This window comes from Veillonella intestinalis, assembly GCF_943193155.1.
GTDB classification, from domain to species: Bacteria; Bacillota; Negativicutes; order Veillonellales; family Veillonellaceae; genus Veillonella_A; species Veillonella_A intestinalis.
This window is the reverse complement of record NZ_CALPDB010000002.1, coordinates 57,672-173,014: the sequence shown is the minus strand read 5'-3', so window position 1 is coordinate 173,014 and position 115,343 is coordinate 57,672. Positions and strand designations below refer to the sequence as shown.

The 115,343-nt window shown below is 37.2% G+C and carries 102 protein-coding genes and 2 riboswitches; of the genes, 88 read left to right on the top strand and 14 right to left on the bottom strand.

Going from position 1 to position 115,343, the window contains the following annotated elements; genetic code table 11:
• Nucleotides 1–306 precede the first annotated feature (306 nt).
• The 16 genes from infC to NFR44_RS03130 all read left to right on the top strand — a co-directional run bounded on the left by infC (nt 307) and on the right by NFR44_RS03130 (nt 18,055).
• Nucleotides 307–828 (top strand): translation initiation factor IF-3, encoded by a 522-nt coding sequence (gene infC / locus NFR44_RS03205; protein WP_202922154.1) that lies wholly within the window; start codon nt 307–309, stop codon nt 826–828.
• A gap of 18 nt (nt 829–846) precedes the next feature.
• On the top strand, nt 847–1,044 hold the full coding sequence (gene rpmI / locus NFR44_RS03200) for a 50S ribosomal protein L35 (protein ID WP_006555054.1): 198 nt from the start codon (nt 847–849) through the stop codon (nt 1,042–1,044).
• 35 nt (nt 1,045–1,079) lie between these two features.
• Nucleotides 1,080–1,430 carry a 50S ribosomal protein L20 gene (gene rplT, locus NFR44_RS03195; RefSeq protein WP_115309349.1) on the top strand — a complete coding sequence of 117 codons (351 nt, stop codon included), beginning with the start codon at nt 1,080–1,082 and terminating at the stop codon, nt 1,428–1,430.
• A gap of 158 nt (nt 1,431–1,588) precedes the next feature.
• Nucleotides 1,589–2,461 carry a UTP--glucose-1-phosphate uridylyltransferase GalU gene (gene galU / locus NFR44_RS03190; protein ID WP_251441118.1) on the top strand — a complete coding sequence of 291 codons (873 nt, stop codon included), beginning with the start codon at nt 1,589–1,591 and terminating at the stop codon, nt 2,459–2,461.
• 80 nt (nt 2,462–2,541) lie between these two features.
• Entirely contained in the window at nt 2,542–3,981 is a 1,440-nt protein-coding gene (locus tag NFR44_RS03185) for a sugar transferase (protein WP_251441116.1), read from the top strand.
• A gap of 46 nt (nt 3,982–4,027) precedes the next feature.
• Nucleotides 4,028–4,825 (top strand): glycosyltransferase, encoded by a 798-nt coding sequence (locus NFR44_RS03180; protein ID WP_251441114.1) that lies wholly within the window; start codon nt 4,028–4,030, stop codon nt 4,823–4,825.
• Between the two features lie 2 nt (nt 4,826–4,827).
• Nucleotides 4,828–5,634 (top strand): glycosyltransferase family 2 protein, encoded by an 807-nt coding sequence (locus tag NFR44_RS03175; RefSeq protein ID WP_251441112.1) that lies wholly within the window; start codon nt 4,828–4,830, stop codon nt 5,632–5,634.
• A gap of 2 nt (nt 5,635–5,636) precedes the next feature.
• A complete protein-coding gene (locus NFR44_RS03170; protein WP_251441111.1) occupies nt 5,637–6,608 on the top strand; it encodes a glycosyltransferase family 2 protein in 972 nt (323 codons plus the stop codon).
• Nucleotides 6,609–6,676: 68 nt separating this feature from the next.
• Nucleotides 6,677–7,462 carry an ABC transporter permease gene (locus tag NFR44_RS03165; RefSeq protein ID WP_251441109.1) on the top strand — a complete coding sequence of 262 codons (786 nt, stop codon included), beginning with the start codon at nt 6,677–6,679 and terminating at the stop codon, nt 7,460–7,462.
• 7 nt (nt 7,463–7,469) lie between these two features.
• Nucleotides 7,470–8,219: an ABC transporter ATP-binding protein gene (locus tag NFR44_RS03160; protein WP_251441106.1), complete on the top strand. Its 750-nt coding sequence runs from the start codon at nt 7,470–7,472 to the stop codon at nt 8,217–8,219.
• Between the two features lie 40 nt (nt 8,220–8,259).
• Nucleotides 8,260–9,423 carry a glycosyltransferase family 2 protein gene (locus NFR44_RS03155; protein WP_251441104.1) on the top strand — a complete coding sequence of 388 codons (1,164 nt, stop codon included), beginning with the start codon at nt 8,260–8,262 and terminating at the stop codon, nt 9,421–9,423.
• A 324-nt stretch (nt 9,424–9,747) separates the two neighbouring features.
• A complete protein-coding gene (locus NFR44_RS03150; RefSeq protein WP_251441102.1) occupies nt 9,748–10,971 on the top strand; it encodes a CDP-glycerol glycerophosphotransferase family protein in 1,224 nt (407 codons plus the stop codon).
• 209 nt (nt 10,972–11,180) lie between these two features.
• Nucleotides 11,181–11,999, top strand: coding sequence for a hypothetical protein (locus NFR44_RS03145; protein WP_251441099.1), 819 nt, complete (start codon nt 11,181–11,183; stop codon nt 11,997–11,999).
• A 45-nt stretch (nt 12,000–12,044) separates the two neighbouring features.
• Nucleotides 12,045–13,064, top strand: coding sequence for a dTDP-glucose 4,6-dehydratase (gene rfbB, locus NFR44_RS03140; protein ID WP_251441097.1), 1,020 nt, complete (start codon nt 12,045–12,047; stop codon nt 13,062–13,064).
• A 180-nt stretch (nt 13,065–13,244) separates the two neighbouring features.
• Nucleotides 13,245–17,018, top strand: a complete 3,774-nt coding sequence (locus NFR44_RS03135; RefSeq protein WP_251441096.1) for an nSTAND3 domain-containing NTPase — start codon at nt 13,245–13,247, stop codon at nt 17,016–17,018.
• An 83-nt stretch (nt 17,019–17,101) separates the two neighbouring features.
• Entirely contained in the window at nt 17,102–18,055 is a 954-nt protein-coding gene (locus tag NFR44_RS03130) for a hypothetical protein (protein ID WP_251441093.1), read from the top strand.
• A 528-nt stretch (nt 18,056–18,583) separates the two neighbouring features.
• Here the strand turns inward: NFR44_RS03130 and NFR44_RS03125 are convergent.
• Both NFR44_RS03125 and NFR44_RS03120 read right to left on the bottom strand, forming a co-directional pair.
• Entirely contained in the window at nt 18,584–19,057 is a 474-nt protein-coding gene (locus NFR44_RS03125) for an HAD family hydrolase (RefSeq protein ID WP_251441090.1), read from the bottom strand.
• Nucleotides 19,002–19,262 carry an HAD family hydrolase gene (locus NFR44_RS03120; protein WP_251441089.1) on the bottom strand — a complete coding sequence of 87 codons (261 nt, stop codon included), beginning with the start codon at nt 19,260–19,262 and terminating at the stop codon, nt 19,002–19,004. Before NFR44_RS03120 ends, NFR44_RS03125 begins: the two co-directional genes overlap by 56 nt.
• A 152-nt stretch (nt 19,263–19,414) precedes the next feature.
• On the opposite strand from NFR44_RS03120, the gene NFR44_RS03115 reads away from it, so the two are divergent.
• From NFR44_RS03115 to NFR44_RS03095, 5 genes are all read left to right on the top strand, one after another.
• Nucleotides 19,415–21,109 (top strand): sugar-binding domain-containing protein, encoded by a 1,695-nt coding sequence (locus tag NFR44_RS03115; RefSeq protein ID WP_251441087.1) that lies wholly within the window; start codon nt 19,415–19,417, stop codon nt 21,107–21,109.
• Nucleotides 21,110–21,369: 260 nt separating this feature from the next.
• Entirely contained in the window at nt 21,370–22,128 is a 759-nt protein-coding gene (locus NFR44_RS03110; protein WP_251441085.1) for a glycosyltransferase family 2 protein, read from the top strand.
• An 11-nt stretch (nt 22,129–22,139) separates the two neighbouring features.
• Entirely contained in the window at nt 22,140–23,270 is a 1,131-nt protein-coding gene (locus NFR44_RS03105; RefSeq protein ID WP_251441083.1) for a glycosyltransferase family protein, read from the top strand.
• A gap of 39 nt (nt 23,271–23,309) precedes the next feature.
• Nucleotides 23,310–24,464 (top strand): O-antigen ligase family protein, encoded by a 1,155-nt coding sequence (locus tag NFR44_RS03100; RefSeq protein WP_251441082.1) that lies wholly within the window; start codon nt 23,310–23,312, stop codon nt 24,462–24,464.
• A 55-nt stretch (nt 24,465–24,519) separates the two neighbouring features.
• On the top strand, nt 24,520–25,278 hold the full coding sequence (locus NFR44_RS03095; protein ID WP_251441080.1) for a glycosyltransferase family 25 protein: 759 nt from the start codon (nt 24,520–24,522) through the stop codon (nt 25,276–25,278).
• 48 nt (nt 25,279–25,326) lie between these two features.
• Here the strand turns inward: NFR44_RS03095 and NFR44_RS03090 are convergent, their stop codons facing one another.
• Nucleotides 25,327–26,898 (bottom strand): putative polysaccharide biosynthesis protein, encoded by a 1,572-nt coding sequence (locus NFR44_RS03090; RefSeq protein ID WP_251441078.1) that lies wholly within the window; start codon nt 26,896–26,898, stop codon nt 25,327–25,329.
• Nucleotides 26,899–27,426: 528 nt separating this feature from the next.
• Between NFR44_RS03090 and NFR44_RS03085 the strand changes: the two genes are divergently transcribed.
• Complete coding sequence (locus NFR44_RS03085; protein WP_251441076.1) at nt 27,427–30,918, top strand: autotransporter outer membrane beta-barrel domain-containing protein; 3,492 nt, start codon at nt 27,427–27,429, stop codon at nt 30,916–30,918.
• Between the two features lie 141 nt (nt 30,919–31,059).
• Here NFR44_RS03085 and NFR44_RS03080 read toward each other — a convergent pair whose 3' ends face one another.
• The 4 genes from NFR44_RS03080 to NFR44_RS09480 all read right to left on the bottom strand — a co-directional run bounded on the left by NFR44_RS03080 (nt 31,060) and on the right by NFR44_RS09480 (nt 35,011).
• A complete protein-coding gene (locus tag NFR44_RS03080) occupies nt 31,060–32,376 on the bottom strand; it encodes an L-lactate MFS transporter (RefSeq protein WP_251441074.1) in 1,317 nt (438 codons plus the stop codon).
• 71 nt (nt 32,377–32,447) lie between these two features.
• A riboswitch (ZMP/ZTP riboswitch) is annotated at nt 32,448–32,529 on the bottom strand.
• 199 nt (nt 32,530–32,728) lie between these two features.
• Entirely contained in the window at nt 32,729–33,658 is a 930-nt protein-coding gene (gene fba, locus NFR44_RS03075) for a class II fructose-1,6-bisphosphate aldolase (RefSeq protein ID WP_251441072.1), read from the bottom strand.
• Nucleotides 33,659–33,828: 170 nt separating this feature from the next.
• Nucleotides 33,829–34,737, bottom strand: coding sequence for an RluA family pseudouridine synthase (locus NFR44_RS03070; RefSeq protein ID WP_251441366.1), 909 nt, complete (start codon nt 34,735–34,737; stop codon nt 33,829–33,831).
• Nucleotides 34,738–34,939: 202 nt separating this feature from the next.
• Nucleotides 34,940–35,011 carry a putative holin-like toxin gene (locus NFR44_RS09480; RefSeq protein ID WP_371875175.1) on the bottom strand — a complete coding sequence of 24 codons (72 nt, stop codon included), beginning with the start codon at nt 35,009–35,011 and terminating at the stop codon, nt 34,940–34,942.
• 245 nt (nt 35,012–35,256) lie between these two features.
• Between NFR44_RS09480 and NFR44_RS03065 the strand changes: the two genes are divergently transcribed.
• The 11 genes from NFR44_RS03065 to NFR44_RS03015 all read left to right on the top strand — a co-directional run bounded on the left by NFR44_RS03065 (nt 35,257) and on the right by NFR44_RS03015 (nt 44,128).
• The gene (locus NFR44_RS03065; protein ID WP_115309364.1) at nt 35,257–35,751 is read left to right on the top strand and encodes a YajQ family cyclic di-GMP-binding protein; all 495 of its coding nucleotides are present in this window, start codon (nt 35,257–35,259) and stop codon (nt 35,749–35,751) included.
• 132 nt (nt 35,752–35,883) lie between these two features.
• Nucleotides 35,884–37,002: a cobalt-precorrin-5B (C(1))-methyltransferase CbiD gene (gene cbiD, locus NFR44_RS03060; protein ID WP_251441070.1), complete on the top strand. Its 1,119-nt coding sequence runs from the start codon at nt 35,884–35,886 to the stop codon at nt 37,000–37,002.
• Nucleotides 36,978–37,604, top strand: coding sequence for a precorrin-6y C5,15-methyltransferase (decarboxylating) subunit CbiE (cbiE, locus tag NFR44_RS03055; RefSeq protein ID WP_251441068.1), 627 nt, complete (start codon nt 36,978–36,980; stop codon nt 37,602–37,604). Before cbiD ends, cbiE begins: the two co-directional genes overlap by 25 nt.
• A 25-nt stretch (nt 37,605–37,629) precedes the next feature.
• Nucleotides 37,630–38,214 carry a precorrin-6Y C5,15-methyltransferase (decarboxylating) subunit CbiT gene (gene cbiT / locus NFR44_RS03050; RefSeq protein WP_251441066.1) on the top strand — a complete coding sequence of 195 codons (585 nt, stop codon included), beginning with the start codon at nt 37,630–37,632 and terminating at the stop codon, nt 38,212–38,214.
• A gap of 17 nt (nt 38,215–38,231) precedes the next feature.
• Nucleotides 38,232–39,047 carry a precorrin-4 C(11)-methyltransferase gene (cobM, locus tag NFR44_RS03045; protein WP_251441063.1) on the top strand — a complete coding sequence of 272 codons (816 nt, stop codon included), beginning with the start codon at nt 38,232–38,234 and terminating at the stop codon, nt 39,045–39,047.
• 9 nt (nt 39,048–39,056) lie between these two features.
• A complete protein-coding gene (locus NFR44_RS03040; protein WP_251441060.1) occupies nt 39,057–40,175 on the top strand; it encodes a cobalt-precorrin 5A hydrolase in 1,119 nt (372 codons plus the stop codon).
• A 29-nt stretch (nt 40,176–40,204) separates the two neighbouring features.
• The gene (cobJ, locus tag NFR44_RS03035; protein ID WP_308795299.1) at nt 40,205–40,894 is read left to right on the top strand and encodes a precorrin-3B C(17)-methyltransferase; all 690 of its coding nucleotides are present in this window, start codon (nt 40,205–40,207) and stop codon (nt 40,892–40,894) included.
• Nucleotides 40,891–41,682: a precorrin-6A reductase gene (cobK, locus tag NFR44_RS03030; RefSeq protein WP_251441055.1), complete on the top strand. Its 792-nt coding sequence runs from the start codon at nt 40,891–40,893 to the stop codon at nt 41,680–41,682. Before cobJ ends, cobK begins: the two co-directional genes overlap by 4 nt.
• The gene (locus NFR44_RS03025; protein WP_251441053.1) at nt 41,669–42,343 is read left to right on the top strand and encodes a precorrin-8X methylmutase; all 675 of its coding nucleotides are present in this window, start codon (nt 41,669–41,671) and stop codon (nt 42,341–42,343) included. The genes cobK and NFR44_RS03025 overlap by 14 nt, the downstream gene beginning before the upstream one ends.
• A gap of 22 nt (nt 42,344–42,365) precedes the next feature.
• Nucleotides 42,366–43,349: a FecCD family ABC transporter permease gene (locus NFR44_RS03020; RefSeq protein WP_251441365.1), complete on the top strand. Its 984-nt coding sequence runs from the start codon at nt 42,366–42,368 to the stop codon at nt 43,347–43,349.
• The gene (locus NFR44_RS03015; RefSeq protein WP_251441051.1) at nt 43,349–44,128 is read left to right on the top strand and encodes an ABC transporter ATP-binding protein; all 780 of its coding nucleotides are present in this window, start codon (nt 43,349–43,351) and stop codon (nt 44,126–44,128) included. The genes NFR44_RS03020 and NFR44_RS03015 overlap by 1 nt, the downstream gene beginning before the upstream one ends.
• A gap of 116 nt (nt 44,129–44,244) precedes the next feature.
• Here the strand turns inward: NFR44_RS03015 and NFR44_RS03010 are convergent, their stop codons facing one another.
• A complete protein-coding gene (locus tag NFR44_RS03010) occupies nt 44,245–45,195 on the bottom strand; it encodes an ABC transporter substrate-binding protein (RefSeq protein WP_251441049.1) in 951 nt (316 codons plus the stop codon).
• A gap of 12 nt (nt 45,196–45,207) precedes the next feature.
• Nucleotides 45,208–46,230 carry a sirohydrochlorin cobaltochelatase gene (locus tag NFR44_RS03005; RefSeq protein ID WP_251441047.1) on the bottom strand — a complete coding sequence of 341 codons (1,023 nt, stop codon included), beginning with the start codon at nt 46,228–46,230 and terminating at the stop codon, nt 45,208–45,210.
• 234 nt (nt 46,231–46,464) lie between these two features.
• A riboswitch (cobalamin riboswitch) is annotated at nt 46,465–46,634 on the bottom strand.
• Nucleotides 46,635–46,905: 271 nt separating this feature from the next.
• Here NFR44_RS03005 and NFR44_RS03000 point away from each other — a divergent pair.
• The 20 genes from NFR44_RS03000 (at nt 46,906) to nrdG (ending at nt 70,051) form a co-directional block, all read left to right on the top strand.
• On the top strand, nt 46,906–47,223 hold the full coding sequence (locus NFR44_RS03000; protein WP_251441045.1) for a hypothetical protein: 318 nt from the start codon (nt 46,906–46,908) through the stop codon (nt 47,221–47,223).
• Between the two features lie 501 nt (nt 47,224–47,724).
• Entirely contained in the window at nt 47,725–48,606 is an 882-nt protein-coding gene (locus NFR44_RS02995) for a sirohydrochlorin cobaltochelatase (RefSeq protein ID WP_251441044.1), read from the top strand.
• 81 nt (nt 48,607–48,687) lie between these two features.
• Nucleotides 48,688–49,542 carry a sirohydrochlorin cobaltochelatase gene (locus NFR44_RS02990; protein WP_251441042.1) on the top strand — a complete coding sequence of 285 codons (855 nt, stop codon included), beginning with the start codon at nt 48,688–48,690 and terminating at the stop codon, nt 49,540–49,542.
• 106 nt (nt 49,543–49,648) lie between these two features.
• Nucleotides 49,649–50,356: a precorrin-2 C(20)-methyltransferase gene (gene cobI, locus NFR44_RS02985; protein WP_251441040.1), complete on the top strand. Its 708-nt coding sequence runs from the start codon at nt 49,649–49,651 to the stop codon at nt 50,354–50,356.
• A 4-nt stretch (nt 50,357–50,360) separates the two neighbouring features.
• Entirely contained in the window at nt 50,361–51,752 is a 1,392-nt protein-coding gene (locus NFR44_RS02980; RefSeq protein ID WP_251441038.1) for a cobyrinic acid a,c-diamide synthase CobB, read from the top strand.
• A 2-nt stretch (nt 51,753–51,754) separates the two neighbouring features.
• The gene (gene cobO, locus NFR44_RS02975; protein WP_251441036.1) at nt 51,755–52,357 is read left to right on the top strand and encodes a cob(I)yrinic acid a,c-diamide adenosyltransferase; all 603 of its coding nucleotides are present in this window, start codon (nt 51,755–51,757) and stop codon (nt 52,355–52,357) included.
• 144 nt (nt 52,358–52,501) lie between these two features.
• Nucleotides 52,502–52,894 (top strand): class II SORL domain-containing protein, encoded by a 393-nt coding sequence (locus tag NFR44_RS02970; protein WP_251441035.1) that lies wholly within the window; start codon nt 52,502–52,504, stop codon nt 52,892–52,894.
• 154 nt (nt 52,895–53,048) lie between these two features.
• Nucleotides 53,049–54,278: an aspartate kinase gene (locus NFR44_RS02965; protein WP_251441033.1), complete on the top strand. Its 1,230-nt coding sequence runs from the start codon at nt 53,049–53,051 to the stop codon at nt 54,276–54,278.
• Nucleotides 54,279–54,451: 173 nt separating this feature from the next.
• Nucleotides 54,452–57,364: an insulinase family protein gene (locus tag NFR44_RS02960; RefSeq protein WP_251441031.1), complete on the top strand. Its 2,913-nt coding sequence runs from the start codon at nt 54,452–54,454 to the stop codon at nt 57,362–57,364.
• A 95-nt stretch (nt 57,365–57,459) separates the two neighbouring features.
• A complete protein-coding gene (locus NFR44_RS02955; protein ID WP_251441029.1) occupies nt 57,460–58,863 on the top strand; it encodes an MATE family efflux transporter in 1,404 nt (467 codons plus the stop codon).
• A 130-nt stretch (nt 58,864–58,993) separates the two neighbouring features.
• On the top strand, nt 58,994–59,437 hold the full coding sequence (locus tag NFR44_RS02950) for a hypothetical protein (RefSeq protein ID WP_251441027.1): 444 nt from the start codon (nt 58,994–58,996) through the stop codon (nt 59,435–59,437).
• 46 nt (nt 59,438–59,483) lie between these two features.
• Entirely contained in the window at nt 59,484–60,662 is a 1,179-nt protein-coding gene (locus tag NFR44_RS02945) for a hypothetical protein (protein WP_251441025.1), read from the top strand.
• A gap of 26 nt (nt 60,663–60,688) precedes the next feature.
• Nucleotides 60,689–62,233: an LptA/OstA family protein gene (locus NFR44_RS02940; protein ID WP_251441023.1), complete on the top strand. Its 1,545-nt coding sequence runs from the start codon at nt 60,689–60,691 to the stop codon at nt 62,231–62,233.
• 128 nt (nt 62,234–62,361) lie between these two features.
• Nucleotides 62,362–63,228 (top strand): UTP--glucose-1-phosphate uridylyltransferase GalU, encoded by an 867-nt coding sequence (galU, locus tag NFR44_RS02935; protein ID WP_251441021.1) that lies wholly within the window; start codon nt 62,362–62,364, stop codon nt 63,226–63,228.
• Nucleotides 63,229–63,385: 157 nt separating this feature from the next.
• A complete protein-coding gene (locus NFR44_RS02930; RefSeq protein WP_251441019.1) occupies nt 63,386–63,925 on the top strand; it encodes a hotdog family protein in 540 nt (179 codons plus the stop codon).
• 64 nt (nt 63,926–63,989) lie between these two features.
• Nucleotides 63,990–64,514 (top strand): biotin transporter BioY, encoded by a 525-nt coding sequence (locus NFR44_RS02925; RefSeq protein ID WP_251441018.1) that lies wholly within the window; start codon nt 63,990–63,992, stop codon nt 64,512–64,514.
• 29 nt (nt 64,515–64,543) lie between these two features.
• Nucleotides 64,544–65,656, top strand: coding sequence for an acetyl-CoA C-acyltransferase (locus tag NFR44_RS02920; RefSeq protein ID WP_251441015.1), 1,113 nt, complete (start codon nt 64,544–64,546; stop codon nt 65,654–65,656).
• A gap of 50 nt (nt 65,657–65,706) precedes the next feature.
• A complete protein-coding gene (locus NFR44_RS02915) occupies nt 65,707–67,035 on the top strand; it encodes an AMP-binding protein (protein WP_251441013.1) in 1,329 nt (442 codons plus the stop codon).
• Nucleotides 67,036–67,235: 200 nt separating this feature from the next.
• Entirely contained in the window at nt 67,236–69,386 is a 2,151-nt protein-coding gene (gene nrdD, locus NFR44_RS02910; RefSeq protein ID WP_251441010.1) for an anaerobic ribonucleoside-triphosphate reductase, read from the top strand.
• A gap of 167 nt (nt 69,387–69,553) precedes the next feature.
• Nucleotides 69,554–70,051, top strand: a complete 498-nt coding sequence (nrdG, locus tag NFR44_RS02905; protein WP_251441008.1) for an anaerobic ribonucleoside-triphosphate reductase activating protein — start codon at nt 69,554–69,556, stop codon at nt 70,049–70,051.
• A 79-nt stretch (nt 70,052–70,130) separates the two neighbouring features.
• Here the strand turns inward: nrdG and NFR44_RS02900 are convergent, their stop codons facing one another.
• Both NFR44_RS02900 and NFR44_RS02895 read right to left on the bottom strand, forming a co-directional pair.
• Complete coding sequence (locus NFR44_RS02900) at nt 70,131–70,679, bottom strand: gamma carbonic anhydrase family protein (protein ID WP_251441006.1); 549 nt, start codon at nt 70,677–70,679, stop codon at nt 70,131–70,133.
• Nucleotides 70,680–70,866: 187 nt separating this feature from the next.
• A complete protein-coding gene (locus tag NFR44_RS02895; protein ID WP_251441004.1) occupies nt 70,867–71,808 on the bottom strand; it encodes a nitronate monooxygenase in 942 nt (313 codons plus the stop codon).
• 317 nt (nt 71,809–72,125) lie between these two features.
• Here NFR44_RS02895 and NFR44_RS02890 point away from each other — a divergent pair, with 317 nt between their 5' ends.
• From NFR44_RS02890 to NFR44_RS02875, 4 genes are all read left to right on the top strand, one after another.
• The gene (locus NFR44_RS02890; RefSeq protein WP_115309394.1) at nt 72,126–72,260 is read left to right on the top strand and encodes a rubredoxin; all 135 of its coding nucleotides are present in this window, start codon (nt 72,126–72,128) and stop codon (nt 72,258–72,260) included.
• A gap of 227 nt (nt 72,261–72,487) precedes the next feature.
• Complete coding sequence (locus tag NFR44_RS02885) at nt 72,488–73,006, top strand: YceD family protein (RefSeq protein WP_251441001.1); 519 nt, start codon at nt 72,488–72,490, stop codon at nt 73,004–73,006.
• A gap of 38 nt (nt 73,007–73,044) precedes the next feature.
• Nucleotides 73,045–73,227 carry a 50S ribosomal protein L32 gene (rpmF, locus tag NFR44_RS02880; protein ID WP_127058221.1) on the top strand — a complete coding sequence of 61 codons (183 nt, stop codon included), beginning with the start codon at nt 73,045–73,047 and terminating at the stop codon, nt 73,225–73,227.
• 213 nt (nt 73,228–73,440) lie between these two features.
• Nucleotides 73,441–74,577 carry an acyl-CoA dehydrogenase family protein gene (locus NFR44_RS02875; RefSeq protein WP_251440999.1) on the top strand — a complete coding sequence of 379 codons (1,137 nt, stop codon included), beginning with the start codon at nt 73,441–73,443 and terminating at the stop codon, nt 74,575–74,577.
• 172 nt (nt 74,578–74,749) lie between these two features.
• Here the strand turns inward: NFR44_RS02875 and NFR44_RS02870 are convergent, their stop codons facing one another.
• On the bottom strand, nt 74,750–75,277 hold the full coding sequence (locus NFR44_RS02870) for a DNA glycosylase (protein WP_251441363.1): 528 nt from the start codon (nt 75,275–75,277) through the stop codon (nt 74,750–74,752).
• Nucleotides 75,278–75,562: 285 nt separating this feature from the next.
• On the bottom strand, nt 75,563–77,179 hold the full coding sequence (locus NFR44_RS02865) for a DUF438 domain-containing protein (RefSeq protein WP_251440997.1): 1,617 nt from the start codon (nt 77,177–77,179) through the stop codon (nt 75,563–75,565).
• Nucleotides 77,180–77,464: 285 nt separating this feature from the next.
• Between NFR44_RS02865 and fapR the strand changes: the two genes are divergently transcribed.
• The 31 genes from fapR to trxA all read left to right on the top strand — a co-directional run bounded on the left by fapR (nt 77,465) and on the right by trxA (nt 113,497).
• Nucleotides 77,465–78,025, top strand: coding sequence for a transcription factor FapR (fapR, locus tag NFR44_RS02860; RefSeq protein ID WP_251440995.1), 561 nt, complete (start codon nt 77,465–77,467; stop codon nt 78,023–78,025).
• Between the two features lie 4 nt (nt 78,026–78,029).
• Nucleotides 78,030–79,058, top strand: a complete 1,029-nt coding sequence (plsX, locus tag NFR44_RS02855; protein ID WP_251440993.1) for a phosphate acyltransferase PlsX — start codon at nt 78,030–78,032, stop codon at nt 79,056–79,058.
• Nucleotides 79,042–80,037, top strand: coding sequence for a beta-ketoacyl-ACP synthase III (locus NFR44_RS02850; protein WP_251440991.1), 996 nt, complete (start codon nt 79,042–79,044; stop codon nt 80,035–80,037). The genes plsX and NFR44_RS02850 overlap by 17 nt, the downstream gene beginning before the upstream one ends.
• Before the next feature lie 15 nt (nt 80,038–80,052).
• Nucleotides 80,053–80,997 (top strand): enoyl-[acyl-carrier-protein] reductase FabK, encoded by a 945-nt coding sequence (fabK, locus tag NFR44_RS02845; RefSeq protein WP_162099640.1) that lies wholly within the window; start codon nt 80,053–80,055, stop codon nt 80,995–80,997.
• 17 nt (nt 80,998–81,014) lie between these two features.
• A complete protein-coding gene (gene fabD / locus NFR44_RS02840) occupies nt 81,015–81,956 on the top strand; it encodes an ACP S-malonyltransferase (RefSeq protein WP_251440989.1) in 942 nt (313 codons plus the stop codon).
• A 1-nt stretch (nt 81,957) separates the two neighbouring features.
• On the top strand, nt 81,958–82,701 hold the full coding sequence (gene fabG / locus NFR44_RS02835; protein ID WP_251440987.1) for a 3-oxoacyl-[acyl-carrier-protein] reductase: 744 nt from the start codon (nt 81,958–81,960) through the stop codon (nt 82,699–82,701).
• 40 nt (nt 82,702–82,741) lie between these two features.
• On the top strand, nt 82,742–82,978 hold the full coding sequence (locus tag NFR44_RS02830) for an acyl carrier protein (RefSeq protein ID WP_006554975.1): 237 nt from the start codon (nt 82,742–82,744) through the stop codon (nt 82,976–82,978).
• Between the two features lie 64 nt (nt 82,979–83,042).
• The gene (locus NFR44_RS02825; protein WP_251440985.1) at nt 83,043–83,999 is read left to right on the top strand and encodes an NAD(P)H-dependent flavin oxidoreductase; all 957 of its coding nucleotides are present in this window, start codon (nt 83,043–83,045) and stop codon (nt 83,997–83,999) included.
• A gap of 38 nt (nt 84,000–84,037) precedes the next feature.
• Entirely contained in the window at nt 84,038–85,282 is a 1,245-nt protein-coding gene (gene fabF, locus NFR44_RS02820; protein ID WP_251440983.1) for a beta-ketoacyl-ACP synthase II, read from the top strand.
• Nucleotides 85,283–86,035 (top strand): ribonuclease III, encoded by a 753-nt coding sequence (gene rnc / locus NFR44_RS02815; RefSeq protein ID WP_251440981.1) that lies wholly within the window; start codon nt 85,283–85,285, stop codon nt 86,033–86,035.
• A gap of 86 nt (nt 86,036–86,121) precedes the next feature.
• Nucleotides 86,122–87,366 carry an elongator complex protein 3 gene (locus NFR44_RS02810; RefSeq protein WP_251440978.1) on the top strand — a complete coding sequence of 415 codons (1,245 nt, stop codon included), beginning with the start codon at nt 86,122–86,124 and terminating at the stop codon, nt 87,364–87,366.
• A 50-nt stretch (nt 87,367–87,416) separates the two neighbouring features.
• Nucleotides 87,417–90,968 (top strand): chromosome segregation protein SMC, encoded by a 3,552-nt coding sequence (gene smc / locus NFR44_RS02805; protein WP_251440976.1) that lies wholly within the window; start codon nt 87,417–87,419, stop codon nt 90,966–90,968.
• Nucleotides 90,968–91,915, top strand: coding sequence for a signal recognition particle-docking protein FtsY (ftsY, locus tag NFR44_RS02800; protein WP_251440974.1), 948 nt, complete (start codon nt 90,968–90,970; stop codon nt 91,913–91,915). The genes smc and ftsY overlap by 1 nt, the downstream gene beginning before the upstream one ends.
• Complete coding sequence (locus tag NFR44_RS02795; protein WP_251440972.1) at nt 91,905–92,351, top strand: hypothetical protein; 447 nt, start codon at nt 91,905–91,907, stop codon at nt 92,349–92,351. The genes ftsY and NFR44_RS02795 overlap by 11 nt, the downstream gene beginning before the upstream one ends.
• 1 nt (nt 92,352) lies before the next feature.
• Complete coding sequence (gene uvrB, locus NFR44_RS02790) at nt 92,353–94,587, top strand: excinuclease ABC subunit UvrB (protein ID WP_251440970.1); 2,235 nt, start codon at nt 92,353–92,355, stop codon at nt 94,585–94,587.
• 32 nt (nt 94,588–94,619) lie between these two features.
• A complete protein-coding gene (gene uvrA, locus NFR44_RS02785; RefSeq protein ID WP_251440968.1) occupies nt 94,620–97,493 on the top strand; it encodes an excinuclease ABC subunit UvrA in 2,874 nt (957 codons plus the stop codon).
• On the top strand, nt 97,493–99,337 hold the full coding sequence (gene uvrC, locus NFR44_RS02780; protein ID WP_251440966.1) for an excinuclease ABC subunit UvrC: 1,845 nt from the start codon (nt 97,493–97,495) through the stop codon (nt 99,335–99,337). The genes uvrA and uvrC overlap by 1 nt, the downstream gene beginning before the upstream one ends.
• A 50-nt stretch (nt 99,338–99,387) precedes the next feature.
• On the top strand, nt 99,388–100,740 hold the full coding sequence (brnQ, locus tag NFR44_RS02775; RefSeq protein ID WP_251440964.1) for a branched-chain amino acid transport system II carrier protein: 1,353 nt from the start codon (nt 99,388–99,390) through the stop codon (nt 100,738–100,740).
• Nucleotides 100,741–100,818: 78 nt separating this feature from the next.
• Nucleotides 100,819–101,739: an NAD-dependent epimerase/dehydratase family protein gene (locus NFR44_RS02770; RefSeq protein WP_251440961.1), complete on the top strand. Its 921-nt coding sequence runs from the start codon at nt 100,819–100,821 to the stop codon at nt 101,737–101,739.
• An 85-nt stretch (nt 101,740–101,824) separates the two neighbouring features.
• Nucleotides 101,825–102,424, top strand: coding sequence for a rubredoxin-like domain-containing protein (locus NFR44_RS02765; RefSeq protein ID WP_251440959.1), 600 nt, complete (start codon nt 101,825–101,827; stop codon nt 102,422–102,424).
• Nucleotides 102,425–102,643: 219 nt separating this feature from the next.
• Nucleotides 102,644–103,642, top strand: a complete 999-nt coding sequence (locus NFR44_RS02760) for a nucleoid-associated protein (protein ID WP_251440957.1) — start codon at nt 102,644–102,646, stop codon at nt 103,640–103,642.
• Between the two features lie 102 nt (nt 103,643–103,744).
• Nucleotides 103,745–104,233 carry a Cys-tRNA(Pro) deacylase gene (gene ybaK, locus NFR44_RS02755; RefSeq protein WP_251440955.1) on the top strand — a complete coding sequence of 163 codons (489 nt, stop codon included), beginning with the start codon at nt 103,745–103,747 and terminating at the stop codon, nt 104,231–104,233.
• A gap of 133 nt (nt 104,234–104,366) precedes the next feature.
• Nucleotides 104,367–105,092: a ribonuclease H1 domain-containing protein gene (locus NFR44_RS02750; RefSeq protein ID WP_251440953.1), complete on the top strand. Its 726-nt coding sequence runs from the start codon at nt 104,367–104,369 to the stop codon at nt 105,090–105,092.
• Between the two features lie 89 nt (nt 105,093–105,181).
• Nucleotides 105,182–106,624 (top strand): phosphoglucose isomerase-related protein, encoded by a 1,443-nt coding sequence (locus NFR44_RS02745; RefSeq protein ID WP_251440951.1) that lies wholly within the window; start codon nt 105,182–105,184, stop codon nt 106,622–106,624.
• 39 nt (nt 106,625–106,663) lie between these two features.
• Complete coding sequence (gene galE / locus NFR44_RS02740; RefSeq protein WP_251440948.1) at nt 106,664–107,650, top strand: UDP-glucose 4-epimerase GalE; 987 nt, start codon at nt 106,664–106,666, stop codon at nt 107,648–107,650.
• 14 nt (nt 107,651–107,664) lie between these two features.
• The gene (locus tag NFR44_RS02735; protein WP_251440946.1) at nt 107,665–108,471 is read left to right on the top strand and encodes a hypothetical protein; all 807 of its coding nucleotides are present in this window, start codon (nt 107,665–107,667) and stop codon (nt 108,469–108,471) included.
• 58 nt (nt 108,472–108,529) lie between these two features.
• Entirely contained in the window at nt 108,530–109,717 is a 1,188-nt protein-coding gene (locus NFR44_RS02730; RefSeq protein WP_251440942.1) for a type II secretion system protein GspD, read from the top strand.
• A gap of 38 nt (nt 109,718–109,755) precedes the next feature.
• Nucleotides 109,756–111,741, top strand: coding sequence for an ABC-F family ATP-binding cassette domain-containing protein (locus NFR44_RS02725; protein WP_251440941.1), 1,986 nt, complete (start codon nt 109,756–109,758; stop codon nt 111,739–111,741).
• Nucleotides 111,738–112,703, top strand: coding sequence for a tRNA glutamyl-Q(34) synthetase GluQRS (gene gluQRS / locus NFR44_RS02720; protein ID WP_251440939.1), 966 nt, complete (start codon nt 111,738–111,740; stop codon nt 112,701–112,703). The genes NFR44_RS02725 and gluQRS overlap by 4 nt, the downstream gene beginning before the upstream one ends.
• Before the next feature lie 27 nt (nt 112,704–112,730).
• Nucleotides 112,731–113,117, top strand: a complete 387-nt coding sequence (locus tag NFR44_RS02715) for a CoA-binding protein (protein ID WP_251440937.1) — start codon at nt 112,731–112,733, stop codon at nt 113,115–113,117.
• Between the two features lie 59 nt (nt 113,118–113,176).
• On the top strand, nt 113,177–113,497 hold the full coding sequence (gene trxA, locus NFR44_RS02710) for a thioredoxin (protein WP_251440936.1): 321 nt from the start codon (nt 113,177–113,179) through the stop codon (nt 113,495–113,497).
• A gap of 71 nt (nt 113,498–113,568) precedes the next feature.
• Here the strand turns inward: trxA and NFR44_RS02705 are convergent, their stop codons facing one another.
• Nucleotides 113,569–115,023, bottom strand: a complete 1,455-nt coding sequence (locus NFR44_RS02705) for a threonine/serine exporter family protein (protein WP_251440934.1) — start codon at nt 115,021–115,023, stop codon at nt 113,569–113,571.
• Between the last annotated feature and the right edge of the window lie 320 nt (nt 115,024–115,343).

Sequence of the window (115,343 nt, the reverse complement as noted above, 5' to 3'; positions counted from 1 at the left end):
GGTATTAATTAATGGAGTATAAGGGTATTACTTAATGAGGTATATAAGAAGAAATTAAGAGTAAATTGACTATAATTGTATATCTGGTAAGTCAAATTTGAGTTTTTAAATTATGTGTTGACATTACTCTAATATTTCGATATACTATTTAAGTACTCTTTTGAGAGTTGTTTAAGAAGTAGAGGCCATCCGCTTCTCACCTATTGTCTCGAAATAATAGGTCGAATACATTAACAGTTATGTTAGCTAGTTACGGATGGCATTATGCCGTCCGTTTTTTATTTATAGAGAAAAAAGTTGTTGGAGGTGACTATTATTAGCAAAGATACGCCGCGCATTAATGAAGAAATTCGCGCCCGTGAAGTTCGTGTGGTAAGTGCCGATAATGAGCAGTTAGGTATTATGTCGGCTCGTGAAGCTCTTGCGTTAGCTGAAGAACATCAATTGGACTTAGTAGAAGTGGCACCGAATGGTAAGCCGCCAGTATGTCGAATTATGAACTACGGTAAATATCGTTATGAGCAACAGAAGCGCGAAAAAGAAGCTAAGAAAAAACAGAAGACCTTTACTTTAAAAGAAGTAAAACTTCGTCCCCATATTGAGGATCATGATTTTTATGTTAAAATGAAAAATGCAACAAAATTTTTAGCAGAAGGTAACAAAGTAAAAGTTACAATCATGTTCCGTGGCCGTGAATTGAGCCATCCTGAATTGGGTCAGAATGTATTAACCCGTTTTGCCAAAGAATTGGAAGAACAAGCAGTTGTTGAAAAAGCAGCTAAGCTTGAAGGGCGAAACATGACGATGATATTAGCAAAAAAAGGATAGTTGAGGAGGATACTAATTATGCCAAAAATTAAAACTCGCCGTGCAGCGGCTAAACGTTTTGTACCGACTGGTAGCGGTGAATTCAAACGTGCGAAAGCATTTAAGAGCCATATCTTAGAAAAGAAATCCCCTGCTCGTAAACGCAATCTTCGCAAAGCAACTTTGGTTAGTAAAGCCGATTACAAACGCGTTGCTAAATGCTTACCATACGCTTAATAGTTAGAATTACTGGATAATGGAGGAAATATACAATGGCTAGAGTGAAAAAGGGCGTTACTGCTCATGCACGTCATAAGAAAATTTTAAAATTAGCTAAAGGCTATCGCGGTACACGTAGTCGTTTGTTCAAAAAAGCAAACGAAACGGTAATGAAAGCATTATACTATGCTCGTCGTGACCGTCGAGCGAAAAAACGTGAGTTCCGTAAATTGTTCATTACTCGTATCAACGCAGCAGCTCGTTTGAACGGTATGAGCTATAGCCGTTTTATCGCTGGTTTAACTAAAGCTGGTGTTACAGTAGACCGCAAAATGTTAGCTGATCTTGCTGTTAACGATGCAGCAGCTTTTGCTAAATTTGTTGAAGTAGCTAAAAACGCATAAGACTTATAAGTAAAAAGTGGTGTAGGTTTCACATTTGTGTGAATTTCTACACCCTTTTTTTATGTAAAAATGGTATAATAGTAGGGAATATTTAAAATATGTACTATTTTTTTTAGGTTTTTTGATAGTAGTATTAGTGTTAAAAATAGAGGTAGATTATGAAACGTGTCAGAAAAGCAGTTATTCCGGCAGCCGGATTTGGAACTAGATTTTTGCCTGCAACTAAGGCACAACCTAAAGAAATGCTCCCAATTGTTGATACACCAGCTATACAATATATTGTAGAAGAAGCTGTGGAATCAGGAATTGAAGAAATACTAATTATTACTGGTCGTAATAAGCGTGCGATTGAAGATCATTTTGATACAAGTGTTGAATTAGAACAACTATTACAACAACAAGGTAAGAAAAAAGACTTAGAAATGGTTCGACGCTTAGCTAATGTTCGTGTGCATTTCATTCGGCAGAAAGCGCCACGTGGTTTAGGTGATGCTATTTATTGTGCTAAAGCATTTGTGGCGAATGAACCATTTGCAGTGTTATTAGGTGATGATGTAGTGTATAGCCCAGAATATCCATGTTTAAAACAATTGATTGATGCATATGATACTTGTGGTAGTACAATTTTGGGTGCGCAAATAGTACCAGATGATATGGTGAGTTCTTATGGTATTGTTGCAGGAACACCTATTACTGAATCTGTATATAAAGTTGATGGGTTAGTAGAAAAGCCGACAAAGGAATTAGCACCATCTAATTTAGCTGTATTAGGACGATATATACTTACTCCTGATGTATTTAAGCAATTAGAGCGTATTCCGTTAGGAGCTGGTAATGAGCTACAGTTAACAGATGCGCTAGCTCAATTAGAGAGCCCTATCCATGCATTATCTTATGAAGGTAAACGTTATGATGTAGGAAATCGATTTGGTTATTTACAAGCAATGATTGAATATGGTTTAAGAAATAAAGAGCTTAGTAGCTCTTTGAGACAATATTTATTAGAATTAGATATTGATAAGTTTGAATAGAATTTTAAAAATTTTAGTTTATCAGCATTTGTAAATAACATGTGTAGTTGCATATGTTAAATATGCGGAAAGGTAGACTAATGAATCAGAAAATACTTAGTATTAGTAGAAAAACCTCATATTTATTACCTTTATGTTTATTAATTATAGATTATATAATGGTATCTTTAGGAATTTTAAGTGCATATCATTTTAGGCGAGTTTGGGCCTATCCAGAAGTTGTATCTAATTTTCATATAAAAAGTATTTATATTTTTTTTATTGCACCTGCATTATTTCTATTTATGCTGTTTTTGACTAATTGTTATCAAATTGCATTACCTTATTGGGATCGGGTACGCAACCTTTTTAAAGGCATTACATATAGTATAATATTAACTGTTTTTTTGATGTATGCAGCTAATGTTGCTGGAGATGTTTCCCGATTATTTATTTTATGTTCATGGATAATATCCTTCTTTTCTGTTTTAGCAGGACGTTATGTTTTGGAGCGAATTCTTATTGCAACAGGTATTCTTAAGATTCCAGTACTCATTATAGGTGCAGGAAAAACTGCAGAACTATTACTTCGCTCATTTGAACGGCATCCAATTATGCGTTATGAAATTTTAGGTTTTATTGATGATAATCCAGTTTGTGAAAGTTTAATTGCACAATATCCATTACTCGGTAGGTTTGAAGATATTGACGATATTATAGCTTCAAGTAAGATTCAGCATGTGATTGTTTGCGCTCCAGGATTACCACCTAAAAAATTAATAGCGTTAATTAATAGACTTGAAATATTAGTGAAAAATGTATCTTTCGTTCCAGAATTAATCGGTATGCCAGCAGCCAATGTGTCAGTGCAGGGGCTGATGGAAGAAAATATGTTACTTGTGAACGTTAAAAATAATCTCGCAAGACCGTATTATCGGGGGTTAAAACGTGCATTTGATATGCTTTCTACTCTTTGTGGAATGATAGTTTTTTTGCCAGTTGGTTTAATTATTTCTGGGATTATCTATGTTACAGATCCAGGACCTATTTTATTTAAGCATAAACGAATAGGGCAGCATGGAAAAGAGTTTTATTGTTATAAGTTTCGCTCTATGGTCGTTGATGCTGAAATAGCTTTAAAGGAATATCTTGAAGTTAATCCCGAAGCATTAAAAGAGTGGAATACAGATTTTAAATTAAAGAATGATCCACGAATTACTAAGATTGGGCGTTTTTTAAGAAAGACGAGTTTAGATGAATTTCCTCAATTGATTAATGTCTTAAAAGGGGAAATGAGCCTAGTTGGACCTAGACCTATTATAAAAGCTGAAATTGAAAAATATGGTGAATATATTAATGATTTTTATTTAGTCCCGCCAGGAATCACGGGAGTATGGCAAGTCAGCGGACGTAGTGATACTACGTATGAGGAGAGAGTACAGATGGATTCGTGGTATGTCCATAATTGGTCGGTTTGGGTTGATATTGTTTATTTGGTTAAGACTGTGAAGATTGTAATCCAAGGTAAAGGTGCTTATTAATAAGTGTTTGTGTATAATGTTGGGACTGAGATAAATGAGATTTTCCGTGTTAATTTCTATTTATAATAAAGAAAACCCTCAATATTTTAAAACTGCATTAGATAGTATTATTAATCAACGGTTACAGCCTAACGAAGTAGTCATTGTAAAGGACGGTCCATTAACAAAAGAATTAGAACGTGTAATAGAAGACTTTAAAAAGGTTTATAATCGTGTTAAAGTTATAGGTCTTGACATGAATATAGGATTAGGTAGAGCTTTAGCTATTGGTGTTGAGGCGTGTTCTTATGAATGGATAGCCCGAATGGATAGTGATGATATTTCTTTACCGGATAGATTCTATAAACAAATTCAATATTTAAAAAAACACCCAGAATGTGTATTATTAGGAACGTGGGTAGAAGAGTTTGCTGATGATAATCAATATAAACGAACTACCAAGCTACCTACTTCAAATGATAAAATTATTTCTTTTTCAAAAAAAAGAAATCCTTTTCGACATATGACCGTGATATTTAGAAAAGATATAGTTTTAGCACTGGAAAATTATAGACATTTTTTATGGTTTGAAGATTATGATTTATGGGTCAGAATAATAAATGCTGGTTATATAGTTGCTAACATGCCTGATGTTTTAGTTAGGGTGAGAGCTAATTCGGAGCTTTTTCAACGGCGTGGTGGATTGAAATATTTTAAACAAGATTTGGAATTCCAGAAGTTTTTGTTGAATTTAAAGCACATAACTTATAAAGAGTTTTTCTTTAATATTATTGTCAGAGGTATGATTCGTTTTATTCCTAATAAAATGAGAGAATTATTTTATAAATTATTTTTGTGGGGGTGAAAATGTCAAAAGTATCAATTATTATGGGGGTTTATAATAGTAAAAATAAAAGAAGTTTATGTAGAAGTATTGAGTCAATACAAGCTCAAACTTTTACAGATTGGGAGTTTATTATATGTGATGATGCTTCAACAGATGATTCATATGAGATTATAGAAAAATTTTCTTCCAATGATAATCGCATAAAGATAATTAAAAATAATGTGAATTTAGGATTAGCAGGTGCACTAAATCGTGCTATAAAGATTGCTCAAGGGATGTATATTGCTCGTATGGATGATGATGATATTGCACATCCAGAAAGATTAGAAAGGCAAATTGAGTTTTTAGATAAAAATCTTCAGTATAGTTTTGTAGGAAGCTGTGCTAATGTTTATAATGAAGAAGGTATATGGGGATATTTACATATGCCTGAAAGACCAACCGTTCAGGATTTTTTATGGAATATACCATTTATACATCCTAGTATGGTTTTTCGAAAAAATGTATTCGAGAATTTTGGTGGATATGTCACGGATAAAATTAATCGTAGGTGTGAAGATTATACTTTAGTGATGGATTTATATAGTAAAGGCTTATTGGGATATAATATTCAAGTACCTTTATTAGACTATTATGTAGAGAATGGAAGTAAAAAATACCGTCCAATGAAAGATCGTATTAGTGAAGCTGTTGTTAGATGGCATGGTTATAAGAAAAATCACATTTTGTTAAAGGGATTACCATACGTTGCAAAGCCTATAATCTTGGGACTAATACCACAATTTATATTTAAAAATATTAAGAAACAACAATATAAAAGAGGTTAATAATGTACTTGCTATCGATAATTATTCCTGTCTATAATGTAGAGCCATATATAAAACGATGCTTAGATTCTATATTAGTTCAATTAGATTCAAGAATGGAAATTATTATAGTTAACGATGGATCTACTGACAAAAGTGGAGAAATTTGTAATGAATATGCATCTAAATATGATGCTATTAAAGTAATTCATGAAAATAATAGAGGTGTCTCAGCAGCTAGAAATCAAGGCCTTAAAATGGCTAAAGGGGAGTATATTAGTTGGGTTGACCCAGATGATTATCTTGATTCGGAGTGGGGGATATCTATTTTACCAACCTTAGAAGAGCAGTCCGTTGATATATTGATATATGATTATGTTTTATTGAAACATAATTTTGAAAAAATATGGTCTTATAGAAATGAGGATTGCAAATTAGAAAAAGAGCAACTTTTGAAGGATATCGGTGAAGATCAGATTATTCAAAGCCAGTTATGGCATAAAATTATACGTAGAGAGCTTTATAAAAATATTAAATTCCCAGAAGATATAACTTGTATGGAAGATTTTGCTGTTATTCATTTACTGATTGAAAAAGCTCAAACTTTATATTATATGCATAAACCTTTATATTATTATGTTTATAGAGAGTGTAGTTTAGTTACGGAGATAAATTTAGAAAAAAGTTATCAGTGCTGTTTGGTAGCACATGATAGGTATGTATATCTAAAGCGTTTAGGCTATGAATCTAGTGTTATTGGCTATATATCTCAAGTTTTGGGATTTATGATTCAATATTTCATGGTGAATTCATCTATTAAATTAGAATATAAATATAGATATATGGACTTAAAAAAAGAGTTAAATCGATATTATGATAAAATTAATAAATTAGAGACTGTTGATTGGAAGTTTCGGGTAAAATGTAAACTTGTACAGTTAAATTTACTAGAAGTGGCCGTACGAGTTAAACAACTAAAAGAAAAATATTTATGAAATTTTAGTAGAATCTTATTAAAAATGAATCATAGCAAATGATACTTAGATAAGTAGGGGAATAATTTATGAAGTTATTTTATGGGTTAAAATTAAGGTATTATCAATACCAATTTCTGTTTTCAGAACTAGTAAAAAGGGATTTTAAGCAGAAATATAAAAGGGCTGTTTTAGGGATGGTATGGAGTATATTATCACCACTGTTTATGTTAGCAGTTCTTGCTGTAATATTTGGACAATTTTTTGGACGAAGTACAGAACATTATATTATTTACTTATTTAGTGGACAAGTTATTTTTAACTACTATACAGAATCTACAAATGAAGGCATGAGCGCATTAATGAGTAATTCTAATATTTTTAGTAAAATTAATGTTCCTAAATATTTGTTCTTATTTTCTAAAAATGTATCTGCTCTTATAAATTTTTTTATTATATTGGTAATTTATTTCATATTTGTGTTTGTTGATGGGATACCTTTTACTTGGAAATTCTTATTATTAGCTTATCCAATTATGTGTTTAATTTTTATTAATGTAGGAATTGGTTTAATTTTATCAGCCTTATTTATATTTTTTAGAGACATTCAATATTTATATCGTTTATTTACACAAGTTGTTATGTATGGATCAGCTATTTTTTATAGTATTGATGGTATGTCTTTAAAAGTTCAAACTGTATTCTATGCAAACCCTATTTTTGTTTGTATTACCTATTTTAGAAGTATAGTTATTAATAATGCTATTCCAGATATGAGAGTTCATTTGTTGTTAGCATTTTATGCTATCTTACTTTTTGGTATAGGAAGTTTTATTTATAAGAAATATAATTATAAATTTTTATATTATATTTGAGGTTGTTATGTCCATATTAAAAGTAGAAAATGTTTCAATAAAGTATGTAACTGGTGATTTTAAAAATATAGGGTTAAAGGAATATGTGATTAGACGATTAAAAGGAAACTATTCCATTCAAGAGTTTTGGGCTAATAAAAATATTTCTTTTTCTTTAGAGCAAGGCGATATGCTCGGTATCATAGGTAGTAATGGAGCAGGGAAATCCACGTTACTTAAAGCTGTATCTGGCATTATGAGACCTTCGGAAGGCAGTGTAACTCGAAACGGAACTATTGCAGCGTTACTTGAATTAGCCAGTGGCTTTGATGGAGATTTAACAGTTCGAGAAAATACTTACCTGCGTGGGGCGTTATTAGGCTATACTAAAAAGTTTATGGATGAAACATATAGAGATATTATCGCTTTTTCTGAGTTACAAGAGTTTGAAGATAGAGCTTTTAAACATCTGTCATCTGGTATGAAGTCAAGATTGGCCTTCTCTATAGCGTCAATGGTAAAACCTGATATTTTGATTTTAGATGAAGTTCTTTCAGTTGGTGATGGGTCTTTTCGGAAGAAGAGTGAGAAAAAAATGCGTCAGATTATAGATAGTGGCGCGACTACAATTTTAGTATCACATTCACTAAATCAAGTGCGTTCAATGTGTAATAAAATTTTATGGCTTCACAAGGGGAAGCAAATTACCTTTGGTAGTGAAGTTGAGAATATTTGTAATGAGTATCAAAGTTTTTTAGATGGTAAATTAAAAATTTAAAATTGTTATTTTTGGATTTCATTGAGGAGTATGCATAAGAATGGAAACTAGCTATAAATTTAAATTTTCTATTGTTATGGCTGTGTATAATGTTGAGCAATTTTTACGTGAAGCTATAGATAGTGTAATCTCTCAAGATATAGGATTTAATGAGCATGTTCAACTAATATTAGTTGATGATGGATCAAGTGATTCTTCAGGGGCGATTTGTGATCAATATGGTAAATTATATCCTGAGAATATTGAAGTTATACATAAAGAGAATGGTGGCGTTTCTACAGCTAGAAATGAAGGGTTACAATATATTAAAGGAAAATATGTAAACTTTTTAGATAGTGATGATAAATTAGAAGGTAGCACACTTCGTTTAGTTGGTGAATTCTTTGATGAAAACTATACGTTAACAGATGTAGTATCATTACCGATAGAGTTTTTTGATGGACAAACAGGGAGTCATTTATTAAATTATAAGTTTGATAAAGGCACACGTGTTGTTGATTTATCAATTGTTTATAATTATATACAATTAAGTTTATCCTCAGCATTTATTAAGTATGAAGATGCAAAAGATATAAATTTTGACGCTAATTTAAAGTATGCAGAAGATGCTAAAGTTTGTTTAGAAATTTTAGGTAAAAAACAAACTCTTGGGGTTCTTGCTGAAGGAAAATATTATTATAGAAAGAGACTAACAGGTGAAAGCTCAGCAATTCAAAAGAGTGGGACGAATGCTGATTGGTATACACCTTATTTAGAAAACTTTACTTATAGCTTAATAAATTATTATGTGAATAAAAAGCAGCCAATTCCTTGGTTTATTCAATATGCTTTAATGTATGATTTACAGTGGCGATTTAAAACAGATTATACTCAAATAGTCAATGTATTAGGAATAAAAGCGTCTGATGAGTTTTTAAATAAACTTTTGGGAACATTGGACTATATTGATGATGAGATTATTTTAGCACAACGTAATCTATATCCTGAACATAAGAGTTTTTTATTAAAGAAGAAATATGGAGAAGATTTAAAACTCGCTATAGATAGAAGTGGTGAATATGCTCTATATTTAAATCAACAATTGATTATAAAGCTTGGTAGATGTCAAACTAAGTTGGAGTTTTTATCATTTGATAGTGATTCAGTTTGTGTGGAACTTTTAAATACGTACATAGGAGATACGAATGATATTCCTTATGAGTAGTATGTAAAGGTTAATGCATCTTATTTAAAATGCTATCCTGTAGTTGAGCGCGTTATACCAGTTTATTGCTTAAACGAATTAATTGCGTATAAAATTGGTTATAAAGGAATTATATCTTTAGATGAATTTAATACAAGTTCTTCATTATTTGTCGGTATATATGATAAAGTAGGTTTTGAATATATAAAGAGAACGAATTTAGTTGCTGGCAAGTTTTTTCCTGTTGTAAAAAAATTTAGAAACGCGTACGCTAGTGTAAATGATTATATAGTTCAAATAAAAAATAATAATTTAATTGTAACTAAAAAAACGATATTTGGTCAATTGATTAAAGAAGTAAAATTACTAAAAGAATATTTAATATATCATGGGGAAGCTGGTAAAAAAGCGGCAGTGGCAAGATGTTTATATCATATTATTAAGCCATTTTTTAGAAAAGAAATATGGTTAATTTCTGACCGAATTAATAAGGCAGATGATAATGGGGAAGCTTTGTTTAAGTTCATTAATGAAAATAGTAAGCCAGTAAACGCATATTTTGTTCTTCATAAAGATAGCTTAGATTTTGACTCTGTATCTCAAATAGGGAAAGTTTTACAGTATAGGTCATGGAAACATAAGCTGTATCATTTATTAGCAGATAAATGGATTTCAGCAGCTGGTGATGATTTTGTGTCTAATCCGTTTTTTGGAATTGAACAGTTTTATAGAGATATTCTTATGAAGAAAAAACAGGTATTCCTACAACATGGCATTATTAAAGATGATTTGTCAGGCTGGTTGAATAGATATGCTAAAAATTTAGATATATTTGTAACAAGTGCTTTACCAGAGTATAACTCAATAGTTAATGGAAAATATTTTTATAATCAAAGCGTTGTTAAGCTTACCGGCTTAGCAAGATATGATCGGTTGTTAGATAAAGCTGAAAACATAATAACTATAATGCCAACTTGGAGAAGCAGTTTAGTAGATAAAAATACTAATGCTAGTGATGTGATAGATGGAGTTAAGCGATATTCTGAAAATTTTAAAGAATCAGACTTCTTTATTTTTTATAATAGCTTAATTAATGATGCAAGACTAATTGATATAGCAAAGAAATTAAAGTATAAAATTCGGTTTATGCCACATCCAAATTTAATTGCGTATATAGATTGGTTTAAAAAAAATAGTTATGTAGAATTTTGTAGCATTAATACAAAATATCGTGATATTTTTTCTACTAGTAGTTTAATATTGACTGACTATTCTTCTGTTGCATTTGATTTTGCATATTTAAGAAAGCCCGTAGTATATACTCAGTTTGATAAAGAAACATTTTTTTCAGGACAAGTATATGATCAAGGCTATTTTGATTATGAGCGAGATGGTTTTGGGGAAGTAGAATACACTTTGGATGATACGGTTAATCGACTAATAGAATATATGGAAGCTAATTGTGTATTGAAAGATAAATACAAAAAAAGAATAGATAGTTTTTTTGCTTATAATGATAGGAATAATTGTGAAAGAATTTATAACGAAATTATTAATTTGAGGGATTAAGCATGATTTATTGTCTATTTATTATAGTATTATTTATAGTAGGGAATTATAAGTTCTATGGAAACAGCTTTAATCAGGGGTATTTGAATAAAGAGAACACAACATTAATAAATGGTATATTTATTATATTAGTATTTTTATCTCATTTTGTTCCATATACAACAATGAATGGGGGATTTGACAAACCGTATATGCTATTACGTAATTATATGGGACAATTAATTGTAGCACCTTTTTTATTTTATTCAGGATATGGTATGATGTATTCCATTAGGAAAAAAGGGGAACTATATGTAAAAGCTATTCCGTGGGGGAGAATTGGAAAGACAATTATTCATTTTGATATAGCAGTATTTTTTTATTTAATAATTCAGATTATTTATGGCAAGTACCCAACAATAGAGCATACATTAAAATCCTTCGTTGCATATAAAAGTTTAGGTAATTCTGATTGGTACATTTTTGCTATCTTAACCATGTGGTGCTTGACATACCTAGTTTTTAATTTTATACCTTTAAATAATTATAAGCGTCTAGGTATTTTATTTGTGTTGGTTTTATTAGAAATGTATGTATTATCTGCTAAAAAGCCTACCTGGTGGTATGATACTATGCTTTGTTATGTTTTTGGTATGTATTACTGTTTGGTTAAGATTCGAATTGAAGTATTTTTAAAGTCTAATTTTAAATATACTGTTTTATTTAGTTTATTAGTAGTTATCTTTGTAATGTCAGGGCAATATAAAGCAAATTTTATTGTGTATGAAATTTGGATACTGAGCTTTGTAGCATTGATTTTATTATTAACAATGAAATTTGAATTTAGAAGTAAAGTGTTGTTGTTTTTAGGAACATATCTCTTTGAAATATATATATTTATGAGAATTCCAATGATGATATTAAAACCTGTTTTTAAGGGGCATAATTATTTGTATTTAATAGCCTGTTTTGTTATAACGATGGTTTTAGCAATAATAATGCACAAATTTTATCAAATGATAGATAAAAAATTAATAAACAAAAAGTAACGGTTAATTGTTAATAATTATAGTAGTTTGGGATGTGGTAGAGTTATGAATATCATAATAACCGGCGGTGCTGGCTTCATTGGCTCAAACTTCATATTTCATATGCTAAATACTTATCCAAGTCACCGTATTATCTGTGTGGATAAATTAACCTATGCAGGGAATTTGTCTACATTAAAAAGTGTAATGGACAATCCTAATTTCCGCTTTGTAAAAGCTGATATTTGTGATAGAGAAGCTATTGAGAAACTTTTTGTAGAAGAAACGCCGGATATAGTTGCTAACTTTGCTGCTGAATCTCATGTAGATCGCTCTATCGAAAATTCAGGAATTTTCTTAGAAACCAATATTATGGGGACTGCTGTTCTTATGGATGCGTGTCGTAAATTTGGAATTAAGCGCTACCACCAAGTATCTACTGATGAGGTGTATGGCGATTTGCCATTAGATAGACCAGATTTATTCTTTACTGAAGAAACTCCATTGCACACAAGTTCGCCCTATAGTAGCTCTAAAGCAGGTGCCGATTTACTTGTGTTAGCCTATTTTAGGACATATGGCTTACCTGTGACAATTTCTCGTTCTTCTAATAACTATGGGCCATATCATTTCCCTGAAAAATTGATTCCTTTAATGATTGCTAATGCCTTGAATGATAAACCGCTACCAGTTTATGGTGATGGTAAAAATGTTCGGGATTGGTTGTATGTTGAAGACCATTGCAAAGCAATTGATTTAATCATTCACAAGGGGCGTGAAGGAGAAGTATACAATGTTGGTGGTCACAATGAAATGACCAATATTGATATTGTTAAATTGATTTGTAAGGAATTAGGCAAATCTGAAGACTTAATTACTTATGTAACAGATCGTAAAGGTCATGATATGCGTTATGCTATTGACCCGACAAAAATTCATACTGAGCTAGGTTGGTTACCAGAAACTAAATTTGCTGATGGCATTAAAAAGACCATTCAGTGGTATTTAGATAACCGTGAATGGTGGGAAGATATTATTAGTGGTGAATATCAACATTATTATGAAACGATGTATGGAGATAAATAAGAATATGAATGAAAGAAAGAGCAGCTATGGTTGCTCTTTTTGTGTATGAGAAATAAAGGAAAATAATAAAGTGTTAGAGAAATAATTAAATGTAGGGTTATAGGAAAAATATGTCACTTGGAATTTATATATAAATCAAAGTAGTTTTTTGATTATGAATTTGAAATAGAAGAGGTGTAAATGGAACGACGGTTATTAATAAAACAAGCTATTATGGCTCTTGATGGTGGAACATTTCAACAACTTTGTGATTCATATTTATTTTTAAAAGGATATAAAAATTTGCATGCGCTTGGCAGTCAAGCTGGCAGTAGAAAAACAACTAAAGGGACTCCGGATACTTATTTTTATTCTGAAATAGCTGATTTATATATATTAGTAGAATATACAACACAGCGTGAAAGAATTAATAAGAAGATTGAAGATGATATAAAGAAGTGTTTAACATTGTCAGATGAAATTAGGGTTGGTAAAATTATTTATTGTCATACCAGTTCTAATATTAGTATTGAATTTGAAAATAAGATCCGAACAAAATTAAAAAATGAGAACATAGAGTTAAAATTGATTGGTATTGATGAGTTGACTGAGGATTTATTTAATAATTATCCTTGGCTAGTTCGTGAGTATTTAGGAATAGCTATTGACTCAAATCAAATCTTATGTCTAGATAATTTCTTAGATTTGTATAATAAAGGTGCATCTGTGGCTCCTTTAGTAAAAGAAGTATTGGGGAGAGAGCGTGAATTGTTGGAATTGGAGGAGAGTTTTGAAAAGAATAACTGCATTATAATAACGGGAGAAGCAGGTGTTGGAAAAACACAATTAGCATTATCGTTTGCTAATAAATTTGCAAATGATAATGGTTATAAATTATATTGTTTTTTTCCTATTAATCAGTTGATAGAAGAAGATTTAGCATATTATTTTGATCAACCAGGTAAGTATATATTAGTACTTGATGATGTTAACGAGATACCGTATTGGGAGACTATTATAAAGTTTATAATTAGTAAAAACGATTCTTTTCAGTTTAAGATACTTATAACTGTTAGGAAATATGCTTATGAACAGTTTAACGATAAAATAAATAAATGGTTAATAAGTAAAAAACTTAATTTAAGAAGCTTGAGAGATGAAGAAGTTATTACATTATTACAAAGTCGATTAAATATTCCTGATTTATATGCTATAACCCAAATAATAGAATTAGCAAAGGGTAATGCGAGAATAGCTATGATAGGAGGTTTACTATTAAAACAGGTTGGCTTAGAAGATATACAAACGTTAGAATCTTTAATTAGCTCTTATTATACTAGCTTTATGCCATCATGCTTTGATTCAGATGATACTTTGATTGTTGCTGCGAGCGTAGCTTATTATAAAGTATTAAATTTAGATAGAATAGACAACGTTACATTAATTTCAGATAATTTATCTATATCGATAGAACGAATTAAAGAAATTATACAGATTTTAGTTAATAATGAGATTTTAGATAAATATAGTACTTTTGTAAAATATTCAGATCAGTGCTTGGCTAATTATATTTTAAAATATGCAATTATTGATAGAGAGGTTATTAATCTTAATAATCTTATTGAAAACTTTTATTTTACCAGTAAAGATCCTCTTATTGTAGTTATAAAATTACTGCTAAATAATTTTAATACTGTTGATATAAGAAATAGAGTTTTTTGTTCTGTAAAAACAGTATATAAAAAACTAATAAAACGATTTGATACGAATCGTGAAGAATTAAAATCTTACATATTAATGTTTAGTTCAATAATTTATAATGAGGCTTTATTATATGTGAAAAAACAAATTGATATTCATTGTGAAGAAAATGTTGAATTAAATTTAGCTGAATTAGGAAATTATAGGCAAATAGAAAGAATAGATTTAGATTTATTGAAAATCTTAGGCTCATTAGTTGATAATTCGGAAATATTTGAAAATGTTATTGAATTATTTGTCTTAGCATTTTCAAAATATCCTAGTTTTTATCCTAGTTTTTATCATTTTTGTATTCGATATTTTGTAAATAGTGAGAATTATAAAGACTTAGTAATTAAGCGAAAAGCTTTTTTGTTAAAAATAGAAAAACAAAGTGAGGGTTGGAACAATTATAACTTTACGGTTTTATATCTAGATATATTTATAGAGTTTATTCGACCCGAGAGTCGGTTTAATAGATTAGTTACACCATCACTTATTACTTCTGAGAGCATTTCGTTATCATTAGATTCATATACTGAAGAGTTTCGTAATATTATGTGGGAAAACTTAAAGCGTATATGTCAGGTTTTTAACGAGAAAGAAGGGGTGATGATAAAGGTTAATAAAATTTTATCTGAATCTTTTTCTTATAGTTTGAATAAATATAATGATTTTCTAATTTTTGATTTTAAGTATATAAAAGAAATATTAGAAGGTTGGTTTCCATTAAACTGTTATGATAATTGCCAATTAGTATATTTTATGCATAAACATTTAAATTTAATAGGTATGAACTTAATAGATAATACTAATGAGTATTTTAATACTAGACAGTTTTCTTTGTTTACTCTTTTCAATCCAATAATTGAGACAACTATAAGGAATATTGATAAAAATAAAGAATTGATTAAAACCAATATAATTAAATTTATAAGCGTAGAAGGGACTGCTGGCATTGAAGAATTCTTATTGTTTATAAATGGAATTCAACTTCGATCTAATAATTCTTTAATAAGTAATTTAATAATATTGTTTGAAGTTGTTTATGAATTCAAGCCTGAGATATACAGAGAAGTAGTTAAATTATATTTAGAGTTAGGGACACCATTAAACGTTCATCCTAAATATATAATACAAAAATTTATTGAACAGTATGGAGAAAAAGAAACTTGGGATTTGATTTCCTCTATGGAGTATAAAGATAGAGGAAATTGGAAATTTTATTTTTTTGAATTACTGCCTAGCAATTCTATTAATGAAGTCTATTTAGAAAATTTGTATCAATATTTGAAGGGGAATGAAGATCTTAAATGTATGCACTTATATTATAGAGATTTAAGTATGCTAAAAAAATTTATAAATATTGATAAGAATATATTCGATAATGTCTGTCAAATAGTTCTGTCTATGTTAGAAAATAATGACATTTGGTTAGAATGTTATTTCTCTATTTTTTTCAATAATTTAGAAAAAAACTTTCCGAATTCTATAGAAGAACTCAATTTAAAAAGTGATATTTTAATAGGTCTTTTTTTTAGGATGTTAAAAGTTGATAGTAATTTTGATAATGAAGGAATAATATTTAAATATATCTTAAATATAGAGCCTAACTTTATAAATCAATTTATTCAATACTTTAAAACTGAATTTATAGAGCTTACAGGATATAGACGGTACAATGATGATTCGCTAGGTGTTTTTTTTGATTATTTATTAGAAACAGGAGAGTATTTAAATGTAATATCTGAATTGTTTGATGAGATTTTATTAGAAACAAATATGTTTTTCCATAAAGCAGTAGATTTATTTGCATTTATATTAAGGGGAAGTAGGGCTTGTAATAAATTGGAGGCGTCTAAAGTTGAGTTTTTAAAATACTACATAAAAATAAATAATAATGATGTAGAGAAAATGAGAGCAATCTTTAGTGCATTATATGATTTTGATGATAACGTTAGAATATTATTTTTTAAAGAGTTTTTAAGATACAATAATGAGCTTGAGACCTTTCGTATTATATTGCAAAGACCTTCAATTTATACTTATAATACATATAATATAATACATAAATATGAGAATCGAATTGAGATGCTGAAAAATTTAAGAGATAGTCAAGAATTAAGAGGATTAAGTTTTATTCAACATAGAGTATGCATTGATGATGAAATATCAATGTACGAAGGTATGATTGATGAAGAAAGGAGAGACCAGTTTATAAATAGTGCTTTATGAAGAGGCTAATAAATTGGCGTATTTAACTACTATAATAGTTATTAATTAGTAGATAATTGAAATGAAAAGGGTAGATATATAAGATGGAAAGTTTAAGCAAAAAGCTATTGCTAGCATTAAATGATGATATATATAATAAAGGCAGTTGTATCAAAACTCTTGTTATAGATTTTATTGGTGATTTTAAGAGAACCTATATAGAGGCAGCTAAACGATGTGGTGTTCAAATTAGTGATGATAGTGATAGAACTGTAATACGATGTTTAACTTTTTTTAGAAAGTTAGGAGGAAATAATAAGAAAAAGATTCATTATTCAGAAGATTTTCAAGCGCCAGATGATATGAAAGAGGCGATTTTTAATATTATTGATAAGATAGCTAAAGGTAGAAGTATTATTCCGTTTCTGTCGAAACAGGCTATTTATATAGATAAAGAACCTGATTTGATGTTTTCAGAGTGGGGAATACTACATTTACATTTAGGTAAATCTTATGAGAAAGATAAACGATTTATTGAAAGAAGTAATGAACTTTTATTTGTCAAAATAGAGGAGAATGATGCTTACATTATTGGAGTATACAAACATGATGAGCAAATATGGGCTAAAAAGCAAATTCTTCAAAGAGTATATGATAATTGGCCTAACCTGTTTTATCAGTTAAATGATTTATCTGTTGTTGAGGAGTTTACTGATGAGGAACGAAAAACAATTAGAAAGAAACATGGAATGGTTCTTTCTAGTTTATTTAACAAAAACTTAGATAAAAATGTGGTAGTAATGCCAAATTGTATAGGATTAGTTTCAAGTGGAGACCCTATAGAGTCGGTAAATCAATTTGATTTTATGTGTAATAAATTAAAAGAGATAGAAAAAATAGTTATTAAATCTACAAATGGAAAATATAAAATAGTTAATCAAGTTATGCACATTAATCACGAAAATACAATAAAGCTTTCATTAGTTTATATTGGGGGAGCTTGGTATATAATTGATTTATATAATCATATTGTTTATGAACGTATAGGAGAATTATAGTAATCAATAAAATTTATTTTCTGAAAGTTTATCAGTATTTTGGGGTGCTATGTATTTCTACTTTTGATATGTTAAGGGAATTAAATATTGTATTATAATTTTTTTATTTAAAGTTATAATTAGTACTTACATAAAAACGAACCAAGATTAAAATATCTGGTTCGTTTTTATGTATTTAAATTCAATTGTAAGTGGTAATTATAATATTCATTTCGTAGTATTTTTTATTTAACTTTTCCAACTCCTTATAGGTCCATGCAAAATAGCTGTCACAATCTTTGTAAAGGTAAGGATGTTTTTTCTAAAACAACTAATAGATCCTCTATCTAATCTTTTGGGGATATGAATAAAGGAGCGGTCAAAATATCTTTCGTACTTTTAGGTAGGCCATGAGAGTTTATAGTTTTAAAGATAGTAACAAAATCTTTTGAGGAGGCAAATTTTTTAGTATATTACGTGCTTTTATATAACTTCTTGTCGAGTAATAGAGTACAGATAATGGCAATAATACAGTTTTTATCAAATTTATTAGCTCTGTTTGTTAATTCCCTTTAAAATCTCAACCACATCTTCTGGTTCTTTAGCGATATATTTAGCGCCTAGCGCTCTTAGCACTTCTTCATCTCTAAATCCCCAAGTGACAGCGATAGGGAGTAGTCCAGAGTTTTTAGCAGTAGCTAGATCGACTTCGGAATCACCGATATAGACAGACTCTTCGGGTGTACTTTGCAATGCTTTAAGGGCAGCTAGTACCATATCTGGTTCTGGCTTGCGTTTATGGTCTGGGGTTTCGCCAATGGCGACGGTAAAGTAATCTTTGAAGTATTGATTATTTAGAGCGGTAACCCCTTCTTGTACTTTATTTGATACGACTGCTAATTTATAGCCGTCGTTTTTTAATGTCTTTAATAATTCATAAATACCAGGATAGGGTGCTGTTTTATCGTTACAATGGTCGGCATAATAGGTTTTGAACTCTTGTAGCATAATTGTTTTTTTCATCTTCGCTAATAGGTGGATTCGTTGTAGGTACACTACGGTCTACTAATTTAGCTAAGCCATTGCCAACAAAACTGCGTATTTCTTCGTAAGAACGAGTGGGATAGTTATGCTTGGTTAATACATAATTCATTGTATCCATTAAATCATCTAGGGTATTTAAAATCGTGCCATCGCAATCAAAAATGACAGTTGTATACTGTTTCATGAAATATATCTCCTTCTTTTTTCAAAATTTAGTACATTTCTTTTAGTATAGGTGAAAAAATGTACACTGTAAACAGAATTTCCTTCATAATTCAATTGAATAAGTATGGCTATTTAGTATATACTTATAAGAGAACATAGGAGGAGTCTTTGATGAGTACGATGGAATTATTGCAGCCTGTAGACAACGCATTTCGTGACTCGTTTGATTTGCGTGGCAACTGGTTTTTTGCCTTTGATAAAACGAAGGATAAAACCTATGAAACTGGTGTAGCACGGCAAATGTCGGTGCCAGTTCCGGCGGCGTTGCAGGATTTATTTGTAAGTCCTGAAGAACGTACCTACTGCGGTACCATGTGGTATGAGCGCAGTGTATTTGTACCGAAACGATGGTTAGGCTCAGATGTATTTTTGCGTTTTGATGGCATTGGCAATCGCGCAGTTGTGTATGTGAACGGCATGGAGGCTGGGCGCCATGAAGGAGCTTATGTTACAACTGTGTTGAATGTGACACGTCAACTTCGTTATGGTGAAGATAATCGAATTGTTGTAAAAGTAAATAATGAATTGTCTAATTATTCATTACCAGCTGGTCAGGTTATTACGTCACCAAAGGGGCGTCGAGTTAATCAGCCTAATTTTGAATATGAAGCCCCAAGTGGTATTTATGGCAATATTACTCTATATACTGTGCCTACTACACGATTAACCGATGTGGCGGTGCAAACATTAGAACTTTCTGCTGAGCAGGCAGTTGTTCAATATATGGCACATGTGCAAGGCAATTGTCTTGTGACAGCTACTTTGCGTGATCGAGAAGGGCGTATTGTAGCTACTGGTGTTGGTGGTAATGCAAAACTTGTTGTTGAAAAACCTCATATTTGGTCGATTGGTGAGGGGTATTTATATACTTTAGAATTAGAAGTGAGTCGACTTGGTAAGCAGCATGATATGTATGCTTTGCGTATAGGTATTCGTACTGTATCTATTGAATCTGGTAATGTTAACTTAAATGGAACTGTCATTCGTTTGAAAGGACAGCAGTTTATAGGAGCAGACAAGCAGCTCACAGCTAATCCAATTCAGGCTAAACAGCAATTACTTCAAATTTTAGCGACTGGCGGTAACTGTATTTTTAGCAATGGTCAACCATTGGCGCCTGAAGTTTTACAATTAGCTGATGAATGTGGTGTACTTGTAGTGGCTGAAATGCCAGCAGCTGGTTTACAAGCAAAAGAGCTGCAGGCGGGTGAAGCTAATTTCAGTAAAAGCGATATTAAATCTCGATTGTTAGATACTCATAAAGACACGATAAACTCCTTAATTACCCGTGATAAGAATCATCCATCCATTGTTAGTTGGTCTTTATTATATAATCCATTAACAATAATGAAAGATGATGAGACCTATTATAAAGAAATTGCAGAAGCTGCGCTTCAAAGTGATTGGGAACATCGTCCGTTAGCTTTGACATTTAATCAACCATTAAGTCAGATTTGGGCTGGTAATTTAAATTCGTACTCTTTATTATTACTAAGTACTTGGTCAAATCAATGGAAAACAGATGGGGAAATTTTGCAAAGTTTGATGTATAAAGAATTGGTTGACTGGCAAGCGAAACAACCTGAAAAGGCCATAGTTGTTTTAGTAGGTTCAGACAATCAAGCGGGATTTTTCGGTGCAGGTGGCATTGGTACTACAATGGCTTCGTATGTATTGCATAGAGAAGAGTCAGAGAAAGTGAAAGCTATTTTGGATATGTTAAGCTCTATGCCTAATGTGCAGGGGCAATTCTTACAAAATGGAGTAAGAGGATTAGAAGAGGTTGTAGCGGAGCGTTGGAAGTAATATATAACAGTATAGTTATATAGGTATAAAATTTGAATACAATAATATATTAATAGTTAGTAAATATTGAATTGCACTCTAAGTAAGTTGTATTGGAGTGCAATTTATTTTATATTTTGGGTTATTCTAGTTTTGTTAACATAAAGCTTAATTGAATATGCTATAATAACGGTATATTAGTTAGTATCTTTATAGGTAGAAGTAGTGATTGAAAGTTTCAGAGAATGCTAAATAAAAGGATAAAGTAGAAGGAATACGATATGGTAGACGTTAGTGTATTAATTTTAACAAGAAACGAAGAAAAAAATATTGAACAATGTATTAAAAGTTGTAGTTTCGCTAAGGAAATTATAGCTATTGATGATGGAAGTACGGATAAGACTCGTGAAATGGCAGAAGAACTAGGGGCACGAGTAATTTCGCGTGCGATGGATGGTGATTGGGGTGCACAACAAACGTTTGCTATACAGCAGGCTAGTTGTGATTGGATTTTTTTCTTAGATGCTGATGAAGCATGTAGTGAAGAATTAGGACGACATATTGAGGTGGCTGTTACTAAGAATGAATCATATGCGTATTGGATTCAACGACAGAATCGTTTCAAACACAATCACGCTACACATGGTACATTACGTCCGGATTATGTATGTCGTTTAATGCCGGCTAAAGGCTCCTACGTAGAAGGTTTTGTTCATCCAGCGATTATTACACCGTATGAAAACAAGAAGTTAGCAGGTCATATTTATCACCGCACATATGCTAATTGGGAACAATATTTTAATAAATTTAATAATTATACGACTTTAGCCGCTAAAAAGTATCAAAAAAGTGGTAAATCATGCAGTTTTACCAAAGATATCCTATTTAGACCGTTATGGGCTTTTATTAAAGTATATGTATTGAATAAGGGATTCTTAGATGGTAAGTTAGGTTGGATTTTGGCAACAAACCATTATTTTTATACAATGAATAAATACGTAAAGTTATATTACTTGAATAAATCAGATGGGGAATTGTAAGGAGTGCTATAATGCGTGTTGCTATATTAGAAAGTATTATTATGCCTGCAGGTCATGAAGTTGAGTTTGATCGTATATTGGTAAATGAATTGAAAAATCAAGGTTATGAGCCAGTATTTTTTGTTCCTGAACAATTTCCTTTTAAGGTTGATTATGGGGCTGAGATTTCTTACTTAAATGGTGGCGAAGTTGTTACTTATGCTGGAGCTAATCGCTTTCAAAAACTTTTTTTGTCTTTAAAACGAGAGTATCGTCGGCGTAAATGGTTTAATTCGGCTTATGAAAAGGCTATGGCAGGAGAATGTGATGCTATTATCATTCCTACTTCTACATTTCGTTATTTAAGGGCAGTTTTACAAACTAAATTAAAAGATTCACCAGTACCAGTTTATTTTATTATTCATGGTATTAATCCTCGAGAAAAAGCAAGGTTTGTCAAACAAGCTAGACGTTGTGAAGCATACAAGAATTTGCATATTAAGATTATTACCTTACGAAACGATTTTATAGAGGATGGCTTAACAAACATTGACTTAATTGCTCCACCTGTTTTTAAGCCTGTTGAGTCTGTCGTTAATACAAATTTGACAGAACATACGCCTTTGACATTGGGCTTTTTTGGTCAATATCGTCGCGAGAAAAATGTACGGTTCTTTTTAGATGCTTTTAAAAAGGCGAATTTTACAGTGCCTGTAAAGCTTATTATGCAAGGGGCTACTGCTATGCAGGAAGATAGTGCGGAATTTGAAAAAATTATAAGTGAATATAAAGATGTTTCTAATATTGAATTTTGGCATAAAAACTTAATTGGAGTAGCTTGGGAAGAAGCTTTATTAGGGGTTGATGTAATTATTGCTCCTTATGCAGCAGAACGTTATAGATACCATTGGAGTGCGATGCTATTTAATGCGATTGGCTTTTATAAACCTATATTACAATCACCAGAGATGAATCCAGAGGTGCTTGCTTCATATAAGATTGGGGAGGCCCTTAATTTAGTCAATGAGGATGTATTTATTTCACAATTAGAACAGTTTGTTAATACATTTGCTAAAGAGAAAGCCTCATATGAAGAGGGGTTATTAGCGGCTAATCGTGCATATAGCCATGAAAAGTTAATTAGTAATATTTTAGGTAAATAAAAAATAAAGTTATTTTATTTTGTGAAAAGAGAAATTGTTATGCAAAAATTAGAATACTTAGGGAGAGGAATATTTTTCTTCTTAGTTTTTATTATGGCAAATTCGTCATATAATGCACTTATTAGTAATGGTATGGGATTAGCTTTACTTTATGTGTGCATTAATTTATGGCACAATAAAAATTTTGAATTATTTAAGTTTTCAAAATTAATATTAATTGGTTGGCTAATTTTTTATGGTAGTATTTTAGCTTCTTCAATTGTTAATAATGATAAAGGCAGCATAGATATTGCTTTACGCTATATGTATTGGTCAGCTCCATTTTTATTGTGTTATTATTTATATCGGACTCATCCAAAAGAATATATAGTTCAATATGCATTAATAGCATCAACCTTATTCTTAGGCGTTTATGCCCTATATGAGAAATATATTATAGCAGAACGTATTAGAATAGAAGGGTTTTATGGTGCACCCAATACATACGCAACTATGTTGGTTTTGGTACTACCTTTTTTAATTGCATTTTTGTTTAAAAATGTAAGCGCTAAAAGAGTATTTGTAAGTATTTTATTATTTATTAGCATTATATTAAGTTTATATGCAGTATATTTAACTTCATCCAGAGGTGCTATTTTAGCATTAGGTATCGGTGGAGTTCTTACTATGTTTATTGTATCAATACGTCATAGAAGCTATATTCCTATAATCTTTATAGTTGGTTTGATGTGTGTTTTATATTATTTATATATTGGTTTACCAACGGGAACAAATCGGTCGTATGATATGGAGCGTACTTATTTTTGGATTTCAAGCTATCATATGTGGTTAGATCATCCGTGGTGGGGCATTGGCTTAAATAATTGGACAAATTTATATTATGGGCAATATATGCTACCAGTAGCTAAAGAATTAAATGTGCCACATGCTCATAATATGTTTGTTTGGTTTTTTTCAACAACTGGCCTTATTGGGGGATTAGGCTTTGTAATTTTTACTTTAGTACTATTAGGATATTTAGTTAGAAGCTTATGGAAACAACCTAATAATTTATTTATTATACCGATGTTTTGGGCATTTTGGGTTCTTTATTTACAAGGTGTTGTAGATGCGGGGTTAATATTAAAGCCTGTAAGTCGCTTTTTCTTTACTTTATTGGGTCTTACTATGGCAAGTTTGAATAAAAAAATATGAGATAAAGTGTGATATGTTTTTCATAACTGTTATTTTATTTGATTAGGGAGTACTTATGCAGTATTATTTTATTTCTGATAAGCAGAATGTGCAAAGAAGAAAACATATAATTACCGAATGTAAAAAACTTAATATTGCACCGCATTTTTTTGATGCAATTATGGGGCGTAACTTAAAAGAAGATACATTGAAGCAGTGTGTTGTTAGTAATAATTATCTATCAGCAGGTGAAATTGGTTGTGCATTAAGCCATTTATCAATATTTAAAGAGTTTTTAAATTCTGAAGAAAAGGTTTTAGTTGTATTTGAAGATGATGTTCGCTTCAGTGAGTCTTTTATAGAAGAAGATTTACATTCAATGTGTAAGTATATAGGAGATAATAATAATCCTGCCGTGTTATGCTTATATAAAAGTAGTCAAAAAAATAAAGCAGTTAAAGAATTAAAAGGCTGTAAAATTTACACAACATATGGTTTTGCTATGTCTCATGCGTATATAATTAATCGTGCGGCAGCTGAAAATATATTAAAAATTCAAACTCCCATACGTTTTGAAATTGATATTTTTCAATTTTATTACTTATTGGGCGCATGTAGTTTGTATTGTCTTAATCGAAATTTAGCAATTCAAGATAATTCATTTCAGTCAGAAATAGAACAAAGTAGAAGTGGGCGCACTAACGATGAAGATAAAAAAAGAAAAGAAAATTTAAAATCTTATTTAAAAAAACAAAGTATATTTAATAAAGGTATGTATATTTATCGTAAGATTGGTATGGAATTGCATAGACCTTTTGAAGGGTTAGATTACTAACAATAAAAAACCACTGCATTTGCAGTGGTTTTTTATTTTCTCTCTATTTTATTTTTCTTTTCCTCTAAAAAACTTCCCAATCAGAGGCATTCGTTCGCCGTCATGACGGTTAAGACCTTTTAAGAGGACCATAATAATTACATAAATAATGCCACCGACCATGGCTGTAAGTGCCATAGCAAAAAATTGGTGTAAGATAGTTGCTAATGGTGGATAGAGGAAGAACATAGCCACGCCCATGATAATAGCGCTGACAATATTTTTCCATAATAAAGAAAAGTCGAGGAAATAGCCGGTATACTTTTTGATCCAAATTAGATTTAATAGGGCTGCAACGCCGATATCAGCGACAGTAGCGTAAGCAGCACCACTTATGCCTAGCCAAGGAATAGATGTTAAATTCCAGTTTAGAATTACTTTGCAAATCGCAGCTACGCCCATGTTAACAACTGGAATAGTAGGTTTGCCTAAACCTTGTAAAACGCCAGTTGTTACTTGGTGCATCCCTAAAAAGAAAATAGCAATCGCTGTAATTTGTGTAGCTTCAGCGGCACGAGGCGCATTATAGATGATACTTACAACTGGTTCAGCCAGGACATAAAGCATCAATGTAAAAGGCACCGTGGACATGAAGGTAATTCGCATGGCCCCAGCAGTACGATAATATACCCCTTTAGCATCATCAACTGCTTTGGCATTAGAAATAGCAGGTACAATGCTTGTTGCTAAGGCAGCTGTAATAATTGTTGCCAAGTTGATAAGTGGTACAGCCATTCCTGTCAAATAACCGAATAGCTCTGTAGCTTGACTAGTTGAAAAACCGGCAACCTCTAAACGACGAGGTACAATGAATAAGTCTAGATTTGCCACCAATGGCAACATAAGGCTCGCTAGTGAAATTGGAATGGCCAGTTTAATAAGTCGTTTTACAATAGAGCCAGATGACTCACCAGGTCCAGCCGGTTGTTTGTGGGCATCTTCTGGCGATTTTGGTAATTTGTAATAGTAGTACATGAGTACGACTAAGGCACCAAAGGCACCAATACCTGCGCCAAGACTAGCCCCACCAGCGGCAGCGCCTAACCCATAAGGTAATAATAGATAGGCAGCTCCTAGCATGACGACAACGCGAAGCAATTGCTCAATAATTTGGCTCACTGCAGTAGGCGTCATTAATTGCCAGCCTTGTAAATACCCTCGATAACATGAAATGAGGGTAACAAAGAAAATGGCTGGTGATAACGCGAGTAAGGCTAAATAGGCACGATCATCAATAATATATCCTGATGAAATAAGCCAATCCGAACCAAACCACATTAAAATACTGAAAAATAGGCCCGTTGCAAATAGGAGATAGAACGAAAGTTTAAATACTTTTTGAGCTCCTTTATAGTCGAAGCGAGCTATTTTTTCAGCTGTTAAAATTGAAATAGCAATCGGAATACCGGCACTAGATAGCTGTAGCGATAATAGGTAAATAGGAAAGGCCATTTGATAAATACCAATCCCTTCGCCACCGAGAACGCGCGACAAGAGAATCCAGTTAATACTGCCAATTGCTTTGACTACAAAGCCTGCAATCGTAAGAATAAGCGTGCCTTGTAAAAATCGGTTAACCATTTACTATACTCCCAACTTGATGTTCAGATAGTTTTGAAAAGAAAATAGGACTTATAAAGCCTATCAATAGTTAATTTTAACATAGATTCAAGTACTATGCATTAGTATTTTGAGAAAGTGGGGAATTAGGTAAGCTAAATTAGCGAATTAACAATTGTTACGAGGAATACTTTTTGTGATACTAATTATAATGAAGACCTGTAGTGATACTAAGTAGAATTATATTATATGGAAGAATAAGGTGGGTTGTATTGTAATTTTATGATTCATTTGCCTTTAATACTCAATGCGGTGAAAAAGATTGCGTTTATTAATAGTGCTTAATCTTGTATGATATATAAAAACATGAATTTCGATGTGAGTTATTCATGAAAATTTTAAAAATATATCGATTTTTTCACTCAAAAAATATATAATGGTTGAGGAATTAAAAAGTTGATGTGTCTAGTATTAAATGAAAAGTTTGATTAGATTTTAGATATCTGAATTAGATAGATTATATGAATTGTGTTGTGTTGTGAGGTAATTATGATGAAGAAGTCCAAATTGTTACGAGCGTATATTTTAAGTATGTTAACTTGTACTGTTGTAGGGAGTGTCAGCGCAGCTACATATCCGTTGAAAGGGGATACTTTAGGTGGTACTTATGAGAATCTTACACAACAGCATTTTCTACGAGTTGATGGAGATCGAGTAATAAAAGCAACAGATGATATAAATTTTATAACGACTATCAAATTTGATTCTGCTGGAGCCAATAAAGCCTCAATGGGCGTTTTTGAAGGCTATAGCACGGCTACCGAAGGCACCTTAGAGTTAGACATGCAAGGGCATAGTTTTAAAACAGGCCCCTATGGATCATTAGTGCAAATCTTCGATAATAGAAATAATAAGCATCTAGCTATTACTAATGCTGATAATGTAGAAGTTACATTAAGTCGAGGTAATTTAATTTCTACTTTTGGAGGAGGCACTAATAACTCTGTATCGATAGACGCTAATACTATTGTATTTAATAAAACTAATGCCAATGATGATTTACCTGTTATGACTATTGTTAATGATAATGCGCTTAATCTTCATGCTAATAAGGATATTGTGGTAAATAATGAGGGAAGGAAACGCAGTAATATAGTTCATGCTATTAACCAAGGGCATATTAAAGTTGAAGCAGGGCATGATATTGTTTTTAATCAAAATAATACTACTTCAAGCCCTATTGTTTATGCTGGGACTGAGGGGAAGATAACTTTACAAGCAGGTAATGATATTATTCTTAATTCTAAAGTAACTACAAATACATTTAGTATTAAAGATAATAGCGAAGTAGCAGTAAAAGCATTAAACAATATTGTAGTGAATGGAGAGACTTTAAATGCAGTTCCTGCTATATACATAAATAATAATAGTACCGGAACATTTGAAAGTAAGGATTATTTTAGTAATGTACATCGGGCAATATATTCAGAGTCAGAGTCGAATTTGTTGATTCATACAACTAATAATATTGAACTTCATACAGAGGGCTATGATATAGTTAAAGACTATCCCAATATTGATAGAAGTATGGTTCATACACGGACAAAAAGTACTACTACATTAAAAGCTGATAATGAGATTAATCTATCCATTGCGCGAGGAGATATTGCAGCAAGTTCTATGAGTGGTGGTACAACTACATTAGAGGCCAGTCATGGGATTAATTTAGCAACTGGTGGAACTACAAGTAATATTAAGGAATCAACTATATATACGAACAATGGCTTTATTAATTTAACAAGTGGTGATAAACCAACTACACTTACGAACCAAGGGGCGATTGGTGCTTATGCATCTAATGAAGGACTTATTAATTTCTATAGCCCAACTATAGCTCGAACTGGTGAAGGGGGTGTAGCAGTTAGTAAAGGGGTTATTAATTTCAATAAGGAAACTAACCTTCAGGTTACCGGTAGAGGGGCTTTTACTAATAGCCAAGGTGTCGTTAATTTCAATGATTTAGTTACTATAGATGGTGCTATTATTGGGGCTATAGCAAATGGCGAAGGTGCTGTAAACTTTAATGCTCAAGCGAATATACATGCTACAGGTGCAGGTGCTATTGCCAATACTAAAGGTGCTGTTAATTTTAATGATCTTGTAACTATAGATGGTGTTACTACAGGTGCAACAGCAAATAGTGAAGGCAGTGTAAACTTCAATAAACAAGCTAATATTTACACCACAGGTACCGGTGCTGTGGCCAATACTAAAGGGACCGTTAATTTCAATGATCAAGTAACTATAGATGGAGCCACTACAGGCGCTACAGCTAGTGATGAAGGTGTTGTCAACTTCAATAAGCAAGCGATGATTAATGCTAGTGATGAAGGCTTAGTGGCTATTAACTCCGGACGCATCAATGTAAAAGACGCTTTATATCTTCCAAACTCTGAAACAGTTATGCGCGCCGAGTCTAACGGCGTAATCGATGCAAGCTCCACTCAAAAGACTAAGCAACTACCAGGTAATATTTTAGTTCACGGCGGGACTGTATTACTTAATTTAGATACAGCTGACTCTTATTTAACAGGCTATACTAGAGCATCAGATATAGCGGCTACTGAAAACGCTGAAGGCGCAGTAGCGCAGTTAGATGTAAGTTTAGTTAATGGGGCTATTTGGAATGTGACTGACCATAGTTCGTTGACGAAGTTGACGAATCATTCGTTAGTTAATTTAGTGGATGCGAATCACAATGGTAAGAGCATTACAACTAAAGAGTTGGGCGGTAATGGTACGATGGCTATGAATCTAGATTGGCATACCAATCAGGGTGCTAAAGCTGTATCTGCTCATAGCGATTACATTACAGCTACAGAAAAAGCTACTGGCACACAAGCTATTGTGACAGACAAAGCTCTTATGCACTTAGAAGATATGGCTGTGAATGATCGTTTATACTTTGCTACCTTGAAAAACAGTGAGGCAACATTTACCAGTCCTATTACACAACGAAATGTAGATAAAGGTCATTTATATGATTACATTATTGGTATCAACAGTGAAACGATTGGTGACACGACAGACTGGTACTTTGGTAGTGTAGCTTCTGTAGAAAGTCCTTTAGTGGGAGCGACAGCAAAAGCACATGATGGCTTATATGATTTAGCCTTAGACATTGATACATTAAACAAGCGCTTTGGTGAAGCTCGTTATGTGCGCTATGAAGAGGAGCCTAGAAAAGACCCACATGGCATTTGGGCTCGCGCAACTCACATGAACTTAGGCCACGATACTTACAATGGTCATGCTAACCGCTATGAAATTGGTCGAGATTATTTAATGGAACGTGAAGATGGTGCCTTCGTTCATCGTGGTGGTAGCTTTAACTATTTGAGAGCCACTACGTCTTATGACGGTGGCAGTACGAAGTTCAAACGTTATACAGGCACTTTGTATCACACTTGGTTAGGCAATAAAGATCATTATTTAGACTTGGTAGGTCGTGTAGGTAAAATTCATGCGAAAACAAAGGCTTACTTAGTTGATGGTGAACAATCTAAGGCATCCTTTGGTACTTGGTATCAACAGCTCAGCGCTGAATGGGGTCGTCGTAAAGCTTTAAATGAAGATTGGTACTTTGAGCCACAAGTGCAGTTACAATACACGCATATTAATAGCAAAACGTACACAACCAATGATGGCATTACGAACCATTTAGACCATACAAATAGCTTGATTGGTCGCTTAGGTTTCCGTTTAGGCCATCATATTGATGAAGATACATCCTGGTACTTCAAAGCGGATATCCTTCACGAATTTGCAGGCAACCGTTCCTTCTACTTAACCTCTATTAATGGTTTAGAACGCATTCATTATGATGTGACAAACCATGATACTTGGTATGATATTGGTTTAGGGATTAACTCTGAAATGAGCCATAATCGTAGCATTTGGTTAGAAGTAGAACGCAAATTTGGTGGTTCTTATTCCAAAGCTTGGGAAATTAATGGTGGTATGACTTGGCGATTTGAGTAAAGACAATGACTGATGATGATTTTTTGATTAATTCAAGAAAGTATAGTATTAGTACATAGTAAGTTAACAAAATAAGAGGCTGAAATCAGTTGCTAGATGCATTTGATTTCAGCCTCTTTAATTATTTTATAGTTATAAAAGTTACGCAGTTACTCCTTGATGACCTTCAGTCGCAGAATTTGTTGTTTCAGCCGTTTGAGCTGTTACAGCTACTACGGTGTCTGCTTCAAAGTGGCGATCTTTGGTATATACTTTTAGTGCAATGGCAATGATTAAATTAATTACAAAGAGGACACTAAACACATAGAGTGGACCGCTATAACTATGGGTACTTTCACGAAGAAAAGATACTAAGGTAGGACCTGCAATACCCGCCATTCCCCAAGCCGTGAGAATACGACCGTGAATAGCGCTTAATTGTTTAGTGCCAAATAAATCACTTAGGTAAGCAGGCATACAAGCAAAGCCGCCACCGTAGCAAGTAATAATAGCAAATATTAAAATCTGGAAGATAAAGGCCGTTGTTGTATTAGCAAGGGCCAGAAAAGCTAGGACTTCTATGGCAAAGAATAGCATATAGGTGAAAGGTCGACCTAGATAGTCTGACACCGTTGACCAGACGATGCGCCCAAGGCCATTGAGAAGGCCAATAATACCCACCATAGAGGCAGCTTCATTGGCGGTCATGCCTACAATTTCTTGAGCCATTGGTGAAGCTACTGCTAGTAAACCAATGCCACAGGTAATGTTGATGAAGAAAATCCACCATAAAGCAGAGAATTGCCAAGTACGCATTGCTTCATGGGCGTTTAGTCCACGGTTTAATACCTGTGTTGTATGAACTGTTAGTTTACGCTCGTTTGTTGTTGATTCGGCATTGTTAGTTCTTATTGTATTAGCTGGTGGTTTTAAATATAGGGAAGAAGCAATCATAACGATAATATAGGTGATACCAAGGATTTGGAAGGTTTCCACTAAGCCATAGTGAGTGGTTAGCCATTGCATTAATGGTCCTGCGATTAATGAGGCGAAGCCAAAACCCATGATAGCCAGACCAGTGGCGAAACCACGGTTGCGAGGGAAGTATTTTACTAAGGTAGATACAGGTGTAATATAACCTACGCCAAGACCGATACCACCAATGAGACCGTAGAAAATATAGAGTAATGTAAGGTTTGCCTCGTTAAGTGCATAGGCGGTGCCTAGCATACCGATACCAAAGAAGAGTGTACTAAGAAGACCGCTCTTTTTTGGCCCCATTTTTTCAGCAACATTACCTAGTAGACCAGCGGATAGGCCAAGAAATAGAATGGCTAAAGAGAAGGTCCAGGTTGTTTCTTTTAAGGACCATCCCATAGTTGTCATAATGGGGCGGGTTAAAACGCTCCAAGCATAGACACTGCCGATACAAATGTGGATTCCAATGGCTGAAAGAGCAATAAGCCAACGATTACGCATAGAAAATCATCCTTTCTATAATGCAAAGGAGAGCTTGCGATCAATTGACAATGCAAAAGACCGCCTGAGCAATCTCCTGCCCAGACGGTCGGCGTTTCAGCACATACAATACATGTGGTCAATTCCACTAATCCGTCAGCATTATATGTGATTTCTTTTGTTGAAGTCATTATAACGGCTATAGGTCATATGGTCAATCTATAAATTTAGATATTGTGTATGCGTAAAAAATATACCTGTTGCTCTCAAAGGGAAAGCAACAGGTATTTTGCACTATAATAGTAGCTTAAGAAAAGAACTATAATTATAGATGTGTAATAGTTTAGCTATAATTGTATAGTTTTGCTAATTTTTATAGTTTACCAGAAGAACCAAGTACATTTTTAATTTTATGTTGTACCATGCCTTTAATTGCATCACGAGCTGGTCCTAAGTATTTACGAGGGTCAAATTCGGATGGATTATTAGTTAAGCATTCGCGAATGGAAGCAGTCATAGCTAAGCGAAGGTCAGTATCGATGTTAATTTTACATACAGACATACCCGCTGCTTTGCGAAGCATATCTTCAGGAACACCTTGAGCACCTGGAATATTGCCACCATATTGATTGCATTTATCTACGAATTCAGGCAATACAGTAGAAGCACCATGTAATACGATAGGGAAGTTTGGTAATAATTTACCTACTTTTTCTAAACGTTCAAAGTCAAGATAAGGTGTGCCTTTGAATTTGTAAGCCCCATGGCTAGTCCCGATAGCAATAGCTAATGAATCGACACCAGTGCGTTCAACGAATTCGGCAGCTTGGTCTGGATCTGTAAAGATAGCATCTTTATCGCTTACATTTACATCATCTTCCACCCCAGCTAATCGACCTAATTCGCCTTCTACAACGACACCATGAGCGTGGGCATATTCAACAACTTGTTTAGTTAAGGCTACATTTGTTTCAAAATCATGTTTAGAGCCATCAATCATAACGGAGGTAAAGCCACCATCAATACAGGATTTGCAAATTTCAAAATCTTCGCCATGATCTAGGTGAAGGGCAATTGGAAGTCCTGTGTCTTCTAAAGCAGCTTCTACTAACTTTACTAAGTAAATATGTTTAGCGTATTTACGAGCGCCAGCAGATACTTGAAGAATTAATGGAGATTGTTCTTCTTTGGCAGCATCAACAATACCTTGTACAATTTCCATATTATTTACGTTAAAGGCGCCAATGGCGTAACCGCCTTCATAGGCTTTTTTAAACATTTCAGTTGTTGAAACTAATGGCATGATAGTTCCTCCTTGTAAAACGGATTTCATAATAACTGATAACAAATGTCATACATCAAGTTTAGTATAGCAAGAAGAACGGGAAAGGGCTACTATAATTTATGCATAGTTGAGGCTTTAACATACTTTATTTGTCATGTCTTTGGGGCAAAATATGACCCTGAATTAATTTAATCTTTTTTTAAATACTGTAAAATCAAGGGTTCCCATGATGGAGGCAGGTTTGTGTGCAGATGTAATAGCTTTTTTGTCATAGGATGGACAAATTGTAGCCCAATCGCATGGAGGGCTTGTTGTGCTAATAAATCTAAGGAACCGCCATATAAATCATCACCTACGAGGGGATAGCCTAAGTGGGCCATATGAACGCGAATTTGATGTGTTCGACCGGTATGTAATTGAAAGCGAACTAAAGAAAGCCGTTTATTACGCTTTATGCATTGTACATCCGTATGGGCTGCCTTGCCTTGGCTATCACAACAGCGCTCAATAATACTACCAATTTTTCGTGCAATAGGCCAATGAATCGTCGCTAAGGGGGCTGGAAAGTACCCATCACACAGAGCTACATAGGTTTTCTTAATAGGATTAGATAGTTTGGTAAAACTATGTTGAACCACTGCATTTTTAGCAATAATTACAAGTCCTGATGTGTCTTTATCTAAGCGATGGACTGGATGAAACGTAGCCTGTGGTTGTTTAGTTTCTCTATAGTAATGAATCAAGGCATTAGCTACAGTATGATAGCGTTCTGATGCGGTTGGGTGCATGAGTAGACCAACCGGCTTATTGATAACTAATAGATGTTCATCTTCATAGACGATGGGAAGTGCATAATCCCAAGGGGTAAAGGCTGTTTCACGGGTTGGCAAATAGAGTTTCACATGATCACCAGGCTGCAATAATGTATGCCAGTTCTGTAAAGTGTGGTTTATATATATGAGGCCTTCAGTTCGTAAGCGTCGCCGCATGGCTTGTGAAACACCAGCTTGGCGCACTAGGTGATTGATGGAAATTCGTGTGGTTAACGTTGAGTCTATTGGCACGGTTAGTTCTAATAAAGGTGTTCCAAGAGGCATAGGTTCTTTCTTGATTGTATCTGTTTTCGTTGTAAAGTCTAACTTTGAAATTATAAACACCGTCCTTATTTGACTGTAGCAAGGTTATTGTCTATAATATAGATAAAGAGATAGTTAACGGGTGGAAACGTTTGACTCATCTCGCAAAATTAAAAATTAAGCTTGATGAAATGGTCTAACTTTTCTTACAAAGTTGGGCCTTTTATCGTTTTAGGATAAAAGCCACAAGCATACCGAATGCTATCATTAACGACAGGACTTCAAATGTGCTTATGATATCACCACCTCATGGTGACGAGCCTAACTCCGCTAGCTATCTCTTTAGATTATTATAGCATATTTGAAATGTGTTTAATAATGGTCTAGTGAGGGTGTATAGTAGATTATGATTAACTATGAGCGAAATTGGTAGTTCTATATGGCCTAACTATAACCATCAGTTATTATATAAAAGTAGACCGATTACCTCTAAATAGCGTATAATAATAGTATTATTTAATGAATAGAGGAGGCATACATATGGCAAAAGATTGTTCGTTCGATGTAGTGTCGGAAGTGAATATGCAAGAAGTAGATAACGCAGTGAACCAAGCTAAGAAAGAAATTGGTACGCGTTATGATTTCAGAGGGAGCAAGTCTGAAATTAGCTTAGAAGGGGATACCATTAAGGTGCTTTCTGATGATGAATATAAATTAAATGCTGTAATCGATGTAATTAAGGGTAAAATGGTAAAACGTAATGTAGCTCTTAAAAATCTTGATTATGGTAAAGTAGAACCTGCTTCTGGGGCTACTGTACGTCAGGTTATTACGATTAAAAAAGGCATTTCTAAAGAAACGGCTAAAGATGTAGTAAAATTAATTAAAAATATGAAATTAAAAGTTACAGCGCAAATTATGGAAGATCAAGTGCGCGTAACTGGCAAGGACAAAGATTCTTTGCAAGAAGTGATTCAAATGTTAAAACAGCAGGATTTGCCTGTAGAATTGCAATTCGTAAATTTCCGCTCCTAAGTAAGAGCCTCAAAGAGCAGCGATTTATACCGCTGCTCTTTGCCATGATATAAGTTGAAATAGTGAATTTAGCTTTATATCATAGGCGAAAGAGGGCTCCATAGAAGGCACGTTTCATCAAAGGAGGTATGGATGGATGTAGAATCAATGCGAGGCGGTTATACTACTGGCTCGTGTGCTACAGCAGGTATGAAAGCGGCTTTACTCGCTTTATTACAAGAAGAATTTCCTAGCCAAGTGACTGTTATTAATCCACAAGGACAGCCTATTGAGGTGCCAATTAAAGCCATAGAGGTTCTATCGTCATCGGAAGCTAAGGCTACGGTTATGAAAGATGGTGGTGATGATCCTGATGTTACTCATGGCACTGATGTGGTCACCACGGTGCAGTTATCTACTGATGGACAGCTACAGTTTAAGGCTGGTTTTGGTGTAGGCACTGTTACAAAATCAGGATTGGCTATGCCCCCAGGGGAACCAGCTATTAATCCTGGGCCACGAACTATGATGACTACAGTATTTCAGGAATTTTGTACTGAGGGTCAAGGCGTAATAGTTACAGTTTCTGTGCCTGAAGGGGAAATTTTAGCTCGCAAAACTCTTAATAGTACATTAGGTATTGAAGGCGGTATTTCTATTATTGGCACTACAGGTATTGTGAAACCTATGAGTGAAGAAGGGTTCAAAAATTCGTTGGTGCCTCAATTAAAGGTTATGAAGGCAGCTGGCTATGAAACAGCGGTTCTTGTACCAGGACGAATTGGTCAAGAACTAGCTCAAAATGTGCTAGGTGTGTCTATTAACCAAATGGCGGAGACGTCCAATTTTATTGGTTTTATGTTAGAACAGGCTGTAAAAATAGGCTTCAAAAAGATTGTGATTATTGGTCATATTGGTAAAATTATAAAACTTGCTTCAGGAAGTTTTCATACCCATAATCGTATGAGTGATGGTCGAATGGAAACTATTGTTGCCTATGCGGCTTTGGAAGGCGCTAGTACGGCGGTAGCTCATGAACTTATGGAATGCCGGACAACGGAAGCAGCCATGCCAATTTTAGTACGGGAGCATTTAGAAGGAGTTTATCAGCTAGTAGCAGATAGAGCTTCTATGCGCTCTGAACGATATATTGCCCAAGAAGCGCAAGTAGGCATTATGATTGCAACCTTAGATGGGCAAATTTTGGCAGTAGATGAGACGGCACGACGTATAGGAGGTGAAGAACAATGGCACATACCCTCTACGTTGTAGGTATTGGTCCAGGTAATCCTGAATATGTTGTACCCCGTGGCCTGACCTTAATTAAGGAGGCTAAGGTATTAGTGGGCAGTGAACGAGCGTTGCTTGATTTTGCCCAGCCAGAACAGCTTACGTATCCTATTACGGGTAAGTTAAGTGCTTTAGCTGAGTGGATAGATACTCAATTAGCCTTGTCTGATGTAGTTGTTTTAGTTAGTGGTGACACCGGTTATTATAGTTTACTGCCTTATTTAAAAAAGAAGTTTCCCCTAGTGCCTATTGAGGTAGTACCTGGTATTAGTTCTATGACTTTTGCCTTTGCACGGATCGGCGAAGTGTGGCAGGATGCAGATTTATTGAGTTTTCATGGTCGTGTGCCACCAGAAACAGCCTTGCAATATGAAGCTGGTCGTAAGTTAGGTTTTCTAACTGATAAAGAACATAATCCAGCAGCTATTGCACAGATTTTATTAGACCATGGCTGGCCGGCGGATACGATAGCCTATGCCTGTGAACGACTCAGTTATGAAGATGAGCGTATAGAAAAACAATCCCTAGCGACAATGACGGAATTAGCAGGTTTTTATCATTCCGTATTGATTGTAATTGGGTAAGCAGATTAATATAAAGGAGTATTACATGCGTCATTTTTTTGGTATTGACGATGAAGAATTTATTCGTGGCGACGTGCCCATGACGAAGCGTGAAATTCGCATGGCCGTTCTTAATGAAGCTCGTGTACAAGAAGATAGCCAAGTCTTAGATGTAGGTGCTGGGACAGGTTCGATTTCCATCGAGGCTGCTTTGGGTGCCCCAAAAGGTCATGTATATGCTATTGAACGTTTCACCAAAGGGGTAGAGCTTATAAAAGAAAACATGGCTAAGTTTAATGTGACAAATATGACTGTCATTGAAGCCAAGGCACCGGAAGGAATGGCTGATTTACCAGCTTTAGATGCTATCATTATTGGTGGCAGTGCTGGTGGTATGGATGCTATTTTAGATGAGTCAGAGCGTCTTTTAAAACCAGGTGGCCGTTTGGTAGTAACTGCAGTTACTATGGAAACAGGTTATACGATTTTAAAAGCGTTGAAAGATAGACCTTTTATCTACGAAGGGTATCAAATGCAGATTAATCGGTTCCGTAAAGCAGGACCGTATCATATGCTCAATCCATTGAGTCCTATTTTTATTGTTACAGCTATTAAACAAGCTGAAGTGTAGGAGGTATAGTTGGTAGTATGAGTACAGCAGAAACTGCACAAGCAGTTATACAAGAACAGTCCTCGCAAATCGCGCCAGTAGTGCATTTTGTAGGGGCTGGCCCAGGGGATCCAGAATTAATTACGCGCAAAGGGTATCGCTTAGTAAGTGAAGCAGACATTGTTATTTATGCAGGATCTTTGGTAAATCCAGATATTTTAGCAGCTTGTAAAAAAGGTTGTGAAATTCACAATAGTGCGACTATGAATTTGGATGAAGTCATTGAAGTAATGAAACGAGGGGCTAGTGAAGGTAAGGCGATTGTTCGTTTACATACGGGTGACCCAGCCATTTATGGTGCCATTCAAGAGCAAATGGATCGCCTTAAAGAGCTAGAGATTACTTATGAGGTAGTACCTGGCGTTAGTTCTTTCTTGGCTACAGCGGCAGCGTTAAAGCAGGAATATACACTACCTAATGTATCTCAAACGGTTATTATTACGCGCATGGAAGGGCGTACACCAATGCCACCAAAAGAAAAGTTAGGTATGTTAGCGGCTCATGAAGCAACTATGTGTATCTTTCTTAGTGTGCAGATGATTGATCGTGTGGTAGAAGAATTAGTTAAGGGTGGCTATAGTCCTAAAACACCAGTAGCCATCGTGGTAAAAGCTTCTTGGCCAGATCAGCGTATTATTCGTGGTACCTTAGAAACCATTGCTGATATTGTAAGTCAAGAAGGGGTATTACGTCAGGCTATGATTGTGGTAAGTAAAGTGTTAGATAGTGATTATGAATTATCTAAACTATATGACAAAGGATTTAGCCACATGTACCGTAGCGCTAAAGACTGAGGTGATACTATGAATAGTTTGCGCACCGCGATTATATCGGTAACGACGCATGGTGCGAAGTTAGGTCAGGCCTTGCGTACTCATTTACTAAGTACGGCAGCTGAAACGAATTCAGAAGTAGTTTGCTTTGAAAAAGAAGGGCGCATTAGTGGTGCTAAAGCCACTACCTTTGCTTCCATGAAACCTCATGTGGAAACTTGGTTTACGACATATGACCGGTTGCTTTTTATTATGGCCACAGGCATTGTAGTACGTATGATTGCTCCTTATATTAAGCATAAATCGGAAGATCCAGCCGTAGTTGTTATGGATGAACAAGGGCAATTTGCTATTAGTCTTTTGTCCGGTCATTTAGGTGGGGCGAATGAATGGACTGCAGAAATTGCCGATGTTGTGGGTGCTACGCCTGTGATTACAACGGCTACTGATGTTAATGGTATTCCGGCTCCTGATGTATTAGCTCGTAAACTACAGTGTAAGGTAGATAATTTTACTGCATTAAAAGAAGTTAATGCTGCGTTAGTGGCTCGTGAAACAGTACCGTATTATATTGATGATACTTTGTATTTTTTACATCATTATGAAGCGGTGGCGAAGTCACAAGGGATTGAATTAATTCGGTTTAATCCACATACCGTAACAGGGAAGGCTTTATTAGAAACTGGTGGGATAGAGGCACCACGAGTGATTATCACTGATTTAATATTGCCAACAGGTCCTAGAACTTTAGTATTACGACCACCAACTATGGTAGTGGGGATCGGCTGTCGGCGAGATACGTCAAAAGAACTAATTTTAACGGCTATTTCAGAGTCTTTAGCTCACGTGAATCGCTCACCTAAAAGTGTAGCGAGCGCAGCTTCGGTTATTGTAAAGGCCGACGAAGTTGGTTTATTAGCAGCAGTTAAAGAATTACAGTGGCCCATTCACTTTTTCACACAAGAAGAAATGGCCCCATTTATAGAACAGAGTCATTTAGAAGAATCTAATTTTGTTAAAGAAACGATAGGAGTAGGCAACGTATGCGAAACAACAGCACTATTACAGGCCAAGAGCCAAACATTATTACAAACGAAAACGGTGTATCCACGAACAACGGTAGCCATTGCACAGGTACAATCAAAGTAATTGGGATTGGTCCTGGTAATGAAGAATTTATGACACCACAAGCGAAAGAAGCTATTTTAGCGGCAGATCGCGTAGTTGGTTATTTGACATATCTTGATTTGATTGCTGATTTGATTAAAGATAAAGAAAAAGTAGGCACTGCTATGATGCAGGAAGTAGATCGTTGTCAGCAAGCGGTGGATTTAGCCATTGAAGGTCATAAAGTAGTGGTTATTTCTAGTGGTGATTCTGGTATTTATGGCATGGCTGGACTTGTTATGGAATTGGCTAATAAAGTGCCAGCACAGCAACGTCCAGATGTAGAAATTATTCCTGGCTTGAGCGCCGTAAATGTAGCCGCCGCTGTGTTAGGGGCTCCTTTAATGCATGACTTTGCTGTTATTTCTTTGAGTGATTTAATGACCCCATGGGATTTAATCAAAAAACGTGCTGATTTAAGTGCTGAAGGGGATATGGTTATTGCCTTATATAATCCACGCAGTAAAAAACGCGTTACTCATTTAGATGAAGTTCGTGAATTAGTATTGAAGCATCGCGATCCAAAAACGCCAGTTGGGATTGTTCAAAAAGCGGGCCGTCTTGGTCAACATATGGTGATTTCTGATTTAGCGAATTTCACTAAAGAAGAAATTGATATGCAGACCTTAGTTATTATCGGCAACAGCCAAACGTATGTAGAAAATGGTCGTATGATTACGCCTCGAGGCTACAAATTATGATTTGGGTTATTGCGGGCACATTAGATGGCCGCAATTTAGCTGTAACAGTTCGTGAAACAACAGGACAACCTGTATTTGTATCTGTAGTTAGTCAGTATGGGGCTCAACTTGCGGCTCATGAAGGCATTGAAGTGCATACAGGCAGGCTCGATACAGACGCTATGAAAGAGATTATTGCCAATAAAGAGATTAGTTTACTTATTGATGCTAGTCATCCCTATGCGGCTGTGGTAACGGCTACGGCACGGGCGGCAGCGGCCGATATGAAGATTCCCTTCTTGCGCTTTGAACGGAAGGAAGTACCACTGCCCGTTTATGATAAATTGCACCATGTTAGCAATGAGGTGGAAGCGGCTCAATTAGCAGGTACTTTAGCGAAATCATTACATAATCGAGTGTATTTGACTACTGGTAGTAAGACTATGCATATCTTCGCTAAGGCAGAGGCTTTGTCAGATGTGGATGTGTGGACACGTGTCTTGCCTACGGCTGAAGTATTGGCTATGATGGAAGACTTAGGTGTTTCACCAAAGCGAATTATTGCTATGCAAGGCCCTTTCAGCTATGAGATGAATCGTATAATGTTTGCAGACACACAGGCAGATGTAGTAGTGATGAAAAATTCAGGTCTAGTTGGTGGTTCTGACACGAAATTGCAAGCAGCTATTGATTTAGGTTTACATATTATTGTTATTGATCGTCCCGAGCCTGCTAAAGGGGCTATGACCATTTCCACGGCTCAGGAATTCTGTGATTTATGGGAGGACAAGAAAAGTGGAATTCATTAAAAATCCAAAAGCTATTGAAGATAAAAGTATGGAAATTATTTATCCTTATGTAAAGGATTTAAATTTGACTGACGATGAAGTGCGTGTGTATTCTCGTACTATTCATGCCTCTGGTGATGTGGAATATGCTCAATTAGTACGCACTAGCCCTGATGCGGTTAAAAAGGGGATTGAAGCCTTACAAAATGGCGCTCATGTATACTGTGACGTTGAAATGGTGCGCACCGGTATTAATAAACCAGCATTAGCTTTGCGTGGTAGTGAAGTTCATTGCTTAATTAAAGATGAAAAAGTAGCTGCTTTAGCTAAAGAATTAGGGGTAACTCGTTCAATTGCTGCTATGCGCGCTTTTGGTAAAGAATTAGACGGTCAGATTGTAGCCATTGGTAATGCACCAACTGCTTTATATGAAGTGCTTCGTTTAGCGCTTGAAGAAGGTGTTAAACCAGCCCTTATTATTGGAATTCCTGTAGGTTTTGTAGGGGCTGCCGAATCTAAAGATTATTTAATGGAAGTATCGCCAGTACCATATATTACAGTAAAAGGTAATAAAGGTGGTAGTCCTATTGCGGCTTCCGTGGTTAATGCTCTTTTATATACGGGCGTAAATCGTGATGGTATGTTATTTGTACAAGGAAACGAGTCGAAACAACATGACTAAGGAGCTTGAATCAGCCCAAGCTATGCAGCGCAATGTAAAACGTAGTTTATGGGTGCTCGGCTTTTTAATACTAGCCCTCATTGCTATGATTGTGTCTTTAATATTTGGTTCTGCTGATATTACTTTGACCAAAATTTGGCATACCTTATGGAGTTCTGAACTAATAGACACACAGGATATGGTCATATGGAATATTCGCTTGCCACGCAATATTGTAGCGGCTTTAGTAGGGGCTAATTTAGCCGTTGCTGGGGCTATTTTACAAGCTGTTATGAAAAACCCGTTAGCAGACCCACAAATTGTCGGGGTATCATCGGGCGCTGGCTTGGCAGGGGTTATCATTTTAATCCTTTTTCCAAGTTGGGAATATTTAGTCCCTTTAGTTGCTTTTGTCGGCGCTTTAGGCGCTGCTCTTATGGTGTACGCCTTAGCATGGAAAAATGGGATACGACCAACCCGTATTATTTTAGCGGGCGTAGCAGTAGCCGCCTTTTTAGGGTCTGGTATTTCCGCCTTACTTGTGTTCTATGGTGATCGCGTGCAAGGCGCTTTGCTCTGGATGGTAGGGGGCTTATCGGCTCGTAGTTGGCCGCAAGTATATTTGCTAGCCCCCTATACTCTCATAGGTCTTATTATTGCTTTTTTAGGCTCTCAGCGTTTAACAATTTTAAGCTTGGGGGATGAAACCGCTAAAGGCTTAGGGTTACCAGTAGAACAAACTCGTTTTACAATGACTGCGGTAGCTGCTTTTTTAGCGGCCAGTGCGGTAAGTGTAGCGGGACTTATTGGCTTTGTGGGGCTTGTAATTCCTCATATTGCAAGGATGATTATTGGTACGGATTATAAGTTTTTACTGCCTGGTTCAGCCTGTTTAGGGGCGGCGGTGCTTGTTATCAGTGATACATTAGGGCGGGTACTATTTAGTCCTGTAGAAGTGCCGGTAGGTATTATTATGGCCTTCTTTGGGGCGCCGTTCTTCTTGTACTTATTGCGGAGGGATGCGTAATGGATGCAATTACTGTGCAGAACTTAGCGGTCTCCTTTGAGCAAAAAGAGGTGCTACTAGATATTTCTTGGTCTGTGCCTACTGGCGCAATTACTACTTTAATTGGACCAAATGGTTGTGGCAAAAGTACGCTGTTAAAATGTATTACTGGTAGTGTGAAACCAAAGCAGGGAACGATTGTTATTGGAGAGCGATTGACAAGCGATTATTCGGCTCGTCAATTAGCTCAGCAAATGGCTTTTTTGCCACAGTCCCCTGAAGTACCTAAAGATATGGTCGTAGAAGAACTCATCTATTGTGGGCGCTTCCCACATCAGAATTGGTGGCGCAATACGGCTGGAGAAGATCGTAAAGCCGTAGAAGATGCTATGGCGGTAACTAAGACAACGCATTTACGTCATCAGCGGGTATCGTCTTTGTCTGGTGGGGAACGGCAAAGGGTTTGGATTGCCATGGCGTTAGCACAAGAACCGGAGATTTTGTTATTAGATGAGCCCACAACGTATTTAGATATTAATCATCAGTTTGAAGTGATGGAATTATTACGTCGTTTAAATCGGGAACAAGGATTAACGGTTGTGATGGTTCTTCATGAGTTGAATCAAGCGGCTCGTTACTCTGATCAAATTGCCGTGCTTCATAAAGGGCATTTGGCAGCAGTAGGAGCACCAAAAGATGTAATGACTACAGATTTATTACAAACTGTATTTGCTGTTGAGGCTAAAATTGAAGAAGGACCTGAAGCAAGTCCTTATATTAAGATTGAAGGCTTGTTATAAAGGTAGCTCATAAAAAGGGGCTGTAACAAATGCGGATATGTCCGACATTGTTGCAGCCCTTTTTTGTTAGCCTTATAAGGTATAGTATCCTTATTATTTTATTATATTTTCCCGTGTTAGAAGGTTACAGTAATACCATAGGCCATATTGGCTAATTCTGCCATAGCCTCCGGTGTATGTAAGCCTGGATTTAACAAGAATAAATTAGATGGTAAATAAAATACTTTGCCATTTTTTACTGCTTTTAGATTTTGCCAAGCCGGATTATTTGTCATTTCCTTTTCCATCGTTTTAGTAATGTCCTCTTTTTTACCCATAGTAGAGATAAAAATAATATCTGGATCATCAGCTGCTAAGGTTTCTAGTGAATAAGGAATGGTTTTAGCCGATTTGTCAAAATCACCATGTTGTAAGACTACATTAGTCATACCTAGTTCTTTAACCATGGCAGCTGTTACAGCTAGTTCAGTTTCAGCCGTAACGGCTTTGCCAGTAGCTCGTAAAACAGCTACTCGTGCTGGGGTCAACGTTTTTACAGCATTCTTTACTTTTTCAATATTAGCATTGTACTGAGAAACTACCTCTTTAGCTTTGTCTTCATGATGAGTTAGTTCGCCTAAGAAGAGGAGTAGCGGCACATTGTCTTTAATGCCATCATAGCTTACTAAGATGTGTGGTAGTTTATTACTTTGCAATTGACTTTCATATTTGCCATGCTGATTGCTAAGACCTATTACTAAGTCTGGTTTTAAACTTAGTAATTCCTCCATATTGATATTGGCTGTTTGCCCTAGTGAAGGGAGAGCTTTTAATTCATCGGAGAGGGCATCGCTTGAATCTACGCGACTAATGGACTTGCCATCAATGGCATCAAGAAAGTTAAGTAAAGAGTTGGCTAAGGTAGCAATCCGTTGTGGATTTGCTGGTACGGTATAACTTTGATCCTTATAAGTAATCGTACGGGTTTCGCCGCTCTTAGTAGAGTCTGTTTTACTACAGCCTACTAAGACTGTCATGGCTACAAGCAGTGATGTTAATATAAGGAAAATTCGAGTTACTGATTTCATAGAGTTTTTACCTTATTTGGCATCTTCTTTTTGTAGTGCTTCCCAAGCTTCTTGGGCATGCGCGGCAAAGAGATCACGGATTTTTTGGTTTTCACCAAGGCCATGAATGTAAGTATCTACTTTGAAACCATCAGCTTGGAGAATTGATTTATGGGAATCTGGTTCATCACCAGCCATATCATTATTAGCATGATCGCCAGCTACCATCATAAATGGCATTAAGGTTACATGGTTAACACCTTTAGCTTTTAATTGAGGCACAATATCCTCAAGGCTTGGCCAGCCTTCTACAGTATAAATATAGGCATTTTTAAGGCCTGCTGAATCGAGGCGGTTTTGGATTACTGCATAGTAAGCATTAGATGGATCTGGTGTACCATGAGCCATAATCAACACGGCATCTTTATCACCTGTTTTAGGGAATTGAGTAGCTACCGCTTCCACTGTTTTAGCAATGTCATCGGTTTGACCTTCTTGCCCCATCCAGTACATGAGTGGTGTACCAAAGGTCATTTTTTTGAAATTATGTTTATATTGGTTGTAAACGCCTGTTTTATATTTATATTCGATGCCTGGGATTACATCTAAAGTAGTTAACGCTACACGTGTATAGCCTTCCGCTTTTAATTGATCTAATGCTTCTTCAGGGGTAGGGTAGGTAATGCCTTCATTTGCTTTGATGCGGTCTATAATAATATGAGAAGTGAAAGCAGTAACTACTTTTACACCAGGATGTTGGGCTTTGATTTCATTGATAGTAGCATCAATTGTTTTAGCTCGAGTATCTTTGAAAGTAGTACCAAAACTCATTACTACGATAGCATCTTTGTTAGGGGCTTTGGCAAGTTCTGCATTATCTGTATTATAAGTACGAACACCGATTTCGGTAGCTTCTAATAGAGCTGGTGTGGCAGTTTTTACTTCATCGCTTAATTGGTACGCTGCTTCTGTTTGTGCACCAAGGAAGCCAAAGCCTGTTAAAGCGGCTACTGCTAGTGTGGTAGCTAATGTTTTTTTTAAAAATTGTTTGCTCATTTCATTCACTCCTCGTGATAAAAAATGGAAAATAAAATAAATAATAAATACAAAAATAACCTCCCCTTAGTAAGGGAGGTTGTAAGCAATACACTAGAATTGCTAGGCACATGACGGTTGACATATTCTACTAAGTAGCTAGCTTCTAGAAACTAACTAGATGAATATGTGGTACTACTAGTCAGTGTATAGTACAGATAGTGACATCGATTAACCTCGCCATCGCTCGTGGGTTATAGGTTATCCAACAAGGCAGGTCTTCTGGCTCAAGTTCCTCGCAACAATCACCTTCCCAGAGTGTTTCCAGTGGCCTATCGATTCTGCTCCCTCTTACAGCGGCGGGACCGCGGCAGCTTTTACTGCTCTTTCCTATTAAGTCATTCACCTTGTAGGTCGTATTCATTTTGTAATCATGATAGCAAAATAGATGTCCACTGTCAATGCAGTACTGGGTAGGGTATAAGGACTAGTAGCGACTTTGATACTTCGTCTAACGGTGATAGTAAGGGGCTTGGGGGCGTTAGTAATCAAAGAGCGCTATAGAAATTTGTGCATAAAAGGTATGATAATTTGTTATTTGTGGCGGTTAATGTGCTTTTGCCATAGGCAAAGTAAGGAAAGTTTGGTACTATGGAGAAGTAGGTATTAATGTATATAAATAAAGGAGGTCCAACTATGGATCAATTTATGAATGGTGCAGGTCCTAATGAAGTATCTAAGTCTGTGTATGAAGTCACCTTTACACCCGTGTTAGAACGGCCTGAGTATCAAGGTGAACCAATTCATTCAAAACTGTTAGCCTTGCAAGACGCTATGGGTGAAGAGGACTTTAATGAATATATTAATAGTTTATTGCGAATTACCTATAATGGTCGCCAGTTGTGGTTGATTACGAAAAGTGAACGGAAACGGACATTAATTGAAGGTAAATATTTGAAAATGATTGCTGAAATATTTGAAGTAGCAGCACCAAGAGTATTTTCGCAACCATAATGGTTATCAATTATATAAGAAGTTATATAGTTTTTTAATACTAAATAATGTATAGTTACTATACATTATTGAATAAAAATTCTTAAAAAATTAAATTGTCTATTTTTAATAGAAACTATTTGTTAGGACCGTAGCAAATAAGGTATCTATTAAATTGATTAATAAAATACCTGTTTTTGAGAGTGAAGCTTTGTTGGCTAAGAAGGCGATAAAACATCTTTATATCGATAAAAATGAAACTGGAACGACATAAATAGATATAGAAAGTGAAAATTAAATTAAATATTTAATTTCTCACTGATATTCATTGATAAATTATAAAATGAGAAAAATTCTCATTGACTAAAAACTAAATCTAACGTATCATTATACCAACAAATAAAGTGTGACATGTATTTTGAATATTTTCGATTATGTAAAATATGACAAATTTCAGTCTGATTTTAGAGTAGACATCATTACGATGGTGTGTAGGTATTCTTGATATCGGAGGATTTATAAATGAGTACAAAGGGTATTATTTTAGCCACATTTGGGTCTATTTATGGTGAAGCAGTAGAGAAATCCGTAGGCATTATGGAAGCTAAAATAAAAAAAGCCTATCCTGATGCAGTAATTCGTCGTGTATTTTTAGCAGATGCGTTAATCGAGAAGTGGAACGAAAAATATAAGAATCCTGTACAGTCTTTAGAAGATGTGTTAACTGATTTTAAAAATACAGATGTACGAGATGTTTTTGTATTACCTTTTGCATTAGTAGCTGATCAATGTTATCAAAAGATGCGCAAAGCGATTGCTACATTTACTTATAATTGTGACCGCAATGTAATGCGTATTCATGTAGGGAAGCCATTGCTCAGTTCTTTAGGGGTAAAAAATTATGCGGATGATTATGTAGCCACCATTGATGCGATTATGAAGCATGTAAATATTCGCGCTCTAAATAAGTCTATTTTATTAATGGCTAATGGACAGAATCAATTAGAATTTAGTGCTTTGCAATTAAAATGTTTATATGGTAATGGCCAAAATGTAGCTGTCTTTACTTCCAATGGTTTTCCTAATTTTAAACAGGCTTTAACCTTATTAGAGCGTTTAGATCATAAGGAAGTATTAGTGGTGCCATTGGCCCTTATCGGATCGGAGCATTTAATGGATTTCCTTGGTGGTGATCGTTCTGATTCTGTAGCGACCTTATTAACCGAAGAAGGGTATGGCGTTACTATATGGAATGAAGGGCTAGGGGAAAATCCATTTATCCAAGATTTATTCTTAAAACATTTAGCACAATCAATTCGTATGATTGAACGTAAACAACAAGCAAGTCAATCAAATAAGGAAGCAGGACAGCCTTCATTGCGGGGGAGAGTCGTGAAGCCTTAGTTGTTTAGTCAATTAGCAAGACATATAGTACATAAATAGCGGTCCTCAGAGGAGGACCGTTTTTGTCACATAGGAGGGTGTATGAAACAAGCTATTTTAGTAGTGGCCTTTGGCACGACGGTTGAATCAGCCCGTCAAAATCAAATTAATCCTGTTGTGGAATTTATTAAAAAGCAATATAAAGAGCATGAAGTACGCTTGGCGTTTACCTCACGTATTATTGTTAAGCGTTTACGGGAACGGGGCGAAACAATTGATACCGAACAAAGTGCTATTGAAGATTTAATTAATCAAGGCTATGAGTCTATTGTAGTGCAACCATTACATCTAATTGGTGGTGAAGAATTTGATAAATTAAAACAGAATATTTTGGCCTATCAAGGGCAGGGCTCTTTGCAACATATTGCAATAGGCCGTCCATTATTATACTTCTTAGGTCAAGAAGAGCGACCAGATGATTATGAGGCTTTGATTGAACAATTTATTGATACATTACAAATTCCTAAAGAAGAAGGTTTATTATTGGTTGGCCACGGTGGCATGAGTGTAGGCAATGCCTCTTATAGTGCGTTGCAACTAAAATTATTCCGCAAAGGCTATTATAATGTGCGTATCATAACTTTAGAATGTTTTCCAGAATTAGAAGATATGGCGATGCCTTGGGAATGGGTGGATAATAAACGACCTGGTCGAATTCATGTTCATCCTCTTTTGCTAGTAGCTGGTGATCATGCCCTTAATGATATTTTTGGTGATGAGGAAGATAGTGTGCAAACGTCCTTAGAAGCTGCTGGTTATGAAGTAGTGCGTCATATGAAAGGGCTCGGTGAATATCGGGCAGTGCAGCAATTATATGTAGAGCACTTGGCTGATGCTATGGCTGGGCGCTATGAGGGGCGTGTTTCCCATAGACCAGCTATTCCTAATATAAAATAAAATCATTATTTCCGCAGAATTAATACTTGCCCGATTGTAGGCTTAACGCATACAATAATAAGGTATGTATTCAATATAAAGTATATGAACAGATAGGAGCGTAACCATGAAAGGTAAATTGTACGGTATTGGTGTAGGACCTGGAGATCCAGAATTAATGACTGTGAAAGCAGCGCGTATTGTAGGTGAAGCAGATATTATTATTACACCTAAAACAGAAAAGAAAGACGGATCTGTAGCGCTTAATATTGCTAAACCATATATTCAGGCTCACACTGAAATTGTGCCAGTGGTATTTCCTATGGTGCTTGATGATGATGCACAAGCCGCTGGTTGGGAAGAAGCTCGAAAAGTTATTTTAGGTTATTTGGAAGCTGGTAAAAATGTAGTCTTCTTAACGTTAGGGGATCCTATGTTCTACAGCACATATATGTATGTATATCGTTTGATTGAAAACACAGGTTTTGAAATTGAAACAATCCCAGGGGTGACTGCGTTCTGTGCTATTGGCTCGCATTTAGGATATCCTATTGTAGAAAAAGAAGAAGTGCTTGCCATTGTACCAGCTACAGCTCCTAAGGAAAAAATTGATAAAGTATTAGCAGTGGCTGATGATGCTGTTATTATGAAGGTATACCGTAATTTCCACGAAGTACAAGAAACGCTTAAAAAACATAATATGGCTGATGATGCTGTTATGATTAGTCGCGTTGGTCTTGATGGTGAAGAAGTATATCGTGGCCTTGATACACTACCGGCTGATTTGAAATTAAATTATTTATCCACTGTATTGGCTAAGCGTAAGGATCGCTAAGACTATGAAATCATATGCTATTCCGAGAGTTGTCATCGCTGGTACAAATTCTGGTGTTGGCAAAACAACGATTGTAGCGGGTTTGTTGGCTGCATTTTATGAACAAGGTAAAAAAGTACAAGCCTTTAAAGTAGGCCCTGACTATATTGATCCAGGGTTTCATAAATTAGCTAGTGGTCGAGATTGTTATAATTTAGATACTTGGCTAGTACCACCACAGAAGATGAAACCATTTTTTGCTGATATGGCAGGAGATGCAGAGTTAGCTATCATTGAAGGCGTAATGGGGCTGTATGATGGAGGCCGTGAAGGCGTTAGCTCGACTGCGGAAATTGCGAAATCGTTAGAGGCACCTGTTATTTTAGTAATCGATTGCAAAGCGATGGGTGAAAGTGCAGCGGCGATTGCTAAAGGGTTTAAAGAATATGACCCTACGGTTAATTTAGCCGGTGTATTATTGAATCGCATCGGTTCGGATAATCATGAGCATATGATTCGTGTTGCTATGGAGCGTTTGGGTATTCCTGTGATTGGTGTTATTCGTCGTGATGAACGGATGCATTCACCGGAGCGGCATTTGGGGCTTACCCCTGTTACGGAAGTGAATCCTCAAACAGCCTTAGATACTATTCGTGAAGCGATTAAGCAAAGCGTTGATTTAACTGCTTTAGTTAAATTGGCAGAAGCAGCTCCAGCTGTTATGGTGCCTGAAATAGTGGCTAAAGCAAGTGCAGAACCAAAGGTGCGTATTGGAGTTGCTTATGATGAAGCATTCTCCTTTTACTATCCTGCGAGTTTGCAGGCGTTAGCCGATGAAGGGGCTGATTTAGTATATTTTAGTCCTCTTACCGATATGGAATTGCCATCAGTAGATGCCGTATTATTTGGCGGTGGTTTCCCTGAAATGTTTTTGACTCAATTAAGTGAAAATCAGTCTATGTTGCATTCTATTCGTGAAGCGGCTGCTTCGGGTATGCCTATTTATGCAGAATGTGGCGGCTTAATGTATTTATGTGAAGCTGTTACTGACTTTGAAGGTAATGTACGGCCTATGGTAGGTTTAGTACCAGCACAATGTGTTATGCAGGCTAAACTACAAAAAGTTGGTTATGTAACGGCAACAGCTCTACAGGATACGCTGTTAGCTCCTAAAGGCAGTAGTCTAAGAGGTCATGAATTCCACTTTTCTACCATGGAGCCTGTAGAGCCTATGACAGTTGATACATTCCCGTGGGCGTTTCATTTTGAAGGTGGCCGTAAAGGACAAACTTATAATGGTGGTTATAGTCATGGCAATATTTTAGCTACTTACTTACATTTGAACTTTGCTGGCAATGAGTCAGCGGCAGCACAATTTATTGCTAAGGCGCGTGCCTATCGTGCTAAGGAGGCGTAAGGATGACCACAGTAGATACGAAAACATCGGTTGATGGCGATGAGCGTGTTGTTACGCCATCCCAAAGGGGCTTAATCTTAGTTAATACAGGGAATGGGAAGGGTAAAACAACAGCGGCTTTAGGTGTAGCACTCCGCGCAGTTGGTAATGGCTTACGAGTTCTTATTTTGCAATTCATAAAAGGTGGTTCTACCTATGGCGAATTGAAAGGCATCAAAGCATTGCAAGCAGCTGGTTTACCTATTGAAATTCGTCCTATGGGGAAAGGTTTTATTTTCCACAATAAAGAAACTTCAGAAGCTGATTTGATAGCTCATAAGGCGGCTGCTAAAGATGCTTGGCAAATGTTAACGGATGAAGTTATGTCTGACAATTGGGATTTAGTCATTTTAGATGAAATTAATTACGCCATTAAATTTGGTCTATTGCCGGTAGAACAAGTAGTTACGTTGTTGGAAGCAAAGCCGACCCGTTTGCATATGGTCTTAACTGGGCGCGATGCTAAGCCTGAAATCATTGCTAAAGCTGATACAGTTACGGAAATGCAAGTGGTGAAACATGCGTATGAACAGGGCATTAAAGCAGCCCGTGGCATTGAGTTTTAATATTGTAAATAAATCGAAAAAAGTCGTAATAGACTCTTGAAAAAATAAAGGTACATGCTATAATAAAATTATAAGCAGTATATTATTTTAAACTATAAGTAAGTTCTTATAGGATATATTCTTATGACCAAGGAGGTTATCACAATGGCATTAAGTAACTATGTAAAATCTGCAGACTTCAAAAATGAAAAACACGTTCCGGTAATTACAGCACCTGACACTGTAAAAGCTGGTGAAAAAGTAAAAATTGAATTAGAAGTAGGCAAAGATATTGCACATCCAAACACTACAGAACATCATATTTCTTGGATTAAATTATACTATGTAGAAGAAGGTACAACGCTTCCATTTGAAGTAGCTCGTCTTGAATTCAACGTACATGGTGAAGCAGCAGCTGGTGCTAACGAAGGTCCAGTATTTGCTGAAGCAGCTGGTGTTGTAGTAGCTTCCTTCAAAAAATCTGGTAAATTGATTGCTACTTCTTACTGCAATATCCATGGTTTATGGGAATCTGAAAAAGATATCGTAGTACAATAAGAAATCAAGCTTTTTTAAAGCTGGTTAATATTGTCTTACATAAAGCGCTGAGACTTTAGTCTTGGCGCTTTTTATACTTTACAGATATAGCCTTTATATGATAGAGTATCTTTATATATTCTTATAGTTGTTTTAGAGATAAAGAGGGATTACAGTGGCCTTAATTGTTAAAAAATTCGGTGGCAGTTCTGTCGCTTCCCCGGAAAAAATTTACAATGTAGTAGATCGCGTATTACGTGATAAAAAAGAAGATGACCGCGTTGTGGTGGTTGTATCGGCCATGGGTGATACTACGGATGATTTAGTATCCTTAGCACGGGCTGTTACATCTAGACCATTTGGTCGTGAAATGGATCGTTTATTGTCTACTGGTGAACAGATTTCCATTGCCTTATTAGCGATGGCTTTTATGGAAAAAGGTCAACCTGCTGTATCTATGACAGGGGCACAGGCTGGTATTTTGAGTAGTGATAATCATGGCAAAGCTCGTATTTTAACGATTGATCCTAGCCGTGTATTTGCAGCGCTTGATGCAGGCAATATTGTGGTCGTAGCTGGTTTCCAAGGTATTACTGATTGTGGTGATATTACAACCTTAGGTCGTGGTGGCTCTGATACGACAGCGGTTGCATTGGCGGGGGCTATGCAGGCTGATGTGTGTGAGATTTTTACCGATGTAGAAGGTGTGTATTCTACGGACCCACGTATCGCACCGAATGCGATGAAATTAGATGAAATTACATATGGTGAGATGCTGGAAATGGCTCGCTTGGGGGCGGGTGTAATGCAACCTCGTGCTGTTGAAATGGGCAGTCGCTATGGCGTACCTATTCATGTACGTTCCACATTTTGTGATAAAGAAGGTACCATTATTCGGGAGGATTATACCATGGAAGCAAATAAACATGTAATTCAAGGCGTGGCGGATGACACTAATGTAGCAAAAGTATCTCTTGTAGGGGTTAAAAATAAACCAGGTATTGCGCATCTTATTTTCCAAAGCTTGGCTGATAAAAATGTGGACGTAGACATGATTGTACAAAGCGTTCGTACAGTTGAAGACACAATTACTGATATTGTATTTACAATTACTTTGGATGATGTTGTAATGGCGCGCGAAGTGTTGGAATCTTTGAAAGCTGCAGGCGACATTGAAGATTTTGTTATTAATGAACAAATGGCTAAAGTATCAATCGTTGGGGCTGGTATGTTAGGTCAACCAGGCGTGGCAGCTCAGATGTTTGGCATTTTAAGTGAAGAAAATATTAATATTGAAATTATTAGTACTTCTGAAATTAGTATTACTTGCTTAATTGCAGAAGAACGAGTAAAAGATGCTATTCGTGCCATTCATGACAATTTAGTCATTGATAAACGTGGCTAAGAAGGATTTCTTAAGTTAAGTAAGAACAGGCTTTTTCCCTCATAGGTGGGAGAAAGTCTGTTTTATTTTGAAAATATTCCTCAATTTTAGTATAATATACATTGTATACAGTTAATTATAAGGTTCAGGTATGTTATGTATCTGTGCTTTCTATGTAATAAAAGGAGTTTTTTATGAAACTAAATGAAATATATAGTGGTTTTAAAGTAGAGCGGGTGGAATCTGTTGCTGAATTAAGCAGCACAGCCTATTTAATGCATCATGAAAAATCAGGAGCTCGTTTGCTTTATATTGATGCTGAAGATACGAACAAAGTCTTTTCGATTGCCTTTCGCACACCTCCAAAAGATAGTACAGGGGTTGCCCATATTATGGAGCATTCTGTGTTATGTGGATCTCGTAAATTCCCATTAAAAGAGCCATTTGTAGAACTTGTAAAAGGATCTTTAAATACCTTTTTAAATGCTATGACGTATCCTGATAAGACAATGTATCCTGTGGCTAGTAAAAATGATAAGGACTTCCACAATTTAATGGATGTGTATTTGGATGCTGTTTTCTATCCACGGGTAGCTGAGGATAAGGAAATTGTAATGCAAGAAGGTTGGCATTATGAATTGGATTCTGCTGAAGATGAGTTGACATATAAAGGTGTTGTATACAATGAAATGAAGGGTGTATATTCTTCGCCTGACTCTATTTTAGAAACTCATATGATGGCTGAATTATTCCCAGATACGACTTATGGTGTAGACTCTGGTGGTAATCCTGATAACATTACAGATTTAACCTATGAAGGGTTCCAAGCGTTTTATAAACAATATTATCATCCAGCGAATAGTTATATTTTCTTATATGGCACGATGGATATTGAGGAACAGCTAAGTTTCATTGATGAAGAATATTTGCAAAACTTTGATGCAATTACTGTAGATTCTACCATTGCAGTACAAGCTCCATTTGAAAAAGGCAAAGTGGCATCGTATCCTTATAGCATTGGTTCTGATGAAAATGAAGCAGGTAAGACAATGCATGCTTTGACGTATGTAATGCCTGAAATGACAGTGGCAGATAGTTTGGGCTTTGAAATTTTGACACATGCTTTATTAACATCACCAGCAGCACCGTTAAAAGAATTATTAGTAAAAGCTGGTGTAGGTAGTGACATTAGCGGTTATTATTTAGATAGCCTACGTCAGCCAATTTGGAATATTTCTGTTACTGGTTCTGAAATGAAGGAACAAAGTCGTTTACAGGAATTAGTAGAAGCAGAGTTGGCTCGTTTAGTTAAAGACGGTCTTGATACATCATTATTAGAAGCTTCTTTAAATATTACTGAATTTGCTTTGCGAGAAGCTGATTTTGGTGGTCGTCCAATCGGGTTAGCTTATGGCATTCGCGTTATGGATCAATGGAATTATGATAAAGATCCAATTGAAGCCCTTCGCTACGAAGGCGCTTTAGCTACATTGCGTGAAGGCTTACATACTCGTTACTTTGAAGATTTAATCGAACGAGCATTATTACAAAATCAACATAAAGCTTTAGTATCTATTTATCCTGAAAAAGGGTTACAAGAGCAAAAAGAGCAGGCTGAAAAAGAAAAATTAGCAGCTATTAAGGCTAACATGACGACTGAAGAAATTAATGCGATTGTAGAGCAAACAAAAGCATTAAAAGCGCGTCAAGCGGCGCCTGATACTGAAGAAGCATTAGCCACGATTCCTCTTTTGGAATTAGATGACTTATCACCTGCTGTAGAACGAGTGGAACGTGAAGATAGTGTGTTAGGTGAGGCTAAACTCCACTTTGTACCTGCTCAGGCTAAAGGCATTAACTATACTGCTTTTTATTTCCATTTGGATTGCTTAACTGAAACGGAACTATTTTACGCGAGTCTGTTAAGTGATATATTAGCCCGTGTTAATACCAAAGAACGGACCTATGATGCGATTGCTCAAGATATTAATATGAATTTAGGTGGTTTCAGTGCCAATATAGCAGCTTTAACAAAGTATAATGACCGTGATGGTTACACACCATTATTTATTGTTCGTGCTAAAGCCTTGCATGCTAAATTGCCTGAATTAGTTCGTATTATTTCTGAATTAGTCAGCCATAGTGAATATACAGATGTAAGTCGCTTAACAGAACTTGTGAAAGAGACTAAAGCGATTTGGGATACAGAAGCATTCCGTCGTGGCCATACTATCGTATCAAATCGTGTAACAGCACAGGTGACTGAAGTAGGAAAATTCCGTGATTTAGATAGTTTGGGCTATTTTGAACAACTAGCAACCTTGGTTGCTGATGAAGCTGCTTTACAAGCTTTGCCTGCTAAATTAGCAGCAGTAGCAGCAAAACTATTCCGTCCTTCTAATGTTGATATTTCCTTTGTAGGTGAAGCCTATGAATTTGAACAATTTAAAGAATTATTAGAAACGGCTTTAACAACTTGGACAGAGGGTTCTTATCCAAAGGGACAATTAAAAATCACAAAAGAGTATGTGAATGAAGGGATTGTTACATCTGGGAAGGTGCAATATGTGGCTCAAGGTGGTAATTTCCGTGACCATGGCTTTACACCAAGGGGTGCCATGAAAGTATTGGAAACCATTCTTCGCTATGAATACTTGTGGACTCGTATTCGCGTGCAAGGTGGCGCTTATGGAGCATTTGCTAATTTCTATAATAATGGTAACTTTGTACTTTGTAGTTATCGTGATCCAAACTTGACTGAAACATTATCGGTTTATGAAGCGTTAAGCGAATATTTACAGACTTTTGAAATTTCAGATCGTGAAATGCGTAAATATATTATTGGTACTATGAGCACGTTAGATACGCCAATTACACCAGCTTTACGAGGTCCTCGTGCTATGAGTGAGTACTTTGGCGAAGGGACGCCAGAAGCAGCTGAACAGCTGCGTAAAGAAGTAATTGCTTGTCGTCAAGAGGATATTCGTAGTTTGGCAGATTTAGTCGGAGCTGTTATGAAGGATTCTCATATTAGTGTAATGGGGAACGAACAGAAGATTAAAAATGCTGGCTCTACATTTAGCCAAGTAATTTCCTTGCCACAATAAGGCAAGATATAAACACTCCTAAGCAGGGGATGATACCTTTGTTTAGGGGTGTTTTTTAGAAATTGCACAATATTATTTCACATAAGGAGTAGGTCATGTTATTGGGAATTAGAAGGTTCTTTGGGATAGATTATATTCTGCCTGTTGCAGCTCGGTTGGGGCCAGTACCAGCTACTAAGAGCATTTATAAGGAATATATTGATGTAGCTTGGCCTGCCACGATGCAAGGACTCTTGTTGCAGTTGATGACGGCGATTAATTTAGCTATGGTTGGCGCTTTAGGTGCTGATGCGTTAGCTGCTGTAGGGATTATGAGTCAGCCCTTGATGGTTATGCTTGTTTTTGTGCGGTCAGCAGCTATCGCTATTACGGCTATCGTAGCACGTCGTAAAGGGGAAGAGAATTATGTAGCTATGAATTCAGTGCTAAAGCAAGGGGTTATATTGACGATATTATTTTATTTACCCTTGTTGGCTTTAAGCTACTATTTTTTACCGGCTATTTTATCTTTTGCTGGGGCTCAACCCTCCTATATTACTACAGCAGTTGGCTATGGTGAGTTTATTGTTATTGGTCTTTTCTTTTCTGCGTTGTCGGTTATGATGGGGGCCGCTTTAATTGGTGTAGGTAATACAAGGATTATTTTTACATCGAACGCTATTGGCAATGTTCTTAATGTTTGCTTGAATTTTGTATTGATTTATGGCTGGGGGCCCATTCCTGCTTTAGGCGTAATAGGCTCTGGGATTGCTACGATGACTAGCTATATATTGATTTGCCTACTTTTGTGGCGAGCCATTCATACAAAGGATAAACATTTATCATGGAAGCAAGGCAGTTGGCGATTTGATAAGGATATTTTACGATCCATATATTATATAGGTGGTAGTTCGTTAGGGGAGCAGGCTTTTGAGCGATTTGGGATGTTTGCTTATACTAAAATGGTTGCTTCTTTGGGCGTTGTGGCTTTAGCGACACATCATATTTGTATGAACCTCATTGATATTTTTTACTATTTTGCTATGGGCTTAAGTTATTCAGGTGCTTCTTATACGGGTCAGTCCTTAGGCAAGAAGCGGCCTGATTTAGCAGTGGCTTATGGTAAAATAGGCATTCGCATTGCTTTATTTATTTCTATTGTAGGCTTGATTGTATATTTTGGTTTGCGTAATGTTGTATTTGATTTCTTTACTCAGGACCAAGGTGTATGGCAGTTGGGTTCACAAATCATGATTCTTATGGCGATAGCTAGCTTTCCTCAGGCTTTTCAATTAGTTTATTCTGGTGTTCTCAAAGGGGCCGGCGATAACTTTTATGTTATGAAGTATTCCTTGTTTGTGATTGCTATTTTCCGACCTATTATAACTTATTTGCTTTGCTTTACTTGGGGCTTTGGGCTCTATGGCGCCTGGATTGCCTTGTTAATTGACCAAAGCTTGCGGATGGTGTTTGCAGGTTGGCGTTTTCGTAGTGGTGTATGGCAGCATATAAAAATTTAGTGAAATTATTGATGAAAGCGTGTATTATAGGGAACTTTTCATGCTCAAAAAGGACAAATTCTTTGATATATGATATAATCAGACTAGCATACGTAGTATTGTAAAGACTCGACAACAAGGAGGATGACATATGAAAAAGAAATTATTAGCAACTGTAATGGCAATGTCAATTGCCACTGGTGTATTTGCTGGTCCAGCACAGGCTTTTAGCCTTGGCAATTTTAACTTAGGTAGCGTCCTTAAAGTTGGTGGTGTAGGGATTTTAGTTGACCGCTTTGGTGGTCAGATTAATGACTTTTTAAATAAAATTTTAAGCCAAAATAATTTAAGTACTACTTATACAACTAAGGTAGTACCAATTGTTAGTGTTGGTAATAATGGCTATATCGGGGCTGCACAAGTAACAGGTCCTGCTTCTGAAGTGGAACGTGTTGAAGCGGTAGCACAGGTTGAAGCTAGTTTCAATGGTGTAGCCCGTGTCAAAGGGTTAGTGCCAATTGATAGCATGAATCCTGTGAATGCGTCTCGTATTCAAGGTGTAGGTGTATCTGCTATTATTGACTTGAAGATTTAATAGTCTAAGGGCGTAATGACCTTAGTCTCATATGGTTGGAGGATGTATGAAAAAACAAGTAGTCATGTTAGCTGTAGCCGCACTTTTTTCAAGTAATGTATGGGCAGCTCCTGAAACAGTATTAGAAAAAACAGATGCCTTAGAGAATACAGTATATGGCTCAACTCAGGTTGGGGCTTTGGTAGATCGGGTGCAACAAATTGGACAGACTGTATATGGTCGTACAGGTTCAGGTACACTTAACTCTCAAGTAGATTCATTATATGATTCTATTGAAGGCAATGTACGTGGTAAAGTGTCGGTAAATCAGCAATTATCTATGTTAGAATGGACCTATCAAAATAAGGTAGGCCGTGGTTCTTTAGTATCTCGTGTAGAGCAGTTGGAACGCAGTGTATCAGGGCGTATTGGAACAGGCTCTTTAGAAAGTCGGATTCAAGCGTTAGGTAAAACGATTAATGGGGCACCGCTTAAAGTAACAACCCAAATTGGCTCAGTAGCGAGTACAGAAGTATTTGCTGTTACTTTGAATACGCCAATTAATACCGCTACAAGTAAGGTGGGCGATGTGTTTAGCTTTACAGTAGCTGAAGATATTATGGATGGTAATGTATTGTTGGTGCCAGCTGGCACTGTGGGGGAAGGGCATATTTCAGAATTGAAAAAAGCATCTTCCTTTGGTCGTAATGGTAAATTAGATTTAACATTTGATACAGTACCTGCTCTTGATGGCACTGATTTTGTAGCTATTCAAGGGGAAGAGGCGAAAGCTAAGACTAAGCAAGAATTAAAAGCGGCAGGCGCTTCTGTAGCTGGTGCTGTATTGCTAGGGCCTGTAGGCTTAGTAGGGGGCTTCTTTGTTAAAGGGAAAAATATTGATTTACCAGAAGGAGCTACTATTTATGTACAGCCACAGGAAATGGTTACCGTACAAGGTGTTGTTGTTGGTGGTGATGGGCAAGCGCATACAGCTAGTGAAGCTGTAACTCAGGATTCTTATGATGATTATGCCTTAGGTGATGCGTCTGAGCCTGTTACATTAGTACCTGCTAATGATAGTAGTGTTGAAGACACTGATGAATCAGAAGAAACAATAGCTGATGATAATGAAGATGTGGTAGAAGAGGCTGATACAGAGGTGGCTGAAGAAGACACTGTAGAGGAAGAACCTAGTCAGACAAATGACGCTCCTTCGCAACCTATCGTGGTTGTGAAACGAAACTAATCCAATGAAAATGAGGTAAGTAGAAGATGGTAATGAAGAAGGCTAGGTATGCATTAAGTGCCGCTTTAGTCGTTATGCCTTTGTTGTCAGTGGAAGCGGCTGATAATAAAGGATTGATTTATGAAAATACACAAGATATTGCCTATGATTCAGATCCTGTAAGCATAGCAACTATGAATGAGTCAGATGGAGCCCTTATACGTGTTGTTCGCCGTGGTAAACCGGTTGCGACTGTTGATAATAGCTCACAACCAGTTAAGGTAGATGCAGATAGCATGTATTATAGTGGTGCTACTGGAAATGTAGTGGCTGTAGGCAAAGTAGATGCTATTCAAGGGACTCAAGAAATTCATAGTGAAAAGCTATTGGGAAATACAAAATCGCAGGAATATACAACCGATGGAGAATTTCACTTTCTAGAGAATAAAGGGGCTACTAAAGATTTACGAGGTACTAATTTAGTGTATAACAGTGGTACCAATGCTATGTCAGCACCTAATGTAATTGGTTATGTTGAACCTTATTATGTAAAAGCTGATAAAGTTGAATATAATGGTCAAGAAGGGTTAATCACTAAAGGTTGGTTAACAACTAAACATGCTATGGCCTATAAAGGGGTACCTGACTATCGCATCGAAGGGAGCACAATTGAAGTGTATCCTGGTGATAAGGCAATTATTCGCGATGCGAAGCTATTTATCAAAAATGGCAAAATTCTAAGTATGCCTAAGTATGTAGTATCTTTACGTAGTGACCGTGATGGTGAATTTAATTTATTCTCTTTAATTCCACGGCCAACTTATAATAGTGATGATGGGTTTGGCTTAAAAGGAAGCATTCAATATCCAATCGGTGATAATGGTGAATTATTTCTTAAATATCAATGGATGACAAAAGAGGGTTTCAAACCAAGCTTTGGTTACCGAGAATATTTACCTTGGGGCGTTGCTACCTTCGGTGTAAGTCGTGAATCATCTAAATTAAATGCCCGTACTGTTTGGGTTGAAAAGCGCCCAGAATTGTCTGTATACACCAATCAGTATTATATTGGTAAGACACCATTTACGATTCGTGGTGGCGGTAATATAGGTTATTGGAAAGAAGACCGTATTAAGGGTAGTCATGCTATGTTCTTTGGTGAGGTTAGTCATGATCGTATAAAACTATCAAAAAATGCAGGTATACGTTTTTATGGTGGTTATCAACGCGATTATTATGGTTATAATGATCACATTCGAAGCATGCCGTATTGGGGCGTTACATCTAGCTGGAAATTAAATTCAAGAGTGACAGCTTTTACTAGTTATCGTCAAAATAATATGGACCGTCGTAATAATTCACCCTATCGATTTGACCGTGAGGAGTTAAATCGAGATTGGACAATTGGTGCGTCGATTAGATTAACTCGCTTAGATACATTTACGATTACAACGAAACGAGATGTAGAGAATGGCGATTTACGTTATGTTGATTATACTTGGCATCGTGATATGCACTCCTTTGAAGGGTGGCTTACATATCAATCGAAACAAAAGAAATGGTCGTATACAGTAGTAGCTAAAGACTTTTAGTCTTAAGTATCTCACTTTTTGGTTTATATCATGTTTTGTTGTTGTCAATTGAAGGTTGCTTAGAAGAAGGGAATTCCCTTCTTCTAAGCCTTTACTTTTTGTAATACGTATTGGAAAAGAGGTTAGTTATGGGTAAGGTACGTAAAGCCGTTATTCCAGCTGCTGGTTTTGGTACACGCTTTTTACCAGCAACAAAAGCACAACCTAAAGAAATGTTACCTATTGTTGATACCCCAGCTATTCAATATATCATTGAAGAAGCGTTAGCATCGGGCATTGAAGAAATATTGATTATTACGGGGCGTAATAAACGGGCTATCGAAGATCACTTTGATACTAGTGTTGAATTAGAACAATTATTACAACAACAGGGAAAGCAGAAACAACTTGATATGGTACGCGCTTTAGCAGATATTCGCGTTCATTTTATCCGCCAAAAGGCTCCGCGTGGATTAGGGGATGCTATTTTATGTGCCAAAGCGTTTGTTGGTAATGAGCCGTTTGCTGTTTTATTAGGTGATGATGTAGTATATAACCCGGACTATCCTTGTTTGAAACAATTGATAGATTGTTATGAAACAATGGGCGGTTCTGTTTTAGGCACTCAAAGGGTACCAGCTGATAAAGTGAGTTCGTATGGCATTGTGGCAGGTCATGAAGTTAAGCCTAATGTTTATAAAGTAGATGGCTTAGTAGAAAAGCCAAGTCGTGATTTGGCACCTTCTAATTTAGCTGTTTTAGGTCGTTATATTTTAGCACCAGAGATTTTTGAAGTGCTAGAAAAAACACCACTGGGAGCTGGTCATGAATTACAACTAACGGATGGTTTAGCTCGATTAGACAGTGATGTGTTTGCTTTAGCTTATGAAGGACGTCGTTATGATATTGGTGATCGTTTAGGCTATTTGCAGGCTACTGTAGAATATGGTTTGCGCGCTGATATGTTTAAGGATCAATTTAAATTGTATTTAAAAGAGTTAGTAGAAACCTTATAATAGTTTGATTTAGTTTTTAGAAGCTGATTTGCAAGTCTTCAAAAGGAGTTTATTGCAAATCAGCTTTTATTGTTAACACTATTTATCTTGATAGTTGACGAATTAGCATGAATTATATATAATTTGAAAGAGATTAGCGATAAAAGGAGGCGAAGCGATGCGTGAATTGTTTAGAGCCCTTATTGAGGTTAATAAGGGCCTGCCACGGACAATGGTGATTGCTCAGTTGCATTGGCGACGCTTAGCTGAGTCTGCTCAATATGAAGCTATAAGGCAAAAAGGAAAGTGGTATGAAACGACCATCGCTCGGGGTAACCAAGAGTTAACAGCTCGTTTAAAGGAAATAGAATCTACTTATTTACCTATAAAGCCTAAAAAGCTACCGTTGTCTGTAACAATACCTACGATGGTAGTACCTTGGCATAGATTTTCTCGTTCTGAGATTATAGAATTTGTTACTGCTGTAAAAGATGGTAATCCCATTCATCAACAAATACAGGCTGTTGTGCCAGGTTGTTTAGTGTTAGAAATGCTTGCAAAATATATTACCCATGATCTAAATGATTTAGCACAATCGATTTCAGTTCGTTTTCGACGACCTACATTTGAAGACGAGTTAGTATCTGTTACTTGTGAGGGTAGTACGATTCAGGGATATACCGCTGAAAAGGCTGTTTTTACTTGCACTTGGACATGAGGTCTGTTTCGTTTTATTATTAATTGTAGTATTGGTATTATTTTATATATTGAGGTGTGTTTTTATGTCAGATACTCGTAAATTAACAAAAATGGCGTTATTAATAGCTTTATGTTGTGTGTCCGCTTATATTTCCTTTCCATTGCCTTTTACGCCGGCTATGGTAACCGCATCAACTTTAGTATTTTGTTTGATTGCTTTTATGTTGCCACCTAAAGAAACTTTTATTGCTCTTTGTGTGTACATCTTAATTGGGGCTGTTGGTTTACCTGTATTTGCTGGGGGCATTGGTGGTTTAGGGAAAATTTTAGGACCTACAGGTGGTTTTATTTGGAGCTATCCGATTGCTTATACTTTGCTTAGTATTTGTAAAGGTAAAAAGCCATCCTTTCTGACTTATTTCTGGCGTTCTGTTGTCATTACAATTCCTATTACTTATATTTTTGGCATGATTGGTGGTATGATTGTTACAGGTATTAATTTTGAAGCAGCGCTAGTAGGTTATGCGTTACCATTTATTCCTGGCGATATTATGAAATGTGCTATGGCAGCATGGTTAGGTACAAAAGCAGCAAAATTGAATATTTAAGAAGACAATGTATTTAGTGGAGGTTTGAAATGCAAAATCAAATGCTGTCTTCTGTGTATATAATGGGCGGCCTTAGGACGCCCATTGGTTCATATAAGGGCCAATTTAAACACATAAGACCTGAACAACTAGGGGCGCGCTTGTTAGATGTTTTACATGAACGCTATGCTTCTGTAGACGAGATTATCTGTGGTAATGCAGTAGGCACGGGTGGTAATATAGGCCGTTTGACAGCTTTATATTCGGCGTATGGGAAATCAGTACCGGCTTATACGGTTGACATGCAATGTGCCAGTGCTGGAGCTGCGATTATACAAGGTTATCGGGCGATTCGTAGTAAGATGGCAAATACTGTAATCGCTGGTGGGGTAGAAAGTAGTTCTTTACAACCACTGCGAACTTATGCGTCTGATGATGAACGACAAGGGTCATATATGGTCGCGCAGTTTTCACCTCACGAAAATGATGCGTTAGCTATGTTGCAAGGAGCAGAGCGAACAGCCCAAAAATATGATGTGAAGAAAGAAGAACTCGATTATTGGAGCTTGCGTAGTCATCGTTTGGCTGTTAAAGCTCGTGAAGAAGGTATTGTAAGCCCTTATATTTTTGATATGGGGGCAGGGTATAAAGATGAAAGTATTAAACCACGCTTACAGCAAAAGATTTTAGATCGTATGAAGCCTATTTTAGGTGAAGGAACAGTTACTACTGCGGGAAATGCTTGTTATACTCATGATGGGGCCGCTTTTGTTGTTTTAAGTGAAGAGCCAGGACCCTTTCGGATTGTAGGCGCGTTGCAATATGGAGGGGATCCACTATATAGTCCTGAAGGAGCTTGGCAAGCTACGGAACAATTATTAGAGCGCACTGGTTTAAGAATGGCCGATTTAGATGCAATTGAGTGGAATGAGGCGTTTGCTGTTATTGATGTGTTATTTGCTCGCACGTATGGTGCGTATGAAGGGCAATACAATCAGCTAGGTGGCGCATTGGCTTATGGACATCCTTTTGGTTGTTCAGGTGCTATTATATTACTTCATGCGATGGCAGCTTTAGAGTATCGTCAGGGGCGTTATGGTATTTGCGCTATCGCTGGGGCTGGTGGTATGGGGACAGCTATACTGATTGAGCGTCTAGTATAGGAGTGCTATTGATTTAATATATCTATATATAAGATATAAGGTGATTGTATATGAATGATTTATTACAGCGATTAGCTAGCTATAATGAAACACAAGGTTCTAAAACGGCTATTGTTATAGATTCAACTGTTTATACATATAGTGATTTATGGCAAGCTGTTTTGATGGATACTACTGAGTCTAAAGAGATACCGCTAACTACTAAAAAAGCGAGTACTGTTAAAAAGGAGTTAGCTAGAACAATTCAAAGTAATGATGTATGGTTACAGTTAACACAATGGTTACAAGGTCTACTCAAGGGATATAAGCCTATTTTATGTCATCCTGATTTAGAGGTAGCTAGAATAGCTTTATTGGAAAAAACGTATTTACAAGGCCAAACAATTCCAAGTGGAGCTGACTTTGGGGTTTTGTCTTCTGGCACAACGGGATTGCCTAAAGTATTATGGCGCTCTTTAAGCAGTTGGCTAGATTTTTTTGAGGGGCAAAATAAAATTTTTAAAGTTGATAATAAAACTGTGTTATTTTGCCAAGGTAGTTTGAGTTTTACTGGCAACTTAAATAGTTTACTCAGTGTGCTCTATGAAGGTGGCACAATTATTACCTCAGCTCATATGTCACCGCGGACTTGGGTACAATTATGTGAGCAGTGGAAAGTGACACATTGGTATTTATTACCCACAAAGCTTCGTTTGATTGTCAATATGTTACAGAATGCGTTGCCAACCTTGCAACTAATTTTTACTGGGTCTCAAACATTAGATCATAAATTATTAAACCAATTACAACAGAAACAACCTCATACGGCGTTTATTTTATATTATGGTGCTAGTGAGCTAAATTATATTACGTATTGTACAGCTGAGGAATGGTTGGCAGAACCAAATACAGTGGGCTATCCATTTCCAGGAGTTACGGTTACTCTTGATGAAATGGGGTTAATATATGTGGATACACCATATGGTATTGAAGGTATTAAATTGCCGTATTCAGTAGGTGATGAAGGCGCTTGGAGTGAATCGGGACGCCTTTTATTTAAGGGGCGCCGCAGTGCGATGATAAATAGAGGGGGCTATAAATTATCTATTCCTTATGTGGAGGGAAAATTACTAGATATAGAGGGCATTATGGATGGTGCCGTTATTGGTGTGCCTGATGAGTTACGTGGTGAACAGCCGATTGCTTTTTTAGTTCACAATAAAACAAGAGCGATACAAGATATAGTAGCTGACATTGCTATGCATTTTACGTCTAAGGAACGGCCGAAGGCGATTATTTGGCTTGAACACTTGCCATTGACGGCTTGTTCTAAGGTAGATACTAAACAATTACGAAGCATATATGAGACTTCTGCAGGTAAGCATGATAATAATATATAGTATTATTTATTGAAATAAACTACAAGATATTGTATAATAAGCAAGAACCGAACAACTGGTAGCCGTTTACGGTACCAGTTGTTTATATGTATAGGCAAATGCTTCATATAGGAAATTGATGGCCAGAGGGTCATAAAAACAATTCGTTTACGTTTATTTTTATATACTATATTTTGTAGCAACCATAGGGAGGCCTTGTCGTGTTAGAGGTAATTAAGCGGGATGGACAAAAAGTTTCATTCGATAAGTCAAAAATTGTAATCGCCATAGAAAAAGCCATGAACAGTAGTACGGGTTTGTATGAAGCGGGTTTAGCGGATCGCATTGCTAATGAAATTGAAGAATATGCCCATAAGATTGGGAAAACCTTGACTATTTATGCCATTGAAGATCAAGTGTATTACAAACTATTAGAATATAATAATCCAGCCACTGCACGAGCCTATGAAAACTACAAGGCTGTTCAAAGCTTTAAGCGTAAAGAAAATACGACGGATAAAGATGTATTTGGTTTGCTGGATCGTAGTAATGTTGCCTTGTTAGATGAGAACTCTAATAAAGATGCGGCAATTGTGTCTACACAGCGTGATTTAATTGCTGGGGAAGTGAGTAAGGATATTGCTCGGCGTAAATTAATTCCAGCTGATATTGTACAGGCTCATGATAGTGGGGCCATTCATTTTCATGACATGGATTATATTATTCAGCCTATGTTTAACTGTTGCTTGATTAATTTAAATGATATGTTAACTAATGGTACTGTTATTAATGGTAAGAAAATTGATACACCTAAATCTTTCCAAGTAGCATGTACAGTGACGACTCAAATTATTGCACAAGTAGCCTCTGGGCAGTATGGTGGTCAAAGCATTAATGGCATTGATCGTATTTTAGCGCCTTTTGTGCGTAAGTCATATGATAAGATTTTAGCGAATGTGTTAGAAGAGCAAGTTGAAATCTATGGTATGAAGCCAAATATGGAAAAAGCGGAAGAAATTGCATGGAAACGAACTCGTAAAGAAGTTAAAGATGGTATTCAAACGATTCAGTACCAAATTAATACGCTTATGACAACAAACGGGCAGGCACCTTTTGTTACTTTATTTATGCATTTTGACCCTAATAGTGAATATGCCAAAGAAGCAGCGCTTATTGATGAAGAGATTTTAAAACAGCGCATTATGGGCGTTAAAAACGAAGCGAATGTATATATTACGCCAGCATTTCCTAAATTAATTTATGTGTTGGATGAGCATAATGTACATCCTGATTCACCATATTATTATTTAACTGAATTAGCGGCTCAATGCACAGCTAAACGGATGTATCCAGATTATATTTCTGCTAAGAAAATGAAAGAAATTTATGAAGGCAATGTATTTAGTCCTATGGGTTGTCGTGCCTTTTTATCACCATGGAAAAATGAAGCTGGTGAATATGTATTTGATGGCCGCTTTAATATGGGCGTAGTGAGTTTAAATTTACCTCAAATTGGTATTTTAGCGCGCCATAGTGAAGAGCGTTTCTTTGAAATTTTAGATAAACGCCTTGACCTAGTAGAGAAAGCCTTGTTATTACGCTATGAATTGTTAAAGAATGTAACCAGTGATGTGTCTCCAATTCATTGGCAACATGGAGCTATTGCACGCCTTAAGAAAGGTGAGTCCATTAGTCAGTTCTTAATTGGTGGTTATGCTACTATTTCCATGGGCTATATTGGTATGTATGAAGCAACGAAGTTAATTACTGGTGAGTCCAATACGGGTGAAAAAGGGCGTGTATTTGCCATGAAAGTAATGGATCGTTTAAATGAAGCCATTGAAACTTGGAAACAGCGCCATAATATGGGCTTTGCTTTATATGGTACCCCAGCTGAAAGCTTGACAAATCGTTTCAGCTCTTTAGACCGAGCACGGTTTGGTGAAATTGAAGACATTACGGACAAGGGCTATTATACGAACAGCTATCATGTAAATGTACGGGAAGAAATCAATGTATTTGATAAATTCTCCTTTGAGTCAGAATTCCAGAAAAAGTCAACTGGTGGTTGTATTTCCTATGCTGAAATTCCTAATATGACAAATAATATTCCAGCTGTATTAACTATGATGCAGTATATTTATGATAATATTTCGTATGCAGAATTTAATACGAAATCTGATTATTGTCATGTTTGTGGCTTTGATGGAGAAATCAAAGTAAATGACCATAATGATTGGGAATGCCCACGTTGCCATAACACAGATCGTGATAAATTAACTGTTATTCGTCGGACTTGTGGCTACTTAGGCGAAAATTTCTGGAATGAAGGGCGCACAAAAGAAATTAAAGATAGAGTAATGCATATCTAAGTGTATTAAAGCTTATTTAGCGTTTAGGTATAGCTTAGCGTTTACTTAAAAATTATATTAAATACAGGTCATGTCGCTGGCATGACCTGTTCGTTTCAGTAAATAATTTATAGCGGATAATGGCACGCATATAATAATGAGGTAACAGTAGAGGAGGCGAACCAGTAATGAATTATGGACAAATTCGAAAATACGATATTGCCAATGGCAATGGGATTCGCACGTCTATTTTTGTTACAGGCTGCACGCATAAGTGCTTTAATTGTTTTAATGAAGAATATCAAAATCCACAGGCTGGTTCTGTTTGGACCGATAAGGAAACTGAAGAGGTTATACGTTATGTAAGTGACCCTAATGTGGCAGGTTTAACTTTATTGGGAGGCGAACCATTTCAAAATGTAGATGGCTTATTGCCTGTAGTGACTAAAGTGCGTGAAATTGTACCGCATAAGGATATATGGGCTTATTCCGGTTATACTTGGGATGAGATTGTAGAATGTCCTAATAAGCGGGCGTTGTTGGCACACTGTGATGTGTTAGTAGATGGAAAATTTGTTGATGCATTGCGAGATCCTAGTTTACGTTTTCGAGGCTCGAAGAATCAACGCATTATTGATGTTAAACAGAGTTTAGCTACCGGCGAGGTAGTGCTTGCTATGGTTTGAGAAATTTAATAGATTTTGTTTTATACTAAAAAAGAGCTAGCAACAATGTTGTTGCTAGCTCTTTTTCGTAGTAGAACTATTAGACTATTTTAGCCCCTTCTTTATACATTTCACCGCCTGCATTTGGCAATAAACCATATTTTTCAGTCCAAAGATTTTTGTATTTTAAGGCCTGATTATGAATGCGATCAATTTGAGATTCGTCAGTACGAATTACTTTGGCAGGGCAGCCTACCACTAAAGAGTAAGGCGGAATTGTTGTATTTTCTAATACAACAGCACCGGCTGCGATGATTGAGCCAGTACCGATATGGCAGCCACTTAAAACAATGGCACCCATGCCAACTAGTACATTATCTTCTAAGGTAGAAGCGTGAACGATAGCACCGTGGCCAATGGTTACATAATCGCCGAGAATACATGCTTTATCGTCGTCAACATGAAGGACTGAATTATCTTGTACATTGGTATAACGACCTACGACAATTTTATTTACATCGCCACGAGCCGCCACATTCTGCCAAAGGGAGGCAAATTCTTTAAGCTCCACATCACCAGCAATTTCAGCACCTGGCATAAGACAGCTTTTTGGATCAAGTTTAGGGTATTTTCCGTTAAATGGTAACATAATGATCACTCCTAATTAGGTGAATTTATTATATTAAAAGTATAAATACTTAATTTTTAGTATACATTAGATTGTCGTATTTGACAAAGAGAGGCAATACTAGGATTGCCTCTACGGTATGGTTCTATGCATTTGATTTAATGGTTATAAATAAGTTATAAATCAGCTAGCATAGGGGACCAAAGTATTATAAAAAGCGTTGAGCCCCTTTAATAGCTTCTTTAGCTTCGGCAATAACAGATTCTACAATAGCGCTAGCTGGTTCTACTTTAGTTAAGCGATTCAAACTTTGACCACATTGTACCGCACCATTTACGATGTCCCCTTCAACGGCTGCTTTACGATTAGTACCTACAGACATGGCTGTTAATGTTTCTTTATCAGTGCAGCTAAATTCAGCAGCTAAGTATTTTTCTGTGAATTCGTTTTTTAAGGAACGAACACCACCATGACCGCTAGTTAAACCAGTTACTGCAGAATCAGTGTCAGTTGCTTTAATAATAGCGTCTTTACAATTTTGATGCATTTGGCATTCTTCAGCTAGAATAAAGCGAGAGCCCATTTGTACGCCTTCAGCCCCCATTGTTAATGCTGCTGCTAAGGCACGGCCATCGGCAATACCACCAGCAATAATCACAGGAATATCAATTTCTGGAAGTACGTTTTCCATTAAGGCCATCGTTGTTTGCGTGCCAATATGACCACCCGCTTCTTGGCCTTCTACGATAAGAGCATCAGCACCTGCAGCGGCAACGCGTTTAGCTAGTTTAACATTTGGTACAACAGGAATTACTTTAATCCCTACAGCATGCATAGGTTCGATGAATGGTACTGGATTACCAGCGCCTAATGTTACAAAGGCAGGTTTTTCTTCTTTAATAACTTCTACAAGCTCGTCAATATTTTTTGCCATAAGCATTAAATTAACACCAAAAGGCTTAGTAGTTAATGCTTTGGCAGCTCGGATTTCTTGACGTACCCATTCTGCATCGCGACCACCAGTAGCAATTACACCAGTAGCACCAGCATTAGCTACGGCAGCAGCTAATTTATGTTCTGAGGTCCAAGCCATAGCACCTTGGATAATCGGATATTCAATACCGAGGAGTTCTGTAAATTTTGTTTTCATGTAATACCTCCTATAAAACTATTATTATGTAATGTTATGAAATCAGAATTAAAAAGAAGTAATTGAAAATGAATATTACTTCTTTTACTAATTATAAAGGTATTTGCAAAAAAAATATAGGGGAAGTTTGAAAAACACCTTACTAATTTATAAAATTTAATTTTGTAAAATGTATTAAAAGCCTTGTAGAATCTAATAAATTAGAGGGTTCATAAAATTTTGAAAAAGATAAAAAAAATATTGAACATAATCGATATTTATGATACACTATGACTGTAGATACAGTGTCTATTTTATAATGAAAGGAGGCGCAAGTGATGGAAAAATACGTATGTGTAGTATGCGGTTGGATCTATGACGAAGCTGTAGAAGGTGTTAAATTCGCTGATCAACCAGATGATTATGTTTGCCCAATTTGTGGCGTAGGTAAAGATCAATTCGAAAAAATGTAATTGATTGTAATCTAAATCATGAACTAAAAATATAGAAGCCTCCTGTAAAGGGGGCTTTTCTCATCATATGGCTATATGGAATCGCCAGGTAGTCGTATGAATTAATAAATTTGTTTGAGACAATTTAAAGAGTTGTTGATTTTTCTAAGAAAATCAACTAAGAATTGTAGAGAACAGTTTGACAAAGATAGGTTAGATAGCTATAATATTATAGTCGAGGTAAAATTATGAAACTGCAAGTAGAGCAAGCAAAAGAACACATAGGAAAGTCTTTTCCTTTTCAATTTACTGAACCAGCTACTCAGTTAGGGGATGTAACTGCTTTTCCTTGGAGCCGTCATGATATAACCATTAGTGGTGATTTTCGTTACGATGGACAGAATTTCATCGTAGAAGGAACCGTAACAACCAATGGTGATTATGAGTGCACTCGTTGTTTATGCGAGGTTGCTTATTCACAAACAACGCCATTTAATGAAACCTTTGGGGTCCTCAAGGAATGGGACGATGTTGAGGCGTCAGAGGTTGTTCCTTTTGATGGTGAGACCATTGATTTAACGGATCTCATTCGGGATACATTAATCATCAATGAGCCATCTCAAGTGTTATGTCAGGATGATTGCAAAGGATTGTGCGTTCATTGCGGAGCAAATAAAAATGTTTCACCTTGTTCTTGTGAATCCTTTGTAGTGGATCCTCGATTGGCGGTGCTTCGTACACTGCTCGATGAAAAAGATGATGATTAATTAGAAGTCCCAGTGATTATGTTAAGGAGGTGCAGATAATGGCAGTACCAAAGCGTAGATTGTCCAAATGTCGTCGCGACCGTCGTCGTGCGAACTGGAAATTAACTGTTCCAGGTTTTGTAGCTTGTCCGCAATGCCACGAACCTATGATGCCTCATCGGGTTTGCCCTACATGCGGTCATTATAAAGGAACTCAGGTTGTAAATAAGATCGCTGAATAAGACCTGCTGAGCTAATGAATAGCTCTACTATAAAAGCGTGGATATCCATTGGATATCCACGCTTTTGTCGTTTAATATAGGCTTGTTATTGCTGTTAAATGTAGATAGACGGTACTACTGGTTTGTGTTATAGTAGCGGTAACAAGAAGTTTTTATATGTATTCCATATCTTTTAGCTAATAGGTATATAATTCATAAAAGGAGGTTTATCTCATGATTCCATTGACTGAAGCACAAACTAGGTGGCAGATAAAAGTTAGACAGTTTTGTTTGGAAAAGGTAGAACCAACTGTCATTGAACGGGATAAAGCACAAATTTTTGACCGTTCTTTAGTGAATGCGGTGTTAGGGTTAGGATTAACCCGTATTTATTGGCCTACTATATACGGTGGTTTAGGCGAAGAATTTATGAACTATGCTGTGGCGTTGAAAGAATTGGCTAAATATGATGATGGCTTAGCCATTACCGTATCGGTCTGTGTAGGTCTATGTTGTGAACCTCTTGCTCGATTTGGAACAGAGGCACAAAAAGAACAGTTTTTAAAGCCTTTAGTAGCTGGTCAAGCGATAGGTGCCTTTGCTTTGACTGAAAAAGAAGCAGGGACGGATGCGAGTGGTGTACAGACGAAGGCTGAACGTACTGGTGATGAATATATTTTAAATGGTGAAAAAGTATATATTACAAATGCTGGTGAAGCAGACGTATACATTGTGTTTGCCATGACGCAGCCTGAGAATGGTACAAAAGGAATGTCTGCCTTTATTGTAACTAAAGATATGGCTGGTTTTACTGTTGGCCCTAGAGACTCTATGATGGGTTTACATACATCAACTTGTAGTAGTTTATATTTTAATAATGTAAGAGTGCCAGCCGCTAATTTATTAGGCCGTGAAGGGGACGGTTTTAAAATTGCTATGACGACCTTGGATAGCAGTCGGATTGGAGTTGCGGCACAAGCTACTGGCCTGGCAGAGGCTGCTTTAGCGAAGTCCATTGCGTATACTAAAGAGCGTGTGCAATTTGGTAAACCTTTGAGTAAGTTTCAAAATACTCAATTTCAATTAGCGGAGATGGCGATTCAAGTAGAAGCCGCTAATTTAATGTTGTATAATGTGGGGCAAGATAAAACGGCTGGCCAACCATATACCGTATCTGCTTCTATGGCTAAAAAGTTCTGTTCTGATGTAGCTATGGAGGTAACCACAAAAGCTGTGCAATTATTTGGTGGCTATGGTTATTGTGAAGATTATCCAGTAGCTCGTTTAATGCGCAATGCTAAAGTGACTCAGATCTATGAAGGGACCAATGAGGCCCAACAAATGGTAATTGGTGGTGCTTTATTACGCTAATTCTTATGGCGTAATGGTGACACATACTTGTACAGTAAATTTTATAGCGCTTAAGGCTGTAAAAGAGTAGTCAATTTTATAGCAGTTAAATTTATATAAAAATTAAAACCGTCTTAGTGTATGTTCGTTAATATTTACGTAGTTAACGGATAAAACTAAGACGGTTTTTAGTTTATAGTAAGCCTACTGATTGAAAAAACTTAGCATAGGCATCTGCTTTTTTAGTCAGGCTTAGAGGATACGCTCTAGAAGTAGATGGTAGCCTAGTAAGCTTAATATGGCGGGTACCAAATTGGAGTTCAATTGTTTCGCCTGTTTTAGGTGATTTTACTTTGTTGTCAGCCAAGCTAAGTAGTACCTCTGTTGCTTTGCCGCCAGTGGTGCCGATATATTGACAATGAGGTATTTGCGCTAATACTTCATGAATATGAACGGGATCTACTACTGTTAAAAAGGCATCTGAGGCATTGCCGCGCTCACGAATAGCTTGCCACACCGTTGGGCAAGAAGCAATACCTTTTTCTGTAAGAAAGGATTTAATTTTGTCGGCATCGAAGGCTTTGGCATCACCAGCTCTAAAATAATCTTTATCATTGAAAAAAGCTAATCCATAGACCCGCCACATATCATTTTGGAAATTAGGATAGTGGAATTGCATGGCTCGTTTATCGGCGGCTGGTGGGAAGGTGCCCATGCACATAACAGTCGCTTGCGGTGGTAGAAATGGGGGAAATGGAAGCGACTCTACAGGCTGATTGGTTATATGGTCTATTTTATTGGCTGACCTTGCTTTAGATAGTTTTGTATGTTTTGTTGTAGTTGCATTCATAATAAAAACCCCTCTTTATGATACTTACTGATAGTAGTTTGCTGTTGAGCTAGTTACTATATAAAGTATAACATATAAGAGGGGTTCTTCTGTTGCGTAGAGCACATATTAATGGTAGAGCGCTATTAACAATGGTAGTACTTTTAGGAAATGCATTTAGCCTTTATAATGGGCTTTAATGTAATTGGCTATAGCATCGATTATATCTTTTTGGCTCATACCGGTTCGCTCGCAGGCCATCCCAATCGTTGCTTTGCGTGCCATAATTTTACCGAATGGCGTATTGAGCATTTTAAAACTGCTATTAATAGTTGGCATATATTGGCGTAAACCTTCTACTTTATCGAAGAGGTCGAAGAGTTTCGTATCTGCTGTAATAGTAATACCTTTAATAGTGATAGTATGGGCTGTAGCTTCTGGTGTAGTATTTTTATCAAGGGCTGTATTTACTGAGTCTGTTGTAGCGGCATCAACTGTATCTCCGTGAGTTTCAGAATCCCAAGTTAAGAGGGTACGGGAGCCTTCTAAACTGCGAATGCGTGTGCAATCTTGCATCATTTCAAGTACGCCTTTAAAATTACCAGCTTCATCACGAACGGCTGTATAGAGAATATAGATGAAGGCTTCTGGTTTATTAATCCAAAACTCAGCTTTGTCTTGTTCGCCGGAACGGAATTTCTCAATGATTTCTTCTACTAAATGAACACTTTTGGCAGGATGACAGTTGCGCACTTCGCGGCCAATAACATTAGCACTGCGAGGGAAGATGCGATGTTTAGTGTCGCTGTAGAATTTAACTAATTCATGCTCATCTACATAAGATAGGTCAACGGGCATATGTTTGAAAAGTAAATTGATACGTTCTAAAGAGAGTTTGCCTGTGGCTACATCGAGTTCAGTTTCAGGTGATGGCATAGGGTTCATATTATATTTGCCTAAGAGCGCGGCCAAGTCTTGCATAAAGTTTGCTGTTTTAGTGTCAGTAATATCTATAGGTGAGGTTGCAATATCTTTTCCTGTTACCTTCATGTCACCGTAGTAAGGTGGTGGAGTAATTAGAGCAAAACCTATTTCATGATCACCGCGACTCATATAGCTAAATTCATCTTCGTTTACAAGTTTCCATGCTGTAGGAAGTAATACTTCTTGTTCTTTATCAGCTAAATCGCGGAAGGCATCAATCATCTTAGGTTGAAGGGTTAAGAATTGGTCTACTTCATCTGCTTGTAATAGGCGACGACTTTCGCTAATTAGGTCACGCACTTTGTCATCGAAGGTCCACATAATTTTAGTAGGGCGATCAAAGCCGTATTTTTCAAGTGCTGGATATAGTTGATTTTGTTTGCGTGATAAATGACGAGACCATTCGCTTAGTTTGTCATATACGCCAAGCCATGGATTTTTGATGAAATGGGGCGTTTTAAGGAGTTCCTCTGCTTCGTTCATGAGGGTAAGTCCTGCTGTAATTTCAGCTACATATACCCATAGCGGATGATTTTCTGGATATGTGTTGTCAGCTCTTACTAAAATGCCATCAAATAAGGCGAGTAAATCATCCATGCGATGGGTAATTTCTTCATCCGTATAAGATCCTTTTAATTGCTGTTCTCCATAGGCAAATTCATCTGGTGTACAGGTGCCAATATATTGTTTTAGAAGTGCTTGTCCTTCTTCAAGGGATAAGTTACCGCTTAAATAATTGTCTTTAATTTCAATCATTTTTGCTAAGCGTTGATCATTGTCTAAGCCAAGGGCTGATTTCATAGTAGTCATAAGTAAGTCTCCTTTGTGTATGCTAGTTTTACATTATTAGTTTCTTTACTGTGCAATATATAGTATTAATATATATGTAATAATAATAGGGAAGCAGTTGTGTTCTGCTTATATTTTCATTATAATGGAGTTGAAAATAGTTTTCAGTAGCTAGGGCTACATATTTAAAATGGAAACTGTTTTTAAGTCATTTTTTTAGTCATTTATAATTTTTACTTGCATAATCGCCCTTTGTGACATATAATTGTAATGAAGTATTATTACTTGGTCATAAAAGGTGGTACCATGAGTCGGATAAAGAAGCAAGAGCGACAGCAGTTATTGCAAGAAAAACTGAATAATACGCCCTTCGTTACCGATGAGGAGTTGGCCATCTTTTTTAATGTCAGCGTGCCAACGATTCGCCTTGATCGGTTAGAATTAGGGATTCCAGAATTAAGGGAACGCATTAGAGCGCGTGTAGAAGGACTAGCACCAAGTGCCAATGATCATGGTCATATAGAAGTTGTAGGGGAATTAATTGATCTTACCGCTGGTGAACAGGGTCTTAGTATATTGCGAACCAGAGAGGACATGACAGATTGTAATGGTTATGTAGAGCCACAGTATTTATATGCACAGGCTGACTCTCTAGCTAAAGCAGTGTTGGGTGTACCTGCTGTTTTAGCTGGCGTTGGTAATATTAAATATAAAAGTCCGGTCAAAGCGGATTGTAATTTAGTGGCCAAAGCCTCCGTAGTACGTCAACGAGGTGAGAAGTATTTTATCTGGGTCACAATTAAGGATAAGGTAAAAGAAGTCTTTCGGGCGAAGTTCATAATGGAGCCCATTCAGAATAGGGTGTAAGTATATGAAAATTGCAGTAGATGCTATGGGTGGTGATTTCGCACCCTACGAAATTGTACGTGGTGCGATTGATGCAGCAAAAGCATTTCCTAAGATAACAATATTTTTAGTGGGTGATGAAGCACAGATTCGTCAAGTATTAGAAGAATTTGGGCAACAAAATAATCCACAATTGATTATTCAACATGCCAGTGAAGTTATTGAAATGAGTGAGCATCCTGGCACGGCAGTACGCAAGAAAAAAGATGCGTCTGTTATAGTAGCCACTCGCTTGGTGAAGCAAAAAGTATGTGATGCCGTGATTGCACCAGGTAGTACCGGTGCTGCGGTAGCGGCAGCCTTATTTGGCTTAGGGCGTATTAAAGGTATTGATCGACCTATGATTGCAACACCTATTCCTACGCCACAAGGTGTTACCGTTATGCTTGATTCAGGAGCAAATGCAAACTGTAAACCAAAACATTTGGTACAGGGGGCTATTATGGGCTTTGAATATGCACGTTTAATGTTTGGTAAAACAAACCCGACTGTTGGCTTGCTTAATATTGGTGAAGAATCAACTAAGGGTAATGACTTGTGTTTAGCTACATATCCTTTATTAGAACAGCTAAAAACAATTCCGTTTAAAGGAAATGTAGAAGGCCGTGATATTCCTAAAGGAACTGTAGATGTAGTTGTATGTGATGGCTTTACTGGTAATGTGGTGCTAAAATTAGCTGAAGGCCTTGTAGGGGTTATGACGCAAATTATTAAAGATGGCATCAAAAATGGTGGTTTATTAGCTAAAATTGGAGCAGCTTTAATTGCCCCTGTATTTAAAAAGGTTCGAAAACGCCTTGACCATACAGAAAATGGCGGTGCTCCTTTATTAGGTGTGAATGGTGTGTTTTTAATTTCCCATGGCAGTTCAAAAGCAAAGGAAATCTTAACAGCGATTAAAATTGCTAGTGAGTTGGTGGAACAAAAAATTATTCAAAACATTCAACAGAGTATAGAAGAAGAAGGAGCTATCAAATATGACGATGTGGACTAAGCCAGTCGGTATTATTGGTACAGGTAGTTTTGTACCAGATAATATTGTGACTAACGCTGATCTAGAAAAAATCGTAGACACGAATGATCAATGGATTCGTGAACGCACCGGCATTGAAGAACGTCGCATTGCCCCAGAAGGTATGAATGCCTCTGATATGGCAACTGAAGCGGCTCGTCGCGCTATGGACAGTGCAGGCTTGACGGCTGAAGATATTGATTGTATTATTGTAGCGACTTTAACTGGCGATATGAGTATTCCTTCCACGGCTTGTTTAGTACAAGCTAACTTGGGAGCTACTAATGCAGCTGCTTTTGATTTAGGTGCTGCTTGCTCAGGCTTTGTATATGGTTTAATTACCGCTGGAAGTTATGTAAGTAACCAGTTATTTAAACATGTACTAGTTATCGGCGTTGAAGTAATGTCCCGCGTTATTAATTGGCAAGACAGAGGCACCTGTGTTTTATTTGGTGATGGCGCTGGTGCTGCTGTTGTATCGACCGTACCAGAAGGATATGGTATGTTAGGTATGGATATGGGGGCGAGTGGCGCTGGTGGAATGGCTTTATGCATTCCTGCGAGTGGCACTGCCATGATTCAGAATGATAAACGCATTGAAGAAGGCCTAACCTATATTCATATGGATGGCGCTGAAGTTTATAAATTTGCAGTAAAAACTATGGGGCGTACAGCTCTTAAAGCTTTAGACCGGGCCGGTTTGAAGTTAGAGGATTTGGACCGTTTCATTCCTCACCAAGCAAATAAACGAATTATTGACTCGGCTGCACATCGCTTAAAAATGCCAGAAGAAAAAGTATTTATTAATTTGCCAAAGTATGGCAATACATCAGCTGCATCCATTGGTATTGCTTTGGATGAAGCGGTACGATCTGGCTTTGTAAAACGAGATCATACAGTCGCCTTTGCTGGCTTTGGAGCTGGCTTAACTTGGGCAGGCTTGGTAATGAAATGGTACTAAGGAGGAACAACCATCATGATTAAGACTGATATTTGTGATTTATTAGGGATTGAGTATCCTATATTCCAAGGTGGTATGGCTTGGCTCGGTACCGCTGAACTTGCTGCGGCTGTGTCTGAAGGAGGCGGTCTTGGCATTATTGGGGCTGGTCATATGCCACCAGATGTATTTCGTAATGAAATTCATAAATTAAAAGAACGTACAAGCAAACCATTTGGTTGTAATATTATGTTAATGTCACCATTTGTAAAAGAAGTTATGCAAGTGGTATTAGAAGAACGAGTACCAGTTATTACAACTGGTGCTGGCAATCCAAGTACTTATGTGCCAGCATTAAAAGAAATCGGCACTAAAGTAATTCCTGTAGTAGCGTCTGTATTGTTAGCTAAACGTTTATTGCGTGGTGGGATTGATGCAGTGGTAGCTGAAGGTACTGAATCAGGTGGTCACGTAGGGGAAATTACGACTATGTGTTTAATTCCTCAAATTGCTGATGCTGTTAATGTACCAGTTATTGCTGCTGGTGGTATTGCCGATGGCCGTGGCGCAGCGGCTGCATTTGCTTTAGGTGCTAGTGCAGTACAAATGGGTAGCCGTTTCGTATTATCCGAAGAATGTATTGCCCATCCAAATTACAAGGAAGCAGTACTTAAAGCAAAAGACCGCTCTACAGTAATGACAGGTCTTACAACAGGACATCCAGTTCGTATTTTAGAAAACTTATTATCCCATCAATATCAAGAATTAGAATTCAGTGGGGCACCAAAAGAACAGTTAGAAGAATTAGGTGCTGGCGCGCTTCGTAAAGCCGCTATTGAAGGGGATGTTAAAAATGGCTCTGTTATGATTGGGCAGATTTCTGGTATGTTACATGATGTAAAACCATGTGCTCAAATCATTAAAGATATTATGAGCGAAACTGAAACCGTAATTGGTGGCTTACAGAAAATCATTAAATAATACAGGAGGCGTTACTAGTGAAAACAGCATTTGTATTTCCTGGCCAAGGTTCTCAAAAAGTAGGTATGCTTCAAGATTTATACAATGAATATGACATTGTAAAACAGCGTTTTGCTGAAGCAGATGAAGCATTAGGTTATTCTATTTCTAAATTATGCTTTGAAGGACCTGATACTGAATTAGTTAAGACTGCTAATACACAGCCAGCTATTTTGACAGCTAGTGTAGCATGTTATGAAATACTCAAAGAAAAAGGCTTTACTCCTGATATTGTAGGTGGTCATAGCTTAGGTGAATATAGTGCTTTAGTTGCAGCAGGTGTCCTTGATTTTAAAGATGCCGTATACGTTGTTCATAAACGTGGCGAATTCATGCAAGATGCTGTGCCATTAGGCGAAGGTGCTATGGCAGCTATTTTAGCCTTACCTCGTGAAGAAGTAGTAGCTATTTGTGAAAAAATTAATAACGAAGTAGGTTCTGTACAAGCGGTTAATTTTAACTGCCCAGGTCAAATCGTTATTGCTGGTGCTACTGCAGCGGTAGAAAAAGCAGCGGAAGAAATGAAAGCAGCAGGCGCTAAACGGGCTGTTATGTTACCGGTAAGTGCTCCATTCCATAGTCGTTTAATGGAACCAGCAGCTGCTCGTTTGAAAGAAGAATTAGACAAAATTACTGTAAACGATGCAGCGATTCCAGTAGTCGTCAATGTAACTGGTGAAATTTTAACCGATGCCAATGCTATTAAAAAATCTCTTGTAGTGCAAGCTGCTCATCCAGTACTTTGGGAAGACTGTGTAGCAACTATGATTAATGAAGGTGTTGGTGCATTTGTAGAAGTAGGTCCAGGTAAAGTATTAACTGGGTTTACGAAGAAGATTAATAAGGAAATGCAATTAGCGAATGTTGAAGATGTAGATTCCTTAGCAAAAACTCTTGAATTTTTACAGGGGGTTCGATAAAATGCATTTAACAGATAAAGTTGCTTTAGTAACAGGTGCTTCTCGTGGTATTGGCCGTGCGATTGCTATTTTAATGGCAAAGCAAGGGGCTGATGTAGTTGTAAACTACAGTGGCAGTGAAGGCGCTGCGCAAGAAACAGTAGATGCTATTTTAGCGCTTGGTCGCAAAGCGATTAAAGTAAAAGCTAATGTAGGCAATGCTGAAGAAGTGGCTGCTATGGTTGAAGAAGCTCATACAGCATTTGGTCGTATTGATATTTTAGTGAATAATGCAGGTATCACTCGTGATGTCTTGCTTATGCGCATGAAAGACAATGACTGGGATGATGTTATGAACATCAATCTTAAAGGCGTATATCTTGTAACCAAAGCCGTTTCAAAAATTATGATGAAACAGCGTAGTGGTAAAATTGTAAATATGACATCTGTAGTTGGTGTGACTGGTAATGCTGGTCAAGCTAATTATAGTGCTTCTAAAGCAGGGGTAATTGGTTTTACTAAAACTTGTGCTAAAGAATTGGCAAGCCGTGGTATTACGGTAAATGCGATTGCACCAGGTTTTATTCACACTGATATGACAGATGTTTTACCTGATAAAGTGAAAGAAGCAATGGTTCAGACAATTCCATTAGGACGTATGGCTGAACCAGAAGAAGTAGCTGTAGTAGCTACCTTCTTAGCAAGTGATATGGCAAGTTACATTACTGGTCAAGTCATTAATGTTGATGGTGGCATGGTGATGTAGGTACATATATAGTGCAATAGTGAAAGGAGGTGAAATCACAATGACCACGTTTGATAAAGTAAAAGCGATCGTTGTGGAACAGTTAGGCGTTGACGAAGCTGAAGTTAAGATTGATTCTACATTCATTGACGACTTAGGAGCTGACTCCTTAGACATCGTTGAATTGATCATGGCTTTCGAAGAAGAATTCAATGTTGAAATTCCTGATGATGTAGCTGAAAAAATTAAAACAGTGAAAGATACGGTAGAATACATCGATTCTATCAAAGAAGCGTAAGACTTGTGCACCGTTAGGGGGCTGTACGCCCCCTAGTCGGTATACGTAACAGGAGGAATTTATAGTGAAGCTCCCTGAACTTCGCATAGGAAATCTGGTGGCAAAGGTGCCCATTATTCAAGGTGGCATGGCAATCAGATTGTCTACAGCACGTCTTGCTGCGGCTGTAGCTAATGAAGGTGGCATTGGTCTCATTGCGGCCTCCGGTATGCCATTTGATGAATTACGTTATGAAATTAAATTAGCTCGAAAATTATCACCTACGGGTATTATTGGTATAAATGCAATGGTAGCAGCCTCTGGTTTTGCTGGCCTTGTGCAAACTGCAATTGAAGAAGGCATTGACCTTGTCGTTGCAGGCGCAGGTTTTTCTCGTGATATGTTTGGTATGGGGAAAGAATCAGGTACGCCCATTGTACCGATTGTGTCCTCTGGAAAATTAGCTCGTATTTCCGAAGGATTAGGTGCGGCAGCTGTCATCGTTGAAGGCAGTGAAGCAGGCGGTCATTTAGGTACGAATCGCTCATCTCGTGAAATTGTACCTGAAGTTGTAAAAGCCGTTAAAAATATTCCTGTAATTGGCGCGGGCGGTGTGTTAGACGGGAAAGATATTGTAGAAATGATTAAGCTAGGTGCTAATGGCGTCCAAATGGGTAGCCGTTTTGCTGCTAGTGTAGAATGCAATGCATCGGACGAATTGAAAAAAATGTACGTACGTACAACGAAACCGGAAGATGTAGTGTTAATAGAAAGTCCAGTGGGTCTACCAGGACAGGCAATACGCAACAAATTTGCCACCACTGTATTGGATGGTACTGTACCACCACCAACTGAATGTGATCGTTGTTTAAAACATTGCTCTCATAGATTCTGTTTAATTAAAGCACTGGAACGAGCACAACAAGGTGATGTGGAGAATGGTTTAGTATTCTCCGGCAATAATATGCGCAAAGTAGATGAGATTTTGCCAGTTAAGGAAATTTTCGCTCGTTTATTGAAGGAAGTTTCCCAGATTGATTAATGTATTTCAATGCATAGTTTACATGTGAGGTGAAATAATTGGAAAAACGTGTTGTTATTACTGGTTTAGGGGCTGTAACGCCTGTAGGCACTGGTAAAGAGGCTTTTTATGAAGCGTTATTAGCAGGTAAATCTGGTATCGGTCCGATTACGCATTTTGATGCTTCAGAATATGCTACCCGCATTGCTGGTGAAGTGAAGGATTTTGATATTACTGAATATGGTGTAGAGAAGAAAGAGTCCCGTCGTATGGACCGTTCCTCTCAATTTGCAATCGCTGCAGCAGTTCTTGCTTTGCGCGATTCTGATCTTGATTTGGATAAAGAAGATCGTGACCGTTGTGGTACTGTAGTAGGTACTGGTATCGGTGGGATTGACTCTATCCACGATGTATATGTAACGTTATTTGACAAAGGACCTAATCGTGTAAGTCCATTTGCTGTACCTATGATGATTGCTAACATGGTATCTGGCCGTGTATCTATTGAACTTGGTCTTCGTGGCCCAGCGATTACAGATATTACTGCTTGTGCTTCTGGCACTAACTCCATTGGCGATGCATTCCGTATCGTAGCTCGTGGGGATGCTGATATTATGTTTGCTGGTGGTACTGAAGCGGCTATTTCTCCAGCGGCTGTAGCTGGTTTTGCTGCTATGAAAGCAATGTCTACACGCAATGATGAACCTGAAAAAGCATCTCGTCCATTTGACGCAGACCGTGATGGTTTTGTAATGGGTGAAGGGGCAGGTATCGTTGTTCTTGAAGAATTAGAACATGCGAAAGCTCGTGGTGCTCATATTTACGCAGAAGTAATTGGTTATGGTAGCAATGGTGATGCGTATCACATTACAGCGCCAGCACCAGGTGGTTTACAAGCGCGTAAATGTATGGAATTGGCAATTAAAGACGCTGGTATTGATCCTAGCGAAATTAATTATATCAATGCTCATGGTACATCTACTGGTCTTAATGACAAGAATGAAACTATGGCAATCAAAGAATTATTTGGGGAACATGCTAATACATTAGCAATTAACTCCACTAAATCTATGACAGGCCATTTATTGGGGGCTGCTGGTGCTATTGAAGCTATTGTAATGGCTATGGCTATTGAAACTGGCAAAATTCACCCAACTATTAACTTAACGAACCCAGATCCAGAACTTGATTTGGATTATGTAAAAGAAGGAGCTCGTGAGTTAAAAGTTAATTGTGCTCTTTCCAATTCCTTTGGTTTTGGCGGACATAATGCGACGTTACTAGTTCGTCGTTACGAGGACTAATTGAGCGGCCGTAAGACTCATAAGACAATCTCGCACCAAGCTCGCGAAGCAGCGCTTCGAGAGCTTGTGGCGCGTTTGCGGATTCCTTTGACAGATATTAATTTGCTCGACAGAGCGTTTACGCATACGTCTTATGCCAATGAGAATAGAGCAGCTCGCGTTAAACATAATGAGCGTCTTGAATTTTTAGGAGACGCTGTATTAGATTTAATTATCGGTGAGTATCTGTTTACTACATATCCTCAAATGACTGAGGGTGAACTGACGAAGATAAAGGCAGCTACTGTTTGTGAAACGTCACTAGCTACTTGTAGTGCTAAATTAAATTTTGGCAACTATTTATTATTAGGTCGCGGTGAAGCGACTTCTGGTGGCCGTGAACGCGCCTCTATTTTGGCGGATACATTTGAGGCGGTTATAGGCGCTTTATATGTAAATACTTCCTATGAAGTAGCAGCACAGTTCGTATTGAGTCATTTGAAAGGATATTTAGAAAAGGCTAAAGCTGGTAAGCTTGGCAAAGATTATAAAACAATGTTGCAAGAATATGTGCAACAAGATGGGGAAAAGCAAATTGTTTACACTTTACTAAGTGAGTCTGGACCTGACCATGACAAGATTTTTTGCATGGAAGTGCGTATTGAAGGCGTTGCTTATGGTTCAGGTACTGGTAAGAGTAAAAAAGAAGCAGAACAAAATGCAGCACAAGTTACGTTAGATTATTTAGAAGGCAAACGAGCTTGTCAGTTATAATTAGGTATATGTAAATAGAGGAGCGGCTAATCCGCTCCTTTTTCGTATAGAAAGTGAGTCATCTTATGGCTGTAAGCATTGAAATAATGAAATCAGATATTGCGGTACCTTCTAAAGGTCTAACAAAGAAAAAGCATGGCCTTATTCCTTTTTATATTCCTCATGCAGGTTGTCCACAGCAATGTATTTTTTGTAATCAGCATCGGATTTCTAGTGGTGGTGCACGAGCTACTGCAGTGGATGTGAAAGCGACTATTGAAGAATATATAGGCACTGAACGAGAGTTAAAATACTGGGAAGTGGCTTTTTATGGGGGCAGTTTTTCTGCTTTACCCAAAGAATTACAGATTTCTTTATTAGAGCCTGCTTATGAAGCTTTACAAGGTGGTCTTATTGATGGCATCCGTTGTTCTACACGACCTGATGCATTAAGTGATGAAGCTATTGATTTGCTCGTAGCCTATGGGGTGAGTACAGTTGAAATAGGAGTACAATCCATGGATGAGACCATTCTTGTTAACTCTAAACGAGGGCATACAAGTGCTGACGTTGTAGGGGCGGTAGGGCGTTTACAAAGACGTGGCTTAACTGTAGGTATACAATTATTACCTGGTTTACCTGGTGAAAATTGGCATACTTTGGTGCCTACGGCAGTGAAGGTAGGCCGTTTACAGCCTGATTTTGTACGTATTTACCCTGTATTAGTTATTGCTGATACGGAATTGGCAGAGGCAGTAGCTGAAGGGACTTATACGCCTTTAACCGTTGAGGAAGCAGTAGCCTATAGTGCGTTTTTAAAAACTTATTTTGAAGATAAGCAGATTGAAGTAATACGGACAGGTCTGCAAAGTACGCCAGAATTAGATGCTGGCATCGGCCTAGTGGGCGGACCTTATGAACCAGCTATGGGCGAATTGGTTGTTAATTGTCAATGGCAGCAAAAGCTGGAAGGCGTATTACAGGCTCATGAAGCGGAGTTTATGTTTGCATCACATACTGTCTCTACTTTAGGCTCTCAGAGACAGCGTAAAAAGCTGATTACCATTATATATCCACGGTCATTGACTTCGAAACTGCGTGGAGAAAAGCAACGGAATATGAAGTATTTTGCTACAAAATATAGTCAGTATAATTGGCAGTGGTGTGAATGGGATTCTAAGGTGGCTCAAAATATATGGTCTAAATGGGAAGTAACTGGTTTTGTGATTGGCGATGCGAGCGATGAAGTTAAGGCGGCAAAAACTACTGAAGGACTGAACCATAGTTATATGGCGAAAAATAAAGAGAATGTGTGTTTGATTATCGATAATATTAGGTATACTGTGGTATAATAAAAGGTACGTTATTATAAGAATTTTTGACTCACAGAAAGGTGGTTAGCATGCAACTCTTACGATTAGAGTTAAAGGGATTTAAGTCCTTTGCTGATAAAACAATTGTAAAATTTTCACCAGGCATGACGGCCATTGTAGGCCCAAATGGGAGCGGCAAAAGTAATATTACGGATGCTATGCGCTGGGTCTTAGGTGAATCAAATGTACGCCAATTACGTGGTCAAAAAGCAGAAGATATTATTTTTTCAGGCACAGAAAAACGTCGTCCCATGAGTACGGCTGAAGTAACGTTAATCTTTGATAATAGTGATAAACGATTACATCCTGATTTAGCAGAAGTGGCTTTAACACGGCGTATTTATCGCAGTGGGGAAAGCGAATTTTATATTAATAAAAAAGCTTGTCGTTTAAAAGATATTCAAGCCTTATTGGCTGATACAGGCTTAGGTCGTGACTCTATGGCTATTATTGGTCAGAATCGAGTAGATGCTATTTTAAATAGTAAGCCGGAAGAACGACGTTTAATTTTTGAAGAAGTAGCAGGTATTGCTCGTTTCAAAATGAATAAAGAAGAGTCTTTGCGCCGCATGGGGCAGACTGATCGAAATATGGAGCGTGTTGCTGATTTAATGGCTAATTTAGAGGAACAAATGGGACCTCTAAAAGAAAAGGCTGATAAAACAGAAGAACATGGTCGTTTGAGTCAGCAAAAACGCTTATATGATGGGGCTTTGGCTTTTCATGATTTTAAGGTAGCTGATCGACTTTTTACTAAACAAGAGAATGAAAAGATAGCCTTAGAACAAGAAGATATTGAAATACAAACAGAATTAACGACTGTAGCTGCATCCGAACAAAGTTTGAAACTTCATAATGATGAACAGCAGTTAGCACTTCGAGCTTGTGAAGAAGCGGTAGCACAGGCGCAGCGCGAAGAAGAACGGTTGCAAGGGGAGCAGAAGCTGGTAGAGGAACAGTTACGTTCTGCTACAAAAGAGGTACAAGAGCTACAATATCGCATACATGAAATGGAAGCGACTATTGCGGGCGATAGTCAGAAGGTATTAGTTCACCAAAAGTTAGTGGCTGATAGTGAAGCTGAATTAGCTAAGCAGGCGGAAGTGGTACATCAAAAAGAAGATGCTTATGAAATAGCTAAAGCTACCTTGCAAGAGGTACAGCAAGCCTTTCAAGCTGTGCAAAAAGAAGCGGCTAGTCGCCATGAAGAGCAACTAAGTTTAGTAGGACGAGTTGAAAAATATCGGTCTGAATTGCAGCGTGTAGCCGATGAGTTGCAAGAAGGGCGGAAATTAGTAGAAGTTTTGACCCAAGAAGTAGCCGACGTCGCTGTGGAAGAAGGAGCGGCCTTAGCGAAGCAACAGCGTTTGGAAGCTAGTAAGAAAGAACAAGAAGCAGTTCGTCAAACACAGCAAAATGCGTTAAATGAATTGCGGACTAGTCGTCAACAATTGGAAAAAGAAAATCAAGCGAGTCGCCGTGAAGAACAACAATTAGAAGGGCGTTTACAAGTATTGGCCCAGTGGGCAGAGCAACATGAAGGCTATGCAGAAGGTACGCGTAATGCTTTACAAGCTAACGAAAGCTGGCGTAAGGATTTGCATGGGGCCATTGGTGATTTATTTACAGTAGAGCCTAAGTTTGTAACGGCCCTAGATATTGCTTTAGGTGGTAGTATTAATCACATAGTTGCTAGTACAAGTCGAGTCGCTGCAGATTGTATTGCTTATTTAAAACGAACACAGGGTGGCCGCGTTACTTTTTTACCCCTTGAAACGGTAAAAGGTCATGCCCTTGAGACCCCTGCATTAGCTGAAGTTGGTGTACTAGGGCGTGCCGTTGATTGTATTACTTTTGACGATACATATAAAGGGATTTTTACATATTTATTAGGCCGTACCATCGTTGTTGAGTCTATGGAACGAGCAATAGAGTTACAAAAAAAATACAAACAACAGTTGCGTATTGTTACTTTAGGAGGCGAACAATTTCAGCCTGGTGGCTCTTTATCAGGTGGTGTGACTAAGCGTCGCAAAGCCTCTGTCATGGCTCGTAAAGAAGAGCTTACGACCCTTACAACAAAACTTACAACTTTGCAACAGAAGATAGAGGCCGATCAAACTACCATACAAAAAAAAGAGCAAGACATAGAAGCGTTAACCGCTACTATGGAGGCTGAAAAAGATAGTTGGGACGAATTACATACCTTATTATTAACAGCACAGACTTTATGTCAAACCTTGGGTGAGCGTAAGGCTCGTAAAGAGCGCTTAGTGGTTGAAAATACAACTAAAGTGAAAATTTTGGAAGATACCCAGCAGACTATTGAGGGTCAGCTAAAAGCGGGGGAGGCTAGTTTACAAGCTTTGCAGATAAAATTGACTGAGGCTGGTGAAGGTAGTGTTACATTAGCTCAATTAGAAGCAGCTCAGCAGGCGCAAGGGGAAGCAAATGCCATATGGAATGAAGCCCGTTTGGCTTATGAACAAAGTCGTCAACAACAGGTATATAGACAAAGTCAAATTGCTGAATGGCAGGCTGCTATTGAGGCGAATACCGCTAAAATGAAGCCTTTACAAGAACAGTTAATGAGGCAAACTGAGTTAGTGGATATAACGTTGCCACAACAGTTGTCACATTTAACTGAAACCTATGCTACACAGGCGTCAAAGTCAGGGGCTTTGCAAAAAGAGCGACAATCCCTCTATGAATTGCATAGTACTCAAAAGCAGAATTTAGAAGAATTAGCTACTCGACGTAATGATTTAGATGTACGACAAAAGCGTATTCAACAGCGATTATTGCAGATGGAAGGGCAGTTGGCTAAATATGAAATGAACAGTACCCAAGCGGTGGCTAAAATCGGTGAGTTAGGCTTTACGAAAGAGGAGGCACAATCACTTCATTTAGAGGGCGCTGTTGGGGATTGGCGTTTAGCACAAGGCCAATTACAAGCTCAATTAGAAGCATTGGGGCCTATTAACCCTGAAGCAGTTGCTGAATATGAAGAAGCGTTAAAAAAGCAAAGTTTTTACGAAGAACAGCGGTCTGATTTAGAATTAGCGAAACAACAGCTTGAGTCTGTTATTGCGGAGATTGATAAAGCAATGTCGACTCAACTTAGTGAAGTCTTAGATATAGTAGGGGACCGATTCCAAGCGGTGTTTAGTCAATTGTTTGGGGGCGGTACGGCACAAATTGTATTAACTGATGCAGATAATATTTTAACTAGTGGGATTGATTTTTATATACAGCCACCTGGTAAAAAACGTCAGCAATTAACATTATTGTCTGGCGGTGAACGAGCTTTAACAGTTATTGCTTTATTGTTCTCATTCTTAGACTATCGACCTGCTCCATTTTGCGTACTTGATGAAGTAGATGCTGCTTTAGATGAAGCAAACGTAGAACGATTTGGCAGTTATTTGCAGCGTTTAGGGGCTGATACACAATTTATTGTTGTATCGCATCGTAAGCGGACTATGGAAGCGGCTTTAGTATTACAAGGGGTGACAATGGTAGAACGAGGCGTTTCACGATTATTAACAGTAGCCTTTGATGATATAGAGGAGGATATGTAATGGGATTTTGGAATCGTACAAAACAATTATTAGGCATTAGTAATGCATTAGAAAATACAAAAAAGAAATTTACAGAAGCTATTGAAACAGTAGTTATTGGTTATGCTAAGATTGATGATGATTTTCTCGATGACTTAGAAATCGCTATGATTACTGCTGATTTAGGTAGTAAAACTACGGAATTATTGATGAAAGAAATTCGTCGTGGTGTAACGGAAGGTAAAATTAATCATACCAATGAAGTAATGGGCTATATTGAAGAATACATTACTAAAATTTTGGAAGATCAGGAAGAAACTTTAGAAATGCATGCGCCAGAAGTTATTTTAGTAGTAGGGGTTAATGGCGTTGGTAAGACTACAACGATTGCTAAATTAGCACATTATTATAAAGAAGCAGGTAAAAAAGTTGTCTTAGCAGCAGCGGATACATTTCGTGCGGCTGCCTCTGAACAGTTAACTATTTGGGCTGAACGGGCTGATGTGCCAATTGTTAAGCATCAAGAAGGGGCTGACCCGGCCGCTGTAGTGTATGATGCTTTAGCATCGGCAAAAGCTCGTAATGCAGATATTGTAATTATTGATACGGCTGGTCGTTTACATACTAAGACGAATTTAATGGAAGAATTGAAAAAAATTGGTCGTGTAGCGGACCGCCAAGTTCCTGGTGCGCCACATCAAACCTTACTGATTTTAGATGGTACTACTGGTCAAAATGCAGTAAGCCAAGCTAAATTATTTGGTCAAGCTGTGCCAATTACAGGGATTATTGTTACAAAATTGGATGGCACTGCTAAGGGGGGCGTGGTTATTTCAATTAAAGAGGAATTGGGCGTTCCTGTGCGTTGGATTGGCATTGGTGAAAAAATTGATGATTTACAGCCATTTAACGCGAAGGACTTTGCCAATGCATTGTTTGATAAAGGAATGAGTAGTAATGAAAAATGAGATGAGTCGTGAAGAATTAATAGCCTATGCAAAAGCTGAGAACCGTGCTAATAAGTATGGAGCGCCTTTAGAAGCTATTGAAACTTTAGGTGATTTATTAGCGTATGTGGGCAATGAAATGTATCGCCCTGTAACGCGCCTTATGTTGGCGAATTGGGCTGAATTAAATGAGCGCATTGATAATTTTTCAGAGGAAGAATGGGCATTTGCTACTGATGTGGCAACTAAAGTGGGCCTTGATAAACGAGTTGTTGCCTTGCTCATTGAAGTATTGGAAGGTGCTGATACGCCAAAACAATTAGAAGATAGTAAGCGTACAGAATTAAATGAAGAAGAACGTAAGGTATTACAGCAGCATATTGACCGCGTACGTGCTGAAGAAGCGGCGCAAGCAGCCGCGGAAGCGGAACGTTTGATGGCTGAAGAAGGTAAATAATATGGCACATCCAAGTATTCATCGTAATTACGAAGGCCCAATGAATCCCTTTAAAGTAGAAGCCCCTTTTCAGCCTATGGGTGATCAACCAGCGGCTATACAATCGTTAGTGAAGGGTGTTGAAAATGGCGATTGGGCACAAGTTTTATTAGGTGCTACTGGCACAGGGAAAACGTATACTATGGCAAAACTGATAGAGGGCGTACAAAAGCCTACGTTAGTTATTGCTCATAATAAGACTTTGGCGGCGCAGCTAGCTAGTGAGTTTAAAAGTTTCTTTCCTAATAATGCGGTAGAATATTTTGTGTCTTATTATGATTTCTATCAGCCAGAAGCATATATTGCATCTACCGATACTTATATTGAAAAAGATGCGTCTATTAATGATGAAATTGATAAATTGCGACATTCTGCTACGATGAGTTTATTTGAGCGCCGTGATGTGATTATTGTGGCATCGGTAAGTTGCATTTATGGTTTAGGGGATCCAGAAGATTATAGTGATTTAGTGGTTTCCCTACGGTTGGGGCAAGAAAAAAGTCGCGATGATATTTTAAAGAAATTAGTAGATATTCAATACACCCGTAATGATATAAACTTCACACGTGGTACATTTCGGGTTCATGGTGATACGATTGAAGTATTTCCTGCTGCTTATAGTGAACGGGTGGTACGTATAGAACTCTTTGGTGATGAAATTGATCGTTTATCTGAAGTGGATGCCTTGACTGGCGAAATCATTGTAGATCGTAAACATGTAGCTATTTATCCAGCATCTCACTATGTAACGACTCGTGAAAAACTACAAGTTGCCATTGAGCGTATTGAAGCCGAATTAGATGAACAATTAAAATTGTTAAAATCTAAAGACCGCCTGTTAGAAGCACAGCGATTGGAACAGCGCACTCGGTATGATATAGAAATGATGCAAGAAATGGGATATTGTTCAGGCATTGAAAATTATTCACGTTTGCTTTCTAATCGTAAACCGGGGGAAGCGCCTTTTACTTTGATTGATTATTTTCCTGATGATTTTTTAATTCTTATTGATGAATCTCATGTGACTATGCCACAGGTACGAGCTATGTACAATGGGGATAGAGCACGCAAGGAAAATTTGATAGAATACGGTTTCCGTTTACCTTCAGCATTAGATAATCGTCCTTTGAAATTTGAAGAGTTTCAAGAGCGAATTAATCAGATTGTGTATGTATCCGCTACGCCAGGACCTTATGAAATGGAAGTACAAACAAATGTAGCTGAGCAGATTATTCGCCCTACAGGATTGCTAGATCCGGTTATTGAAGTACGACCTATTCGCGGTCAAATGGATGATTTATTGGGGGAAATTAAATTACGCACAGCTAAGAATGAGCGTGTTCTTGTGACAACGCTCACTAAAAAAATGGCGGAGGATCTAACTGAATTCTTAAAAGAAGTTGGTATTCGCGTTCGCTATTTACATTCTGATATTGCTACGATTGAACGGGCTGATATTATTCGGGATTTACGAGCTGGTGTATTTGATGTATTAGTCGGGATTAACCTCCTACGTGAAGGTCTCGATATGCCAGAAGTATCGTTGGTAGCGATTTTAGATGCTGACAAGGAAGGGTTCTTGCGTAGTGACACCTCTTTAATTCAGACTATTGGTCGGGCAGCTCGTAATGAACATGGTCGTGTTATTATGTATGCTGATCGTATTACCGGCTCTATGGAGCGGGCTATTAGTGAAACTGAACGTCGTCGTGAGGTGCAACAGGCTTATAATACAGAGCATAATATAACGCCAAAATCAATTCGCAAAGAGGTTAAAGAATTGATTGAGTTGACGAAGTTAGAAGAAGAGGCAGGTAGTAGTGCAACTGTTGATAGTAGTCAGGGGCGTACTAAACGTAAAGGGCGAAGCCAAGGAGCTAGTACAGCTAAGGTTTCGAAAGCTACTACTAAAGGCTTGGGTAAGACTAAGTCTTCACAATCGGCTGTAACAGGATTGCAAGCAGTAGCAGAAGATGGGGCTACTTATGGTGAAACAGCGGATACATCAGTAGCACCAGCTGTAACGGTTGAAGATGTATTTAATGAAATTGAAGAAACGACGCGTCTTATGAAGGCCGCGGCGAAGCAGTTAGAGTTTGAAAAAGCGGCTGAATTGCGTGATAAGTTAGGCCAATTGCGTCAACAATTATCTGATTTGCAAGATGCCCATGAGATGAAACCCAAACGTCGTAGATAATAAATATACGTTCTTTTAACCAGGAGGTTATGGTGAAAGAAGAAATTATAGTAAAAGGAGCAAGGCAACATAATTTAAAAAATATTGATGTTGCTTTGCCAAGAGATAAATTTATCGTGATTACAGGGCTTAGTGGTTCGGGTAAATCGTCCTTAGCCTTTGATACGATATATGCAGAAGGGCAACGGCGCTATGTGGAGTCGTTGTCCGCTTATGCACGCCAATTTTTAGGACAAATGGATAAACCCGATGTGGATTATATTGAAGGTTTATCACCAGCCATTTCCATTGATCAAAAAACTACCAGTCGCAACCCTCGTTCTACAGTGGGGACAGTGACGGAAATTTATGATTATTTGCGGCTTTTATTTGCCCGCGTAGGTCGTGCCTATTGTCCAGAATGTGGCAAACCTATTTCTCAGCAGTCCATTGAACAAATGACAGATGATGTAATGACTTTGCCAGAACGGACTAAAATTTTAGTTATGGCTCCTTTATTACGTGGTAAGAAGGGAGAGCATAAACAATTATTAGAACGATTGCGTAAAGAAGGATTTACGCGAGTTCAAATTGATGGTGAAATTCACACCTTAGATGAAGATATTCAGTTGGCTAAGACTAAAAAACATGATTTAGAAATTGTCATAGACCGTTTAGTTGTAAAAGAAGGCATTGAAAGTCGTTTAGCTGATTCTATGGAAACAGCGGCCAAGTGGGGCGAAGGCTTGGTGGTAGTGCAAGAAGTAGAAGGTCCTACTCATATGTACAGTCAGCATTTTGCTTGCCCAGATTGTCATATTTCACTGCCTGCTATTGAACCTCGTATGTTTTCTTTTAATAGTCCTTTTGGGGCTTGTCCGGCCTGCTCTGGTATTGGAAGCACTATGGAAGTGGACGAAGATCGTGTAATTCCTGATGGTGATATATCCTTCGCTGATGGCGCTGTTGTACCGTTAAGTTCCAATCCAAATGCTTGGTTTATGCGACAATTAGAAGGTTTATTAGTGGCTCATGGCTATGATTTGAATGCTACCTTTAATGAATTACCTAAAAAGGTACAAGATTTAGTTATGAATGGTAGTACGGATAAGGTAACTTTCGACTATGAAAATATGCGTGGGGAAGTAAAGACATTCCATACGGAGTATGAAGGTATTTTGCCTATGGTAAAACGCCGTCATAGTGAAGCTTTGAATGATTCACAGCGGGAAGCTTTTGAAGAATTTATGTCGATAAAACCTTGTAAAACCTGTGGTGGTGCTCGATTAAAACCAGAAGCATTAGCTGTTCGTGTAGGCCCTAAGAATATTCATGAAGTGACCAATATGACTATTAGTGAAGCGGTGGATTTTTTTCAAACCGTGCCATTAACAGAACGAGAACAATTTATTGGCAATCAGATTTTGAAAGAAATCAATGCTCGTTTGATGTTCCTTAATAATGTAGGTTTGGACTATTTAACGATGAGTCGTAATGCTGGCACTTTATCGGGTGGTGAAGCACAACGTATTCGCTTAGCCACTCAGATTGGTTCTGGTCTGGTAGGGGTATTATATATTCTCGATGAGCCGTCTATTGGTTTACATCAACGAGATAATGATCGACTCATTGCTACCCTTAAAGGTTTACGTGATTTAGGAAATACATTACTTGTGGTGGAACATGATGAAGATACTATGTTAGCGTCTGACTATTTAGTGGACATAGGCCCTGGAGCTGGTGAACATGGTGGACAGATTATCGCCCAAGGAACGGCACAAGAAGTTATGGCCAATGAGCAATCGATTACTGGTCAATATTTAAGTGGTCGTAAATTTATTGCGTTGCCAGCGAAACGACGCAAGCCCAATGGTAATTATTTAGAAATTCGTGGAGCTTCTGAAAATAATTTACAGACTATTAATGTGAAATTCCCTCTTAGTGTATTTACGGTTGTAACTGGGGTGAGTGGATCTGGTAAATCTACATTAATTAATGAGATTTTATATAAAGGTTTAGCGAATCATTTATATCGCTCCTATCATAAAGTAGGTGCTCATAAGGAAATTCGAGGCACAGAACATATAGATAAGATTATTAATATTGATCAAAGTCCGATTGGGCGAACACCACGTTCTAATCCGGCTACCTATACAGGTGTATTTGATTCAATTCGTGAATTGTATAGTCAAACGCCAGAAGCGAAAATGCGTGGCTATAAGCAAGGCCGGTTTAGTTTTAATGTGCGTGGCGGTCGTTGTGAAGCTTGTCGTGGAGATGGCATTATTAAAATAGAAATGCACTTTTTACCAGATGTATATGTACCTTGTGAAGTCTGTAAAGGTGCGCGCTATAATCGAGAGACTTTAGAAGTAAAATACAAGGGTAAAACCATTGTTGAAGTTTTAGACATGGTAGTGGATGAAGCGGTTGAATTTTTTAAAGCCATTCCTAAAATTCATCGCAAGCTTGTAACTTTACAGGAAGTGGGGCTTGGCTATATTCGGTTAGGGCAGCCTGCAACAACCTTGTCTGGTGGGGAAGCACAGCGGGTGAAATTAGCTACTGAATTGGCTCGCCGTAGTACGGGTAAAACGCTTTATATTTTAGATGAACCAACTACGGGGCTTCATGCAGAAGATATTCGTAAATTGCTAGATGTGTTACAAAAGTTAGTAGATGGTGGAGATACGGTCGTTGTTATTGAACATAATTTAGATGTAATCAAGACAGCGGATCATATTATTGATCTAGGCCCTGAGGGGGGAATACGAGGTGGTACAATTGTTGGTACCGGTACACCAGAACAAATTTGTAAATTAGAAGCTAGTTATACGGGTAAATTTTTAGCACCAGTATTAGCTAAAACAAAGAAATTTATGGCAGCTGCTAATGCCTCTAGTAAAGATAGTAAGGTAGGTAACTAATGGTTACAGAAACTGTATTAGAGAAGATTAGTCATTTGCCAACTACGCCAGGGGTGTATTTATGGCGCGATCAATATAAACGTATTATTTATGTTGGCAAGGCTATTAATCTGCGAAATCGAGTGCGTTCGTATGTGCGTCAAGATAGTAATCGGGCTCCTAAAGTAGCTGCTATGATGAAGCGGGCCGTAGATGTAGAAGTCATTCAGACTAAGACAGAAATGGAAGCGCTTATTCTTGAAAATACGCTCATCAAGGAGCATCATCCTAAGTATAATATTATGCTTCGTGATGATAAGACCTATCCTTATGTGAAAGTTACGGTACAAGAAGAGTATCCACGAGTGCTTATGGTGCGGCGCATGGTACGGGATGGGGCTAAATATTTTGGTCCTTTTACAGATGTAACCGCCGTGCATCAGACTTTAAAGTTATTTCGTCGTCATTTTCCTTTGCGCACTTGTCAGAATATGAAAGTGCCACGCCCTTGTTTACAATATCACATGGGATATTGTGAAGCTCCTTGTCAAGGTTGGGTAAGTCCTGAAACATATAGTACGTATATTGATCAGATTGTACAGGTATTAGAGGGAAAGCCAATTCCACTTTTGCAAGACTTAAAGGCGCAGATGGAGACCGCGGCCGATGAATTAAATTTTGAAAAAGCAGCTACTTTACGCGATCAATTACAGGCCTTAGAAAAGCTTCGTGAGAAACAGCGTATGGTTACACAGCGTGGTGATATTGATGTAGTGGGGATAGCTATGGAAGGCCTTATGGCTTGTGTTCAAGTCTTTTTTATCCGTCAAGGTCGTTTGTTAGGACGAGAGAACTTCTTTATCAAAAATGAGGGCGATGAGGCTGTAACAATTATGACCGACTTTGTGAAGCAATATTACAGTGGTGCGTCTTTTGTACCTAAAGAAGTGCTTTTACCTTATGATACTGACGAGCGTGAACTCTTCGCTACATGGTTTTCTGAAATGAAAGGGCAAGTAGTGGAGGTATCCGTGCCGCAACGAGGTTATAAACATGATTTGATAAAAATGGCGGCTGAAAATGCGCAAAACTTTTTAGCAGAGCGACGTCGTCAATGGCAATACGATTTAGATAAAAGTGGCGGCGCTGTTAAAAAATTGGCCGAAGTGTTGGATTTACCACGTTTGCCAGAACGGATGGAATGTTTCGATATTTCTCATACTCAAGGGAGTGAGACCGTTGCATCTATGGTAGTTTTTGAAGATGGTAAACCAGCTAAGAAAGAATATCGACGTTTTAAATTAAAAACGGTGCAAGGTAAGCCTGATGATTTTAAGTCTATGGCAGAAATTATGGAACGACGTTATGGTAATGAAACTGATTGGCCTATGCCTGATTTGATTATTATTGATGGGGGCAAAGGTCAATTGAATGCAGCCTTACCATTAATTCGTGCCGTAGGGGTAACGGATGTGCCCGTTATTTCCTTAGCTAAGCGCATTGAAGAAGTATTTGTAGAAGGGCAGTCGGAGAGTATTATATTATCCCATCATTCTCCAGAACTACAATTATTACAGCAAATTCGTGATGAAGCACATCGTTTTGCTATTACCTATCACCGCAAATTGCGCGGAAAACGCAATTTAGAATCTATCTTAGATCATATTGATGGGATTGGACCTAAGCGGCGTAAAGCTTTATGGCAGGCCTTTGGTAATTTAGAAAGGATAAAAGCTGCTTCTGTTGAGGAGTTAGCTAGTGTGCCTGGTATGAATCAAAAAACGGCAGAGGCTGTTTTTGAGTTTTTCCGTTTGTCGAAAGAGGAAAAGCGTGCTACCATTGAAAGAGATATTCGGGGTAGTTAGTAGCAGTTAATATTTTAAAATACATAATGTAATGTGGGAGGTATTATATCTTGAATGGTAAATTGTCGTTAAGTTCAGCTATTGTAATTGGGTCTATGCTATTTGGCATGTTTTTTGGGGCAGGGAATCTGATTTTCCCAGTGCATATGGGGCAAGAAGCAGGGGCTGATGTATGGCCTGCTACCTTAGGTTTTTTAATTACTGCTATTGGGTTACCTTTTTTAGGAGTAGTAGCTATTGGTATTTCACGGAGCAGTGGCTTATATGATTTAGCTACTCGCATTCACCCGACCTATGCAAAATTATTTACCGTATTATTATATTTAACAATTGGACCTGCTTTTGCATTACCTCGTACAGCCACGGTGTCTTACCAAATTGGTTTAGCACCTTATATTGGTGATGATATGCAAACTATGGCATTGGCAGGCTTCACCTTTGTATTTTTTGCATTGGGCTTATTTTTCTCGATGAACCCAGGGAAATTGATGACCTATATTGGCAAAATTTTAAATCCACTATTCTTAGTATTTTTGGCAATTTTATTAGCAGTCGCTTTAGTTTCTCCTATGGGAGAAATTAGTTCGGCGCCAGTTACTGGTGATTACCTAACTATGCCATTTTTTAAAGGCTTTACAGAAGGGTATAATACAATGGATGCTTTAGCTGCTCTTGCTTTTGGTATCATTGTTATTCGTGCTATGCAAGAAGTTGGCGTTAAGGAGCCAAAAGATATTGCTATTGGCATGGTAAAGGCGGGGATTGTAACAGTTATCTTAATGGTAATTATTTATGCTTTCTTAGCTTATGTAGGGGCGTCCAGTTTAGGTGTATTACAACTTTCAGCTAATGGTGGTATTGCTTTAGCGCAGATTGCTCATTACTATTTTGGTTCTATCGGGGCTGTTTTATTAGCGATTATTGTTACCTTAGCGTGTTTGAAGACAGCGGTAGGTTTAATTTGTGCTTGCTCTGAAACCTTTGTCGAATTATTCCAAAATTCTATTAGTTATAAGAAGTATGCTTATACATTTGCTCTTGTATCATTTTTAATTGGGAATGTAGGTTTGACTCAGATTATTTCATTAGCGATCCCTATTTTAATGTTGTTGTATCCATTAACAATTACTATCATTTTATTAACCTTCTTGGCACCAGTATTTAAAGGTCGTCAAGCGGTGTATTTAATTACGACTCTATTTGCGTTATTGGCAGCGATTGGTGATGCGCTCAATACTTTACCTGCCTTTTTAGGGCAAAATGCTTTGGTGCAAAATACTTTGCAATTATATAAAAGTTTGCCTTTCTTTGAGTTAGGAATGGGTTGGATCGTACCATCAGCTATAGGTTTTGTATTAGGGCTTATTTATATAAGCATTAAAAAATCTAACACAGTGGCTTAAAATTTTTTAGGTATAGAAAGTATTAAAGAACTAGCTAATAGCTATTGCGTAAAAACTTGTATTAGGAGGCATAGAAGTATGAATATTTGTGTAACTGGTGGGGCTGGCTTTATAGGCTCACACCTTGTAGATAGACTTATCGAACAAGGTCATAAGGTACTAGTTATTGATAATCTAAGTACTGGTTGCCGTGAATATGTGAACCCTAAGGCACAGTTTGTGGAAATGGATATTCGTGATAGGGAATTAGTTAGTTTATTAGCTGAATTTAAGCCTACTTATATTTTCCACGAAGCGGCTCAGACTATGGTGCCTACTTCAATGGAAGACCCTGCTTTTGATTGTGATGTCAATTTAATGGGGCTTATTAATGTTTTAAATGCATGTCGTAGTGTGGGGGTGGCTAAGATTATAATGCCGTCTTCTGCTGCTGTATATGGTGATTTAGAAACCTTGCCTTTAACAGAAACTATGATAGGCCATCCCTCTTCTTTTTATGGTTTAACTAAATTGACTACTGAAAGTTATTTACGCCTCTATTATGAAGCCTTTGGTTTGCCTTATATTTGTTTTCGTTATGCCAATGTATATGGTCCTCGTCAAGGACATGGTGGTGAAGGTGGCGTGATTAGTATTTTTTGTGAACAACTTCAAAAACAACAAGATATTACAATTTTTGGTGATGGAGAGCAAACGCGAGACTTTGTTTATGTAGATGATGTGGTAGCAGCTAATTTGAAAGCTTTGGAAAAGCCAGATTTAACAGGGGTTATTAATGTAAGTACAGAAGTAGGCACATCTTTAAATGAATTAGTGGCTCAATTTAAGACGATTGTGGGACATGATTTTGCAGTTCATTATGAAGCAGAACGAGCCGGTGATATTAAACATTCCTTGTTAAGTACAAAAAAAATGATGACTGAGTTAAATTATTTGCCGAAAATTAATTTGACAACAGGCCTAGCAAACACGTATCATTATTTCGATACTAAATTATAGTTACGCTGTACATAATTTAAAATTGTTGATTCAAATAAAATATGTAATAATAAGAATAAGGTAATTATTTTCTAAGGAGATTGACATGGAAACAAAAAAACAAGAAGAAAAAAAGATTCAGTATATTATTTGTCGCGTATGCGGCTATATTGAAACGGCTGATAAAGCAGATCAACCTTGTCCTGCTTGTGGTTTTCCAAAAACTGTTTGGGCTGAATACACACCACGTAAATTGAGCCCTACTCGTAAACGTTTATTAGATTTACATTTACATCCTATTGCTGTGCATTTTCCAATTGCTGGTTCAGCTATGACAGTAGGTTTGCCAATCTTAGGTTTATTAGTACCTTATTCTTTAAGCTATCGTTTATTTGATTTTGCTATGATGGTATGCTTAGTAATGCCTTTATTAGTTCTTGTAGGTGCTATTTCTGGCTACATCGGGGGTAAACTTCGTTATAAAACAACGACAGCGCCTGTTTTGAAATTTAAAATTTACTTGAGTGTTGTATACTTTATCTTGACGGCTATTCAAGCTTATGTAGCCTATGCGTATACGGTGCACGCAGGCAATGCCTTAATTATTGCTATTATAGGTGTATTTGCATCATTATCAGCAGCTATTTTGGGTAAAAAAGGATCTCATTTATTTGCCGGTCTATTTGGTCCGTATGTACAAGGTTAACTATTGAGTGTGGTATAATAGTATTACACTAAGGTAAGTCTTTTAACTTGTTTTCATAATATCTTAGACAATGTAACTAGGAGTTAGCTTGAAGCTAAAGAGGCGCTTAGCGTTGTATTTATATTTACGTTGTATAAGATTCATATTAACAACTTATTGAAGTGTCTTGTTTTGGCTGTATGCTAAAACAAGGCACTTTTATCCATTTAAGGAGTGGCTATGCAAATCAATCGTGCAGTATTACAAATTTTAGATTTTTCATCCTCATTGGCAGTGTACTCAGAGAATGAATTAAATATGGGGGAAGAAGCCTTACAGGAATATGTTAGTGCTCATGTAAGTAAGGGAATTAAAGACCCAGGCTTACGAACGGGCTATTTAAATGAAACGAGTCAGTTAGGGCAATTATTAAAACAGTATAATGAAGGTGCTACTGATTTAGTAACTTTAGGCAAAGACTTAGGGGAGCGGTTGTTTAATTTTATGAAACAAGCTACAGACCCTGTAATTATTGATACGATTATTTGTGAAGCGGCTGATAATCATCGGTATTTATGCATATTACTTTGTCAAGCTCATGATGCGTATACGCATCAACTGTTTAATGAAGAAGATGGCACACTGACTACAGAGTTAATTCCAAACCGAGCTGTTTTGCCAAGTCCTACTCAAAAGTTAAGATCCTTTTGTGCTATTAATTTAGAGGACTTTTCAGTGCGTTTATTTGAGCCTAAGGGTGAATATGATGGTGAAGTTGTTTATATTCTAGGGGATAAGGTGCTACAAATTGGCACGAATCCGTCATCTCGTGATACAGTGTCTAAAGTGCGCCGTATTGTTGATAAAGTAGCTAAGGCTCATGAAGGCGACGGAGTGGAAGAATTGGTAAAAGTTCGTTCCATGATTTCTAAAAATGCAGAGGTATCAGATACTCTAAATCCTGAAACTATTGTAGATACAGTATTTGCGAACCAACCACAACAAAAAGAAGCAGCAAAAAAAGCTTTAGCAGAACAGGATATGTTACGGCCTTTGCCAGTAAATCGTGAGTTTGCTAGTAAAATTGGTGAAAAGCATAAAATTAAAACTGATACGGGCATTGAAATTAGTTTTCCTGTTGAATATATGCAAAATAGTGAATTTATAGAAATCGTAACAAATCCAGATGGGACGTTACGAATTGAGCTTAAGAATATTAATAAGATTTTAAATAAATGATTACCTTAAGAATGAACATTTTATTGGTTATCAATTAATTTTTAAAATAAAATATAGTAGAAATTGGAATAATTGTAGTAAAATATAAAAGGAACGATACGAGTGAGTAAGAAAGATCACAAAAAAACAAATGCAATGCGTATATTAGATACGCAAAAAGTCAGTTATGAAGTGCTTGCTTATGAATGGGAAGAGGGGCGTGGCGCTGGCGTACATGTAGCCGAAGAATTACATTTACCAGAAGAACAAGTATTTAAAACATTAGTAGGTCGTGGTAATGTAACTGGGCCAGTAGTTTTTTGCATTCCAGTGGCTGCGGAATTAAATTTAAAACAAGCAGCACGTGTAAGTGGTAATAAGTCAGTAGAACTTATTGCTGTAAAAGACTTGCTAGGTTTAACTGGCTATTTACGGGGCGGCTGCTCACCAGTGGGAATGAAGAAGTTATTTCCCACGTATTTTGATGCGACTATGGCTAAGTTTAGTGAGATTTATGTAAGTGCAGGTTTGCGTGGTATGCAGATTAAAGTTAATCCTCAAGCCTTGCAAACCGTTGTGTCAGCTCATTTTGAACCATTAACTATGAAATAAGTCGAAATATGAAGACCCTAGGGGTTCTTAATTTTTGCTTTATAGTTAAATGGTATGGTATAGGGATAGATTATGGTAGAAATAGTATATGTTGATTAATGGGATGGATTGAGTCTAATTATAAGGAGTTTGTATGGGTAAAAAATATTATGCCGTAAAAGAAGGGCGAGTACGGGGGATTTTTGATTCATGGGCTGCTTGTGAGAGACAAGTTAAAGGATATGGGGGCGCAATTTATAAATCGTTTACTTCTCGGCAAGATGCGGAGGACTTTATGGCTGATGAAGTAGCGCCGATTAAGGGCATGTCAATGGCGGAGTATTTGGAAACGGCTAAAGCTTCAACACGTCGGTCGTCACGCCGTAAAAAAGTAGCAGAACCAGAAGCTACACCAGCTATAACAGCAGAATCAATTTTGGCTGAACTGGGACCCCGTTGTATGCTTGCCTACATTGATGGTAGCTTTGATAAAGTACGCAATGTAGTGGGGGCTGGGGGCATCATGTTTTATGAAGGGCAAGAAGAAACGTTTTCTTTTGGTACTGATAAAGAAATGTACACGGCCTATTGGAACGTAGCTGGTGAGTTATTGGGCGCTATGCATGTTATTAAGACAGCGATTGCAAAACAGATTAAAGAAGTTCATATTTATTATGATTATATGGGGATTGAAATGTGGGCTACTGGTCGTTGGAAGGCGAATAATCCATTGACCAAAGCGTATGCTGAATTTACTCTTAATAGTCGTCGCCAAGTTAAAACGGTATTCCATAAAGTAGCAGCTCATACAGGTGTTGTTTATAATGAAAAGGCCGATGAGTTAGCTAAGGCGGGCACGACAAAATTGATTGATTTATGAAAATAATATATAATTCATATCTCATAACCTATTGCGTCTCTTTAGTGAGCAAGGTACAATAAGAGAAGTGAATTAAAGGAGGGGTCAGAATGAAGAAAATCATCCTGCCATCAGGTTTTACATTTGATTATACAAATTTATTTACTGCTTGGGGTGTAACTGAAGCAGATGTTCATACATATTTTGATTTAATTGCTAATGCTGTAAAAGCAGCGACTCGTGTTCGTCTAACTGGGATTGTAGATGGTCATTTATCAAAAGATGGTACACCTGAAGCTGTACTTTTTCCACAATTACCATACATTGAAGATAAAAACCTAAATAATGAAGCGGTGTTACAGCGCCTAACTGAATTAGGGCAACACGCTAAAGATTCTGTTGATGCCGTTGTAAGTTTTGGTATTGGCGGATCTTATTTAGGTGGTAAAGTTCTTTTTGATGTACATTGTGGTGAGTTTTGGAATCAAAAAACGGAAGCAGAGCGTGATGGTTATCCACAATTGTATTTCAGTGGCAATAATGTAGATCCTTTGCGGACTAATGAGTTAATTGCGACTTTAAAACGCAGTGCCGCTCAAAAAGGTTCTGATTTTACTGCTATGCTTATCTTAATCTCTAAATCTGGTTCTACTATTGAGCCTATGTCGAATTTTATGGTAGTGCAAGAGGCATTGATTGCAGCCGGCATTAATGTTGAAGGTGTGGCTGTAACAGATCCTCGCGATGATGAGAAAGAAACGCTACTTCATAAGCTAGCCGTGCAACAGGACTGGCCTATTTTTGCTGTACCAGATGGTGTAGGCGGTCGTTTTTCTGTATTTACTGAAGTAGGGCTTATTATTGGCGCTGTTATTGGTTTCGATATTCGTGCCTTTTTAGCTGGGGCTAAAGCTATGGATGAAGCTTGTCAAAGTGGTGATATGCTTAAAAACCCAGCGTTACTTAATGCAATTTTAAAATATATAAGCTCTGAAAAATATGGTCGTATCATTGAAATTATGATGCCTTATGGAGATTCCTTAAAATCTTTAGCTGAATGGTATGTACAATTATTAGCTGAGTCTTTAGGAAAGAAACAGACTAAAACTAAAGGCCGTTATGGTCGTACTCCCGTTGTTGCTGTTGGGACTACTGATATGCATGCACAAACCCAAGAGCATCAAGAAGGGCGTCTCAATAAGATTGTTACCTTTGTAAAAGTGAAGGATTGGGAAACTAAAGCGATAGTTCCACATACTTACGATGAATTTGGAGCATTAAAAGCATTTAGCGGTTTAGATTTAGGTGTTATTTTAAATACTGCCTTAGATGCAAATAGTGAAGCTTTAACTGGGGATGAACGCTTTAATATTACCTTTGAATTGCCAACCTTATCAGCATACCATTTAGGTGAATTTATGTTTATGCTTTGCTGGTCTATCTTCTATGAAGGACAATTAGCTGGGGTTGATGCTTTTGATCAGCCTGGTGTTGAAGTTTATAAAAAATTATTAGGTCCTAAATTAGCGGAGCAACAAGTCGAAGAAGTGTAAACAAAGTGATTCTGTAGATGGGTTGTAGGAGGCGTAGTTATGAATATTTTAGTCACTGGTGGGGCAGGCTACATTGGGAGCCATACGGTACGAGCTTTACAAAAAGCGGGTCATACGCCCGTTGTATTAGATAATTTATCACGAGGACATGTTGAATCATTACCAGCAAATGTTGAATTTATTAATATGGACATTGCTGATACTGCTTTGGTCAATTTGTTAAAAGAAAAGCAAATTGATGGCGTTATGCATTTTGCAGCTCATTCACAAGTCGGTGAATCGATGACTAATCCTATGATTTATTATGAGAATAATGTAGTTGGTTCATTTCAACTTATTGAAGCTGTTCGTCAAGCTGGTGTAAAATATTTTGTATTTTCTTCTACTGCTGCTGTATATGGGGAGCCAGAAGTAGTGCCGATTAAGGAGGATGCTCGATTAGCACCTACTAATGTATATGGTCGCACTAAGCTAATGATTGAACAAATGCTTCAAGACTATAGTAATATTTATGGTTTACGTTATGTAGCTTTGCGCTATTTTAATGCTGCTGGGGCTGATAGTAGTGGTGAAATTGGGGAAGATCATACGCCTGAAACACATTTAATTCCTCTTATTCTAGAAGCTGCTTTAGGCAAGCGTCCTAATATTACAATTTTTGGTACTGATTATGATACAGCTGATGGTACTTGTGTGCGTGATTATATTCATGTTAATGATTTGGCATCAGCTCATATTTTGAGTATGGAATATTTGCGTGATGGTGGTGCCTCTAATTACTTTAATTTAGGGTCTGGTAATGGCTTTAGTGTTAAAGAGATTGTAGATACTACTAAGAGTGTGACTGGTGTAGATTTTCCAGTAGTTATTGGTGAACGCCGTGCAGGGGACCCAGGCACTTTAATTGCTTCCTCTGAAAAAGCACAAACTGTGCTTGGCTGGAAACCAATTCATAGCGATGTAACTCAAGTTATTAAAGATGCTTGGCAATGGCATCAAGGCCATCCGAATGGCTATAAAGCATAAAAAGGATAGTGAATATGATGAATAGACTGTCTCTACAAGATTTGCGAAATTTGTTAATTAAGAAAGGTCGCCTCTTGTATGGGGCGGTCTTTTTATTTTGCCTTGTTTGTTTTTATGGCATTAGTACGTCACAGTGGCAACGGGTAACTGAATTGAGTGATCGTACAGATGTCACGGATGAATCAGTTAGTCATAATTCTGAGGCTATTTCAGTATATGGCGCTAATAAGGGAACTCGTGGTGGGCTGATAGAAAACAACAAAGGAAAACCTTCAGTGGGTAATAGTATACATAATAATACATCTCAAACTAGAGCAAAAAACACTGAGACTAGAGAACAATTTATTACTCCTATTATGGGATTAACGTCAGCTTTACGAAGTCATCCTTTTGATGATCCTTTTATACATCCGTTGCGAACTGAAAATATGGAGTTGGCTACTGGAGAAACCAATAGTTTAGTTAAAACAGACACTGTAAGTAAGGTTCAGAGATTCACTGATAGTTATCAAGAACATTCAGGGCAGGAGACTTGGGGAAAACGAATCGGAGGAAGTTATAGAGGCATTGATGAAGGGAGTAAGGCTATTGCAAAAGGTAGTCATTATAATCAGAAAGCCTCTCAGGTTGTAACATTGGCCAATATACAAGTAACCGGTATAGTAGGAGGGAACACTAACTTAGCTATGTTACACACTGATAAGGGTGAGGCTTGTTATGGTATTGGCGAAGGTCCAGGGGAATTGATAATTCAGGCAATTACGAGTGAAGCCGTATTAATTAGTGATGGTAATACTAGTCGTTGGTTATATGTAGAGTAGTATTTGCTGGTTATATGTAGAGTAGTATTTATAGGTATAGATTAAGGGAGCGTTTGAGATGTTAAAGGGTATAAAGTTATGGATATGTATTTTGTGTTGTTTACAGTTTTATTTATGTGGTGAATCGGTGTGTGCTTTATCGATGACTGTTAATAATGGTAGTTTAGCCGGTTTAGTTCAGTCTATTGCGCGTAGTGAAGGCTTGGCTATTACAGGGGCAGAAACATTAGCTGGTACTGTTTCAATTCGCCTTAATGAGCCTAATGGGGTAGCTGCTTTACAGCGATTAGCACGGTTGAAACATTTTACTTTATATGAAGAAGATGGACTATGGATAGTTGATGGTAATGGAATGGCTGATAAAGAGGCAAGAATAGCGACTATTATAGCGCCTAAACATATATCAGTGCTAGCCCTCAGTGAGGCACTACGGGCTATTGTAGCTGAAAAGAACATTCGTATTGTAAAGGGGGCTAATCAAGTTATCGTATATGGGACAGCTGCAGAACTTAGGCAAGTTCAGACCATATTACCTACTTTAGATGTACAGCCTAAACAAGTACGTTTAGAAGTAGCAGTTGTGGCATTTGAACATTCCTATGTAAAAGAGACGGGTATTCAATGGTCTTGGCAGAGTCTTACAGGACATGGGGAAGATTCTACCAATTCATATGGCGGGATTCGTTTTGGCCGAGCCCCTTCAGGCACACCGTATACGTTTTGGTTTAAGCCTGAAATAAAGGCACAAGAAACGACGGATAAAACAGTGTTAATTGCGCGACCATCCATTATGGCTTTGAATGGTGAAGAAGCAAAGATATTGATAGGGGATCGTATTCCTGTAGTAGAAGAAGTAAAAGATGGTAATGAAAGTCGAACGACTACAAGATACGAAGAAGCGGGCATTCGCCTTACCTGTACACCTTTTATTTCTGAGGATAAAGGCATTGAAGCGGAGATTCATGCCGAAGTAAGTAGTCCTGCGCTTGTATCTGAAATGAAAGCCTATCGTATTACCACTCGAGAGGCACATACAAAAGTGCATTTGCAATCTGGCGATGTTTTAGTGATTGGAGGTTTAATGGATAATCGGGAGGGCAAGCAGTTTTCTAAAATTCCGATTTTAGGAGATATTCCTTTGCTGGGAAAACTATTTCAACATGCGCGCCGCACTAAAGATAAGGTAGAGCTATGTATTTTTGTAAAAGCTGAAGCCTTAGAAGAGCCAAGTACGTCATCTCTATGATATAATAAAGTCATATGTAGATGAACGGAGGCAGAAGGATGGAGCGAATCCGAATAATTGGATTAGGTAAATCATTTGGGATACGTCAAGTGTTTACTAATGTATCCTTTGAAATAAAACAGGGTGAGCGTGTTGGCTTAGTAGGCACTAATGGAGCCGGCAAGTCAACTCTCATGAAATGTATTTTAGGGATTGAAGAAGCAGACGAAGGGCAGGTTGTAAAAGACAGTGCCACTACAATTGGCTATTTACAGCAGGATATCAATTTAGGTGACGATAGTTTGGCTGTTGAAATTCAAAAAGCCTTTGCTGATGTGCAACAATGGGAGGCACAGTTGTTGGAGGTTTCTAAACAATTAGAAACTAGTCCACAGGATGAAAGTTTGCTTAAGCGATTGGCTCATATTCAAGATCGGTTAGATTGGCTAGGTGGTTATGATTATGAGGCACAAAGTCGCCGTATTGTTTATGGTTTAGGTTTTACAGATGAAGACTTAACTAAATCGGTGTCTGAGTTTTCTGGTGGGCAAAAGACGAGAATTAATTTGGCAAAAGCCTTAGTTCGTCGCCCAGACTTTTTATTTTTAGACGAACCAACAAACCACTTAGATATGGATATGCTAGAGTGGTTAGAGAATTATTTAAGTTCCTATGGCGGTGGTATTTTAATTATCAGTCACGACCGCTATTTTCTTGACCGTGTAACGACGCGTATCGTTGAACTAGATCATCATAAGGCAACTAGTTACCGCGGGAATTATAGTCGCTATGTAGAACAACGGGCAGCGCAATATAAGGCGCAACAGTCTGCCTATGAGAAACAGCAAGAGTATATTCGCAAAACAGAAGAGTATATAGATAAGTATAGGGCTGGGATTAAATCTAAAATGGCTCGTGGCCGCCAGTCTCAGTTAAATCGTTTAGAACGTTTGGAAGCACCAGAACATTCTGAACAGTTAAAATTTACTTTTCCGAAAGCTGAATTCAGTGCTGATAAAGTATTAACTGTGGAAGAATTGTTTTTATCCTATGGTGAACGAGATATTGTAGAAGATGTTTCCTTTATGATTCGTCGCGGGGACTCTGTAGCTTTAATTGGACCTAATGGAGCGGGAAAATCAACGCTTTTAAAAGCCATCACTGGTGAATTAGTGCCGGAAGCAGGCTTCATTGACATTGGGAGTCGTGTATCAGTAGGGTATTTTTCACAGGAACATGAGGAATTACATCTACAGTGGACGGCTGTCGAAGAAGTTATGAGTCAATTTAACTTTAGTGAAGAGAAAGCTCGTAATGTGTTAGGGATGTTTTTATTCCGTGGTGATGATGTATTTAAACAAGTTCGTGATTTATCTGGCGGCGAAAGAGCCCGTTTAAGTTTGTTAAAATTATTCTTGCAAGGCGATAATTTTTTAATTCTTGACGAACCTACTAACCATTTAGACATTCCTACTCGTGAAGTTGTGGAAGAAGCACTTATGGGCTTTACTGGCACTTTGTTGGTAGTCTCGCATGATCGTTATTTCTTAGATAAAGTAGCTAAGCGAACCTTGGTATTAGAACCAGAGGGGATTGAGGAGTTTCAGGGAAATTATTCGTATTACAAAGATAAATTAAAAGAGCAGGCACAGCTCGCTGAACAGATGGCTCTTAAAGAAGCTAAGGTAGCGGGTGAAGGGCGTAAAACTTTATCTTCAAAATTAGGTAATGAAGGACAGTCTAATTTTGAGGTTTCTTCTGATGCTTTAGAATTAAATGCTTCTAATTCTGGTGTAATATCAGCTAAGGACGCAATTAGTGAGGAGCCTAAGAAACTTAATGCATATATGCAAGCTAAGCAATTAGAGGAAACAGAAACGGAGATTGCTCGTTTAGAGGCAACTTTAAAAATGTATGAAGTGCAACTACAAAATCCAGCTTTACAAGAAGATAGTGAAGCCTTAGCTGACGTAGCTGCACAGATGGAGACGGTTAATAGTAAGTTAGCTAGTTTGTATGAAAAATGGGAGCAATTAGCACAATGAAAGGGCGATTTGCACCAAGTCCAACGGGACATATTCATTTAGGCAATGTGTGGATTGCCATGTTGTCTTGGTTAGTAGTGAAACAGCAGGGTGGTACGTTTGTCTTGCGCATGGAAGATATTGATACACAACGAGCTAAGCGCACTTTAGGGGACGATTTATTAGATGATTTAGAATGGTTAGGCCTTACTTGGGATGAAGGACCACGAACGGGCGGTCCTTCTATCTCTTATTGGCAAAGTGAGCGCTATGATTTTTATGAGGCACAATTACAAAAGTGGCAGACTGAAGGGCTAATATATCCCTGTTTTTGTAATAGAGCTCGTTTACAGTCTATTAGTTCAGCTCCTCATGGACATGAGGGGATTGCTCACTATGATGGTCATTGCCGCCACCTAAATGAAACTATGCGACACCAATTATATAGTCAAAAAGAGCCCTCTTGGCGATTAAAAGTAGCAAAGCGAAGATATGAATTTATGGACTCTTGGCAAGGACTACAAAGTCAAGAATTATGGCCGGAGACAGACGATTTTGTTGTAAAACGAGCAGATGGTATGTTTGCCTATAATTTAGCGGTTGTTATGGATGATATTGCTATGGGGATTACGGATGTAGTTCGAGGCTATGATTTATTGCCTGCTGTTGCTTCGCAGCTCTGGTTATATGAAGTATTAGATGAGTCAGCCCCTATATATTGGCACGCCCCTTTAGTGGTAGATGAAGATGGCTATCGTTTATCAAAGAGACAACAGAGTATTACTTTGCGTGAGTTGCGTGAAAGTGGTTATAGTGCGCCTATGATATTAGGTCGTTTAGCCTTGGCAGCAGGGCTTGTTTCGCGAAAAGCGTTGGGCCCAGGAGAGACTCTATCTTGGTCGACCTTACTAGATAGTAATATTGAGAATTTATCTCTTAAACAACAGCAAATCAAATTGACAAATTTCGATATTGTGATATAATTTAGTGTAGAGAGTTGAGGTGATAGTATGACACCTAAAGACGCACTTACTAAGAAAGTATGGGCTGTGTTAGGCGCTACAAGTCGTAAAGAAAAATTTGGTTACAAAATTTATGCTTGCTTGCGTGATCATGGCTATACAGTGTATCCAGTCAATCCTAATGTTACAGAGATTGATGGAGTTATCTGCTATCCATCACTTAGTGATTTACCAGAAGTGCCAGAAGTAGTGGATTTTGTAGTTCCAGAAAAAGTAGGCTTAGCCGCTTTGGAGGAATGCAAATCATTACAAATTCCGACAGTTTGGCTTCAGCCTGGTGCTGATAAACCAGCTGTAGTAGCAAAAGCTAAGGAGCTAGGACTCGCAGTCATTGAGGATTGTGTATTGGTTCAAATACGTCCAGATAATCATTAATGTAAGTTCATTTCATTGAAATATAATTTTAGACAATACATTTAGGAGGGTATTTTATTATGGCAAATATTGCAGAATTAACAACAGCAAATTTTAAAGAAACAATTACATCTAAAGAAGTGGCAATCGTAGATTTTTGGGCTCCATGGTGCGGTTATTGCGTACGTATGATGCCTGTATTTGAAGCGTTAGCTGAAGAATTAGGTGATAAAGTAGCTTTTGCTAAAGTTAACACTGATGAAGTTGTTGAATTAGCAAAAGAATACCAAGTAGAAGTACTACCAACATTTGCTATTATTAAAAATGGTGAAGTAGTAGACCGTAAAATTGGTTATGTACCACAAAATGAATTAAAAGCAGCTATTGAAGCTCACTTATAATATAGAAAGGCCTGGTGCTGATAGTAGTCATGAGTTATATGCTCATGGTTACACTTCAGTACCAGGCTTTTTTAGTTTTGTAATTCTTTTTGACGTGCTTTTAAAGCTTTATCTAAGGATAATGCTTTTTTACGGTCTAAGTAGCTACGAGCAAAAATGTGAGGAATGGATACGCCAATAGCTATACAAATAATAGTCATAACGCCTGTAATTCCACTGCGTAGCGCAAAGAGGAGATTATCAGGTGTTAACGAATTAATGGTTAATAGGCCAAATAAAAAGCGGTAGAGTAAAACACCAGGAATCATTGGAATAACAGAAGGAATGGATAAAATGAGTGGCGCTGTTCGGAAAAATTTGTAAAACCGCAAGGCTAATAAACCGATAATAGCAGCAGCTACAAAGCTAGCACCGACTAAGGTAAAGTTAAAGTTTACGATTAAAATATTGCGTGTGATGACACTGATAGTCCCGCCTAGAGCAACAATCCATAATAGGCGATACGGCGTGTTAAAAATAAGGGAAAAACATACGGCTCCGATGGCTGCCGCTACCGCTTGAATCGGCGATACTACAGCGGGTGTAATATTTAGGTGGGTAAAAGTAGAGACATGATCAAAGTAGAGTGCCATGGCAATGCCTACAGACATACTACTAACTATGAGTAAGGTGTGCATAGCTCGTGTCATACCAGATACAATGTGGTTATTAATCATATCATCTACTGCATTTATAAGGGGAATGCCAGGAATTAGAAACAGTGTGCAACTAACCATAGCATAAATAATTTCAAAAGAGCCTAAGGTAGTATTGAGTAAATAGGCTGCTGAGGTGGCGGAAAAAGCGGCCGCTACTACACCAAAATAAAAGTTAATCTTGAAATGATGGCATATATAACGAACTAAAAAGCCAACGATAGCACAAATAGAAGTCATTAGAGCGGAGAAAAGAGAACCACCAAATAAAATAGTAAAAGCCCCACAAGCTAAACCTGCACCGATGGCTAGAACTGAAGTTGAATATTTAGGTGGTGCTTGGGCAATACTTTTAAGATGTGCTTCGAATTCATCTAAGGTAAAATTTTGTTCTATAGCTTTCCAGGTTAATTTTGATAAGGTGGATAAAATCGTCATATTTACGCCGTGAACAGGCGTTTTACGAAAGGCTGTATAGGAATGCTTTTCGTCATTAATATTGAGCATTAATGTCATATAGGTTATATGAATATGGACATATTCAGGGGGAATTCCCATATAGGTAGCGGCGCGCATCATATCTCGTTGTAGATGATTGGTGTTAGCGCCGTTTTCCATAAGTAGTTGTCCTAAGTCGAGTAATAAATCCATTTTACGCCGAATCGCTACAAATGGTTCGTTCATAATTTGATAATTAGAAGGACCGGATGAGCAACTATTGGCAGTATGATGATGGCGATGTTGCGGATGCATGTGGTGGTTATGACTATTTCCTGTTGTCGATTCGTGAACAGTAGTCATAGTATGTTTTTTGTTGGTCTTGTGAGTCATACAATAGTCCTTTCTCTACATTGTATAATGTATGGTTCTATCTTGTAATCTTAGTTTTATTTTATATTAGTATATCATATTGGGGTTGTCGTGTGATTAGGGAGTGGCAAAAAATGGTAACTGGGGGGCGAAGTGGGGACTACTTTAAAATTGAGCCAAGATAAAGTCTAATAATAACGAACATATGAATCTTAAAATAAAACAAAAAAACGTTTAAAAGCAGAAAAAATAAAGATTTGAAAATTTTTTCTGCTTTTTTTATTAAATTTCACATATTTTATTGTTATTAAGTGGGGGAATGTGGTAGAATTTACCATATA

Excerpts from the sequence above, each read along its gene's own strand:
- rpmI (WP_006555054.1), top strand. The coding sequence starts at position 847 with ATGCCAAAAATTAAAACTCGCCGTGCAGCGGCTAAACGTTTTGTACCG.
- rplT (WP_115309349.1), top strand. The coding sequence starts at position 1,080 with ATGGCTAGAGTGAAAAAGGGCGTTACTGCTCATGCACGTCATAAGAAA.
- galU (WP_251441118.1), top strand. The coding sequence starts at position 1,589 with ATGAAACGTGTCAGAAAAGCAGTTATTCCGGCAGCCGGATTTGGAACT.
- NFR44_RS03185 (WP_251441116.1), top strand. The coding sequence starts at position 2,542 with ATGAATCAGAAAATACTTAGTATTAGTAGAAAAACCTCATATTTATTA.
- NFR44_RS03175 (WP_251441112.1), top strand. The coding sequence starts at position 4,828 with ATGTCAAAAGTATCAATTATTATGGGGGTTTATAATAGTAAAAATAAA.
- NFR44_RS03170 (WP_251441111.1), top strand. The coding sequence starts at position 5,637 with ATGTACTTGCTATCGATAATTATTCCTGTCTATAATGTAGAGCCATAT.
- NFR44_RS03165 (WP_251441109.1), top strand. The coding sequence starts at position 6,677 with ATGAAGTTATTTTATGGGTTAAAATTAAGGTATTATCAATACCAATTT.
- NFR44_RS03160 (WP_251441106.1), top strand. The coding sequence starts at position 7,470 with ATGTCCATATTAAAAGTAGAAAATGTTTCAATAAAGTATGTAACTGGT.
- NFR44_RS03155 (WP_251441104.1), top strand. The coding sequence starts at position 8,260 with ATGGAAACTAGCTATAAATTTAAATTTTCTATTGTTATGGCTGTGTAT.
- NFR44_RS03145 (WP_251441099.1), top strand. The coding sequence starts at position 11,181 with ATGGGACAATTAATTGTAGCACCTTTTTTATTTTATTCAGGATATGGT.
- rfbB (WP_251441097.1), top strand. The coding sequence starts at position 12,045 with ATGAATATCATAATAACCGGCGGTGCTGGCTTCATTGGCTCAAACTTC.
- NFR44_RS03135 (WP_251441096.1), top strand. The coding sequence starts at position 13,245 with ATGGAACGACGGTTATTAATAAAACAAGCTATTATGGCTCTTGATGGT.
- NFR44_RS03130 (WP_251441093.1), top strand. The coding sequence starts at position 17,102 with ATGGAAAGTTTAAGCAAAAAGCTATTGCTAGCATTAAATGATGATATA.
- NFR44_RS03125 (WP_251441090.1), bottom strand. The coding sequence starts at position 19,057 with ATGAAAAAAACAATTATGCTACAAGAGTTCAAAACCTATTATGCCGAC.
- NFR44_RS03120 (WP_251441089.1), bottom strand. The coding sequence starts at position 19,262 with ATGAAACAGTATACAACTGTCATTTTTGATTGCGATGGCACGATTTTA.
- NFR44_RS03115 (WP_251441087.1), top strand. The coding sequence starts at position 19,415 with ATGAGTACGATGGAATTATTGCAGCCTGTAGACAACGCATTTCGTGAC.
- NFR44_RS03110 (WP_251441085.1), top strand. The coding sequence starts at position 21,370 with ATGGTAGACGTTAGTGTATTAATTTTAACAAGAAACGAAGAAAAAAAT.
- NFR44_RS03105 (WP_251441083.1), top strand. The coding sequence starts at position 22,140 with ATGCGTGTTGCTATATTAGAAAGTATTATTATGCCTGCAGGTCATGAA.
- NFR44_RS03100 (WP_251441082.1), top strand. The coding sequence starts at position 23,310 with ATGCAAAAATTAGAATACTTAGGGAGAGGAATATTTTTCTTCTTAGTT.
- NFR44_RS03095 (WP_251441080.1), top strand. The coding sequence starts at position 24,520 with ATGCAGTATTATTTTATTTCTGATAAGCAGAATGTGCAAAGAAGAAAA.
- NFR44_RS03090 (WP_251441078.1), bottom strand. The coding sequence starts at position 26,898 with ATGGTTAACCGATTTTTACAAGGCACGCTTATTCTTACGATTGCAGGC.
- NFR44_RS03085 (WP_251441076.1), top strand. The coding sequence starts at position 27,427 with ATGATGAAGAAGTCCAAATTGTTACGAGCGTATATTTTAAGTATGTTA.
- NFR44_RS03080 (WP_251441074.1), bottom strand. The coding sequence starts at position 32,376 with ATGCGTAATCGTTGGCTTATTGCTCTTTCAGCCATTGGAATCCACATT.
- fba (WP_251441072.1), bottom strand. The coding sequence starts at position 33,658 with ATGCCATTAGTTTCAACAACTGAAATGTTTAAAAAAGCCTATGAAGGC.
- NFR44_RS03070 (WP_251441366.1), bottom strand. The coding sequence starts at position 34,737 with ATGCCTCTTGGAACACCTTTATTAGAACTAACCGTGCCAATAGACTCA.
- NFR44_RS03065 (WP_115309364.1), top strand. The coding sequence starts at position 35,257 with ATGGCAAAAGATTGTTCGTTCGATGTAGTGTCGGAAGTGAATATGCAA.
- cbiD (WP_251441070.1), top strand. The coding sequence starts at position 35,884 with ATGGATGTAGAATCAATGCGAGGCGGTTATACTACTGGCTCGTGTGCT.
- cbiE (WP_251441068.1), top strand. The coding sequence starts at position 36,978 with ATGGCACATACCCTCTACGTTGTAGGTATTGGTCCAGGTAATCCTGAA.
- cbiT (WP_251441066.1), top strand. The coding sequence starts at position 37,630 with ATGCGTCATTTTTTTGGTATTGACGATGAAGAATTTATTCGTGGCGAC.
- cobM (WP_251441063.1), top strand. The coding sequence starts at position 38,232 with ATGAGTACAGCAGAAACTGCACAAGCAGTTATACAAGAACAGTCCTCG.
- NFR44_RS03040 (WP_251441060.1), top strand. The coding sequence starts at position 39,057 with ATGAATAGTTTGCGCACCGCGATTATATCGGTAACGACGCATGGTGCG.
- cobJ (WP_308795299.1), top strand. The coding sequence starts at position 40,205 with ATGACACCACAAGCGAAAGAAGCTATTTTAGCGGCAGATCGCGTAGTT.
- cobK (WP_251441055.1), top strand. The coding sequence starts at position 40,891 with ATGATTTGGGTTATTGCGGGCACATTAGATGGCCGCAATTTAGCTGTA.
- NFR44_RS03020 (WP_251441365.1), top strand. The coding sequence starts at position 42,366 with ATGCAGCGCAATGTAAAACGTAGTTTATGGGTGCTCGGCTTTTTAATA.
- NFR44_RS03015 (WP_251441051.1), top strand. The coding sequence starts at position 43,349 with ATGGATGCAATTACTGTGCAGAACTTAGCGGTCTCCTTTGAGCAAAAA.
- NFR44_RS03010 (WP_251441049.1), bottom strand. The coding sequence starts at position 45,195 with ATGAAATCAGTAACTCGAATTTTCCTTATATTAACATCACTGCTTGTA.
- NFR44_RS03005 (WP_251441047.1), bottom strand. The coding sequence starts at position 46,230 with ATGAGCAAACAATTTTTAAAAAAAACATTAGCTACCACACTAGCAGTA.
- NFR44_RS03000 (WP_251441045.1), top strand. The coding sequence starts at position 46,906 with ATGGATCAATTTATGAATGGTGCAGGTCCTAATGAAGTATCTAAGTCT.
- NFR44_RS02995 (WP_251441044.1), top strand. The coding sequence starts at position 47,725 with ATGAGTACAAAGGGTATTATTTTAGCCACATTTGGGTCTATTTATGGT.
- NFR44_RS02990 (WP_251441042.1), top strand. The coding sequence starts at position 48,688 with ATGAAACAAGCTATTTTAGTAGTGGCCTTTGGCACGACGGTTGAATCA.
- cobI (WP_251441040.1), top strand. The coding sequence starts at position 49,649 with ATGAAAGGTAAATTGTACGGTATTGGTGTAGGACCTGGAGATCCAGAA.
- NFR44_RS02980 (WP_251441038.1), top strand. The coding sequence starts at position 50,361 with ATGAAATCATATGCTATTCCGAGAGTTGTCATCGCTGGTACAAATTCT.
- cobO (WP_251441036.1), top strand. The coding sequence starts at position 51,755 with ATGACCACAGTAGATACGAAAACATCGGTTGATGGCGATGAGCGTGTT.
- NFR44_RS02970 (WP_251441035.1), top strand. The coding sequence starts at position 52,502 with ATGGCATTAAGTAACTATGTAAAATCTGCAGACTTCAAAAATGAAAAA.
- NFR44_RS02960 (WP_251441031.1), top strand. The coding sequence starts at position 54,452 with ATGAAACTAAATGAAATATATAGTGGTTTTAAAGTAGAGCGGGTGGAA.
- NFR44_RS02955 (WP_251441029.1), top strand. The coding sequence starts at position 57,460 with ATGTTATTGGGAATTAGAAGGTTCTTTGGGATAGATTATATTCTGCCT.
- NFR44_RS02950 (WP_251441027.1), top strand. The coding sequence starts at position 58,994 with ATGAAAAAGAAATTATTAGCAACTGTAATGGCAATGTCAATTGCCACT.
- NFR44_RS02945 (WP_251441025.1), top strand. The coding sequence starts at position 59,484 with ATGAAAAAACAAGTAGTCATGTTAGCTGTAGCCGCACTTTTTTCAAGT.
- NFR44_RS02940 (WP_251441023.1), top strand. The coding sequence starts at position 60,689 with ATGGTAATGAAGAAGGCTAGGTATGCATTAAGTGCCGCTTTAGTCGTT.
- galU (WP_251441021.1), top strand. The coding sequence starts at position 62,362 with ATGGGTAAGGTACGTAAAGCCGTTATTCCAGCTGCTGGTTTTGGTACA.
- NFR44_RS02930 (WP_251441019.1), top strand. The coding sequence starts at position 63,386 with ATGCGTGAATTGTTTAGAGCCCTTATTGAGGTTAATAAGGGCCTGCCA.
- NFR44_RS02925 (WP_251441018.1), top strand. The coding sequence starts at position 63,990 with ATGTCAGATACTCGTAAATTAACAAAAATGGCGTTATTAATAGCTTTA.
- NFR44_RS02920 (WP_251441015.1), top strand. The coding sequence starts at position 64,544 with ATGCAAAATCAAATGCTGTCTTCTGTGTATATAATGGGCGGCCTTAGG.
- NFR44_RS02915 (WP_251441013.1), top strand. The coding sequence starts at position 65,707 with ATGAATGATTTATTACAGCGATTAGCTAGCTATAATGAAACACAAGGT.
- nrdG (WP_251441008.1), top strand. The coding sequence starts at position 69,554 with ATGAATTATGGACAAATTCGAAAATACGATATTGCCAATGGCAATGGG.
- NFR44_RS02900 (WP_251441006.1), bottom strand. The coding sequence starts at position 70,679 with ATGTTACCATTTAACGGAAAATACCCTAAACTTGATCCAAAAAGCTGT.
- NFR44_RS02895 (WP_251441004.1), bottom strand. The coding sequence starts at position 71,808 with ATGAAAACAAAATTTACAGAACTCCTCGGTATTGAATATCCGATTATC.
- NFR44_RS02890 (WP_115309394.1), top strand. The coding sequence starts at position 72,126 with ATGGAAAAATACGTATGTGTAGTATGCGGTTGGATCTATGACGAAGCT.
- NFR44_RS02885 (WP_251441001.1), top strand. The coding sequence starts at position 72,488 with ATGAAACTGCAAGTAGAGCAAGCAAAAGAACACATAGGAAAGTCTTTT.
- rpmF (WP_127058221.1), top strand. The coding sequence starts at position 73,045 with ATGGCAGTACCAAAGCGTAGATTGTCCAAATGTCGTCGCGACCGTCGT.
- NFR44_RS02875 (WP_251440999.1), top strand. The coding sequence starts at position 73,441 with ATGATTCCATTGACTGAAGCACAAACTAGGTGGCAGATAAAAGTTAGA.
- NFR44_RS02870 (WP_251441363.1), bottom strand. The coding sequence starts at position 75,277 with ATGTGCATGGGCACCTTCCCACCAGCCGCCGATAAACGAGCCATGCAA.
- NFR44_RS02865 (WP_251440997.1), bottom strand. The coding sequence starts at position 77,179 with ATGACTACTATGAAATCAGCCCTTGGCTTAGACAATGATCAACGCTTA.
- fapR (WP_251440995.1), top strand. The coding sequence starts at position 77,465 with ATGAGTCGGATAAAGAAGCAAGAGCGACAGCAGTTATTGCAAGAAAAA.
- plsX (WP_251440993.1), top strand. The coding sequence starts at position 78,030 with ATGAAAATTGCAGTAGATGCTATGGGTGGTGATTTCGCACCCTACGAA.
- NFR44_RS02850 (WP_251440991.1), top strand. The coding sequence starts at position 79,042 with ATGACGATGTGGACTAAGCCAGTCGGTATTATTGGTACAGGTAGTTTT.
- fabK (WP_162099640.1), top strand. The coding sequence starts at position 80,053 with ATGATTAAGACTGATATTTGTGATTTATTAGGGATTGAGTATCCTATA.
- fabG (WP_251440987.1), top strand. The coding sequence starts at position 81,958 with ATGCATTTAACAGATAAAGTTGCTTTAGTAACAGGTGCTTCTCGTGGT.
- NFR44_RS02830 (WP_006554975.1), top strand. The coding sequence starts at position 82,742 with ATGACCACGTTTGATAAAGTAAAAGCGATCGTTGTGGAACAGTTAGGC.
- NFR44_RS02810 (WP_251440978.1), top strand. The coding sequence starts at position 86,122 with ATGAAATCAGATATTGCGGTACCTTCTAAAGGTCTAACAAAGAAAAAG.
- smc (WP_251440976.1), top strand. The coding sequence starts at position 87,417 with ATGCAACTCTTACGATTAGAGTTAAAGGGATTTAAGTCCTTTGCTGAT.
- ftsY (WP_251440974.1), top strand. The coding sequence starts at position 90,968 with ATGGGATTTTGGAATCGTACAAAACAATTATTAGGCATTAGTAATGCA.
- NFR44_RS02795 (WP_251440972.1), top strand. The coding sequence starts at position 91,905 with ATGAAAAATGAGATGAGTCGTGAAGAATTAATAGCCTATGCAAAAGCT.
- uvrB (WP_251440970.1), top strand. The coding sequence starts at position 92,353 with ATGGCACATCCAAGTATTCATCGTAATTACGAAGGCCCAATGAATCCC.
- uvrC (WP_251440966.1), top strand. The coding sequence starts at position 97,493 with ATGGTTACAGAAACTGTATTAGAGAAGATTAGTCATTTGCCAACTACG.
- NFR44_RS02770 (WP_251440961.1), top strand. The coding sequence starts at position 100,819 with ATGAATATTTGTGTAACTGGTGGGGCTGGCTTTATAGGCTCACACCTT.
- NFR44_RS02765 (WP_251440959.1), top strand. The coding sequence starts at position 101,825 with ATGGAAACAAAAAAACAAGAAGAAAAAAAGATTCAGTATATTATTTGT.
- NFR44_RS02760 (WP_251440957.1), top strand. The coding sequence starts at position 102,644 with ATGCAAATCAATCGTGCAGTATTACAAATTTTAGATTTTTCATCCTCA.
- NFR44_RS02750 (WP_251440953.1), top strand. The coding sequence starts at position 104,367 with ATGGGTAAAAAATATTATGCCGTAAAAGAAGGGCGAGTACGGGGGATT.
- NFR44_RS02745 (WP_251440951.1), top strand. The coding sequence starts at position 105,182 with ATGAAGAAAATCATCCTGCCATCAGGTTTTACATTTGATTATACAAAT.
- galE (WP_251440948.1), top strand. The coding sequence starts at position 106,664 with ATGAATATTTTAGTCACTGGTGGGGCAGGCTACATTGGGAGCCATACG.
- NFR44_RS02735 (WP_251440946.1), top strand. The coding sequence starts at position 107,665 with ATGATGAATAGACTGTCTCTACAAGATTTGCGAAATTTGTTAATTAAG.
- NFR44_RS02730 (WP_251440942.1), top strand. The coding sequence starts at position 108,530 with ATGTTAAAGGGTATAAAGTTATGGATATGTATTTTGTGTTGTTTACAG.
- NFR44_RS02725 (WP_251440941.1), top strand. The coding sequence starts at position 109,756 with ATGGAGCGAATCCGAATAATTGGATTAGGTAAATCATTTGGGATACGT.
- gluQRS (WP_251440939.1), top strand. The coding sequence starts at position 111,738 with ATGAAAGGGCGATTTGCACCAAGTCCAACGGGACATATTCATTTAGGC.
- NFR44_RS02715 (WP_251440937.1), top strand. The coding sequence starts at position 112,731 with ATGACACCTAAAGACGCACTTACTAAGAAAGTATGGGCTGTGTTAGGC.
- trxA (WP_251440936.1), top strand. The coding sequence starts at position 113,177 with ATGGCAAATATTGCAGAATTAACAACAGCAAATTTTAAAGAAACAATT.
- NFR44_RS02705 (WP_251440934.1), bottom strand. The coding sequence starts at position 115,023 with ATGACTCACAAGACCAACAAAAAACATACTATGACTACTGTTCACGAA.